This window comes from Sulfitobacter sp. LC.270.F.C4 (genome assembly GCF_032922545.1).
GTDB lineage: Bacteria > Pseudomonadota > Alphaproteobacteria > Rhodobacterales > Rhodobacteraceae > Sulfitobacter > Sulfitobacter profundi.
The window spans coordinates 1,564,552-1,676,689 of sequence record NZ_CP136692.1 but is presented as its reverse complement, the minus strand read 5'-3'; the positions used below and the strand labels follow the sequence as shown (position 1 = coordinate 1,676,689).

The window sequence follows — 112,138 nt, the reverse complement described above, 5'->3', positions numbered from 1 at the left end:
GCCAGAGCCTCACGGATATGGCGCTTGGCACGGTGCCGGTGAATTGCCGCCTCAGCCGCTAGGGTATCACGCAAATTTGCCCTTGGCGCAGCGGGGGTGGGTTGATAGCATCCCTCGATAAATGCTGGAAACCCATGCGACATACACTGCCTTTGACACCGCAATTTTATGTCACAGCGCCGCAGCCCTGCCCCTATCTGGAGGGCCGGATGGAGCGCAAGCTGTTCACCGCCCTTCAGGGCGACAATGCCGCACGCCTGAATGACAGCCTATCAAGCCAAGGGTTCCGCCGCTCTCAGAACGTCCTTTACCGCCCGTCTTGCGCCGATTGCGCCGCCTGCCTGTCGGCGCGGATCGACGTGGCGGCCTTTCACCCCAGCAAAAGCCAGCGCCGCATTCTGAACCGCAACGCGGGGCTTGAGCGGCGCGCCACCTCTCCTTGGGCCACGGAAGAGCAATATGACCTGTTCCGCAGCTACCTCGACAGCCGCCATGCGGATGGCGGCATGGCGGATATGGATGTCTTTGAATTCGCCGCAATGATCGAGGAAACGCCGATCCGCAGTCGGGTCATCGAATATACCGACCCCGAGGCCGATAACGCGCTGGTCGGCGTCTGCCTGACGGATGTCTTGGGCGACGGGGTGAGCATGGTCTATTCCTTCTACACGCCCGACCGGCCCCGCAACGGGTTGGGCAATTACATCATCCTCGACCACATCGAAATCGCCCGCGCGGCGGGTCTGCCCTATGTCTACCTTGGCTACTGGGTGCCGGGCAGTCAAAAGATGGGGTATAAGGCCAAGTTCTCGGGTCTTGAGGTTTATATGGGCGGGCAGTGGCAAAAGATGCGCGACCCTGAGGGTTTCGTACCCGACCAGCATCCGCTCAGCAATGATCCCATTGCCGAGCAGGTGGCCAATATCACCCTGCCGGATGTCAGCCCGCGCTAAGGCGCTGAGCAAGCCTATAGATTTTGCGCGTAACCGGGGCGGGCCGTTGGGCTGCCAGATTGAATCACGTGTATAAACACACCCCGTAATTCAATAAAATTCGCCTGAGGGCAGATTTCTTTTCGAAAAGAACCCAAAATGGCGCATCCGCGAAATAAAACAGCAATTAATCCCCACCCAAGCACAAGATTTTCGCCATTTCGCTGTTGACGCCCCCCTTTCCCCCTCATAATCTCACGCCACGCTAAGAGGACCCCTGAGATGATCGACCTAGTCATTATTGTAGGACACACGCGCATGGGCCGGTAACGGTTAACCATAATCCTTCCCATGCGCCCCCGTCAGACCGGGGGTTTTTTTATGCCAAACGCCAATAACCTGCCTTACGGAGCACCCAAGATGAAACGCCAGATGACCGGAGCGAAAATGATCGTCCAAGCCCTGATTGACCAGGGTGTGGACACCGTCTTTGGATATCCCGGTGGCGCGGTGCTACCGATTTACGACGAGGTCTTTCAGCAGAACTCGATCAAACACGTTCTGGTGCGCCACGAGCAAGGTGCGGTGCATGCCGCCGAAGGCTATGCCCGCTCGACCGGCAAACCCGGCGTTGTGCTGGTGACTTCCGGCCCCGGTGCCACCAACGCGGTCACCGGCCTGACGGATGCGCTGCTGGATTCCATTCCGCTGGTGGTGCTGACCGGTCAGGTGCCGACCTTTATGATCGGCTCTGATGCGTTTCAGGAGGCCGACACCGTGGGCATCACCCGCCCCTGCACCAAGCACAACTGGCTGGTGAAAGAAACCGACACCCTTGGTGCCACGCTGCACGAAGCCTTTCATGTCGCCACCCACGGCCGCCCCGGCCCGGTACTGATCGACATTCCCAAAGACGTGCAATTTGCCACGGGCCATTACGAGTCCCCCAAACCCTCCACCTCGCGCTATCAACCGCAGGTCAAGGGCGATATGGCCGAGATCACCGAACTGGTGGCGGCGATGGAGACGGCCAAGCGCCCGATCTTCTACACCGGCGGCGGCGTCATCAACTCCGGCCCGGCGGCCAGCCAGCTGCTGCGCGAGTTGGTCGATGCCACGGGTTTCCCGATCACATCGACGTTGATGGGTCTCGGCGCATACCCTGCGTCCGGTGACAAATGGCTGGGCATGTTGGGGATGCACGGGCTGTATGAAGCCAATATGGCGATGCATGACTGCGATCTGATGATCAACATCGGCGCGCGGTTCGACGACCGGATCACCGGCGTCATCGACAGTTTCAGCCCCAAATCCACCAAGGCGCATATCGACATCGACCCGTCGTCGATCAACAAGGTGATCCGCATCGACATTCCAATTGTCGGTGACGTGGGCCATGTGCTCGAAGACTTGCTGAAGGTTTGGAAATCCCGCGGCCGCAAGACCAACAGTGAGGGGCTCGCCAAATGGTGGTCCAAGATTGAGGAATGGCGCGCAAAGGATTGTCTGAAGTTCACCCAATCCGGCAAGGTCATCAAACCCCAGCACGCGCTGTCGCGGCTCGAAGCGCTGACCAAGGGTCATGACCGTTATATCACCACCGAAGTGGGCCAGCACCAGATGTGGGCCGCGCAATACCTCGGTTTTGAAGAGCCGAACCGCTGGATGACGAGCGGTGGCCTCGGGACCATGGGCTATGGTTTCCCGGCCTCCATCGGGGTGCAGATGGCGCATCCCGACGCCCTCGTGATCAATGTGGCGGGCGAAGCCTCGTGGTTGATGAACATGCAAGAGATGGGCACAGCGATGCAATTCGGCCTGCCGGTCAAACAGTTCATCCTCAACAACGAACGCCTTGGCATGGTCCGCCAGTGGCAGGAACTGCTGCACGGCGAGCGTTATTCGCAAAGCTGGTCCGAAGCCCTGCCCGATTTCGTCAAACTGGCCGAAGCCTTTGGCGCCAAGGGGATCATCTGCCACGACCCCGACGATCTGGATGACGCGATCATGGAGATGATCAACTACGACGGGCCTGTGATCTTTGACTGTCTGGTTGAGAAGCACGAAAACTGCTTCCCGATGATCCCAAGCGGCAAGGCGCATAACGAAATGCTGCTGCCGGGGGATCATGAGACCCAAGGTGTGATCGACGCAAAAGGCTCAGTGCTGGTGTGACCCGTTTTCTTTCAAAGAAAACGACCGGGAATTTTTAAAAAATTCCCGCGGCTAGATAAAAGGACAAAGACATGGCTGCCCTAAAAATCAAGAAAGGTGCGACCTCGCATTCCGCCTATAACCTACGGCCCAATTTCTCGGATGTGGTCGAAAAACACACGCTTGCAGTGCTGGTCGAGAACGAACCCGGCGCGCTGGCGCGGGTGATTGGCCTGTTCTCGGGGCGTGGCTATAACATCGACAGCCTGACCGTGGCCGAGGTGGACCACACTGGGCATCTGTCGCGCATCACCATCGTCACCAGCGGCACGCCACAGGTGATCGAGCAGATCAAGGCGCAGGTGGGTCGGATCGTGCCGGTGCACGAGGTGCATGACCTCACCGTCGAAGGCCCAAGCGTTGAGCGTGAACTGGCGATCTTCAAGGTTGTCGGCAAGGGCGACCACCGGGTCGAAGCGCTGCGGCTTGCGGATATCTTCCGCGCCAATGTGGTCGACAGCACGCTGGAAAGCTTTGTTTTCGAGATCACCGGCGCGCCGGATAAAATTGACGCTTTCGCCGAATTGATGCGCCCGCTGGGGCTGGCCGATGTTGCCCGCACGGGCGTTGCCGCCCTCGCCCGCGGGGTCTGATCGGGTTGGGAGTCAGGCTTTGAGCTGGGCCGCGCCGCATCGGCGCGGTCCCGGCTTGATCGTAAAGGGTATGATCTGAGCGCCCCCGCGCGGTTTTGCCGCCTGCGGCTCTTGCACCGCGGGCCTATCATGGCGCAGGGCGTCGGGCAGATATGACGCCGCATCCTCCAGAACCACCCTTGGGTTATCCGCGATGCGTAGTTTGCGATGCACTGTGATGCCGAACTGTACCATGTCGCCCGGGTCGAACCCCGAACCGTGCCCCATACAGATCGCAGGCTCTTCGTAATAGGCAAGATCGCCCTGATCTTCGCACCAAAACACTGCTTTGCCAGCGGTATTATCGCTCCACAGAACTACACCAATCATAGTACCCCCCGCTTCTGATAATTGACCTTCATTCTGCGACAATCGAAAAAGGTGTAACATAGGTTAAAATGCAACGCCCGCTTGCATTTTGTGTCGGTTCCAGTAGGGTCAACCACAAATCAGCGTCACCTCTGATGCGCCTTCGCGTCAGCAGGTCAATCCTCTGGCCATAACAGCCCGTATTCTTCGGCTGCGTCGCAAATCAGAACGAGGCCGCATGTCCGCTTCCAACCGCTCCCCTTCTGAACTTCGCAGCATGTTCGGCGCCAATCTGCGCCAGTTGGCGGCGGAATATACGTCGATCTCCGATCTTGCCCGGCAACTTGGGATCAACCGTACGCAGTTCAACCGCTACCTGTCGGGCGAAAGCTTCCCCCGGCCCGACGTGCTGGCCCGGATCTGCCGCTTTTTTGAAATCGATGCGCGGGTGTTGCTGGAGCCAGTCACCGAGATTTCGCTCAACCAAGATCCGATCAACAACAGTTTCCTGCGGGACTTCCTTGGGACCGGGGTTCAGAACGTGCCCGAGGCGGATTTTCCCAGCGGCTTTTACCGCTTCGCACGGCGGTCGTTTCTGGATCACGACAGGTTTGTGACCGGGGTCGTCTACATCAAGCGCGACGGCAGCAGCACCTTCCTGCGGGGTTATGAGAGCGCGCATTCCCTGCGCCAGCAAGGGCTGCCCACCAGCCCCACGGCGCGCGAATATCGCGGCATCGTTTCGCAGCAAGAGAATGGCGTTTCCATCGTCGTATCGCGGCGTCGCACGCTGACCGGGTCGTTCAACTACCTCAACCGTGTCGCTTCTTTCGAGAATAACTTTTGGGTGGGATATGTCACCCGCACCGCGCCCGAGAGTGCTGCGGGCGCGCGGGTGACGCGGCTGACCTACGAATACATTGGCAAAGATCCCAAAACGGTGCTGCCCGCGGCGCGGCAGGCGGGATTTATCGACATCGACGCCCTGATGCCCTATCACCGCCGCCTGCTTCAGCCCGACGCGCCGTTCAATTGAGGCCTGCTACAGCCGGGGTGGCTGCGCCTGCGGATAGCCTGTCGCCCGATGCCAGCCCTGCGCCAGTTGCAACAAGCGCGCGTCGCTGCCGCGTTTGCCGATCAGTTGCAGCCCCAAAGGCAGGCCGCGGCTGTCGAAACCTGCAGGAATATTCACCACCGGCAGACCGATCAGGCTTGCGGGCACCACCACCTGCATCCAGCGGTGATAGCTGTCCATCGGCTGGCCATTGATTTCGGTCGGGTGCACCATCCCAACATCGAACGGCCAGACCTGCGCGGAGGGCAGCACCAGAACGTCGACCTCTTCGAACAGAGCATGTGCGGCGCGGAACCAATCGGAGCGGATGCCGCTGGCGCGCTGGATATCAGAGGCAGAGAACCCCTGCCCGCGCGCGACCTCCCATTGCGCAGCGGGTTTCAACCCGTCCTGCCGCGCCGGATCGTCGTAGATCGCCCCCAATGAGGCCGCCACGGCAAAGGACCGCAACGTGATCCAGCTTTCCCACATCGCATCTGCATCAAAAGGCGCGGCGATGGGTGTGACCTCATGCCCCAGCCCGGCCAAACGGTTCAATGCGGCTTCGCTCAGGTCAATGATCCCCGGCTCGCAGGGGAAGGCACCGCCCCAATCGCCCAGCCACCCCACACGCTGCGCGGGCAGGGCCGCATCGATATCCGGGGCCGTATCCGGGCCGGAGCGGGTCAGGGGTTGGCGCGGGTCGGCGCCGCTCATCACATCAAGAAGGGCGGCGAGGTCACGGGGGCTGCGCGCCATCGGCCCCAAGGTCGAAAGCTGGTGCAGAAACAGATCGCCGCCATCATCCGACGGCACCCTGCCCCATGTCGGCCGCATCCCGTAGACGTTGTTCCAGCCCGCCGGATTGCGCAGGGATCCCATCATGTCGGACCCATCGGCAACGGCAACCATCCGCGCCGCCAGTGCCGCCGCCGCCCCGCCCGAGGAACCGCCAGCCGAGCGGCCTAGGTCATAAGGGTTGCACGTCGCGCCATGAACCGGATTGAACGTATGACTGCCGAGGCCAAACTCCGGCGTGTTGGTTTTGCCGATGACGATCGCCCCTGCCGCGCGAAGCCGCGCAACAGCGGGATGATCCCGCTCGGCCGGCTGGGCACCGAAAAGCGGTGACCCTTGAGACGTTGGCAGCCCCTCTGCGTCAGCCAAATCCTTGATCGCCATGGGGATACCGTGCAGCCAGCCCTTGCGCGGGCTGGCGTCGGACGCCTCTGCCTCGGCCAGCAATGTGTCACGGTCGCGGAGGGAGATGACGGCATTCACCTTGCCGTTCACCGCCTCGATCCGCGCAAGTGTCGCCTGCATCAGTTCAACCGCAGAAATCCTGCGCGCGGCCAGCGCCTCGGACAGGTCCGAAGCGTCCCAATCTAGCAAATCCATCATGTCCCCCTATTGCTACATATTATTCCATGAAGGGGGACGGCACCGGCTTAGTCGCCCTGCGCCTCGGCCCGGCTTTTGCCCGAGACCGCCAGCGCCAGCGTTGCCCCCATCAGCCCATCCAGATCACCGTCGAGAACACCCTTGGTGTCCGATGTCTCGTAATTGGTGCGAAGGTCTTTCACCATTTGATAAGGCTGCAAGACATAGGACCGGATTTGGTTGCCCCAGCCCGCGTCGCCCGCGTTCTCATGCGCCTCGTTCACGAGGGCTGAACGCTTGTCCAACTCCATCTGATAAAGCCGCGATTTCAGCGCTTTCATGGCGATGTCGCGGTTCTGGTGCTGCGACTTTTCCGAAGAGGTCACGACGATCCCGGTGGGATGGTGGGTGATCCGCACCGCCGAGTCGGTGGTGTTGACGTGCTGGCCGCCCGCGCCGGACGACCGGTAGGTGTCGATGCGGATGTCCGAAGGGTTCACTTCGATCTCGATGTTGTCGTCGACCACGGGGTAGACTTTTACGGAGGTGAAAGAGGTGTGCCGCTTGGCCGCAGAGTCGAAGGGCGAGATGCGCACCAAGCGGTGCACGCCGCTTTCGGACTTCAGCCAGCCGTAGGCGTTGTGCCCTTCAATCTTATAGGTCGCGGATTTGATGCCCGCCTCGTCGCCCGCGCTTTCGGCCTGAAGATCGACTTTATAGCCTTTCTTCTCGGCCCAACGAACATACATCCGCGCCAGCATGCTGGCCCAGTCGCAGCTTTCCGTACCGCCCGCGCCTGCGTTGATCTCTAGGAAGGTGTCGTTGCTGTCAGCCTCACCATTCAGCAGCGCTTCGAGTTCCTTTTGGGCGGCCTTTTCCGCCAGCGCCTTCAGCGCGGCCTCGGCGTCGGAGATGACCTCCTCGTCCTCTTCCATCTCGCCCAACTCGATCAGTTCGACGTTGTCGGCCAGTTCCTGTTTGATGCCCTCATAGGTGTCGATAGCATCCACCAGCGACTGGCGCTCACGCATCAGCTTTTGCGCGGCATCAGGGTTGTCCCAAAGGTTCGGATCTTCGACGCGGGCGTTGAATTCTTCCAGCCGGTAGGGCGCGGTCTCCACATCCAGTCGCTGGGCCAGCAATTCCAGCGATTTGCTGATCTGGTCCGCGGTATTCTGTGCCTCTGCGCGCATGTGTGCCTGCCTTTGATAAGTAATGCGGCCCCGAAAACCGGAGCCGCACGAGAGATAGACCAGCCCGCCAGCGGCGGCAAGTGGGGGGAGGCAAAGCGCGCCTTCGCCCCGCCGACCTGATTAGTAGAGACCGCCCGAGCTCAGCGTGCCAAAGCTTGCCTTGGGGCCGACGGTGGCCTTTTTGCCCGTCGATGTGGTGACCTGACGCGAAGACGATGCAGCCGAGCCGCCCAGTTCCTCGACCAATGGCAGGTCCGTCCCCATGGCAAAGCCGCCATCGAAGGAGATGCCAAACAGCGGCTCTTCGCCATCGCGGAAACATTCCGACACCACATTTCCACCCGAGGCGTTATCGCTCAGCCGCGCGCCGCTGAAACGGTCGATCTTGATAAAGCGGCACTGTTCGGGGACCGCAAAGTCACCGCCGCCGTATTTCTTGATCGCCTCAGACATGAAGCGCTGGAAGACCGGCGCGCAAAGCCGCCCGCCGCCCGCGCCCCGACCCATCGGGCGCGGCGTGTCGAAACCGATGTAGCAGCCTGCCACCACGTTGGACGAAAAGCCGACGAACCATGCGTCTTTCTCATCGTTGGTGGTGCCGGTCTTGCCCGCGATCGGCACCGGCAGGTTGACCGCATTGCGGGCCGTGCCGCGTTCGACCACGCCGCGCATCATCGAGGTCAGCTGATAGGCCGTCACCGGGTCCATCACCCGCTCGCGGTTGGAAATGATCCGCGGCGCTGCGCCGGGCGCGAGGTTGATCTGCTCACAGTCGTAGCACTTGCGTTCGTCATGTTTGTAGACGGTGCGGCCATAGCGGTCTTGCACCCGGTCAACCAACGTGGGCTGCACCCGTTCGCCGCCGTTGGCGAACATCGCATAGGCCGATACCATTTGATACAGCGTGGTTTCCTGACTGCCGAGTGCATTCGACAGCAGCGGCGCCAGATCGTCATAAACGCCGAAACGCTCGGCATAGCTGCCGACCACATCCATTCCGACTTCTTGCGCCAGACGGATGGTCATCAGGTTGCGCGACTGTTCGATCCCGGTGCGCAGGGGCGCGGGGCCATAGAATTTATGCGAGGCGTTCTGGGGCCGCCAGACACCCTGCGGTGTGTTGATCTCAATCGGGGCGTCGACCACGATGGTCGCCGGGCTATAGCCACTGTCGAGCGCGGAGGCATAGACGAAGGGCTTAAAGCTCGACCCCGGCTGCCGTTTGGCTTGGGTCGCGCGGTTAAACACGCTCGCCTGATAAGAGAACCCGCCCTGCATCGCAATCACCCGGCCCGTGTGCACGTCCATGGCGACGAAACCGCCCTGCACTTCGGGCACCTGCCGCAGCGTCCAGCGGATGAAGGAACCGTCGCTATCGGAGGTCATGCGGCGCACCAACACCACTTCGCCAACCTCAAGCAGATCACCTGCGACCTGAGCCTTGGAGGCCAGTTTGCCGTCGTCCAAGCGCTTGCGCGCCCATTGCACATCATCGGCAGGAATCCAGTGACCATCTTGATCTTCATCGACCCCTTCGATGCCGATCCGCGCATCGCTATTGCCGACCTCCAGCACCACGGCAGGATACCACTGGTTCTCCAGATCGATGTCGCGCGGCACCCGCAGGTCCGCGAGGGCGGCGCGCCATTTCTCTTCGCTGGTCAACTGATCGGCGGGGATTTCGAACCGTGTGCCGCGCCAGATGCCCTGCCCGCGGTCATATTGCTCCAACTGACGGCGCAGCGCATTGGCGGCAATGGGCTGCATTTCGTTGTCGATGGTCGCGCGCACGGTCAAACCGCCGGTAAAGAACTCACCCTCGCCGAAGTTCTCGCTGAGCTGACGGCGAATTTCATCGGTGAAGTAATCGCGCGGCGGCAGCTCGGCCTTGAAGCTTTCAAAATCACCGTTCTGGACCGAGCGCAGCGGCAGCGCCACTTCCGTCTCATAAGCCGCTTCCGAAATATAGCCGTTCTCCTTCATCTCGCGCAGCACGAAGTTCCGACGGGCCAACAAGCGGTCCTTGCGGCGCACCGGGTGGTAATCCGACGGCGCCTTGGGCAGCGACGCGAGGAAGGCGGCCTCATGCGGGGCCAACTCGCTCAACGTTTTGTTGAAATAGGTCTGGCTGGCCGCGGCCACGCCATAGGAGTTCTGCCCGAGGAAAATCTCATTCAGGTAAAGCTCAAGGATCTTCTCTTTGCTCAGCGTCTCTTCGATGCGGGTGGCGAGGATGATCTCTTTGATCTTGCGCTCGGCCCGGCGGTCACCCGACAGCAGGAAGTTCTTCATCACCTGCTGGGTGATGGTCGAGGCACCGCGCACATCGCGGCCACGGGATTTGACCGCATCCACCGCCGCCGCACCGATGCCGCGCAGGTCATAGCCTTCGTGGGTGTAAAAGTTCTTGTCTTCCGCCGAGATGAACGCCTGTTTCACCAGATCCGGGATGGTGTTGGCGGGCGCAAAAAGACGGCGCTCCTTGGCGAATTCATCGATCAAACGGCCTTGGCCCGAGTAAATCCGGCTGATCGTCGGCGGCGTATATTGCGCCAGCGACTCATGGCTGGGCAAATCCCGGCCATACATCCAGAACACCGCCCCGATGGTCAAAGCCACCATGCCGACGCTCAGGGTCAGGGTGGTAAAAATCCCCCCGAAAAAGGACAGAACAAATCGAAACACGCGCGCGGACCACCATTGGCTAGGGACAGTTCCGAGCCTATACAGGATGCACTGGCTCGGGTCAAAACACATGGCCGCCAGCGAGGGCGAATGTTCGCCCATCGCCAAACCGGCCATATCATTCTAATTTACTTTCTGATCAAGGGCTTGAGCGCCGCATCCTGATCACGCCAGGCAACGATCGCATCCGCCATAGCGCTCACCATCGACGCGCGCCACACCGGATCGCGCAGATTGGTCAGATCCCGTTTCGAACTGAGGAACCCCACTTCGACCAGAACCGATGGAATATCCGCAGATTTCAAGACTGAAAACCCGGCCCGCCGCAGCGGTCGGCTGTTCATCGGCCCGCCCGCCGCACGCATGCCTTCGACCAAAGTCGCGGCCAAAGCATCTGAACGCGGCTCGGTCTCTTGGCGGGCAAGATCAAGCAAGATACCCGCCACCTGATCATCCGAGCCGGTCAAATCTGCACCCGCGATGATGTCGGACCGGTCATGCCGCGCGGCAAGATGTTCGGTCGCCACGTCGCTGGCATCATCCGAAAGGGTATAGACTGTGGCCCCGCTCGCCCCGCCCTGCGACAGGCTGTCGGCGTGAAGGGAGATGAAAAGGTCCGCCTCGGCCTGATGGGCGATGGCCACCCGGTACTCCAGCGCCACAAAGATATCATCGTCACGAGTCAGCAACACATCCACGCCCTTGCGCCGCAGCGCATCGCGCAGATCGCGGGCGAAGTTCAGCATCAGATCTTTTTCGTCCAGCCCCTCGCGCTGCGCGCCGGGGTCGATGCCGCCGTGACCGGGGTCCAACACGATGGTAAAGCTGTCCTTATCCACCGCCGCGGGCTTTGGCGGGGCGGTGAGCGCGGTGGTCCAATCGGGATCCACGGGCACGCCCGCGGCCTTGGCAAAAACCTCCGCCGCGACGGTTTCCAACGTAATTTCAAGCCGCGCCTTACCGCTGCTTGCATCCACTGGCATGCCAATTTCCGCAGGTATCATCGGTTCGGCCAGATCCGCCACCAACCGCGACCACCCCGGCTGAAACGCGCCAAAGCGCAGGGCAGAGATACGGCCCGGTTTCTTCAGCAGGTCGCCGCGCGCCACCTCTGACCAATCGGCCTCACGGAAATCGACGATCAGACGGGCAGGATCATCCAACAGGAAAACCCGGAAAGGCACCCCTTGGCTAAGCGCCACGGTCAGGTCGGCTTTACCAAACCAACCGTCTTTCACCGCGCTCTCCACCGGATCGACCCGCGCCAGCGCGGTCAACTCCTGTGCGGCCCCGGCCACCGGCACAGCACAGACCAGCGCCACTGCCAGTCCCTTAAGAATTGCCCGCATGTTTGACCACCCTGCCCGTTTTCGCCCTTCTACCACCTGCCGCGCGTGCAAACCAGCGCTCAGCGTGCGGCCATGAAGGCTTTGAGCCGGGCAATCCCCTCTTCCATGTCTGCCGTGCTGCGCGCATAGGAAAAGCGCAGCGTCTTATGCCCCCGCGCCGGGTCGAAATCGAGACCGGGGGTCACGGCGACGCCTGCCTTTTCCAGAATCTCAGCAGCAAAGGCGCGGCTGTCCTCGGTAAAGCGAGAGACATCTGCATAGACATAAAACGCCCCATCGGGCGGCGCGATGTCGGTGAACCCAGCCTCTTTCAACCCGGTGATCATCAGGTCGCGGTTGCGGCGATAGACCGCCAGATTGGCCTGCAATTCATCATCGCAGTCCATCGCCGCCAGCGCCGCGATCTGGCTGGCATGGGGGGCGCAGATGAACATGTTTTGCGCGATCCGCTCAACCACGCGCACCTGATCTTCGGGGACCACCATCCAACCCACGCGCCAGCCGGTCATCGAGAAATATTTCGAGAAGGAGTTGATGACATAGCAGTCGTCGGTGACCTCCAGCGCGGTCACGGCCTTCTTGTCGTATTCGATGCCATGGTAAATCTCATCCGAGATGAAGGACATGTCATTGGCCACACAGGCATCCGTCAGCGCCGAAAGCGCAGGCCGGTCCAGCATCGTGCCCGAGGGGTTGGCAGGAGAGGCCACCAACAACCCGCACAGGTCTTCGCCCGCGAAATCAGAGGCCACAGGTTGGTAGCGGTTTTCCGGTGCGGCGGGCAGATCGACCGGCTGCATCCCCAAGGCGCGCAGGATCTGGCGGTAGCTGGGATAGCCCGGCGCGCCGATGCCCACCCTGTCTCCGGAATCAAACAGCGCGGTAAAGGCCAGCAGAAACCCGCCCGAGGATCCGGGCGTGATCACCACCCGCGCCGGGTCCAGATCCACGTTGTACCATTCCCCGTACATCCGCGCGATCCGTGCGCGCAGCGCGGGCAAGCCAAGCGCCACGGTATAGCCAAGCGCGCCTTCTCCCATGGCTTTTGTCAACGTCTCGGCCGCCCCATTGGGCGCGCCTGTGCCGGGCTGGCCGACCTCCATATGAATGATGTGACGGCCCGCCTCTTCGGCGGCGCTGGCGGCCTGCATCACGTCCATCACGATAAAGGGATCAACGGCGGACCTGGTTGAATTGCGCATGGGCTTGCTCCTACTCTCGGCATATGCTTTCACCGCGCCTGATGCCGGGCGTCAACCCTTGGCCCCTATTTCGCAGCTTTACCGAAAGGACCGCCCATGTTCACCCGCCTCATCGCCCCCGCCTTTGCCAGCGCGCTGGCCCTTGCCGCCCCCGCCGGGGCCATGGACTTGACCGAGCTAACCGACGCCGAGCGCGCGCAGTTCCGCGCCGAAGTCCGCGCCTATCTGATGGAAAACCCCGAGGTGATCCTGCAGGCCGTTGAGCAGATGCAAAACCGTCAGGCCGAAGCGCAGATGCAGGCCGATTTTGATCTGGTCACCGCCAACGCAGATGAAATTTTCGACGACGGTTATTCCTGGGTCGGTGGCAACCCGGATGGCGACATCACGCTGGTCGAATTCCTCGACTACCGCTGCGGCTATTGCAAACGCGCCCATGGCGAAGTGGCCAAGCTGCTGGAAACGGACGGTAATATCAAATTGATTGTCAAAGAATTCCCGATCCTTGGCGATCAATCCATGCTGGCGTCGCGCTTTGCCGTGGCGACCAAACAGGTCGCGGGCGGCGATGCCTACAAGCAGTTGAACGATGCCCTGATGGCCTTCAACGGTGAGGTCTCCCTGCCCGCGCTGCGCCGTTTAGGCGAAAGCTTTGATCTGGATGTCCCGGCGATCGAAGCCAAGATGGACAGCAATGAAGTCATACAGGAAATTACCCAGACCCGCGCGCTGGCGCAAAAGCTGCAGATCACCGGCACCCCTACCTTCGTCATGCAGGATGAGATGCTGCGCGGCTACCTGCCCTACGATCAGATGATGGCACTGGTGGACGAAAAACGCGGCTAAAAATGCGCGCCCCGGCAGCCATGGCAGCTCTCGCGCTGGCCCTGCCTGTCGGGGCCGGTGATCTTCGAACGCTTGACCCCACCGCGCGTGCCGCCTTTGACATTGAATTGCGCGCGGCGATTTTGGCGAATGGCGATGTCATCGCCAAAGCCTTGGCAGCGCCACAGCCCGCGCAATCCGAAATGCGGCAATATATCCAAGACGACCTAACCCTGCTCGAACGCCTCACCCCCGAGCTTCTGGCAGGCCACGCCGTGGCGCTCTTCACCGCGCAAGACTGCGATACCTGCAATACCGCCGTCAAAGAACTAACTGAAATTACAAAGCGCTACGGGCTGACATTCATCCAACACGAACTGCCCACGCCCCAAGCCGCCCGCTGGGCCGCCGCCCTAGGGCTCGACGCTGCCCCCTTCTACGTACTGCCTGAGATGGTGCTCAACGGCCACATGCCGCCCGTGGTCCTAGAGAAATACCTCACCCCCAACCACATTAACCTTCACCACCAACCCGCTGATTAAGAACAGCTTCCAAACAGCCAAAAAGCACGCGCCCCTCCCGGTTCACGCGCCCCCCATCATCTTCATCCTTTTAAAAATACCGCAGCGCACCCTGTCCGCCGCCACCCGGCCAGCGGCCCAGCCACTACCCTATTCCGCCGCTTTCACCGCTTCAGCCTCAATCTGCGCCGCGCGTTCTTCGACCTGCTCGACGATATGCTCGATCATGCCCTCATTCCCAAGCTTATGGCTCTGTTTCCCCGCGAGATAGACCATGCCAGACCCGGCCCCACCGCCGGTGAAACCCACATCGGTCATCAGCGCCTCACCGGGGCCGTTCACCACACAGCCAATGATGCTGAGGCTCATGGGCGTCTTGATATGCTCCAGCCGTTTTTCCAAGGCCTCGACAGTCTTGATTACGTCAAATCCTTGCCGCGCGCAGGAGGGGCAAGAGATGATGTTCACACCGCGATGCCGCAGGCCCAGAGATTTGAGGATCTCATAGCCAACTTTCACCTCTTCGACCGGATCGGCCGACAGAGAAACACGGATCGTGTCACCAATCCCGCTCCACAGCAGATTGCCCAAACCGATGGCCGACTTAATCGTGCCCGACATCAGTCCGCCTGCCTCGGTAATACCAAGGTGGATGGGCGCGTCAGTGGCATCGGCAAGCTGTTGGTAGGCGGCGGCGGCCATGAAGACGTCGGACGCTTTGCAGGAAATCTTGAACTCGTGGAAATCGTTATCTTGCAGGATCTTGATGTGATCCAGACCGCTTTCGACCATCGCATCGGGGCAAGGTTCGCCGTATTTCTCCAGCAAATGCCGCTCCAGCGAGCCTGCATTCACGCCGATCCGAATGGAGCAATTATGGTCCCGCGCGGCCTTGATGACTTCGCGCACGCGCTTTTCGTCGCCGATGTTGCCGGGGTTGATGCGCAGGCAGGCGGCACCGGCCTCGGCGGCCTCGATCCCGCGTTTGTAATGGAAATGAATGTCCGCCACGATGGGCACAGACACCTCGCGCACGATCTCACGCAGGGCTTTGGAAGACGCCTCATCCGGGACCGAAACCCGTACGATATCCGCGCCCGCATCGGCGGCGGTCTGCACCTGTTGGATGGTGGCGGCCACATCAGTGGTCAGCGTATTCGTCATGGTCTGCACGGTGATCGGCGCATCACCGCCCACTGGCACATTGCCCACCATGATCTGCCGGGACTTGCGACGCGGAATATCGCGCCAAGGGCGAATGGAATGAAGCGACATGAAGACACCTTTCGCGGGATCAGGGGCTATGGCCCCTACCTATTCAGCCGGGGCATCATGTGCAATGGGAAGCGACGGCCCGCGCGCTTAGCTGCCCTGACAGGGCATCGCCGCCAGCGCGGAAGGGTCAAGCGAGCCTTCCAGATCGGCGAACATCCGGCTCAGCGATTGCTCTGCCTTTGGGTCAACTGGCTGATAAAGTTCGGCCAGCGCCTGCGCGTGGAGCGGCACATTCGAAGTGACAGCACCACGCGGCCCGACAGGGCCGAAACATCCGTCTGCCATCGCGAAATAAAGCGCACCGGATTCGCCCGTCCGCAGGGAGGGCGGCTCTTCGGTGACGGGGACATCCCATGTGTCGCCCTTGTTCATCACGCCTTCGAAAATCACCGTGCCATCGGCGGCGCGCACCCGCACCCATGAGGGATAGGCCGCGACCATGCGCACCTTGTCTCCCAAAGGCTCAACCACCTGCGGTTTGGGCAGATCGGTCTCGGCATTGGCAAGCATCAGGGCTTCGTCGATGGCAGCGTCGATCGTGCCATTCTCGGCCACGGCGGTGCTTGGCTCTGCCGTGGCGGGGCGGTCGGGGGTCGGGAAATTGCTGACGGAGCGCGGATCGATGGAGGCAATGGGCGCATCACGCGCCACCAACACCGGCACATCCAAAGCCTGCGGGCGATAAAGCCGGTCGAGCGCATCAGCGCGCGGGCTTTCCACGCTTTGGGGCGCAGCGGAATCGTCTTCTGCGTCTGGTGCGCGGGCCAGTGCCCCGTCCAGCGGATCAAGGTCGGACAGCACAATCGGGGTCTGATCCACCGGCGCCACCTGCACGCGCTGCACCTCTTTCAGGACGGTCCAGCCGCCAAAGCCGATGGCAGAGATCAGCGCGATCAGCACCAGCGAAGAGCCGACAGCACCGGGCTCAATCCGACTGAGCAGCCCATCGCCCGTGGGCACGAAAGGCGTATTGGGGCGGGCGAAAAGATCGTCTTCTTTCGGGGTCTTACGGCGTTCTTCGAAACTGGGCTTTTTAACCACCGAGGCTTCGGCGGACATGCCATGGGCCACGGCGAAACCGGATTCCTTGCAGAATGCGGCAAAGGCCTGATCGGGGTCCATGTTGAGGTAGCGTGCGTAGGAGCGCACGTAGCCCGCGATGAAACCGGGCGTGTCGAATGCACCCGGATCGCAATTCTCAATCGCCGCGATATAGGAGGCTTTGATGCGCAATTCGCGCTGCACGTCGAGCAGGGATTTACCGAGCGTGGCGCGTTCACCGCGCATGACATCCCCCAACCGCAATTCGAATGCATCGAACCCTTTGGGTTCGACTGTTTCGTCCTCAGCGGTTCTGGAGGCCCATCGCCCGATCATCAATATGCCCTGTCCCTGTTAGCCTGTAGCTTTGATCCAAACACGCCCCAACGATTCGGATGTAGCCTTTTCTTGACAAAAGGCTACCACAAGACAACGCAAAACACGAATAGCGCTGCGTTAGCCCGCAGCTTCGGCACGATTCAGCGCACAATGAGACCAGAGCGTGTCCATCCCGCGAACAAGCGCATCCATTTCCTTGGGCCCATGCACCGGCGACGGCGTGAAGCGCAGCCGCTCTGTACCGCGTGGCACGGTGGGGAAGTTGATGGGCTGGACATAGATGCCGTGATCTTCGAGCAGCATGTCCGACAGCAGCTTGGTATGGACCGGGTTGCCCACCATGACGGGCACGATATGGCTGCCGTGGTCGATGATCGGCAGACCCAACCCCTTGAGCCGCAATTTCAGCGCCTTGGCCTGCTGCTGGTGCTTTTCGCGCAGTTCCGGCGCGCGTTTGAGATAGGCAACCGAAGCCGCCGCCCCCGCCGCCACGGCGGGCGGCAGCGAAGTGGTAAAGATGAAGCCCGGCGCATAGGAGCGGATCGCGTCGCACATCTTGGCCGAGGCCGCGATATAGCCGCCCATGACGCCGTAAGCCTTGGCCAGCGTGCCGTTGATGATGTCGAGCCGGTGCATCAGGCGGTCACGCTCTGCCACCCCTGCCCCGCGCGGGCCGTACATGCCCACGGCGTGCACTTCGTCGATATAGGTCAGCGCGCCGAATTCATCAGCCAGATCACAAATCTCTTCGATGGGGCCGAAATCACCGTCCATGGAATAGATCGATTCAAATGCAATAAGCTTGGGCGCGGCGGGGTCATCAGCCTCCATCAACTCGCGCAGATGGTCCAGATCGTTATGGCGGAAGATGCGCTTGGCCCCGCCATTGCGGCGCACCCCTTCGATCATGGAGGCATGGTTCAGCGCGTCGGAATAGATGATCAGCCCCGGAAACAGCTTGGGCAGCGTGGAAAGCGTGGCATCGTTGGCGATATAGGCCGAGGTGAACAGCAGCGCCGCTTCCTTGCCATGCAGATCGGCCAGTTCAGCCTCAAGCTGTTTGTGGTAAACCGTTGTGCCAGAGATATTGCGCGTGCCGCCAGAGCCTGCCCCGGTCGCGCGCAGGGCCTCTTCCATTGCTTCGATCACAACGGGGTTTTGCCCCATGCCAAGGTAGTCGTTGCCGCACCAAACGGTGATATCTTGCTGCGATCCGTCGGGCTTGGTCCAGACCGCATGGGGGAACTGGCCGTTGCGACGCTCGATGTCGATGAAGGTCCGGTAGCGGCCTTCGTCATGCAGGCGCGCAATCGCCGCGTCGAGCTTCTCGTTATAGTCCATTGCGCGTCTCCATCTTTTGGCGCGAACAGGAAGGGCCCCTTCCATATTCAGCTTTTAGAATGATTACAGATCCAAGGCCGAAGCTTCAATCTCTTATCCAGAACCCGTTGCGGGACGAACTGTCGCAGGTAGGAGCGCGGATTTAGGCACAGTTTCGATTGTCTGCTTGTGTTTTCGGGCGCTTTCCTGTCTTCAACAGGAAACCCAGAAAGGGGCCTTAATTTGCGCGCCGATCCTCACCCCCAGCAGGACCAACGCCTGCGGACACTCTATAATTATGAGATCCTCGACACCCCGCGCGAGGCGGAGTTCGACGAAATCGTCGAGCTGGCAGCCGAGATCTGTGAGGCGCCCATTTCGGTGATCAACCTGATCGACAAGGACCGCCAGTGGTTCAAAGCCGAGGTTGGGCTGAACGCGCGCGAGACGCCGCTTGAAACCTCGCTGTGCTCTCATGCGATTCTGGAAGACCCTTTCGTTGAGATTCCCGACACGCTCAAAGACCCGCGGATGGCGGACAACCCGCTGTGCACCGCGGGTGACGGGCTGCGCTTTTACGCGGGCGCCCTGCTGGTGGCGTCGGACGGGATGCCGCTTGGCACGCTGTGCATCCTTGATAACAAACCGCGACAGCTGACCGCGCTGCAACGCAAGGCCATGTCCGTGCTGTCCCGTCAGGTGATGAAACAGCTAGATCTTCGTATTGCCCTGCGCCAGCAAGAAGTGCTGATGAGCGAGGCTGACCACCGGGTGAAGAACTCGCTCCAAACTCTTTCGGCCATGGTCCGGCTGCACAGCCGCCACTTGGACGACGAGACCACGGTCGATGTGCTTGACGGCATCCAGCGCCGCGTCAACGCCATGGCAACGCTGCACGGTGAACTGCAATCCGTGCGCGGACGCGATGAGGTCGATGCACAGAAATACCTCGACAAGGTGGTTGGGCTTTTGCGCGAAACCGCACCGGGGCATGTGAAGATCAACTACAGATCAGACCCCGTCGTCCTGCGCTCGACTGCGGCGTCTTCCATGGCGCTAATCATAAGCGAGTTCGCGGCCAATTCGATCAAACACGCCTTCCCCGACGTCACGCCCGGCAACATCGAGATTGACCTGAGCCTGCGCGACGGGCGTTTTATTCTGTCTTGCAAAGATGACGGCATCGGCGCGGAAAACGAAGGCAAGCGGCGGGCCGACAGCATCGGGCAAACCTTGATGGCGGCGGCGGCCTCGCAGTTGAATGCGCAGGTGGATCACCGTCTCACGCCCGAGGGCAGCCGCCTCTCGCTCACGTTCTGAACACTGGCCCCGCGGCCACTGGACACGCCCTGCCCGCCTGATACCTTCGCGCCAAACTCACAAGCGCAAGGAATTTAAGCCATGTCCCTCGACGATGTTCTCGCCCGGATCGACGACGATCTGCCCGCCGCCACTGACCGTCTGCTAGAACTGCTGCGCATCCCGTCGATCTCAACCGATCCGGCCTATAAGGCCGATTGCGACCGCGCCGCCGATTGGCTGGTCGCGGACCTTAAATCAATGGGGGTAGAGGCCGAAAAACGCGCCACGCCGGGGCATCCGATGGTTGTGGGGCATGTGGGCGAAGGCAAGCCGCATCTGCTGTTCTACGGCCACTATGATGTGCAGCCGGTCGACCCGCTGAACCTTTGGGACCGCGACCCCTTCGATCCGGCGGTAGAGGACACCGACAAGGGTCGCGTGATCCGGGGCCGTGGGGCCGCTGACGACAAGGGCCAGTTGTTGACCATCATCGAGGCCTTGCGCGCATGGAAAGAAGTGAAAGGCGACTGGCCGTGTCGCATCACCTTCTTCCTCGAAGGCGAAGAGGAATCCGGCTCGCCGTCGCTTGTCCCCTTCATGGAGGAAAACGCCGAGGAGTTGAAAGCCGATGTGGCGATGATCTGCGACACCGGGCTGTTTGAGAGCAAGACCCCCGCCATCGTCACCATGCTGCGTGGGCTTCTGGGCGAAGAGCTGACCGTCACCGCCCCCTCCAAAGACCTGCATTCGGGCATGTACGGCGGCATTTCGATGAACCCGATCCGTGCGCTCAGCAAAGTGATCGCGTCGCTGCATGACGACGAAGGCCGCATCACCATCCCCGGCTTCTATGACGGCGTGCCGGACCTGCCCGAGGATCTGGAAGCGCAGTGGCAGGGGCTGGCCTTTGACCATGCCGCCTTCCTCGGCGACGTGGGTCTCAGCAAACCCGCAGGCGAACAGGACCGCACCCCGCTTGAGATGATCTGGTCGCGCCCGACTTGTGAGGTTAATGGCATCTGGGGCGGCTATACTGGCGATGGATTCAAAACGGTCCTACCGTCCGAGGCGCACGCCAAGATCAGCTTCCGTCTTGTCGGCACGCAAGACCCGCTCGCCATTCGCGAGAACTTCCGCAAGATGGTCACAGAGATGCTGCCCGAGGATTGCACCGTCGACTTCTCAGGCCACGGCGCTAGCCAAGCATCAGGTGTAGAAATTGGCCATCCGATGTTCGAACCCGCCCGCCAAGCGCTCAGCGATGAGTGGCAGGTGCCTGCGGCCTATATCGGCTGTGGCGGCTCGATCCCGATTGCGGGGCATTTTCAGAAGATTCTGGGCACTGAGCCGATGTTGATCGGTTTCGGCAAGGACGATGACCAGATCCACTCCCCGAACGAGAAATACGACATGGAGAGCTTTCACAAAGGCATCCGGTCTTGGGCCCGCATCCTTGATGCGCTGACGTGATCCCACCGGCGATCGGGCCTGCCCGGTCGCCAATTGCACCCCACTTGCGATCGGGCCTGTCCGGTCGCCAATATGCCGCCTTGGGCGATGCAAACCTACGGCGCGCGCCACCAGTGCGACCGCTTTGGTCGCAGTGTATGTCTACTATAACGAAGGGGAGAAAGTGGCGCGGTTGACGGGGCTCGAACCCGCGACCCCCGGCGTGACAGGCCGGTACTCTAACCAACTGAGCTACAACCGCGCGATGTGGGCGGAATAGGCCAAGGGGCGCGGGCCGTCAAGCGCATTCGCCCGAGAAAATGCGCTTTGGGAAAAGAAGTTTCGCGCGGTATTTTATGGAAGCTGGAAACGAAAAAAGGGACCTCGAAGAGGTCCCCTTTTCAGGCAGCGGTGGCGCGGTTGACGGGGCTCGAACCCGCGACCCCCGGCGTGACAGGCCGGTACTCTAACCAACTGAGCTACAACCGCCCGCTGCACTCTCCAGGTCGCCCCGGAGCGTTTGGGTGTTCTATGGTGAGGGCGCTCTGCCGTCAAGCGCGGTTTGTGCGAAAATATGAAATTTTCGCCAGGTTGTTCTTGGGGCGTTTGGGGGCCGGCTTCGCGGCTTCAGAATCCCGCGATGTTCGCCGAGGGTTCGGGGCGCTTTGATCGGATTGGTCGCTGCTGTTCAGAGGGTCGGGCAGCGGAATGGCATAGCTTTCTTAGCCAGCCACATTACACCCACAAGAATGGTGCATGGGGGCTGCACCAAGACGCTGCACAAGCTGCACAGGCAGTTCTTCTTAGTGGCCGATAGGACATCTCTTAACGGGAGGGGAGTGTTGGGCCGTAAAAGCCTCGAACTCCCGACCCAGACTGACCGCGGAGCGGACGGGCGTCGGTCGGGCCTACCACTGCGGCAGTCGATCACAACAAACAAATACGTGGGGGAGGTGGTGGGTCGTGAGAGGCTCGAACTCCCGACATCTTCGGTGTAAACGAAGCGCTCTACCAACTGAGCTAACGACCCGACTTGGACCTCATAGCGCAAGGTGGGGGCGGGCTTCAAGCCTATAATGTCAGCCTTTTTTGCTCACCTTTCTCAAGTCGGAACACCACCCCCTGCCCGCCTTGCATGTCCCGCAGCGCGCTTGGCGCGCGGTCCAGTAAAATAAGGCGTAGCATGCGCGATGTGATGCCATGTGTCACCAGCACATGAGGCCCGGTCAGACTGTCGAGAAAGCTGCGGCAGCGCTCATAAAGCGCCGCGAATCCCTCGCCATCGGGGGCATGTTCGTAAAGATCATAGGAATCACGCGCGTCTGGGGTTTGCCGCAACAATTTATCGCGCGACTTGCCTGCCCATGCGCCGATGCCGATCTCACCCAGTCGCGGGTCCGTCGCGACCTTCATTCCCAGCCCCGCCAGCGCAAGTTCCGCCGTGGCCACCGCCCGCCCCTGCGGACTGCTGAGCGCAGAAAATCCCGCCATATCGCAGCGCTTCAGAATCGCATTCTGTGCGGCGGCCTGCGCACGGCCCGTGTCGGTCAGCGGAGAATCGAAATGCCCTTGCAGTCGGTTGGCGAGGTTCCATTCCGTCTCACCATGACGCAGGATATAGAGCGTCGGGTGGCGGCTCATGCAGGGCATTCCAGAACGCTTTCTGTCCCGTTCTCCAGCAGATAGACGCAGCCCTGCCTGTTGCTCAGCCCCCCCGCTGCGGCCAGATCAAGGCCGCGCACCTCCGCCCGGAGCACCTGCCCCCAGAGCCCATGGGCAACCAGCACGGTGGGCGCGATCAGGCTATCAAGCAGCGCGCGGATCCGCCCGCGAAACGCCGGCAGCCCCTCCCCGCCCGGCGCGGCGGCGTAGATGTCCAGCGGCGCTGGATGGCGCGCGGCGAGATCGGGATTGGCGGCAAGAATCTCATCACGGGTGAGCCCCTGCCACGCGCCTGCATGGATCTCCACCAGACGCGCATCCGTTTGAAAAGACGCCCCATCCAGTGCAATCCGCGCAGTCTGCTGCGCACGGCCAAGCGGAGAGACGAGAATATCGGGCTTTTGCGCAAGGACCGCCGGCATCACCTGCGCCTGCTGCGCGGCCTCGGCGATGCCCTGATCGGTCAGCGGTGAATCGAGATGGCCCTGCAATCGGAACGCGCGGTTCCACTCGGTCTGCCCGTGTCGCAGGAACCAGATTTTGGGATGTGCCGACATGCTCTCTCCGCCGTGTTGTCCGTGGTATGGCCATTGATTGGATAAGGACCACCGCAGGACGGGGAAGGCAAGCCTGCCCGGTGGCTGGGATCATGCGCAGATGAGCCAGAGTGCCGTCACGCGGGACTGCCGATTGAATTTATTCAAAACGTAGGAAAATGGTGGGTGATAAGAGATTTGAACTCCTGACATCTTCGATGTGAACGAAGCGCTCTACCACTGAGCTAATCACCCTTGCGGGGCGAAGTAGCCAATTGCGGCGATGCTTGCAAGAGGGTTTGGCGCAAAAACTGTAGCGGAATGCGGTACGGCCTATGTCCTGCTAAAACGAAAAACGCGCGCCTCAAAAGGCGCGCGTTTGGGGGCGTTTTGATAGGCCAACCGGCTTAATGCGTGGTGGTCGCGTCCACGCCAGCGGCACGGGCTTTGATCGCGGCAGCCTCGGCGGCCTCTTGGGCGGCTTCGTCCCAGTCGATCGCCTTTGGCTTGCTCACCAGCGCATGTTCCAGCACCTCAGAGACGTGGTTTACCGGGATGATGGTCAGCCCTTCTTTGACGTTATCCGGGATGTCCGGCAGGTCTTTCTCATTCTCCTGCGGGATCAGCACCGTGGTGATACCGCCGCGCAGGGCCGCGAGAAGTTTCTCCTTCAAACCACCGATCGGCATGGCGTTACCGCGCAGCGAAACCTCGCCCGTCATGGCGATGTCGCGCCGCACGGGGATCTGCGTCAGCACCGACACGATCGAAGTCACCATCGCCAGACCGGCCGAGGGGCCGTCTTTGGGCGTGGCACCGTCGGGGACGTGCACGTGGATATCCAGCGTGTCGAACTTCGGCGGCTTGATCCCGATCTGCGGAGAGATCGAACGGACGTAAGAGCTTGCCGCGTCGATGCTTTCCTTCATCACATCGCCAAGCTTGCCGGTGGTCTTCATCCGGCCCTTGCCCGGCAAACGCAGAGCTTCGATCTGCAACAACTCACCGCCCACGGAAGTATAGGCCAGCCCGGTGACGACGCCGATCTGGTCTTTCTCTTCGGCCAGACCGAAGCGATGCTTGCGCACGCCAAGGAAGTCTTCGAGGTTGTCGCCGGTCACGGTGACGTTCTCAGCTTCCTTTTTCACGATCTTGGTCAATGACTTACGTGCCACCTTGGCGATCTCGCGCTCAAGGTTCCGCACGCCAGCCTCGCGGGTGTAGTAGCGGATCATGCCGGTCAGAGCGGAATCCTCAATTTCGAACTCCTTCTTCTTCAGACCGTGGTTCTTGACCTGTTTGGCCACCAGATGCTGCTTGGCGATCTCGCGCTTTTCGTCCTCGGTGTAGCCCGAGAGCGGGATGATCTCCATCCGGTCCAGAAGCGGCCCGGGCATGTTGTAGCTGTTCGATGTGGTCAGGAACATCACATTCGACAGATCGTATTCCACCTCCAAGTAGTGGTCTACGAAGGTGCCGTTCTGTTCCGGATCAAGCACTTCGAGCATCGCGGAAGCCGGATCGCCACGGAAGTCCTGCCCCATCTTGTCGATTTCATCGAGCAGGATGAGCGGGTTCGTGGTTTTCGCTTTTTTCAGCGCCTGAATGATCTTGCCGGGCATGGAGCCGATGTAGGTCCGACGGTGGCCGCGGATCTCGAACTCGTCACGCACACCACCCAGCGAGATGCGAATGAATTCGCGCCCCGTGGCCTTGGCGACCGACTTACCCAAAGATGTCTTGCCGACGCCCGGAGGGCCGACGAGGCACATGATCGGGCCTTTCATCTTGGACGAACGCTGCTGCACGGCAAGGTATTCAACGATGCGTTCCTTGACCTTATCCAGGCCATAGTGATCGTCATCCAGCACCTTTTGCGCACGGCTGAGGTCTTTCTTGACGCGCGATTTCACGCCCCATGGGATCGACAGCATCCAATCAAGGTAGTTGCGCACAACGGTGGCTTCGGCAGACATCGGGCTCATGTTCTTGAGCTTTTTGATCTCGGCATCGGCCTTTTCGCGGGCTTCCTTGCTCAGCTTGGTCTCGGCCACGCGGGCTTCGAGTTCGGCCACTTCGTTCTTGCCGTCTTCGCCATCGCCGAGTTCCTGCTGAATGGCCTTCATCTGCTCATTCAGATAGTACTCGCGCTGCGTGCGCTCCATCTGGGATTTGACGCGGGTCTTGATCTTTTTTTCGACCTGCAGCACGGACATTTCGCCCTGCATCAGCCCGTAAACTTTCTCAAGCCGCTCAGAAATGCTCAGCGTTTCCAGCAGGTCCTGCTTTTGCTCGACTTCGATACCGAGGTGACCGGCCACGAGGTCGGCCAGACGTGCAGGTTCGGCGCTTTCACCAACGGCGGCGAGCGCTTCTTCAGGCACGTTTTTCTTGACCTTGGCGTAACGCTCAAACTCATCCGCCACAGTGCGCAGCAGCGCCTGTGTGGTGGCCGCGTCGCCCGGCATCTCTGTGAGATACTCGGCGCGGGCCTCAAAGAAGTTATCGTTTTCAAGGTATTCGGTGATGCGCACCCGCGCCTGACCTTCGACCAGCACTTTGACGGTGCCATCGGGCAGTTTCAGCAATTGCAGCACATTGGCCAACACGCCGGCCTTGTAGATGCCAGCGGTGTCGGGATCATCCTCGGCGGGGTCGATCTGGCTCGACAGCAGGATTTGTTTGTCGTCTGCCATCACCTCTTCAAGGGCGCGGACGGATTTTTCGCGGCCAACGAAAAGCGGCACGATCATGTGGGGAAACACGACGATGTCGCGCAGCGGAAGCACCGGGTAGGATGCGTTCAGTGGCTCTAACATGCTCAATTCCTTATCTTAGCAAGACATCCGGGCCCCTGTCATAGGCGGCCTCTGACATCCCCTTTTCTGGACAGGATATGTGTGCATCCCATCCGCCTGTTTCAATCCCTTGCGGGGTATTAGGCCGCCATCATCGCGCTTCGGCGGGGTGGAGGCAAGCGCGCGTTGGGTTGATTTCGCCCCAATTCCGCGCGCCGTGGCACGGGGCGCCGCATGGGCGCCCCGTAATTGATCCCGTAATTGATCCCGTAATTGATCAGGCGTCGGCCTGTTCCAGTGTCGGATAATCGGTAAAGCCTTCGCGCCCGCCCCCGTAGTAGGTATCGGTATCGCCCTCGTTCAGCGGCCCGTTCATCTGCCAACGACGCGGCAGATCGGGATTGGCGATGAAGGGGCGGCCCACGGCGATCAGATCGGCCTTGTCATTGCCCACGGCCTCAATCGCCATCTCACGGTCATAGCCGTTATTGGCCATATAGGGCCCCTCAAAGAGCGCGCGCAGGGCGGCGATGCTTTCGCCTTCGTCCAGCTCACGCGAGCCGCCCGTCGCACCTTCGACGAGGTGCAGATAAGAGAGGTTGTAGCGGTTCAACCCTTTGACGACATACTCAAACGTCTCCTGCGGGTCGGTGTCTTCGATCCCATTGGCGGGCGAGAAGGGCGAGAGCCGCAGGCCGACACGTTCACCGCCCCAGACCTTTGTCACAGCATCCAGCACTTCAAACAGCAACCGCGCGCGGTTTTCCACACTGCCGCCATAGGCGTCATCGCGTTTGTTGCTGCCGGTTTTCAGGAATTGATCCAGCAGATAGCCATTGGCCCCATGCACTTCGACCCCGTCGAAACCGGCTTTTTTGGCCATTTCGGCGGCATGGGCGTAGTCCGCGACCAGACGCGGCATCTCATCCATATCCAGCGCGCGCGGCTCTGAAGTATCCTCAAACCCGTTGGCGGTAAAGGTTTTTACCCCCGCCGCGATGGCCGAGGGTGCGACAGGCTTGCCGCCCTCGGGCTGCAGGGAGGTATGGCTGATCCGGCCCACGTGCCACAGTTGGATCACGATGCGCCCACCTTCGGAATGCACCGCATCGGTCACTTTGCGCCATGCGGCGACTTGGCCTTCGGTATGGATGCCGGGGGTTTGGAAGTACCCTTTGCCCTCGGGGCTGATCTGGGTGGCTTCGGTGATGATGATGCCCGCTCCCGCGCGCTGGCGGTAATACTCGACATGCATGTCCGAGACTTCGCCAGTCTCGTTATCTGCACGGTTGCGGGTCAGCGGGGCCATCACCAGACGGTTGTCGGCCACAATCTCACCGGCGGTGAAGGGGGTAAATAGCTTCTCGGTCATATTCGGGCCTTTCCTTGCAATAGACTGTGCAAGGGCACCTAAGACCCTGCCGCAATGCAGCAAGGACCGTCAGCACAATTTCGCGTGAGAATACGCCGCCGCCCTGCCCTTAAAGCGGGTCGATATCGCCCTGCTCGCGCCCTGCGTGGAAGTCGGCCTGCCACTGGGTAAAGCGGCCCGCCGCGATGGCCTCGCGCATGCCCGCCATGATGTCTTGGTAGTATTGCAGGTTGTGCCATGTCAGCAGCATCGACGAGATGATCTCTTGGCTGCGGAAAACATGGTGCAGATAGGCGCGTGAGTAGTTTTGGCAGGCCGGACAGCTGCAATTTTCATCGAGAGGGCGCGGATCGTCCATGTGCCGCGCGTTCTTGATGTTGAGCACCCCCATCCGGGTAAAGACCTGCCCCGTCCGGCCAGAGCGTGAGGGCAACACGCAGTCCATCATATCAATGCCCCGCGCCACGGCGCCCACGATATCGTCAGGCTTGCCCACGCCCATCAGGTAACGCGGTTTGTCTTCGGGCAGCATGTCGGTGGCGAAATCAAGAGTAGAGAACATCGCCTGCTGCCCCTCGCCCACGGCCAGACCGCCGACGGCATAGCCGTCAAAACCAATCTCGCGCAGCGCCTCGGCGCTCTCTTGGCGAAAGTCTTGCTCAAGCCCGCCCTGCTGGATGCCGAAAAGCATGTGACCGGGACGATCTCCAAACGCCTCGCGGCTGCGCTTGGCCCAGCGCATCGACAGGCGCATGCTTTCGGCAATGCGGTCGCGGTCGGCGGGCAGCGCGGGGCATTCGTCGAAACACATGACGATGTCGGAGCCAAGCAGTTCCTGAATCTCCATCGAACGTTCCGGCGTGATTTCATGTTTTGAGCCGTCGATATGGCTTTTGAAGGTCACGCCACGCTCGGTCAGCTTGCGCAGCCCGGCAAGGCTCATCACTTGAAAGCCGCCACTGTCCGTCAGGATCGGCCTGTCCCAGTTCATGAATTTATGCAGCCCGCCCAAGGCGGCCACACGTTCCGCCGTGGGGCGCAGCATCAGATGGTAGGTGTTTCCCAGCAGGATATCAGCGCCCGTCGATGCCACGCTTTCGGGCATCATTGCCTTGACCGTCGCCGCCGTGCCCACGGGCATGAAGGCGGGCGTGCGGATGTCGCCGCGCGTGGTTTGGATCACGCCGCTGCGTGCCTTGCCGTCCTGCGCGTGTTTGGTGAATCCGGTGCTGGTCATACTCTGGCCCTCTCTGGCTGCGACTGGCGCGATAAACCAGTGGCGAGAAACATGCAATAAAGGTAAAATAGCGAGGATTGCGTAAAAATGATATCATTCAAAGGATTACGGCCTTGCCCCTCGAAGACATGCTGATCGGCCTTTTGGAGAATAACCTCGCTTGGCTTTTGCTGGCCCTGTTGGTCGTGATCCTGATCCTGAAATCGGTCAAGATCGTCCCGCAATCCGAACAGCATGTGATTGAACGCTTTGGCCGTCTGCGCGCGGTCTTGGGCCCGGGGATCAACATGATCGTGCCGTTTATCGATCATGTGGCGCATAAAATCTCGATCCTAGAGCGGCAGTTGCCTACCGCCAGCCAAGACGCCATCACCCGCGACAACGTGCTGGTGCAGGTCGATACCTCGGTGTTTTACCGCATCACCGAGCCGGAAAAGACCGTTTACCGCATCCGCAACGTGGACAGCGCAATCTCAACCACCGTGGCGGGGATCGTCCGCGCCGAGATCGGCAAGATGGACCTCGACGAGGTGCAAGCCAACCGCAGCCAGTTGATCACCACGATAAAAGCCAGCGTCGAAGATGCCGTGGACAGTTGGGGCATCGAAGTGACCCGAGCCGAAATACTGGACGTGAACCTAGATGCCGCCACCCGCGCCGCCATGATGCAACAGCTCAACGCCGAACGCGCCCGCCGCGCACAAGTGACAGAGGCCGAGGGCAAGAAACGCGCCGTGGAACTGGCCGCCGAGGCCGAGCTTTATGCTTCTGAGCAGACCGCCAAGGCGCGGCGCATTCTGGCCGATGCCGAAGCCTATGCCACCCAAGTCGTCGCCACGGCGATCAACGAAAACGGGCTCGACGCCGCGCACTACCAGATCGCGCTGAAACAAGTCGATGCGCTGAATGCCATGGGCAAGGGCGCGGGCAGTCAGACCATCCTTGTCCCCGCGCAGGCGTTAGAGGCCTTTGGCGATGCTTTCAAACTGCTCAGAGGGAAAGGCTGATGGCGGCTTGGCTGGCACTCTGGTGGGTCTGGGTCTGCGCGGCCTTGGCCCTTGGCGTGATTGAGCTTTTGCTGCCCGGTTCGATCTTCCTTGGCTTCGCGCTCGGCGCGCTTGGCATGGCAGTGGTGGTTGCGTTTTGGGCACCGGCCAATGTGGCCTTGATGCTGGCGATCTTTGCGGTTCTGTCGCTCATCGCTTGGCTGGTTCTGCGGGCGGTTTTCAAACGGCAGTCCAGCGGCGCGCGGATCGTCACCCGTGACATCAACGAAAACTAAACGCCCGCAAATGGCATGAACAAGCGTGGCGCAGCCTTGAATTGCCCGAACCCCCGCTACATTGCGCTATCCATGCAGCGGCTTGCCCTACTCTCACGCGCTTTCGCGTCTGTAATTCCTCGTTTTCTGGGGGCCTTTGTGCTGGCGCTGGCAATGCTCGCTGCCGCCGCCTCCGGACAGGCGCAAGAGGCATGGTTTGAAACGACCGAGCTGAACCCCGGCCTGCCGCCCCCGCCCGAGACACTGGACCGGGGCACGCCGATGGCCGCGCTGGAAAGCTTTATTTACCTAACGGACAATGGCCACTACTCCGACGCGGCGCATATCCTTGACTTGTCGGACCTGCCCCAAGCCGATCAGGCCGTCATCGGGACTGAACGCGCCTTTCAGCTTTCGGTCCTGATGGAGCGCAAGGTCGTCGTGCCATGGCGCAAACTGGCGGACCGGCCCGACGGTTGGCTCTCTGGCTCGGCCGAGGATAACGACACCGGGCGCGTGCGCCGCTCGCTGCTGATCGACCGGCTGGAACTGGGCGGCCATGATGTGCCCCTGCGGCTCAATCGGATCAAACCCGGAGAGGACGCCGAACCCGTCTGGGTCTTCTCGCGCCAGAGCACCGACAACATTCCCCACCTTCACGCGCAATACGGGCCAACGGAGCTTGAGACGATGCTGCCCGATTGGCTGCGGATCCGCGCCTTTTGGGGCATGTACCTTTGGGAGGTGCTGTTTCTGCCGCTGTTGTTGGTGGCGGCCCTGACGGCAGGCTGGTTCGCCTTTGGCTTTATGCGTCGTCTGGGCGAAGTGGCCAAGCGTCGCTGGATGCGCTTTGTACTACGGTCCTTCCGTTGGCCCGCCGCTATCGTGCTTTGCGCCGCGATTATCGGCACGGCCACCAGCCGGGTGTTGGTGGTGTCCGGTTTCATCGATGCAGTACTAAGCCCCATTCTGCTGATCGCCTATGTGACCGCCGCGACCCTCGCCATTGTCTTTACCTTTGACGAGATTTTCGACCGGATCAGCCCCAACAACGCCTATGAGTTGGCCGACCCGATGAACGCGCATATGCGGTCCATTGCCACCACAATCGCCGCTGCCCGCAAAGGGGTGATCGTGATCGCGGTGCTGGTGGCCTCTGGCGTGATCTTGGTCTCAAGCAATGCGGACAACACTCTGGGCCTGTCGCTGCTGGCCTCTGCCGGTGCGGTGACCATCGTACTGGGTTTCGCTGCGCGTGAAGTTCTGGGCAATATCCTTGCCTCCATCCAGATCGCGCTGAACCGTTCCGCCCGGATTGGCGACCAGCTGATCTTTGAGGGGCATTTTTGCACGGTAGAGCGGATCCACTTCACCTACGTGCAACTTTTGAACTGGAACGGTACCCGTCTGATCGTTCCGGTCAGCTATTTCGTCTCTGATGCGTTTGAGAATTGGTCGATCGAGGACCACGCCATGGTACGCCCCATCATCCTGACCCTGTCGCAGAATGCCGATGTGGCGGCGCTGCGCCGGGTGTTCTTTAATCTTTTGGCCCAAGAAGACCCCAATGACGTCAAACCGATGGACAAGGCCAAGGTCCATGTGCTTGAGCAAGACGCATTCGGCATCAAAGTTCGCTTTGAACTGCCCACCGACAATGCGGCGACCTTTTGGGACATCGAATGCCGGGTGCGCGAAGAACTCCTCGCCGCTGCGGCGCGGATGGAGAAAGAAGACGACGTCCGCATGTTGCCCCCCGCCCCCGCGGATATGGGCAAACCGTAACACAGCATCGCTTGAAGCGATCCCTGCCGCAGGTTAGGCAGGCAGACCAATCACCCAAGGAGCAGGCAATGGATAAACTGACATTCGGCTGGGAAGAATGGGTGGCCCTGCCCGATCTTGGCCTTCCCGCGATCAAGGCCAAGGTTGACACCGGCGCGCGCACCTCGGCGCTGCATGCCCACGATATTGAGGTTTTCGGCCCCGCCTCCAAGCCCAAGGTCCGTTTTAACGTGCATCCGATCTCGGGGCGCGATGATATTTCCATCACCTGCTCGGCGCCGCTCATCGACCGGCGCGAGGTCACCTCCTCCAACGGCGAATCCGAGCATCGTTTCGTGATCGCGACCACGATTGAAGTGAACGGCCAAAGCTGGCCCATCGACGTTACCCTGACCAACCGGGCAAGCATGACCAGCCGCATGTTGCTGGGCCGTCAGGCGCTGACCGAGCACATCAACATCTCGGCGACAGAGCGGCGTTTGCAGCCGGACCTGAACTATGACGTTTACCACACAGCCAGCCTGCGCCACACCGCACCACAGCGTGCCCTGCGCATCGCGGTGCTCAGCCGCGAAGACAATTACTCGACCCGCCGTCTGGTCGAGGTCGGAGAGGCCCGCGGCCATGTGGTTGAGGTCATCGACACCACGCGCTGCTATATGGCGATCAACCAGCTGGCCCCCGAGGTGCATTACGACGGCAAGCGCCTGCCCCGCTATGACGCCGTGATCCCGCGCATCGGCGCGTCAATCACCCCCTATGGCACCGCCGTGATCCGTCAGTTTGAGACGATTGGCACCTATTGCGTCAACGGCTCTGCTGGGATCACCGCCAGCCGCGACAAACTGCACGCGCATCAGGTTTTGGCGGCGAAAAAGATCGGCATGCCGACCACCGCTTTTGCTGCATCGCCCAAGGACACTTCAAACCTGATGGCTTTGGTGGGCACCGCACCGCTGATCGTAAAGCTGCTGGAATCGACCCAAGGCAAGGGCGTCGTACTGGCCGAAACCAAAAAGGCTGCCGAGAGTGTGATCGACGCCTTCCGGGGCCTGCGCGCCAACTTTCTCGTGCAGGATTTCGTCAAGGAAGCCGCCGGCGAGGATATCCGCTGCCTCGTGGTGGCGGGCAAGGTTGTCGCCTCCATGAAACGTACCGGGGCGGAGGGCGACTTCCGCTCGAACCTGCACCGGGGCGGTTCGGCCAAGGTGGTACGGATCTCGAAAGAGGAACGCGACACTGCCGTGCGCGCCGCGCGGGCCTTTGGCCTTGGCATCGCCGGGGTCGACCTGCTGCGTTCGGAAAGCGGCCCAAAGGTGCTTGAGGTCAACTCCTCCCCCGGGTTCGAAGGGATCGAAAACGCCACCAAGAAAGACATCGTCGGTAAGGTCTATGATGAGATCGAAGCCCGTGTGAAGCCGCAACCTGCGCGGCGTCGCAAAGGGGGCTGACCGGGGCGGCCCCTCGCCCTCCGGGCGTCGGGCCACTTTACGCCCCGCCCCGCAATCCCTATATAAAACGTCGAGAATGATGCGAGGCAAGAGATGACCGAACAGACCCAACCGCTCGAAGGGACACCGCTGATTGCGCCCTCTTCCACCGACCACCCGCTTTACGAGCAGGTCGTTGAGGCGTGTCGCACGGTCTATGACCCTGAGATCCCTGTGAATATCTATGAACTCGGGCTGATCTACACGATCGACATCAACGCCGAGAACGAAGTCGACATCAAGATGTCGCTGACCGCGCCCGGTTGCCCCGTCGCGGGAGAAATGCCCGGATGGGTCGCCGATGCGGTCGAACCGATTGCGGGGGTCAAGCAGGTCGATGTGGCGCTGGTTTGGGAACCGCCTTGGGGCATGGACATGATGTCTGATGAAGCCCGGCTTGAACTGGGCTTCATGTAAGCCCAGTTTCGCAGAGCGAACAATAAACGCCGTCGATGCAGGTCATCGGCGGCGTTTTTCTTTGGCCGCGTCGTGCCGAATGGGGGCGCGCCGGATTGTTCATTCGACTGACATGATCCGGTCGTGAAACCGTTACACAGCCCCCCCATAGAAGCGCTCAGAACTTCATTCACGAACGGATAACATTATGCGACCCCTTGTTTCTCTCGCCGCTCTGGCCCTCGCGCCCGGCATGGCGCTGGCCGAAGCTCATTCTGCAGCGACACCGGTCGAATACGGCCCCCGCCCCGCCTATCTGGTGGATAAGCTGCCCGAGGGCGACCTGAAGGACAAGCTGGCCTCTTGCATGGGTCAAGACGCCGCCAAGTCCGATTTCTCCATCGGGCACCGGGGCGCGCCGCTGATGTTTCCCGAACACACCGTGCAATCCAATGTCGCCGCCGCGCGGATGGGCGCGGGCATTCTGGAATGCGACGTGACCTTTACCGCCGACCATGAACTGGTCTGCCGCCACGCGCAGAACGATCTGCACACCACGACGAACATCCTCGTCTCTGATCTGGCCGAGAAATGCACCACCGGCTTCACCGCCGCGTCGGGCGACACGCCAGCCAGCGCCGAATGCCGCACCTCTGACATCACGCTGGCAGAGTTCCGCGCCCTGACGCCCAAGATGGACAGTGCCGACAAGACCGCCACCACCGCCGAAGACTATCAGGGCGGCGTCGCGAACTTCCGCACCGAACTTTACAGCGACAAAGCCGATCTGATGACCCATGCGGAATCGATCGACCTGTTCAAATCCTTGGGCGCCAAATTCACGCCCGAGCTGAAATCCCCCTCTGTCGAGATGCCCCATGACGGTTTCTCTCAGGAAGATTATGCGCAGAAACTGGTTGATGAATATGTCGCTGCGGGCATCCCGGCCTCTGACGTTTGGCCGCAGTCCTTCAACCTTGACGATGTGCTCTACTGGGTTGAGAACACGCCCGAATTCGGCAAACAGGCAGTTTATCTGGTACAATGGTCCGACGGTTTCGATGAGCAAAACGCCGAGACATGGGCCGAGGATTTCGCCGATCTGAAAGCCAAGGGCGTCAACTACCTCGCCCCATCGCTCAACATGATGCTGACCAACAAAGAGGGCGAAATTGCTGGCTCAGATTACGCCATGGCCGCGAAAGAAGCAGGCCTGACCCTGATCGCTTGGACGCTGGAGCGTTCCGGCCCGCTGGCCTCCGGTGGCGGTTGGTATTTCCAGTCGGTCAACGATGTTGTGAAAGACGACAGCGACTATCTGGTGGCGCTGGATGTGCTGGCCCAAGACGTGGGCGTGGCCGGTGTCTTCTCCGATTGGCCCGCAACCGTGACCTATTACGCGAACTGCATGGGCCTCTGATCCGCGCCGCGCGTTGGACCATCCTCAGGGCCGCCCCATCTCGGGCGGCCCTTTTCGTTGGCCGGGCTTGCATGGATTTCGCCTTCCTGCGACATTGCGGGAAACAAGGGGCAAGCCATGGAAACTTGGGCGATTTTTACCGGAGATATCGTGAAATCCTCCGCGATGAGCCGGGCGGAGTTGGATACTGTTTTCGCGCGTCTCGAAGACGCCGCCGAGGCCCTGACGACATGGCAAGGCCAGTCCAGCCGCATGACCCGCTTTCGCGGTGACGGCTGGCAAATGGCTGTAGCGCCAAAGTTCACCCTCCGCGCGGCCCTCGTTCTACGCGCCGCCGTGCGCCGCTGCGGCAAGACCGCAGACACCCGTTTTGGCATCGGAATAGGCGAGGCGCATTTCGCAGGCGACGACCTCGCTCGTGCCGATGGGGCGGCGCTGGTTCGTTCCGGTCACGCCCTCGACGCCATGCCCCGCGCGCGGCGCATGCATGCCCCGGATGCCACCCTCGCGTTGCGTGCAGCCCTCCCCCTCGCCGACCGGATCGCAACCGGTTGGACCAAGCGCCAAGCCGATGTCGCCTATTACATGCTGGCCCCTGAGCCGCCCGTGCAAGCGGAGCTCGCGCAGCGGTTTGGCCTGACGCAGCAGAGTGTTCAGGGCCACGTAGACGCGGCGGGGATAGATGAATTGCGAGAGGTTTGCGACGTGCTAGAGGAACAAAAAACAACCCAATAACGCTGTTATCAGGCATTACAGCCAAATATGCCTGTATTTATTCTTGGGAAAGACCCTTGCCACAGCCCGCTGCAGCTTTTCAAATAACAACCACCCCCAACAGCCGGACCCCTTATGACCGAACAGGCCATCGCCACCGCCCTCGCTTGCCTGCTCGCCCATTTGTTGGCGGATTTCGTATTTCAGACCAACGCGATGGTCGCCGCCAAACGCAAACCCCACATACTTCTGCTGCACGGTGTCATCGTCTTTGCCGCGACTGCGCTGGCCCTCGGGGGCAGCCTCCTCCCAGTTGGCCTTCTCGCCCTCGCCCATGTCGGGATTGATGCGATCAAAACCTACGCCGTTCCAGAGCAGCACCGCGAGCGGCTCTGGCCCTACCTCACCGATCAAGCGGCCCATCTTGCGACCATCGCGGTCTTCACCCTTTATACTCCAGAGGCTTTTGCCATTGGTCTCTGGGCTGCTCACAGCACAACGCTCATTCCGCCTGCCTTCTTCCTTGCGGGGCTGATCACCGCCACCCTTGCAGGCGGGCCTGCGGTGGGCGGCTTGATGTTGCCCCACAAAGCGCAGGCTCAGCCCGACGGCTTGGAGAACGCAGGCAGGGTCATTGGTCTGCTGGAACGCGCGCTTATCTTTCTGATGGTCATGATCGGCGAGCCTACGGGCATCGGATTTCTCATCGCGGCAAAGTCGATCCTGCGCTTTGACACGGTGAAAAAGAACCAGAAAATAAGCGAATACGTCATCATCGGGACGCTGGCCTCTTTCGGTTGGGCGCTCATCGTGGCCTTTGCTACGCTGGCGGCAATGAATTCCCTTTGACGGCTTGAGATCACCGCCCCGCATCCCTATCTTGGCCGCATAGGAGAATTTGACATGTTTGGCATTCCCGGCAAGCAAGCCGTCACCATGACCCCCAAAGCCGCTGGCCAGATTGCAAAACTGATGCAATCGGCGGGCCACGCAGGGCTGCGCATTGGCGTCAAGAAAGGCGGCTGTGCGGGCATGGAATACACCATGGATTACGTCGAAGCGACTGACCCCAACGATGAGGTCGTCGAACAGGACGGCGCGCGGGTGATGATCGCCCCGATGGCGCAGATGTTCCTCTTTGGCACCGAAATCGACTATGAGACAACGCTGCTCGAGTCCGGTTTCAAGTTCCGCAATCCCAATGTGACCGAAGCCTGCGGCTGCGGCGAATCCATCAAGTTCGACGAAAGCTTGGGCGCGAAGTAAGCGCGCCCGTCAGGCCCACGGCCTTGACGAAAGGCTGCGGGCCTGCGAACTGATCTAGCAATATCAACAGATCAGGACGGATCCGATGCGCCCCAAAATCGCCGCCGGCAACTGGAAGATGAACGGCACCGCCGCCTCTTTGGCAGAGCTTCACAGCCTTGCCACCGGCCTGCCCGAAAACCCGCCGCAGGTCGTGATCTGCCCACCCAGCACATTGTTGTTCCGCGCCACCGATGCGACCCACGGCAGCCCGATTCAAATCGGCGCGCAGGATTGCCATACCGAAGGTGCAGGTGCCTATACCGGTGACATCTCCGCCACGATGGTCGCCGACAGCGGCGCCACCCATGTGATCCTCGGCCATTCTGAGCGCCGCGACGCCCACCGGGAAACCGACGCCGACGTGCAGGCCAAGACCTGTGCCGCCTGGGCCGCGGGTCTCACCGCCATCGTCTGCATTGGCGAAAGCGAAGCCGAGCGGGACGCTGATCAAACGCTCGACGTCATCGGCGGGCAACTCGACGGCTCCCTCCCCGATGCGGTTGATGCGGAAAATACCGTGATCGCCTATGAGCCCATCTGGGCCATTGGCACCGGTAAAGTGCCCAGCATCGCACAGATCAAAGAAGTACATGACTTCATCCGCACGCGCTTGATCGATCGTTTCGGTGCAGAGATCGGCAATGCGCTTCCCCTGCTCTACGGCGGCTCGGTCAAGGCCGCGAATGCTGTCGAGATTTTCGCGGTGGAAAACGTCGACGGCGCGCTTGTGGGTGGGGCCAGCCTCAAGGCCGAAGACTTCGCGCCCATCGTGGCAGCGCTCGCGCAGTCCTAAAACAACCGGGGCGGGCAGTGGTGCCCCGCCCCGCGTTCTTAAAGCGGTAGCATCGTCGTCGACTTGATCTCTTCCATCGACAAAAGCGCCGTAACGTTGTGCACCTTCACCTCCGAAATCAGCGCCTGATAGAACACGTCATAGGCCCGCGCGTTCTTGACCCGCACCTTCAAAATATAGTCGATATCCCCTGCCAAACGGTGCGCTTCCTGGACCTCGGGCCGGTCTTTCAATGCCTGCAAAAACGCCGCCTGCCACGCCGCCTCATGCTCTGACGTGCGGATCAGAACGAAAAAACACGCCTCGAACCCAAGTGCCTCTGAATCAAGCACAACCGTCTGCTGGCCAATCACCCCGGCCTCGCGCAATTTGCGGATCCGATTCCACACCGGGGTCTTCGAAGAGCCCACTTCGCGGGCGATATCGTCCAGCGATTGGCTCGCATCCCGTTGCAGCTGCGCCAAAATCTTCCGGTCGGTCTCATCAATTCGGACAGTCATTCTCTTCTCTCTCGTCCCGGCAGGACGTTCATACTCAACCTACGGCCATAGCGAACACATGTTCTTATCTGCGCCAGCAACTAGCCAATTATCGGGAATATTTCCTATATAAGAGGTCACGTCAAACAGAATACAGGGCGCATCATGGATCACTTTCCCATCTTCCTCGCCACGAGCGAGCAAAAGATCCTCCTTTCCGGCGGCGGCGAAGCGGCGCTGGCCAAGTTGCGCCTGCTGATGAAGACCAAAGCCGCGCTGCATATCTTTGCGCCCGACCCCGCGCCAGAGCTTGTCGAATGGCAGGCGGCGGGCAAGCTGACCCTGCACCGCCGCGCCCTCACTGCCACCGACCTGCCCGGTGCACTATTGTTCTACGCAGCCGATGAAGATGACGCGCTGGATGCCGAGAATGCAGCCCTTGCCCGCGCGGCGGGCGTATTGATGAACATCGTCGACAACCTGCATGATAGCCAGTTCATCACCCCCGCCATCGTCGACCGTGACCCGGTGACCGTGGCCATCGGCACCGAAGGCGCCGCCCCGGTGCTGGCCCGCGCCATCAAAGCCGACTTGGAAGAGCGTCTGCCCGTCACCCTTGGCCCGCTCGCGCGGATCGGCAAAGGCTTTCGCAAGCTGGCCGACGCCCTGCCCATGGGCCGCGCGCGCCGCGATTTCTGGCGTGAGTATTACTTCGCCACTGGCCCCCGCGCCATGGCCGAAGGCAAGGACACCGTGCGCCCGGCGTTGAAAGACCTGCTGCAGACCCACCTCGCCCGCGAAGCCCGCGACGGCCATGTGGCTTTCGTTGGCGGCGGCCCCGGCGATCCGGAACTGCTGACCCTCAAAGCTCGCCGCGCGCTGGACGAAGCTGATGTGGTGATCTACGACCGTCTGATCAGCCCCGAAATCCTCGAACTCGCCCGCCGCGAAGCGCTGATGATCGACGTGGGCAAAGAGGGTTTTGGCCCCTCCACTGCCCAAGATCACATCAACGCCCTGCTGGTCGAACACGCCCAGAGCGGCGCACAGGTGGTACGGCTGAAATCCGGCGATGCCACCGTCTTTGGCCGCCTTGACGAAGAGATCGACGCGGTCGACGCCCATGACATCGGCTGGCACATCGTACCCGGCATCACCGCCGCCTCCGCCGCTGTGGCGGGCATCGGTCAAAGCCTGACCAAACGGGGCCGCAATGCCTCGGTCCGCTTCCTGACCGGGCACGACATGAAAGGCTTCGCCGATCACGATTGGGCCGCCCTTGCACGCCCGAATGAGGTCGCCGCAATCTACATGGGCAAGAAATCCGCCCGCTTTGTCCAAGGCCGCCTGCTGATGCACGGCGCCGACCGCGCCACGCCCGTGACTGTGATCGAAAACGCCTCGCGCGCCGATCAGCGGGTGCTGTCCACCACGCTCAACGATCTGCCGCGCGATCTGGCCGATGCCGAAATGACCGGCCCCGCGCTCACCTTCTACGGCCTCGCCCCGCGCGCCGCCGTCCAAGCTGCCACCCAAACCCCGCTAGAGGAGCTGGCCTGATATGCCCAAGCCTTTCACCCCCAAGGTCATCACCGCCAATGCGCTGCTCGAAGGCGACGTTGTCTACCAAACCGCCACCGGCTGGACCCGCAGCCTTTCCGAGGCCGAAGTGCTGACCGATGAGGCCGACGCCGATCTGCGCCTGATCGACGCGCTCAGTCAGCAGGATCTGGTCGTCGGCGTCTACCTCGCTGATGTGGCCCCCGAGGCCAGCGGCCCCAAGCCCACACACTTTCGCGAAGAGTTCCGCGCCAAAGGCCCGTCGAACTACGCCCACGGCAAACAGGAGACCCTGTGATGTATAGCTATACCGAATTCGACGACAAATTCCTCGCCGAGCGCAACGCCCAGTTCCGCGCCCAAGTCGAGCGCCGCATCGACGGCTCGCTCACTGAGGATGAGTTCAAACCCCTGCGCCTGATGAACGGGCTCTACCTGCAACTGCACGCCTATATGCTGCGTGTGGCGATCCCCTATGGCACGCTGAGCAGCGCGCAAATGGACAAGCTCGCCTTCATCGCCGAGAAATGGGACAAGGGCTACGGCCACTTCACCACGCGCCAGAACATCCAGTACAACTGGCCCGAGCTGCGCGACGTGCCCGACATGCTCGACGCGCTGGCCGAGGTGAACCTGCACGCCATCCAAACCTCCGGCAATACCATCCGCAACGTGACGGCGGACCATTTCGCCGGTGCCGCCGCCGATGAGGTGGCCGATCCCCGCCCCGTGGCCGAGTTGATCCGCCAATGGTCCACCGACCACCCCGAGTTCCAGTTCCTGCCGCGCAAGTTCAAGGTGGCCGTCACCGGTGCCGCCGCCGACCGTGCGGTGATCAAAGCCCATGACATCGGGCTGCGCATCGTCGAACGCGATGGCGAACAGGGCTTCGAAGTCATCGTCGGTGGCGGCCTTGGCCGCACCCCGATGATCGGCAAGGTGCTCTATGATTTCGTGAAGCATGACGACCTCCTACCCACGCTCGAAGCCATCGTCAGCGTCTACAACGTGCTGGGCCGCCGCGATAACAAATACAAAGCGCGGATCAAGATCACCGTGCACGAAAACGGCATCGAAGACATCCGCGCCCGCGTTGACGCGCAATACGCCCTGATCCGCAGCCAATTCACCGGCGTGGATCAACAAGTGCTGTCGCGCATTGAATCCGATTTCGCAGCACCCCAGTTCAAAACCGCCTCCCTCGCGGCCTACGAGTTTGCTTATACCAACGATCCCGTGTTCCGCGCTTGGGCCGATACCAACCTCGCCGAACACCGCGCGCCGGGCTATGCCATCGTGTCGATCAGCCTCAAGGCCCACGGCGCCACACCGGGCGATGCCACAGCCGACCAGATGCGCGTGATGGCCGATCTCGCGCGCCGCTTTGGCCATGACGAGCTGCGCATTAGCCACGAGCAGAACGTGATCCTGCCCCACGTGCACCGCAGCGACCTGCCCGAACTGCATGCCGCGCTGAAAGAGGCCAAGCTGGCTACTGCCAACATCGGCCTGATCTCGGACATCATCGCTTGCCCCGGCATGGACTATTGCGCGCTGGCCACCGCCCGCTCGATCCCCATCGCCCAAGAAATCGCCACCCGCTTTGACGAGCTGAAGCTGGAGCATGACGTGGGCCCGCTCAAGATCAAGATCTCGGGCTGCATCAACGCCTGCGGCCACCACCATGTGGGCCACATCGGGATCCTCGGCCTCGACCGCGCGGGCGTGGAGAACTACCAGATCACCCTTGGCGGCGATGGCACCGAGGATGCGAGTCTTGGCACCCGCACCGGCCCCGGCTTCTCGGCCGAGGAGATCATTCCGGCCATCGAACGCCTTGTTCTGGGCTACCTCGACCTGCGCAACGATCCTGCAGAGACCTTCTTGCAAGCCTACCGCCGCCTCGGGCTCGCGCCTTTCAAAGCGGTGCTCTACCCCGAGACGGCCAATAAGGACCGGGCCAATGCCGCTTGACACCCCTGAACTTCATCCTTTCTCAAATACCGATGCGCCGCCCCCCGAGGGGCTGCGCGCGGTCGAGGAAAAAGTCGCACGGCTCAACGCGGACCTGCGCCACCACGGGGCGACGGATGTCATCCGCCGCGCCTATGCCGAGATCGAGAACCTCACCCTCGTCTCAAGCTTTGGCGCGGAATTGGTGGCGCTCTTGCACCTTGCCTCAATGGTGTCGCGGGATATCCCGGTGCTCTTTATCGACACCGAGATGCTCTTTGCCGAAACGCTCGTCTACCAGCAGGAGCTGAGCGAGCGGCTGGGCCTGCGCAAGGTCACCACCCTGCGCAGCGCAGAGATCGCAGCACAGGATCCCGATGGCACGCTGCACCAGTATGACACCGACGCCTGCTGCGCATTGCGCAAAACGCGGCCCTTGCAGAACGCGCTGGCGGGCTATGACGGCTGGATCACCGGACGCAAACGCTTTCAATCCGGCAGCCGCGCGGCCTTGGAGTTCTTTGAAGTCGAGATCCCCGACGATGGCGCTGCCCCGCGCATCAAGGTGAACCCGCTGGCCTATTGGGCAACCTCGGATGTGGCCGATTACATCACCGAGAACCGCCTGCCCCGGCATCCGCTGGTGGCCAAGGGCTATCCCTCGATCGGCTGCGCACCCTGCACCTCGCCCGTGGCACCCGGCGAAGACCCGCGTGCCGGGCGCTGGCGCGATCAGAACAAAGAAGAATGCGGCATCCACTTTGAGAACGGCAAAGTGGTCCGAACAGGAGACAAATCATGAGCGTACTCGTAACCGACACAGGTTTCACCGCCGACGACTGGACCCATGGCTATTGCGAGGATGGTGCGGCGAATGATTGCCGCGCCGTCGATCTGGCCTCTGACGCCGATGCCCATGCCCTCTCCCTCGCCCCGGCGCTGGAGATGATCCGCGTCGATTTCCCCTCTTTCGCGGATGGGCGCGGCTTTACCATCGCACGTGTCCTACGCCTGCGGGGCTACACGGGCCGTTTGCGCGCCCGCGGGCACGTGCTGGCCGACCAATACGCCATGGCCCGCCGCGCGGGTTTTGATGAGGTTGAGATCGACGATGATCTCGCCGCGCGTCAACCTGAGGACCAATGGCTGGCCCGCGCCGATTGGCAGGCCCATGACTATCAGTCCCGCCTTCGCGGAGCCTCCCCACAGGCAGCGGCGGCCAAATAGGCCGCTTCATTGCCCTCCCCCCTTCCTTGCCATAAGTAGAGGCCGCAAACCGATTTGCGGAAACCATGATGACCGAGCAGAGCACAGTGAACCAAACCGCCGCCAAGCCCGTCCCGACGTTGCCCGACGCCCAGACCGTGACCTCTGTCACCCACTGGACGGATCAGCTTTTCTCGTTCCGGGTATCGCGGCCCGCGTCCTTGCGCTTCCGCTCGGGCGAGTTTGTCATGATCGGCCTGATGGGCGATCCGCACCCCGAGACGGGCAAACAAAAACCCCTGCTGCGCGCCTATTCCATCGCCTCCCCCGCGTGGGACGATGAGCTGGAGTTCTACTCGATCAAGGTGCAGGATGGCCCGCTGACCTCGAAACTGCAGCACATCCAGCCCGGCGACCAGATCATCCTGCGGCCCAAGCCCGTGGGCACGCTGGTGCATGACGCGCTGCTGCCGGGCGACCGGTTGTGGATGTTCGCCACCGGTACGGGCTTTGCCCCCTTTGCCAGCCTGCTGCGCGAGCCTGAGACCTATGAGAAATTCGATGAGGTCATCGTCACCCACACCTGCCGCGATGTGGCGGAACTGGAATATGGCCGCCAGTTGATCGAAGGGCTGAAGGCCGACGAACTGATGCAAGAGCTGATCGGCCCCGAAAACCTCGCCAAGATCCGCTATTACCCGACCACCACCCGCGAAGAGAGCCCCAAGATGGGCCGGATCACGAACCTTTTGCAGGATGGCACGGTGTTCAAAGATCTCGGCGTGCCCCAGATCAGTGCCGCCCACGACCGCGCCATGGTCTGCGGCAGCTTGGGCTTCAACAAGGATATCATGGAGATACTCGAAGGCTTTGGCCTCACCGAGGGCGCCAATTCCGACCCCCAGCATTTCGTCGTGGAAAAGGCCTTTGTGGGCTAACCCAGGTTAAGCCTTACGAAAGGTCGCAGCGTTACAAGTGAGTCGTCGGCGCTGCTTTGCCGACGCTCTGGCAGAACCCTGCGCATCCCAAAAACGCCCCCTTCCGCTGCACTGCGGCAGGGGTTAGCTGACGCCTTGCGAGCGCGGGGGACTGCCGCGCAAAACGCAACCACAGGCGAAAGGCACATCATGACGAGCACTGGGACCCCGACCCCAAAGAAAGTCTCCGATCTGGCAACTGAAAAGGCCGATCTGTCCAGCACAGCGCTGATTGGTATTTTCGGCAGCGACGCTACGCCCGGCGCGCTGATCCGCGAAGGCGGCGGCAAAATCTCCCGCGTTGAAGTGGGCGACCAAGTCGCTGGCGGCGTTGTTTCGGCCATTGGGCAAGGCACATTGGTGCTTTCCAGCCGCCGCGGCAACAAAGTGCTGCGCCTGCCGCAGGGCTGAGCGGCTCAAGGAGGCGCGACACCGCGCCTCTTGACCTGCCGCCCGGGGCAGTGCACATCGCGGGCATGAGCAAGACAGCATTGATCACCGGCGCGTCGCGCGGCCTTGGGGCCGCTCTGGCAGAGGCTTTGGCCCCCACCCACCACATCATCGCCGTCGGTCGCACGACCGGCGCGTTGGAAGAGCTGGATGACCGTATCCAAGCCGAGGGTGGCAGCGCCACACTGGCCCCGATGGACATCACCAACGCCGATGCGATGGCGGTGCTTTGCCGGGGCATCCACGACCGTTGGGGCGGGCTTGACCTCTGGCTGCACTGCGCCGTGCACGCAGCCCCACTAACGCCCACCGATCACATTGACGCCAAGGATATGGAGAAATCCATCGCGGGCAATGTCACCGCCACGGCGCGGCTGATCACCTTTGTCTCCCCGCTTTTGGGGGCAGAGGGCACGGCGGTCTTCTTTGATGATCCGCGTGCTGGCACGAAATTCTTCGGCAGCTACGGGTCGACCAAGGCCGCGCAGATCGCGCTGGCGACCTCTTGGCAGGTTGAAACCGCGCAGATCGGCCCGCGCGTGCATATCCTCACCCCCGACCCGATGCCCACTGCCACCCGCGCGCGTTTCTTTCCCGGTGAAGACCGCGCAGCGCTCAGTGACACCGCCACGCAGGCCGCTGCGGTATTGGCGCAACTGTCGGAAAACTCCGCCTTGTGAACCGCGCGGCACCGGCGCGCTGCGCTTGCCGCCGGTCCGCCCCTCGCCTATCAAGGCAAAAAGGGGCCTTTCATGCGTATTTTGATTACAAACGATGACGGCATCAACGCGCCCGGTCTGGCCGTGCTGCGCGCCATTGCCGAGGAATTGGCCGGGCCCAAGGGCGAGGTCTGGACCGTCGCACCCGCGTTTGAGCAATCCGGCGTCGGCCACTGCATCAGCTACACCAAACCGATGATGATTTCGCAATTGGACGACCGCGTCTTTGCCACCGAAGGCTCTCCCGCTGACTGCGTCCTTGCCGCGATCCACGACACGATGACCGCCGCGCCCCCCGATCTGGTGCTTTCGGGCGTGAACCGGGGCAACAACGCGGCTGAGAACGCGCTTTACTCCGGCACGCTCGGCGGCGCGATCGAGGCGGCCTTGCAGGGTCTGCCCGCCATCGCCCTGTCGCAATACTACGGCCCCGCCAACCGCGATCTGGCTGATCCGTATGAGGCCGCAGCCCAGCATGGCGTCGAGACCTGTCGCCGCATTCTGGAGCATAGCCCCAGCGAAGAAGCGGCCTATGGCCTTTTCTATAACGTGAACTTCCCCCCCGTCGCGGGCGCCGATGTGCGCGGCATCCGGCTCGCCCCTCAAGGCCGCCGCCCCGCCACCGGGTTCTCCACCGAGGCGCATCTGTCGCCCTCGGGCCGCCGCTTTTTGTGGATCAAAGGCGGCGACCAGCGCGTGCAGACAGCGCCCGGCAGTGACGCCTGTGTGAACCTTGATGGCTATGTCTCAGTCACGCCAATGCGCTGTGACCTGACGGACCACGCAGCGCTTGAAACACTCACAGGCATCAACGGATGAACGAAGAGCCGATCTCTGAAGCCGAACGCAAGATGCAGTTCCTCTATGCGCTGCGCTCCAAGGGCGTGACCGATGCGCGCGTGCTGACAGCGATGGAAGCGATCGACCGCGGCCCCTTTATCCGCGGCCTCTTCGCCAGCCGCGCCTATGAGGATATGCCCCTGCCCATCGCCTGCGGCCAGACCATCAGCCAGCCCTCTGTCGTGGGTTTGATGAGCCAAGCCTTGCAGGTGTCGTCGCGCGATAAGGTGCTCGAAATCGGCACCGGCTCGGGCTATCAGGCCGCGATCCTCAGCAAGCTTGCGCGGCGGGTCTATACGATCGACCGGCACCGGCGCTTGGTGCAAGAGGCGCGCGGCGTGTTCGAGGCGATGGATCTTAACAACATCACGGCGATCACCGCCGATGGCAGCTTTGGCCTAGCCGAACAGGCACCCTTTGACAGGATCATCGTGACCGCCGCCGCCGAAGACCCGCCCGGCCCCCTGCTGGCCCAGCTCAAAGAAGGCGGCATCATGGTGCTGCCCGTCGGCCAATCCGACACCGTCCAACACCTCATCCGCGTGCGAAAGACCGCTGATGGGCTGGAATACGACGAATTGCGCGCCGTGCGCTTTGTCCCCCTGCTGGAAGGCTTGGGCAAGGACGGCTAATAGGTTAGAGAGACACGGACAACGCCCCTTACCGTCTGGGGCGAAGATGAGGACTTGCAGATGCGCCAAACACGCTTGCGCCGCCCCATGCGGCTGACCCTAATGGCCGGGACCAGTGCGATACTGCTGGCAGGTTGCGAAAATCAGCCACTGGATTACGATATGCGCAGCACCTTTGGCGATGGGTTTTCCACCGCCGAAGCGGCACGCGGCCCCTTGGCGGACCGCCCCAAGCCCGACGCCCGGGGCGTGATCGCCTACCCCAATTATCAAGTCGCCGTCGCCCGCCGTGGCGATACGCTGAAAGACGTGGCCGCGCGTGTCGGGGCCGACAGCGGCGAACTCGCACGCTACAACGGCATTGATCCGGGCGTCCCGCTTCGCCAAGGAGAGATCATCGCCCTGCCCCGGCGGGTCGCCGAACCTGCCCCCGGCACCAATGGCGCCGTCGATATCACCACCCTTGCGGGCAGCGCCATCGACCGCGCCCCGGCGACGCCGAGCGTGCAAACGCAAAGCCTGCCCCCTGCAAGCACCGGCACCACCGCGCCGCAGCCCACAGCGCCTCAGCCTACCGCGCCGCAATCGGCGAAAGAGCCGGTGCGCCACCGGGTCGAGCGTGGCGAGACCGCCTATACCGTTGCGCGCCTCTATAACGTGCCGGTCAAAGCGCTGGCGGAGTGGAACGGCCTCGGCCCCGATTTCGCGATCCGCGAGGGGCAATTCCTGCTGATCCCGGTAGAGAAACAAGCGCCCCCGCGTCAGGCGACCAACACCGCATCCAGTGCCGCCGCCTCGCGCCCCGTGCAACCTGTCACCAGCGCACCCGGCGCGGGCAGCCCCACGCCGACGCCTCCTTCGGCGGCCAAACCGCTGCCGCAGGATGAGACGGCGAAACCATTGCCTCCCAAAGTCGAGCCGAAAGAGCCTGTGGCCGATGTCGGCAAACCCACCGCCCCTGCAAAAACGACGAAGATGACACCGCCGGTCCAAGGCTCCATCATCCGCGCCTATTCCAAGGGCAAGAACGAGGGCATCAACATCAAGGGCAACCCCGGCGGGCCGGTGAAGGCCGCCGAAGGGGGCACCGTGGCCGCGATCACCAAAAGCGCCGAGGGCATTCCGATTGTCGTGGTGCGCCACCCGGACAACCTGCTCACGGTCTATGCCAATGTGGACGGCGTGAATGTCGCCAAGGGCGATACCGTCAGCCGGGGCCAGCAGATCGCCAAACTGCGCGGCGGATCGGAATCGCATGTGCATTTTGAGGTCCGCAAGGGCTTTGAGAGCGTCGATCCGACGCCCTACATCCAGTAATCAAACAAAAAAAGGCCCGCAGAACTTGCGGGCCTCTTTGCTGAAGCACCAGACAGGCGCGGTTACCCTCCTGAGACGGGAACGCCCTTTCTGCCAGCCAAATCCACGAAATACTGCCATGCCACCCGGCCCGACCGCGCCCCGCGTGTGGCCTGCCATTCGACAGCCTCTGCGCGCAGGGTGTCGTCGTCGATTTCTACGCCGAAGGCATCGCAATAGCCGCGGATCATCGCCAAATACTGGTCTTGATCGCAGGGATGGAACCCAAGCCAAAGCCCGAAACGATCGGAGAGAGAGACCTTTTCCTCGACCGCCTCCGAAGGGTTGATCGCACTGCCCCGCTCATTTTCGATCATGTCGCGCGGCATCAGATGACGGCGGTTCGAGGTGGCGTAGAGCACCACATTCTCGGGCCGCCCTTCGATGCCGCCATCCAGCACCGCCTTCAGCGACTTGTAATGCGCGTCATCATGGCCAAAGCTAAGGTCATCGCAAAACAGGATAAACCGCTGCGACGCCCCGCGCAGCAGTGTCAGAAGCCGCCCGACCGAGGGCAGGTCTTCGCGCTGCAATTCGACGATGCGCAACGCTTCATGTGATGCCTGAACATCTGCGTGTATCGCTTTGACAAGACTGGATTTTCCCATGCCACGCGCACCCCAGAGCAGCGCGTTGTTCGCAGGCAGACCCGCCGCGAATTGGCGGGTGTTGGCCAGAAGGGTATCCCGCGCCCGGTCGACGCCAATCAACAGCGGCAGGTCGATTCGCGCGACCTGCGGCACCGGTACCAGACGGTCGGGGTCGGTGTGCCAGACGAATGCGGTCGCGGCGTCAAAGTCCGGGGCGGACAGCGGCGCCGGAGACATACGCTCCAGCGCCGCTGCGATACGGTCCATCGGATCGTCGATCACAGCAGGTCTTCCTCGTCTTCCTCGTCTTCGTCGTCAAAGTAGCCCTCTTCGCGCAGCCTCTCGTCGCGCTTTTTCTCGACCCGACGCACGAGGAAGATCGAGATTTCGTAAAGGCCGTAGACAACAACAAACAAGATCACCTGCGTGATCACATCTGGCGGCGTGACAAGGGCAGCCAACACAAGGATCGCCACCACGGCATATTTGCGCACGTTGCCCAGACCTTCGGAACTGACCAGCCCGGCCTTGCCCATCAGGGTCAGCAGCACGGGAAGCTGGAAGCACAGGCCAAAGGCCACGATGAACTTGATCGTAAGCGAGAGGTATTCCTGCGCCGAGCCTTGGAATGCGATGGCCGCGATGCCGTTCTCACCCTCTGGCCCCTCACCGACGAGCGTACCCGCCTGCTGGAACCCAAGGAAGAAATCGAAGGCCAGCGGCGTGACGACGTAAAAGGCAAAGGCCGCACCAAGGAAAAACATCACCGGCGAGGAGATCAAAAAGGGCAGAAAAGCGCCCTTTTCGTTCTTGTAGAGCCCCGGTGCCACGAAGCGCCAAAGCTGGTAGCTGATGAAGGGAAAGCCCAGCACCAAACCACCCAAAAGCGAGATCGAAATCGCAACGAAGAAACCTTCTTGCAGTTTGATCAGGATCAGCCCGCAATCCTCTTGGCCCCGTTCCGCCATGGCCGAACACAGCGGTTCGGTCAGGAAGTTGAAGATCGGGTTCCAGACGGTAAAGCAGATCACCATGCCGATGATAAAGGCGATGACCGAATGGATGAGCCGCGTGCGCAGTTCGGCCAGATGTTCGATCAACGGGGCCGAGCTGTCGTCGATCTCATAGTCGTCGGAGGCGCTCATTTAACTTACTCTTTTTTCGCAGCGGGTTTGGCTGCCGCTGGCTTTTTGGCAGCAGGCTTTTTCGCAGCGGGTTTCTTGGCAGCAGGCTTTTTCGGCGCTGCCTTGGCCGGCGCTGCTTTGGCCGCTGCTTTGACCGGCGCCGCTTTGGTTGAGGCCGCTTTAGCAGGCGCCGCCTTGGCTGGTGCCGCGTCTTTCTCGATCACGGGCCGTGCCGGTGCAGCTTTCGCAGCTTCGTCCCGGGCCGGGGTCGCGTCAGACAACTTTGCCTCTGCCGCCTCGGCCTGAGACATGGCTTCTGCCGCTTCGCGCTGCTTGCGCTCGGCTGCGGCGCGGGCGGTGCTGGCTTGGATCTTCCTCACATCCTCGGCCTTTTGCGCCGCCAATTTGCCGGTCTCGCTCTCGGGGTCGAAGTTGGTCAGCGAGCGGGTCGCGTCCTTCACCTCATCCATGGCGCTGCCCAGCGGGTTGGTCGCGGTTTTCAGCGACTTGTTCAGCGACGACGACATCTCGCGCATGCCGCTTTCGTCGGCGGCGTCGTTCATGGCCTGACTGAATTCACGCGCCATGCCCTTGGCCTTGCCCACGAATTGCCCAACGCGCCGAAACAGCACGGGCAGATCCTTGGGGCCGACCACGATCAGGGCCACCACGCCGATGACTAAAAGTTCTGTCCAACCCAGATCGAACATCGGGTTACACCCGGTCCTTGTCGGCCTTCAGGTCGGTCTTGGGATGCGTGCCCTGATCGGCATGCTCGGGCAGGTCGGCATGGTGCACTTCGTCGACATGTTTGATGTCGTCGCTGCGCTTGGTCTCTTCTTCGCCTTCGCTGATGCCCTTTTTGAAGCTGGTGATGCCTTTGCCGACTTCACCCATAAGCGAGGAAATCTTGCCGCGGCCGAAAAGCACCAGCACGACAACCGCGATCAGCAGCAGGCCCGGCAGTCCGATATTGTTCAACATGTCTGTTCTCCCATCATGTTTGGCGCAAGTCATGCAGCGCCGTCCTGCCTGTGATAGCGGGCGGCGGCAGGACCATGAAGGGGCAAAGCGGCGGTTGGGCGGTGCTGCGGGCGAAGGACTGCCGATTTTCGGGCGTGCAATTCCCTTTGTGACATGTTTTTGTCAGGAGCGTCAGGAGGCGTCATGGTGTCAGTGAAAACCGAAGATCGGCTCGTGCGGTTGATCGACAGGCTGCGGGATGGGCGGCTGCACCGGGCCGAGGATTTGGCCCGGCTGTTTGGCGTCTCCCCCCGCACGATCTACCGCGATATGGGCAAGCTCAGCGCGGCGGGCCTGTCCATCGTCGGGACGCGGGGCGAAGGCTATCGGATCACCCCGGCGATCACCCTGCCCCCGCTGACCCTAACCCCGTCTGAGTTGGAGGCGCTGAACCTCGGCCTTGCCGTCGCGGCAGAGGTTGGAGACCCCGCCTTGCAGGGCGCGGCAGAGACATTGGCCGCCAAGTTCGACGCGGTCTTGCCGACCGAGACCATCGCCGAGGGGGCCGCTTGGTCGCAGGCGCTGACGGCGCAGGGCAAGGCCACACGGGTTTTTGCCCATCTGCCGGTGCTGCGCGCCGCGGTGCTGGCGCGTCAGAAGCTGCGGATCGGGGTCGCGGGGGAAGAGGCCCGCGTGCTACGGCCTCTGAAGGTTGAGAATTGGGGGCGGTTTTGGATGCTGACCGCCTGGTGCGAAGATGAAAAGGAATTTGCTACCTACGCGATCAATCAGATCGAAAGCGCCGAGGCCTTGCCGGAGCTGTTCGTCGACGAGCCGGGCAAAACGCTGGCTGACTACCACCCCTAGCCCTGAATCACGGGCGCAGGTCCGCTTGGCTGGCCCAGACCGCCCGGACGGTCTGCCCCCCGGCTCAGCCCTTCAGTTGCCAACCGGTCTGCAGCGGCAAGAACGCCTCGACACTCGCCTGCGCGATCACGATGGTATCCTGCCCCGTCGGCACATTCAGCCCGCCCTTCACGGCACGTACCTCGGCCCGGCCACGCGGCAGATTGGCCACCAGCGCGTCGACATCTACCTTTTCAGGCTCTTGCACCGCCACGGTGACCTGCACACGCATCTGGTCCGGGGTCACGTCAAGCGCGCCGAAAAGCGGCAGAGAGGAATGGCGCAGGGCATCCTCGATCGCGCGGGCGGCGGCTTTGGTATAGTCCATCCCGTGCAGATCGTTGCCCATGCCCATTTCGATGATGATCCGCTGCTCAGTCATCGGCAGGCTCCATGTCGAAACCGACGGAAAGGGCCACATTCGCCATGACGGTCGGGTTCCCCTCTCCTTCGGGGCGCGGCGCATCCAACCCGCCGTGATGCAGGTTCACCGTCACCTCGCCATAGGGAAAGACCGCGCGCAGCGCTTCGGGGTCGACCAGATCGGGCCGTTGCACGCCCACGTCGAGGGTGATCCGCATGGCGGACCTATCGAAACCAAAAAGCTCTGCCAGATTGATCGAGTTATGCCACAGCGCATCCTGCACCGCGCGTGTCGCGGCCTGCGTATAATCGGCGCGGCGCAGGGACGACCCCATGCCGAATTCTACCATCAGGGGCTTCATGCCGTCACCGGAAAGACAAAGCAGCGGTCGCGGCGCACGGTCAGCCACATGACGGCGCCGGGTTGCGGCAAAAAGACATTCGGCACCGTGGCCTTGAGCCGCGATCCGTCCTCTTCCAACACAAATTCAACAAGGCTTTCGTTCCCCATAAAGCGCGCGCGTTCCACCACGGCGCGGGCCGGGGTGCCATCGGTCGCCGTGGGGCGTGGGCCTTTGCCTGCACGGTCAAAGTCGATGCGCAGGTGTTGCGGGCGAAAGACAATATTTACCGGCGTGCCATCGGGCACCCCCGGGGCAAGGAATTGGCCAAAGACGGTATCGGCCAGCGCCCCGGTCACCGTGGCCTCAAGCACATTGGCATCGCTGAAAAATGCGACAGAGGCGCGATCGACGGGCCGCGTATAGACGTTATAGGGCGCGCCCTGCTGGACGATCTTGCCGTCGCGCATCAGCGCAATCTCATCGGCCATGCGCATCGCCTCATCCGGCTCATGGGTGACGAGCAGAACGGCGGTATCCTCTTCTTTCAGGATGCTCAGGGTCTCATCGCGGATGCCGTCGCGCAGACGGTTGTCGAGGCCGGAAAAGGGCTCGTCCATCAGCATGATGCGCGGCTGCGGCGCCAGCGCACGGGCCAGCGCCACGCGCTGCTGCTCCCCGCCCGAAAGCTGGTGCGGATAGCCGTCGATATAGCGCAGCAGGTCCACCCGTTCGAGCAATTCCTCAATCCGCTTGCGCTTCTCGGCCTTGGTGCCTTTCTTGAGGCCAAAGCCCACGTTATCGGCGACGCTCAGATGCGGGAACAGGGCGAAATCCTGAAACATCAGCCCAATCTCGCGCCGCTCAGGCGGGACGCGGAACATGGTGTCGCAGATCAGCTTGCCATCGACGTGGATCGTGCCGCTGTCTTGCATCTCAACACCCGCGATCATGCGCAGGGTTGTGGATTTGCCGCAGCCCGAAGGGCCAAGCAGGCAGGTCACCTGCCCCGGCATGATTTTCAGCGAAACATCATCGACAACCTGCCGCCCGCCATAGGTGCGGCGCAGGTTGCGGATTTCCAGTCGGGGGGTGGGGTCACTCATGGAACTTGCGGTATCCGATCAAATCGCTCGGGAACCCAGCTATCAGCCTCGCCGCGCCCCCGCAAGCACCGCTGCAAAGCCAGCCAGCAGCACGCAGAGACAAATCACCAGCAATTGCTCGTATTTATGCCCCTCGGGCAGAAGGGCCGCCACCGGCGCCCAGCCCCGCGCGAAATAGGCCGCAGCCCCAAGCATCGCGGCGGCGAAGGCGGCAAGGTAGCTCCAAATCGCAATCCGCCGCCCTGCCACCAGCCCCACCAACAGCACCGGGGTAAGGAACATCGACGCCGTCCCGCTGACCGCCACCGCGTCAAACAGCGTGGCATTTCCCCAAAGCGTCAGCAGCGCGCCCGAGATCATGAACCCCGCCATTACCAGCCGCCCGCCCATCAGGCTGCGCGGTGCGATGCGCCATTCCTCAACCATCAGCCGCGCAGCGGAGGCCAGCGCCGAGTTGAGCGTCGAAAGCGCCGAGACCAGCAAAGACAGCATCAGCGCCACGAAGATCCAGCCCGGAAACATCTGCCCCCATGTGCCGATCAATTCGCCTTCATAGGCCGCACCGGTCAGGCTGGCTTGGATGCCGAAAAAGCCAAAGCCGATGATGCAGAGTGTCGAAATCCAAAAGGCGTGCAGGAAAGAGGCCCGCGTGGTTGCCTCATCCGCCAGAAAGCCGCGGTCCATCATCACCGGGTCATGGGCGGGGTAGGAAAAGACCTGCAACAGGGCGACCGCCAAAAGCACCCAACCGTTGTAGGGCCCCGAGACGCCCGGCGCACTCAGCACCGCGCCAAGCTCGAACCCCGGGCTTAGCAGCAGCGCGCCAAGCGCAAGGCCGAAAACAACAAGAAAGACCAGCATCTGCACCACATCCGTGCGCAGCGCGGCGGAAAGCCCGCCCCATGCCGAATAGCCAAAGCCCAAAGCCGCGACGATCAGCACCGCCAGCGTGCCGGACCCCGGCCAGACAGCCTCGAAAATCAGCGCAACGACCAGCAGATTGGCAAAGACCTCGGACAGCAGCCGCAGCCCGATCACGAGGTTATAGGCCGCCGTGCCCGAACGCCCGAAATGCCCACCCAGCCAGTCCTGCACCGACCGCGCGCCGCCCCGGCGCAACTGCCCCACGATAAAGCCGCCTGTCAGGAACGACCCGTAATAGGCCGCATAGGCCAGCGTGCCCGCGATGCCGTAGAAATAGCCCAAGATCGCGGCGTTCATCAGGCTACGGGCAAAGATCCATGTGGTGACTTGGCTTAGCACCAGCACCCAAAGCCCCGGCGCACGGCCCGCCGCATTGGCGCCGCCAAAGAACCCTTCGACCGTTGCGCGACGCGGGGCCACCAGCAGGCTGGCAAGGATTATGGCCGCGAAAAGAAGGACAAGAACGGTGGTTTGCATGCGGACGGACCTTTTGCGAAAAGCTGACCCTCAAGGGTTAGCCGCCGCCCTCAATCCCCGCCAGCGCTGAAACCGCTGCTGTCAGGAATGTGATCCGATGCGAAGCGCAATGGCCGGGACGCGCGCCCCGGCCAAGCTCTGCTTACATGGTGAGATTGGTGCCGCCGCCATCCAGCAGCAGGTTCTGGCCCACGATGAAGCCCGCGTGCTGCGAACAAAGGAACGCACAGGTCGCGCCGAATTCATCACGGGTGCCGTAGCGGCCTGCGGGAATGCCCGCCTGCCGCTCGGCGCGGGCCTCGTCCAGCGTGATGCCCTTGGCCTTGACCACACCCGCATCAAGCGAATCCGCGCGGTCGGTGGCATGGATGCCCGGCAGCAGGTTGTTGATCGTGACCCCCTTGCCCGCGACCTGACGCGCGGTGCCCGCGACATAGCCCGTAAGCCCGGTCCGTGCCGAGTTACTCAGCCCCAAGACAGCAATCGGCGCGCGCACCGACTGGCTGGTGATGTTCACGACCCGACCCCAGCCGCGCTCCATCATGCCGGGCACCAGCGCTTTGATCAACGCGATGGGGGCCAGCATATTGGCATCGAGCGCCTTGATGAAATCTTCGCGGTCCCAGTCATGCCACATCCCCGGAGGCGGGCCACCCGCGTTGTTGACGAGAATGTCACAGCCCTCGGCGGCCTTGATGACCAGCGCCTGCCCCTCTTCGGTGGCCACATCCGCCGCCACGGTGACGACTTCGACGCCATAGTCCTGACGGATACGTTCTGCCGACGCCTCAAGCGCCTCGGCGCCGCGTGCGTTCATCACAAGGTTGACCCCTGCCGCCGCAAGAGCTTCGGCGCAGCCAAGGCCAAGCCCTTTGGATGAGGCACAGACCAGCGCCTTCTTCCCCTTGATTCCCAAATCCATTATGCGATTCCTCCTGTGCATTTGCATATGCCTACCACGGCCTGCGGCCAATGCCAGCAAATCACCCGAGCCTTGACCCATGGGGGCCACAATTCTACCTTATCCCGCTGGCGAAAGCCCCAAAGCAAAGGCCCGTCATGTCCCGCACCCGCACCGCCCCTGCACAGAACATCGCCGTCTACCGCGCCGGGCAATTTTGCGCGAGCGACGGGGCGAATATGGGCGATACGCTGGGTTTTGCCGCCGAATTGGTGTTGGATGATGTCTATGAGTTGGACCGCGCAGCCGAGCCACAGCGCCTGTCGTTGCTGACCCAGCCGGGCGATCAATTGCGTCTTGCCGAGGATACCGGCGTGGGCAATCCCGGCGCGGACCTGCACCTTGATAGCCTGCTGACGCTGATGTCGCCCGACGGGCAAACCCAAGAGGCGCTGCTGCTGGTCGAGGTTGATGGCAAGGGCCACGCGGCTGAGGTGTACCTTTTGCCGCTAGGCCCGCTGACACCGCAAACGGGCTACCGTATTGTGGGCATCGACACCCAGACCGCACGTCAGAAATTCGGCCAACTCGCCTGCGTGTCCTTCACACGCGGCACCCATATCTCGCTCAGCACCGGAGAGTTGCGCCCCATCGAAGACCTTCGCGTCGGTGACCGTATCCTAACCCGCGACGACGGCGTTCAAACCCTACGCTGGATCGGTCAAAGCACCCTGCGCGCGGTGGGCGAATTCGCCCCGATCCGCATTCAGGCAGGCACGCTGAACAACGAACATGACCTGATCGTCAGCCCCGACCACCGGCTTTTCATCTATCAACGCAGCGATGAGATGGGTGCGGGCCGGTCCGAATTGCTGGTGAAGGCGCGGCATCTGGTGAACGGTGACAGCGTGACGGTGCAGGACGGCGGCTTTGTCGATTACTTCCAACTGCTCTTTGACAGTCATCAGATCATCTACGCCGAAGGGATTGCCGCCGAATCCATGCTGGTCGATAGCCGCACTCGCTCTGTCCTGCCGCCCAAAATGGCGGCGGCCTTGGGCGAGGTGATCCCCGGCCATTCCGACCTGCCCCATGCCGGGCTCGATCTGGCCGAGGCGTTGCTCAAGCGCCCCGATGCGGCGGCGCTGCTGCGCAAAGCCTCGACCCGTTAAGGTGCCTCAACGGCATAGTGAAACTCTTCCCGGACGATTTTGCCGTCTTTCACGTGGTAAACGCCGATCTCTTCCATCTGAAAGCGGTCGCCGCTTTGCTTGTCGGTGGCGTCGACCTTGAAGACCGCGCTGAACTGCTCATCGCCGAAATAAAACGGGCCAGAGATTTCGGTCGCGTGCTCTTCCATCGCGTTTTCCCACCAGTCGTGTTTGCCGTGGATGGCCTTGATCCCATGCGTCTCACGCCCCTGCCCGCCCATATCGGCGGCCTCTACCGAAACGGCATCCTCGGCATATAACTTATCAAGGTTCTCACGCACTTTGGCGGCACCGGCCCGGCAGCCGTTTACCAACTCTTGAGCAATCTCTTTCAGTTCCATCGCAAAACCCTCCATGTACCACTTATGTTCTCATCCTATGCCCAGAGCCGATTCGCAGCAATGGCCAGATTGCGCCCGGTCGCGGCGCAGCCTATATGGGGCGGATGTTGGACACGCCGCAAAACCGCCCCGCCCTGCCCGCCGAGATCGCGCGCCGTCGCACCTTTGCGATCATCAGCCACCCTGACGCGGGCAAGACCACGCTAACTGAAAAGTTCCTCCTGTTCGGCGGGGCCATTCAGATGGCTGGCCAAGTGCGCGCCAAGGGCGAAGCGCGGCGCACGCGGTCGGACTTCATGGCGATGGAAAAGGACCGGGGCATTTCGGTCTCGGCCTCGGCCATGTCGTTCGATTTCCACAGCGGTGACACCAACTACCGCTTCAACCTCGTCGACACGCCGGGCCACTCGGACTTTTCGGAGGATACCTACCGTACGCTGACGGCGGTGGATGCCGCCGTGATGGTGATCGATGGGGCCAAGGGTGTGGAAAGCCAGACGCAGAAGCTGTTCGAAGTCTGCCGGATGCGCGACCTGCCGATCCTGACCTTCTGTAACAAAATGGACCGCGAAAGCCGCGACACCTTTGAGATCATTGACGAAATCCAGGAAAACCTTGCCATCGACGTGACGCCCGCAAGCTGGCCCATCGGTGTGGGCCGCGATTTCGTGGGCTGCTATGACATGCTGCGCGACCGTCTGGAACTGATGGACCGCGCCGACCGGAACCGCGTGGCCGACAGCATCAAGATCGAAGGGTTGGACGACCCCAAGCTGGCCGAACACGTCCCCGCCGCCCTGCTGGAAAAGCTGCGCGAAGACCTTGAGATGGCGCGCGAATTGCTGCCGCCCTTGGACCTCAAAGCGATGCACGAAGGCACGCTGACGCCGATCTGGTTCGGCTCTGCGATCAACTCTTTCGGGGTGCGTGAACTCATGGAAGGCATCGCCAAATACGGGCCAGAGCCGCAAATCCAAGCCGCCACGCCACGTCAGATTTTGCCCGAAGAAACCAAGGTCGCGGGCTTTGTCTTTAAGGTGCAGGCCAACATGGACCCCAAACACCGCGACCGGGTCGCCTTTGTGCGCCTTGCCTCGGGGCATTTCGAGCGGGGCATGAAAATGACCCATGTCCGCACCAAGAAGCCGATGACGATTTCCAACCCGGTAATGTTTTTGGCCTCAGACCGCGAATTGGCCGAAGAGGCTTGGGCCGGTGACATCATCGGCATCCCCAACCACGGGCAGCTGCGCATCGGCGACACGCTGACCCAAGGCGAAGCGCTGCGCGTCAGCGGTATCCCCTCCTTCGCGCCCGAATTGCTGCAATCGGTCCGCGCGGGCGATCCGCTGAAAGCGAAACACCTTGAGAAAGCGCTGATGCAATTTGCCGAAGAAGGTGCCGCGAAAGTGTTCAAACCCTCCATCGGCTCGGGTTTTGTTGTGGGCGTTGTTGGACAATTGCAGTTCGAAGTGCTCGCCAGCCGGATCGAGTTGGAATACGGGCTGCCGGTGCGGTTCGAGCCGTCGCAATTCACCTCGGCTCGCTGGGTGAATGGCACGAAACAGGCCGTTGATAAGTTTACCGAAAGCAACAAACAGCACATCGCTCATGACCACGACGGCGACATCGTATACCTAACCCGCCTGCAATGGGACATCGACCGGGTTGAGCGCGATTACCCGGACGTGAAACTTACCGCGACCAAGGAAATGATGGTCTGAATTAGCCTCTCCGCTATGGGTCGTAAGCCTTGATTTCGCGCGCAATCATGGCATTCTGGACCCAACCGGGGAGACGCGATGACGACGACGACGAAATGGGGGCTGGTTGCCACAATTTTGGCCCCCGCTGACGAGATTAGACGCTTTGCCGCCTACCATCTTGAGGCAGGTGCGCATCGGCTCTATCTATTTCTCGACGCTGAGAACCCAGAGGCTTTCGACAGTTTGAAAGCCCACCCCAAGATCCGCGTCGTCACCTGCGATGATGCCTATTGGCAAAAGCTCTGTGGCAAACGCCCGCAAAAGCATCAGGTCCGCCAAAGCCAGAACGCCACCCGCGCCTATAACCGCGCGGATGATGTGGATTGGCTGATCCATATGGATGTGGACGAATTCCTTGTTGCCGAGCGCCCTGTGGGAGAGGTGCTCGCCGCCCTGCCCGCGGCGCAAAAGATCGCCCGCATCCGCCCGATGGAGGCTTTGGCAGGCGATGCGACAGCCTTCAAATCCTTCATTCCAAACGGCCCGCAGAGGGCGCAGATCGTGTCGGAGCTTTATCCAACCTATGGCGAATACGTCAAAGGGGGATTCTTGAGCCATTTGGCCGGAAAGGTCTTTGTCCGCACCGGGATGGCCGACGTTCGCCTTCAAATACACAACGCTTTTCAGAATGACGCGATGATTGAGGGGCCAGAGCAACAGCCCGGCATTGATCTGGCGCATCTGCACGCGAAAAGCTGGCCCGACTGGCTGGCCGCCTATCGCTACCGGCTGGAAAAAGGCTCTTACCGTTCCGATCTCGCCCCCAACCGGCCCCGTGATCGCGGTGGGCTGTCGATGCATGAGCTTTTTTCCATGATCGAAGCCGAAGGGGGCGAGGCGGGATTGCGCGCCTTTTTCAATGAGGTCTGCGCCGACACCCCCGAGTTGCGCGCGACCCTAAAGGCGAAGGGATTGCTGCGCCTTGCCGATCTCGACCTTGATGCAAAGGTGTCGCGCCAATTCGCAAGTTAAGCGCCTGAGAGGTCAAGTGTTTGACGGCTGGGCCGCAACTTGTTATGCGCTTTCGCAACATGCCGCGGCAAATGCCGCCCCTTGGGCCATTCGGGCCGGCTTGTATTGCTGCCGCGGGCCAAGTCAGTGTCCGCTCAACCCGGACGCACATGACAAAATTTACCGATCTAAACCTGAATGCCAAGGTCCTCAAAGCTGTTGTAGAGGCTGGCTACGAATTGCCCACACCTATTCAGGCGGGCGCCATTCCCCCCGCTCTCGAAGGCCGCGACGTCTTGGGCATCGCCCAGACCGGCACCGGCAAGACCGCCAGCTTCACGCTGCCGATGCTGTCGCTGCTCGCCCGGGGCCGCGCTCGTGCGCGGATGCCGCGCAGCCTCGTGCTTTGCCCCACGCGGGAATTGGCCGCACAGGTGGCCGAGAACTTTGACACCTATTCCAAGCACCTCAAGCTCACCAAAGCGCTGCTGATCGGCGGCGTGAGCTTTAAAGAGCAAGACAAGCTGATCGACAAAGGCGTCGACGTGCTGATCGCCACACCGGGCCGCCTGCTCGATCATTTCGAGCGGGGCAAGCTGATCCTCTCGGACGTGAAAGTCATGGTCGTGGACGAAGCCGACCGGATGCTCGACATGGGGTTCATCCCCGATATCGAACGGATCTTCGGCCTCACGCCCTTCACCCGTCAGACGCTGTTCTTCTCGGCCACCATGGCGCCAGAGATTGAGCGGATCACCAACACTTTCCTCAGCAATCCTGAGCGGATCGAAGTGGCGCGTCAGGCCACCACGAGCGAGACCATCGAACAGGGCGTTGTCATGTTCAAAGCCTCGCGCAAGGACCGTGAAGCCACCGAGAAGCGCAAGCTGCTGCGTCTGCTGATCGACGCCGAAGGCGAGAAATGCACCAATGCGATCATCTTCTGCAACCGCAAGATGGACGTGGATACCGTTGCTAAGTCATTGAAGAAATACGGCTATGACGCCGCCCCGATCCACGGCGATCTTGACCAAAGCCAGCGGACCAAGACGCTCGAAGGTTTCCGCAATGGCGAGCTGCGTTTCCTCGTGGCCTCAGACGTTGCCGCGCGTGGCCTTGATGTGCCGAGCGTGAGCCATGTCTTCAACTTCGATGTGCCCAGCCACGCCGAGGACTACGTTCACCGTATTGGCCGCACCGGCCGTGCGGGCCGCAACGGCAAGGCGATCATGATCTGCCAACCCCGCGACGACAAGAACTTTGAAGACGTCGAGCGTCTGGTGCAAAAGGAAATTCCGCGCATCGAGAACCCGCTTGGCAACGCCAAACCAGCAGAAGAAGCGTCTGACGCCCCGGCCAAGACCGATGACAAGCCCAAGCGCACCCGGTCGCGCAGCCGTAAGTCGGACAAACCACAGGCAGACAAGCCACAGGCTGAGCAACCGCAGGCCGACGAGCGCCAAACGGATAGGCGCCCAACGGATAAGCCCCAGACGGATAAGCCTCAGACGGACAAACCCGTTGAGACCTCCAATGAGGCCAAGCAACCGCAGGCCGAGGCACCGAAAGATGCCAAAGCCGATGTGACCCCAGAGCGCGAAGCCGAAAGCGCGCAGGGCGGGCGCAAATCGCAGCGCGGCGGCAACAATGACAAACCTTCGCGTGGTCGGGGCCGGAATGACAAACGCGGTGGGAACGACAACCGCGTCGTCGGGCTGGGCGATCACACGCCTGACTTTATCGGCCTAAGCTTCCGCGAGCGCATCTAAGACAGCCCCCGCGGGCATGAATTCGCCGCTGATCCCGGCCGGGATTGGCGGCTTTTTCGTCTGTGCTATGTGAGGGGAAACCTCTCAGATAGGACCATCATGCTGCGCCCTGCTCTCTTCGCCCTCACCCTTGCCCTGACCGCCCTTATCTCTGCCCCCGCCAGCGCCGAACGCTGCCGGGCCGAGGTCAACGGCGCCGAAGTTGTCGTAGAGGCCGAGAATTTCGCCAATTTCGCCGAGGAAGTCGGCGCCCGCGAACGGCTGATAAATTGGCCCGCGCGGAAATGGAGCAGCCTTTGGGGCGCCCCACCCGCCTGTGACAGCGGGGTGCTGTTCGACTACCTTGCCACCACTGTGCCGCTCGACCAGATCGACGGCTACTGCCTGACCGCCACGCCCGAGGATGGGCATTTCCTGATCCCCGGCTCGCGGAACTATCGCGGCTATTGCAAAAAGACCTTTTGCGAACGGGTGAACACCACCAAGGAAGAGACCGTCGAGATCAGCAAGAACATCGCACGATCCGCGGTCGACACCATCAGCCAGCCGGACAACCTACGCGCCGTGGCGCATAAATCCGGGGCCTTCATTTTGACGGGAGGGGCATCTGCACTGAGCGCCAATCTGGCGACTACAGGCACGACGCTGGCCACCGCGCTATCGACCCCCGCCGCCCTTGCGGCCACGGGGGTAAGCGTGGTCGCAGTGGGCGGCGCGGTCTATATGTGCAGCGGTGGGGAGGAGGTCAGCTCAGACGGCTGACCACCACGGTGACTTCGGGTTTCTTGCCGATTTCGTCGTAAGACGACTGACGTGCGACCTTTTTCAGACCGTCGTTCAGCTTGTCGTCATCCCGCAGGGTGGCGGCTTTCTGACGGTTCAGCCACTGGCTGAGGTCTTGTTCCAGCACATCCACAAGCGGTGCATTGGACCGCCCCGTTTCAGGCAGACCCATCAGATCAACCCAAGGCTCGCCCAAGGGCTCATCATCCGCATCCAAAATCATGGTCACGGTGGCATGGCCGTTCAGCGCCATGCGGATACGGTCGCGGATCACACCATCCAACGCGCCGACTTGAACCGACCCGTCCAGATACATGCGGCCCGTGTCGACATGTTCAACCACCTTGGGCTTGTTGCCCGACAGGTCGATCATCATACCGTTCACGGCCAACACGCCGGTGATGCCCTTGGCATTGGCAATCTTCACATGCTCGCGCAGGTGACGGTGCTCGCCGTGCATCGGGATCAGAACCTGCGGTTTGACGATCGCATGCAGCGTCTCAAGGTCAGGGCGGTTCGCGTGGCCCGACACGTGGTAGAGGCCCGAGGAATCATCCACCACATCCACACCCTTTTCAGAGAACTGGTTGATGATGCCGATCACGCCGCGCTCATTGCCCGGGATGGTCTTCGACGAAAAGAGGAACAGATCGCCCTCTTTCAACTCGATGCCCTGATACTTCCCCCGTGCCAGTTGCGCAGAGGCCGCGCGGCGTTCACCTTGGCTGCCGGTGACCAGCAGCATCAGGTTCTCGCGCGGAATTGCCCGGGCATTTTCGGGAGAGATGACAGGCGGAAAGTCTGTCATCACACCGGTCTGGATCGAGGCTTCGACCATGCGGTTCATCGCACGCCCCAGCAGAACGATCGACCGCCCTGCCCGTGCGCCCGCCTCTGCCAGCGTTTTGACCCGCGCCACGTTGGAGGCAAAGGTCGTGGCGACGACCATGCCCTCGGCACTGCTCACCAGCTTTTCGATCTCCGGCCCAACGGTCGCTTCCGAGCGGCCGGGATGAGCGGAGAAGACATTGGTGCTGTCGCAGATCAGCGCATTCACGCCGTCCTTGCAGACCTCTGCCCAGAGTGCGTCGTCGAAGGCCTCGCCGACGCCGGGCGTGCGGTCGATCTTGAAGTCGCCGGAGTGGATCGTGCGCCCCTCGGGCGTGTCGATGACCATGGCCGAGGATTTAGGAATCGAATGCGAGATCGGCAGGAAGCCCACTTTGAACGGGCCTGCGGTGATCTGCTCTGGCCATGCGCTTACCGTGGTGACCGCATCTTCGGGGTGGCCGTGTTCAGACATCTTCCGACGGGCGATATTGGCGGTAAAGGCGCGCGCATAGATCGGCGCTTTCAGCACCTCATAGGAATGCGCGATGGCGCCAATGTGGTCTTCGTGGGCGTGGGTGATAAAGATCGCTTCGATCTGATCGCGACGCTTCTTCAGCCAAGAGATGTCGGGCAGGATCAGGTCCACGCCCGGCGTGCTGTCCATGTCCGGAAAGGCCACGCCGATGTCGACGACGATCAGCCGTTCTTTACCGGGCTTGCCGTAACCGTAGACATAGGCGTTCATGCCAATTTCACCCGCCCCACCGAGGGGCAGATAGATAAATCGTTCGCTGCTCATATTATTCAGCTTTGTCCTTATTATAATCGTGGATCACGGTCAGGCCGTGCATCGTGAGTTCATCTTGATAATCATCGAACAGGTCGACTGCCTGCTGAAACAGCGGTGCCAGACCCCCCGTGGCGATAACGCGCATGGGTCTTGCACGTTCCGCCCTTATGCGCTCACATATCTCACGAACCAGTCCGACATAACCCCAAAAGACACCAGACTGCATACAGGCCACGGTATTGGTGCCGATGACATGCGGCGGTTTGGAAATATCGACATGCGGCAAGGCCGCGGCGGCGCTATGCAGCGCCTCTAGGCTGAGGTTCACCCCCGGCGCGATCACGCCGCCGATATAAGCCCCATCATCGGCCACCACGTCAAAGGTCGTGGCAGTGCCGAAGTCCACCACAATCAGGTCACCGCCATAAAGGTCATAGCCTGCCACTGTGTTCACCAAACGGTCTGGCCCGACCTGCGTGCCCGCATCCACGCGCACGTCGATGGGCAACTCGCAGCCCGGTTTGCCCACCACAAGAGGGCGCGTGTGAAAGTAGCGATCCGCCAGAACGCGCAGGTTGAACACCACCCGTGGCACGGTTGAGCTGATGATCATATCGGTGATGTCAGCGTCGATATTTTGCAGCCGCATCAGCGTGTTAAGCCAGACGTAATATTGATCCGCCGTGCGTTTCCATTCGGTCGAGGTGCGCCAAGTGGCGATAAACTCTTCCCCGTCCCAGATAGAGAACACGGTATTGGTATTGCCGCAGTCGATTGCCAGAAGCATGGTGCCTCCCCTCCCCCAGATTTTAGAAAAACACATCCGCTGCGGTGATGGGCACCGCGCCGTCGCGGGTGCGCAGGATCAGATTGCCTGCGCCGTCTACATCTTCGAAAACGCCGGTGATCTCATCGCGCATGGTGCGGGCGGTGATGACCTCTCCGAGCCGCGCGGCATGGGCGAGCCATGCGCTGCGGATTGTGCTGAAACCATAGGTCGTGAACTGCTCTTCGAGACCGGCATATTCCCGCGCAAGCACGTCGAGAAAATCCTCGGCGCTCACATTGCCCCCCGCCTCACGCAGTGTCACCGCCGGCAGGGCGCGGGCTTCCAGCGTGCTCGCCTCGGGCCCATGAGCAAGGTTCACGCCGATGCCGATGGCCAGATGGTCGCCCACACTTTCGAGCAGGATACCCGCAACCTTGCCGCCTCGCAGGAGCACATCGTTCGGCCATTTTAGGGCAAAGGCATCCTCGCGCCCGGTCACCCCGACGAAAGAGCGGTAAAGTGCCAGCGAGGTCACGAAGGACCGCAGCGCGGCGACGCCGGGCGGCTCTTTGCGCGGCATCATCAGTGTGGCCGCGAAATTGCCGCGCGGCGTGGTCCAACTGCGGCCCCGGCGGCCCCGGGCGGCGGTTTGCTCCAGTGCGAGAATCCAAGTCGGCGCGGTCAGCTCTTGCTGTAACCGCGCCGCCTCTGAGAGGGTGGAATTGAGCGAGTCATAGACGCGCCGGCCATAGCCTTCCGGCCAGTGGCTCATGCGCTGGTCCGGCCGATCGTCCGCCGCACCGCTCAGTTCACCAGCGACGCCGCAGCCGAGGCGGCCATGCCCTCGACACCGAACATATTCGCGATGCCGACGATCATGATCACAGCTGAGGCCATCAACACCACGGTCAGCACGCCGCCGTTCTGATGATCCAGCGTGTCAGAGCGCTCTTCGCCGAAGTACATGTAAAAGACGATCCGCAGGTAGTAGTACGCACCGATCACACTAGCGATCACGCCCGCCACGGCGAGCCATGCCATATTGGCCTCATACGCCGCGCGCAGCACATAGAACTTGCCGAAGAAACCCAGCATCGGCGGCACGCCCGCCAGGCTGAACAGCAGCACCAGCATCGCCAGCGCCCGGCCCGGATTGGTCTTAGCATACATATTGAGCAGGGTGATATCGGTCACCGGCGCGCCGTCTTTCTGCATCAGCAGGATGAAGGCAAAGGTGCCGAGGTTCATGGTGACATAGATCGCCATATAGACCAGCATCGCCTGCACGCCAAAGGCGGTGCCCGCAGCCAAGCCCATCAGCGCATAGCCCATGTGGGCAATCGACGAAAAGGCCATCAGACGCTTGATGTTGGTCTGACCAATCGCGGCGACAGAGCCGAAGAACATCGACAGCACCGACAGAAGCGCCACGATCTGGCTCCAATCGCTGACGATCTGGCCAAAGGCGTCATGCATGACCCGTGCGAACAGGCCCATGGCGGCGACTTTTGGCGCTGTGGCAAAGAAAGCCGCGATCGGGGTGGGCGCACCTTCGTATACGTCCGGTGTCCACATGTGGAACGGCACGGCGGAAACTTTGAAGGCAAGGCCCGAAATCAGGAAGACCAGACCAAAGAGCAGCCCGAGCGAGGTGCCGCCGGTTTGCGCCGTGGTGATGATGCCCGCGAAAAGCGTGGTCCCGGCGTAGCCATAAACGAGCGACGCACCATAGAGCAGCAGGCCCGAGCTAAGCGCGCCGAGCACGAAATACTTGAGGCCCGCCTCTGTGGATTTGACCGAGTCGCGGCGCAGCGAGGCCACGACATAGAGCGCTAGCGATTGCAGCTCCAACCCCATGTAGAGCGCCATCAGGTCGCCTGCGCTGACCATCATCATCATGCCGACAACAGCCAAGGCCACCAGCATCGGATATTCAAACCGCAGCAACCCGCGCAGTTTCATATAGCTTTCGGACATGACCAAGACAGCCGCCGCCGAGAGCAGGATCGCCACTTTGGCAAAGCGCGCAAAGCTGTCGTCGATGAACATGCCGTGGAAGGCGATGTTGGTGGTGCCGTCGCCGGACATGGCCACCCAAGCAGCCAGTAGCACCATCACCACCGCGGTCACCCAGACGAGCACCCCGGCGGCCTTGTCTTTCGACGTATAGACCGCGCCAAGAAGGCCAAGCAGGGCAAACCCCGCAAGGACGATCTCGGGCAGAATGATGTTCAGATCAGCGGATATCATGCGCCAAGTCCTTCTTAATGCGAGGCATCGGCGGTCTGCACAGCGGTGTCAGCCGCCTCCAGCGCCATGTCGTAATTGTCAACGAGAGCAGCCACCGACGGCCCGATCATATCCAGCACCAGCGCCGGATAGACGCCCAGGATCAGGGTCATCGCTACCAGCGGCGCAATGATCCATTTCTCACGTGCGGTCATGTCGGTGATCGCCTTGAGGCTTTCTTTGATCAGGTCGCCCATCACCACGCGGCGATAGAGCCACAGCGCGTAGGCCGCCGAAAAGATCACGCCCGTGGTCGCCACTGCCGCCACCCAAGTGTTCACTTGGAAGGTCGCCATCAGCGTCAGGAATTCCCCCACGAAACCGGATGTGCCCGGCAGGCCCACGTTCGCCATGGTGAAGAACATAAAGACCAGTGCATAGGCCGGCATCCGGTTCACCAGACCGCCATAGGCGTCAATGTCACGGGTGTGCATCCGGTCATAGATCACCCCAACGCTGAGGAAGAGCGCGCCAGAGATGAAGCCGTGGCTGATCATCTGGAAAATCGCGCCATCAATCCCCTGCTGGTTCGCCGCAAAGATGCCCATGGTCACGAAACCCATGTGTGCGACCGAGGAATAGGCGATCAGCTTTTTCATGTCCTGCTGCACCAGCGCCACTAGCGAGGTATAGACGATGGCAATGGCCGACATCCACAGGATCAGCGGCGTCATCACCTCGGACCCGACGGGGAACATCGGCAAGCTGAAGCGCAGGAAGCCGTAGCCGCCCATTTTCAGCAGGATCGCCGCCAGCACCACAGAACCCGCCGTCGGGGCCTGAACGTGTGCGTCGGGCAGCCATGTGTGCACTGGCCACATCGGCATCTTGACCGCGAAGCTGGCAAAGAAGGCGAGGAACATCAGTGTCTGCATGCCGCCGACGATCTGAATCCCCAGCAGCTCAAAGCTCTCGGAGCCGAAGTTGTGGGTCAGCAGGCTGATCTCGCAGCCGCCGATGCAGGTCGTGCCCGCCTCAGTGAACATCGCGACCATCGCCACCAGCATCAGCACCGAGCCGAGGAAGGTATAGAGGAAGAACTTGAAGCTCGCGTAGATACGCTCTTTCCCGCCCCAGATGCCGATGATCAGGAACATCGGGATCAGACCCGCCTCAAAGAAGAGGTAAAAGAGCACCAGATCCAGCGCCATGAACACGCCGAGCATCAGCGTTTCCAAGAGCAGGAAGGCGATCATGTATTCCTTGACGCGGTGCTCAACATTCCAGCTTGCCGCGATAACCAGCGGCATCATGAAGGTGGTCAGCATCACGAAGAGGATCGAAATCCCGTCAACGCCAAGGCGATACTTCAGCCCCAGCAGCCAATCGGCCTCATCCACGAATTGGAAGTCGGTGTTGGACGGGTCAAAGTCAAAGAGCACAAAAAGCGAGATCAGGAAGGTGACCGTCGTTGTGATGAAGGCCAGCCATTTCGCGTTGCGCCCGGCAGCGGCATCGTCGCCCCGCAAGAAGACCGCGAGGATCAGTGCAGCGAAGGCCGGAATGAATGTGATGATTGAAAGCAGATGCGTATCCATCAGTTCGCTCCTCCGCTCATCGTCATCCATGTCACCAGAACGGCGATGCCGATCACCATGGCGAAGGCATAGGTGAAGATATAGCCCGTCTGTGCCTTACCCGCGAGGCGGGTGAAGAAGGGGATGATCCCCATGGCGACGCCATTGAGCGTGCCGTCAATCACAGTGCCATCGCCGCGTTTCCACAGGAACCGGCCGATCGTTTTGGCGGGACGCACGAAAATCACGTCGTAAACCTCATCAAAGTACCATTTGTTTTTCAGGAACAGGTAAAGCGGGCGTTGGTTTGCCGCCAAACGTCCCGGGACGGTCGGGCTCCAGATATAGAACCACAGGGCCATGACCAGACCGGCCAGCATCGCGATAAAGGGCGAGACCTTAACCCAAGTCGGGGCGGCGTGCGCGTCATCCAGCACGTGGTTGTCGGGCGCAAAGTAAAGCGCCCCCTCACCCGGTGCACCGCCAAAGGCTTCGTGATGCGCGCCCGCGTCCTGCTGGCCTTCGACCAAAGCGTCGGCTCCATGATCACCGTCGACCGGGCCAGTGGCACCGTGGTCATCCTCGGCCCCCTCGACATGAGCGTCGCCGCCTTCGGCCATTTCAGCCATCGGGATGCCGTAGAATTTGCCAACCTGATCTGCATGGCCAAAGAAGCTGCCGTACCAAACCATCCCAGCAAAGACCGAGCCGAGCGCCAGAACGCCAAGCGGGATCAGCATGACCATCGGGCTCTCGTGGGCGTGCTCATGCGTGTGCTTGTTGCCACGCGGTTTGCCGAAAAACGTGAGGAAAATCAGTCGCCAGCTGTAGAAGCTCGTCATCGCCGCGGCGATCACCAGCATCCAGAAACCATACATCGACCCACCGCCCCAAGCGCTTTCGATGATCGCGTCTTTCGACAGGAAGCCCGCGAAACCGATATGCGTCAGCGGGATGCCAACACCGGTGATCGCCAATGTGCCGATCATCATCGCCCAGAAAGTATAGGGGATTTTCTTACGCAGACCGCCGTAATTGGTCATGTCCTGCTCATGGTGCATCGCGTGGATGACCGAGCCCGCGCCCAAGAACAGCATCGCCTTAAAGAAAGCGTGTGTGAACAAGTGGAACATCGCCGCCGAATACATGCCAACGCCAGCCGCTACGAACATATAGCCAAGCTGCGACATGGTCGAATAGGCAATCACACGTTTGATGTCGGTTTGCACAAGGCCGATGGTCGCCGCGACAAAGGCGGTCGTCGCGCCGATCACCGTGACAAAGGCCATCGCTTCGGGTGCGAATTCCATCACCGGCGACATGCGGCAGACAAGGAAAACACCCGCGGTCACCATGGTCGCCGCGTGGATCAGCGCCGACACCGGGGTCGGGCCTTCCATCGCGTCGGGAAGCCATGTGTGCAGGAACAGTTGCGCCGATTTACCCATCGCCCCGAGGAAGAGCAGGAAGGCGATCAGGTTTGCCGCATTCCAATCGTTCCACAGGAAAGTCACCGTCTGCTCGGCCAGATCGGGTGCCGCGGCAAAGATATCATCAAAGCGGATCGAGTCCGTCAGCATATAGAGGCCGAAGATGCCCAGCAGGAAAGCAAAGTCCCCCACCCGGTTGACGACAAAGGCTTTCATCGCGGCGGCATTGGCCGACGGCTTGCGGAAGTAGAAACCGATCAGCAGGTAGGAGGCGACACCGACGCCCTCCCAACCAAAGAACATCTGCACGAGGTTGTCGGCTGTGACCAGCATCAACATCGCGAAGGTAAAGAACGACAGATAGGCGAAGAACCGGGGGCGATAGCTCTCGTTATCGCGGAAGTTCTCATCGTGGGCCATGTAGCCGAAGGAGTAGAGGTGAACGAGGCTCGATACCGTGGTGATGACGATCAGCATCAGCGCGGTCAAACGGTCCATGCGGATCGCCCAATCGGTGCTCAGCGTGCCGCTCTCGATAAAGCGCAGGATCTGGATTTGCTCGGTCGGACCGTCCAGCGTCAGGAACACCACCCAAGAGAGGAAGGCGGCAAGGAACAGCAGCCCCGTGGCGGTCCACTGGGCGGCCTTCTCACCGATGATCTTCCAGCCGAAACCGCAGAGGATGGCACCCACAAGCGGGGCGAATAGGATCGTGGTTTCCATTGCCTCAGCCCTTCATCACGTTGACATCTTCCACCGCGATCGAGCCACGGTTGCGGAAGAAACAGACCAGAATGGCGAGGCCGATGGCAGCCTCCGCCGCAGCGACGGTGAGCACGAAGAGTGTGAACACCTGCCCCGTCAAATCACCAAGGAAACTGGAGAAGGCAACGAGGTTGATGTTCACCGCGAGCAGCATCAATTCGATACTCATCAGCAAGATGATCACGTTCTTGCGGTTCAGGAATAGCCCGAAGATGCCGATGACAAACAGCGTCGCCGCCACTGTCAGGTAATGCTCAAGTCCGATCATGTCGTCCCTTACGTTCCCGCCCTTTGATGGGCTTTGGTCGCGCCCCATTTGATGGGGCTTTTAGTCTCACTTTGCCCCGGCTGCCACCGGGATTGCCGAGGTTTTAGCCGATAAAGCTGCGGCCACCGAAAAACACGACGATCAACACCACGACCAGTACCACGATTGTTGTTCTCGACATTTCGACGTCCCTTTTCTCTTTGATTCAGTCGTTTTCATTCAAAGAAAACGGCTACGGAATTTTTAAAAAATTCCGGTGTTTACAGGCCCTGCCCAGACTTCACGTCGCGCAGTTCCATCGCCTTGGCCGGGTCGCGCATCATCTGCGCCACCACGTCTTGGCGTTTCACGTCCTTACGGTGACGCAGTGTCAGCACGATCGCCCCGATCATCGCGACCAGCAGGATCAGACCCGCCAGCTGGAAGAGCAGGAAGTAGCGATCGTAAAGCAGCAGACCAAGCGCTTCGGTATTGAAACGCGCCGGATCAATCGCATTGGCGCGCAGGCTCTCTGCCGCAGCGCTCTGCTCCCAAGCGCCAAAGGCCATGACAAACTGCATCAGGATCACCAAGGCAATCAGCAGCGCCAGCGGCATATAGCGCGCCATTTCGGCCTTAAGCTCAGCAAAATCCACGTCGAGCATCATCACGACGAAAAGGAAGAGCACCGCCACCGCGCCCACGTAGACGATGACCAGCAGCATCGCCACGAACTCCGCGCCGAGCAGGACGAAAAGCCCCGCCGCCGAGAGGAAGGACAGGATCAACCAAAGCACCGAATGCACCGGGTTGCGGCTGATCACGGTGAACAGCCCACCGGTGATGACGCTGATCGCGAAGAGGTAAAATGAAAAGACCGTCATGCGCCGTCTTCCTTCTTGGTATCTTTTTCTTCGTCTAAGACCGATTGCGCCAGTTCCAACGCCCGGGTCATCGCCGGCAGCCCGGCAAAGACAGACATCTGGCTGATCGTCTCGACGATATGTTGTTTGGTGGCCCCGGCCTCGCGCGCGTGGCGCACGGTTTGTCGGAGGGCCATATCATTCTGCGCGCCTTGCATGGTCAGCCCCGCAAGCGTCAGAAGCAGCCGCGTCCGCGCGTCCAGCCCGCCCTTATTCACCGTGTCGCCGAACCAGAAATCCATCATTTCCTTCGGCATGGTGCCCATCATCGCCTCGAACCCTTTGGGCGAAAAAGCATCCATCGCTGGAAAGGCTTTCGCCATTTCCTGCGCCTGCTTCATCATCGCATCAAAAGGGTTCTTGGGATCACTCATCGGTATGGTGCGTCCATTTCGAGGTTGCGGGCAATTTCGGCTTCCCAGCGTTCGCCGTTGTCCAGCAGTTTCGCCTTGTCGTAATACAGCTCTTCGCGGGTCTCGGTCGAGAATTCGAAGTTCGGCCCTTCGACAATCGCGTCCACCGGGCAGGCTTCTTGGCAGAAACCGCAGTAGATGCATTTGGTCATGTCGATGTCATAGCGCGTGGTGCGGCGGCTGCCGTCCTCGCGGGCTTCGGCGTCGATGGTGATCGCCTGTGCGGGGCAGATCGCCTCGCAGAGTTTGCACGCGATGCAACGCTCTTCGCCATTGGGATAACGGCGCAGCGCGTGTTCGCCGCGGAAACGGGGCGACAGAGGCCCCTTTTCATGCGGGTAGTTCAGCGTCGTTTTCGGCGCAAAGAAATAGCGCATCCCCAGCATGAACGCCTTGGCGTAGTCTGCCAGCAGGAAATACTTCGCGGCGCGGGTGTAGTCAGTCGTCGCCATATCAGCCCCCTACGGTCCAGCGGGCGTAGATGCCCCAGAACCAATCGAATTTTGCAGCGAATGCCACGAAGACCACCCAGAACAGCGAGAACGGCAGGAAGACTTTCCAACCCAGCCGCATCAGCTGGTCATAGCGGTACCGCGGCGTAATTGCCTTCACCATGGCGAACATGAAGAAGACCATCAGCATCTTGATGAACATCCAGAAGAAGCCATCGGGCAGGAACGGCACCGGAGACAACCAGCCACCGAAGAACATCAGCGATACCAGCGCGCACATCAGCACCACGGCCACCAATTCGCCGATCATAAAGAGCAGGAAGGGCGTGGAGGAATATTCCACCTGATAGCCCGCCACCAGTTCCGATTCCGCTTCCGGCAGATCGAACGGCGGGCGGTTGGTTTCCGCCAGCGCCGAGATGAAGAACAAGATCAACATCGGGAAGTGCGGCAGGAAGTACCAGTTGAACAGACCCCAGTCGCCGTCCTGCGCCGCCACGATGGACGTGAAGTTCATCGAACCGGTCGAGAGGATCACGCCGATGATGATCAGGCCGATCGACACTTCGTAAGAAATCATCTGCGCGGCAGAGCGCAGTGAACCAAGGAAGGGGTATTTCGAGTTCGACGCCCAACCGCCCATGATCACGCCGTAAACCTCAAGCGAGGAGACGGCGAAGACATAGAGGATGGCCACGTTGATGTCCGACAGGATCCAGCCTTCGTTAAAAGGGATCACCGCCCAAGCGATCATCGCCATGACAAAGGAAATCATCGGCGCAAGGAAGAAGACCCCCTTGTCAGCGCCCGCCGGGACCACCACTTCTTTAACGATATATTTAAGAAAGTCGGCAAAACTCTGCAGCAGGCCGAAGACGCCCACGACGTTGGGGCCGCGGCGCATCATCACGGCGGCCCAGATCTTGCGGTCGGCATACATGAGGAAGGCCAGCGCCAGCAAAAGCGGTACAACCAGCAGCAAAACCTGCCCAACCGTCAGCAGGGCAATGCCCAGCCCGGTGTTGTAAAAGAAATCAGCCATAAGTCCTCACACCGTCGGAATGCCGCGTTCCGCGCATTGAAACGCGGTCACTTCGGCATCAATTGTCTTCAAGCCTTTCGGCAGGCTCGGCGAGATTGTGTAAACAGCATCTGCCCGCCATATGCCACCCTCTTCGGTGACATTTGTCCGCACATGACGTGCAAAACCGTAGCCCCGGATCAACGTGTACTGCGCTGCAGCACATTCGGCGTAATCCGACACGTCTTGGTTCGATAACGCCTTGGTCATCGCCACGTTGAACTGCACCAAATCGCCATCCAAAAGCTGGGTCTCCACCCCCTTGTAGTCGGGGATGAAATCCTCGGCCACCGGCACCTGCGGTTCGCAGGCGGCCAGCAGCATCAAGGGGGCCAGCATCATGGCTCTCACTCCGCCGCCATCGGCTCGGCCCGGCGCGCGGCGGCCAGAGCCGAAAGTTCCGCCATCAACTGGCTGGCCCGCGCGATCGGGTTGGAGAGATAGAAGTCGCGCACCGTCGGCGCGAAAGAGGCATCGCCCAGCTTACCGGCAGGCAGCGCGGCCCACTCGTTTTCCGGCACCTCATCGACATTCGCCAGATGCGGTACGGCCTCGGTCAGCTTGCGGCGCAGCTGCGCGATGGAATCATAGCCCAACTGCGCGCCCAACTCAGCCGAGAGCGCCCGGAGAATCGCCCAGTTTTCTTTGGCCTGACCCGGCGCAAACCCGGCACGCTGCGCCAATTGCGGACGGCCTTCGGTGTTGACGAACAGACCCGGCTCTTCGGTATAGGCGGCACCCGGCAGGATGATGTCGGCACGGTGCGCGCCGCGATCGCCATGGCTGCCTTGATAGATCACGAAGGGCCCAGCACCGATTTCGACCTCATCCGCGCCGAGGTTATAGATCACCTCTGCCGCGTTCACGTCGTCCATGCCGTTTTCGGCTGTGGCACCAATATCCATCGCCCCCACACGCGCGGCGGCGGTGTGCAGGATCATCAGCTTGCTCTTGGTCTTTTCGGCCAGTTCCATCGCCTTCGCCAGCACGGCTTCGCCATCGGCTTCGCGCAGCGCGCCTTGGCCGACAACGATCACCGAAGGCTGCTCTAGCACTTCGTCGAAATCACTGCCCATCAGCTTGTCGAGGGTCGCGCGGTCATTGCCCAGATGGTGATGCGGGTAGGTCAGATCAGCAGCTTCTCCGATCAGGCCAACCTCTGCCCCATTGCTCCACGCTTTGCGGATGCGCGCGTTAAGCACCGGCGCTTCAACCGCTGGGTTACAGCCGATCAGTTGGATCATCTTGGCGCTATCAAGGTCTTCGATCCGCGCGTTGCCGACATAGCCGAAACGGTTGTCCGCAGGCAGCTTCGCCCCATCGGTGCGGCATTCGACGACACCGCCCTGCCCTTCGATCAGTTCTTTCAGCGCAAAGGCGGCTTCGACCGATGACAGATCACCGACGAGACCGGCAAGCTTCTTGCCTTTCATCGCAGCGGCTGCGGCATTCAGCGCCTCGGGCCAACTGGCTTTGCGCAGCTTGCCATTCTCGCGGATGTAAGGTGTGTCCAAACGCTGACGGCGCAGGCCGTCCCAAACAAAGCGCGTCTTGTCGGAAATCCACTCTTCGTTCACACCGTCATGGTTGCGCGGCAAAAAGCGCATGACTTCGCGGCCCTTGGTATCCACGCGGATGTTAGAGCCAAGCGCATCCATCACATCGATGCTCTCGGTCTTGCTCAATTCCCACGGGCGGGCAGTAAAGGCGTAGGGCTTGCTGACCAGCGCGCCGACGGGGCACAGGTCAATGATATTGCCCGACAGGTTGCTGTCGATCAACGAGCCGAGATAGGTCGTGATCTCTGCATCCTCGCCCCGGCCCGTCTGGCCCATGACGTGCTGGCCTGCGACTTCGGTGGTGAAGCGCACGCAGCGGGTGCAGGAGATGCAGCGGGTCATATGGGTCTCGACCAGCGGGCCGAGATCGAGGTCTTCGGTCGCCCGCTTCGGCTCGCGGTAGCGCGAGAAATCGACGCCGTAGGCCATCGCCTGATCCTGAAGATCGCATTCGCCGCCCTGATCGCAGATCGGGCAATCCAGCGGGTGGTTGATGAGAAGGAACTCCATCACCCCTTCGCGGGCCTTTTTGACCATGGGCGAGTTGGTTTTCACGACGGGCGGCTGGCCCTCGGGACCGGGGCGCAGGTCGCGCACCTGCATGGCGCAGGAGGCGGCGGGCTTGGGCGGCCCGCCGACGACTTCCACAAGACACATCCGGCAGTTACCGGCGATCGACAGACGCTCGTGGTAACAGAAGCGCGGCACCTCGATGCCAACCTGCTCGCAGGCCTGAATGAGCGTCATCGCCCCTTCGACTTCGACTTCCTTACCGTCAATGATGATCTTGCGGATATCGCTCATAAGCTCACTTTGCCTTCAGTAACGAACCGATCCGGCTCGATTTTTGAATCTCTTCGCGTCCAAGCGCACAATAGCTTTGCGGGTCCGAAGTATCGACCCCCTTGGCCTTGAAAAACGCGGCGCCCCGCGCTCTCATGCGCGCTTTTTCAGCGTCACTATCAATATAGGCGTCGATCTCGGCGTCGGAGTAGCCCAGATCGCCTGCCTTGCCCTTCAAGTCCCATGCCATCTTGACCGCGCGCAGCATCCGCGCGCTGATGTCGGGGCAGTTTTTCCGGATGATGTCGGCCACGCCCATGTCCAAAAGCGCGTCGTCAATCGCGGCCACTTCGCGCAGCGGCGGTTTGGCGGCTGCCGGTGTCACGGTGGCGGCGGTCAGGCTCAGGCCCATCACGGCGATCATCAGGGTGCGCATATCAATTCTCCTTCATGCAGCGGGCCGGAACGGCCCGTCTGACAGATGGAGATTGGGGGCTATGATATTCAATATCACCGCCCCTTTGGGCCGCAGCCCCGCGATATGTCGCCGATGCGATCACTGGGGGCAGCGCCCCTGAAACGTCAGCGCGCCGCCATCAAGCCGCAGCGTGCCCGTCGGCGCATCGGGGCCTATGGTCCAGTCGATGTCTGAACTGCCGTAGTTGCCGACGCAGTATTTCACCGCCTCATAGCGCGCCGCTGCGCGGGCGCCGTCGATGGATTTTCCTGCATCCTTGACCGTCACCTGAAATACGTCGCGCTGGCCATCCACCTTGCGCAGCTTAGTGCTGAAATACTGCCCGTCAAAGGCAACACGCTCGCCATCATTGGCACAGCCTGCCAGCAGGGCGCTGACCGTCAAAACCGTCAAAGCATATTTCATAGACCTACTCCGCTGCGCCATGGGCCCGGCTTTGCCGACCGCCCCCGCGCCTATTGTGGACGGGCGCGCCTGACACGCGCCCGCTATCGCCGCTCCTGCGCCAAGCGTCAAGCCATGGGGCCTGCCGCCGCGCAGGGTTTCACTCTGCCGCGACCGCGCTGACACGGCCCGTGCGCTTGTGTTTGATCCGATCTTCGATCTCATCCCGGAAGTGGCGGATCAGACCTTGGATCGGCCAAGCCGCCGCATCGCCAAGCGCGCAGATCGTGTGGCCTTCGACCTGTTTGGTCACGTCGAGCAGCATGTCGATCTCTTCGGGTTCCGCATCGCCGGAAACCAGACGGTCCATCACGCGCATCATCCAGCCGGTGCCTTCGCGGCAGGGCGTGCACTGGCCGCAGCTTTCGTGTTTGTAGAACTTCGACAAACGCCAGATCGCTTTGATCACGTCGGTCGAGTTGTCCATCACGATCACCGCCGCCGTGCCGAGGCCGGAGCGTTGTTCGCGCAGATAGTCAAAATCCATGATCGCGTCGCGCATGTCTTTGCCGGGGATCAGCGGCACCGAAGAGCCGCCGGGGATAACGGCCTTGAGGTTGTCCCAACCGCCGCGAATGCCACCGCAATGTTTTTCGATCAGCTCTTCAAAACCGATGCTCATCGCCTCTTCAACAACGCAAGGGTTATTGACGTGGCCCGAGATTGCAAAGAGCTTGGTGCCCGCGTTGTTGGCTCGGCCAAAGCCCGCGAACCACTCCGGCCCACGGCGCAGGATGGTCGGCACCACAGCGATGGATTCGACGTTGTTCACGGTGGTCGGGCAGCCGTAAAGCCCCGCGCCCGCCGGGAACGGCGGCTTCATGCGCGGCATGCCCTTCTTGCCTTCGAGGCTTTCCAGAAGAGCTGTTTCTTCGCCGCAGATATAGGCACCCGCACCGTGGTGCAGATAGATATCGAAGTCCCAGCCGGATTTGGAGGCGTTCTTGCCCACCAGACCAGCCTCATAGGCTTCATCAATCGCAGTCTGCAACGCTTCTCGCTCGCGGATATATTCGCCGCGCAGGTAGATATAGCAGGCGTGGGCATTCATCGCGAAAGAGGCGATCAGGCAGCCTTCGATCAGCGTATGCGGGTCGTGCCGCATGATCTCGCGGTCTTTGCAGGTGCCCGGCTCGGATTCGTCGGCATTGACCACCAGATAGGACGGGCGGCCATCGCTTTCCTTGGGCATGAAGGACCATTTCAGCCCCGTTGGGAAGCCCGCCCCGCCCCGGCCCCGCAGGCCAGAGGCTTTCATCTGGTCCACGATCCAATCGCGGCCTTTCTGGATGATTCCGGCAGTGCCATCCCAATGGCCGCGCGACTGCGCGCCTTTTAGGGTGCGGTCATGCATGCCGTAGATATTGGTAAAAATGCGGTCTTTGTCCTGAAGCATGATGCCTACCTTTGGTTCTCACGGCTGGCCCGGCGGGCCTGCCACATTTGATATATCACGACCATCGCCCAGAAAAGCGCGGCCAGTGCAGCAAAATCGAAGAGCAGCGCATAGCGCCCCGGCAGGCCAAGCGCCGGGCCCGCCCATTGTATGGCCAGCCACAAACACATGGTCACGGCAATGACCAGCCCTGCGGTGCGGCCCTTACGGGCAAGCGCTCTGTCTTCGGCTTCGCTCATGTCTCTCTCTTACCCCGTCAACCTTTCGCCTTGCCGTCATTGGCAAAGGCTTTGGCTTGACCGATCCAATCATCGCGTCGGATGCGGCCCTTGAACCGCAGGCGGGAGTCGACCCAGTCGATCTCATCCCCCTGAAGGGCTGCGATCTGATCGAAATGGAAGATGCCCAGTTCATTCAGGGTCTGTTCCAACTTCGGCCCGATGCCGCCAATCCGCTTAAGGTCATCTGCCCCGCCCGCACGCGGCGCGTCGAGCAGCGCGGGTTTGCCATCGGTAGAATGGCTATCGGTCGCGGGCACTGGTGCAGTCTCGGCCTTCGCAGGTTCGGCGGGCGCTTCGACGACCTCTTGCGGGGTCTTCACAACAGCGGGCGCTTCTTCGGCCTCGATGACCTGTTCTGGTGCGGCTTCAACGGCAGCGGTATCGGCCACGGGCGCTGTCGGCTCCTGAAGCGGTGTTTCCTTAGAAGGCGCGGAAGGGGTTTCGACGGCCTCCTTCGGGGGCGTCACTACAGCAACTGCTTCTTCCGCCTTGGCGACCTGTTCCGGTGCCGCCTCAACGGCAGCAGTATCGGCCACGGGCGCTGTCGGCTCCTGTGGCGGTGTTTCTTCAGCGCGTTCAACCGGCGCGCTTGCCTTGCGCGCCGCCCCGATCCCGGCGTCCCCCGCGGGGACTGAACCCACAGCAGAAGAAACGCTTCCCGATGCCTTTGAAGCCCCTGCGACCGATGCAGCCGCCGCGCTGCGCGTGCTGTCTTGGGGGGCAGCGGCGGGCACGTCTTTGCACAGCAGGGTCAGCGCCAGATAGCCCACGATCACCGCCACCAGCACACCGGCCACGATCGACATCAACAGCCCCCAGATGCCAAAGGCCAGCAATAGGAATGCCACCAGCAAACCGGCACCGGCACCCAGCCACCAACAGCGCTTGGTGCAGGCCTCTCGTTCCGAAATATCCGTCATGACTGTCCTTCTCTCCCTTAATGCGGGCGATGCGGCTTATGGCTTTGCGGGGTGGTAATGGTGCCGTCCTTGGCCCGTTGTGAAATCTCCGTCTTTAGTCTTTGGCGAGGCGCGCGGCCTGCTCTGCCCAATTGTCGCGGCTGACGCGACCTTTGAACCCTTCGAGGTTCTGATCAACCCAAGCGACCTCTTCTGGGCCCCACTGGGCGATCTGGTCAAAGTGGTAAAAGCCCATGCCGTTCAGCATCTGCTCCAGCTTCGGGCCGACGCCTTTGATCTTTTTCAGGTCGTCCGCACCGCCCTCACGCGGGGCGTCCAACTGGGCGGGCTTTTGGCCAGGCGTCGCGGGGGCGCTGGTCTCGGCCTTTGCCGCATCGGCACTCTCGCCCTTGGGGTCGCGTTTGGAGCGTGGTTTGCTCTTTGACGTGGCTTCGGCTTCTTGTTCGGTGACGCCGGTTTTGTCGGTGCTCTCGCCCTCGGCGGGACGCGGCTCTTCGGCTTCGACCTCTTCCACCGTTTCAGGCTGCGGCGCCTCGGGCTGGTTTTGCCACGGGGTCAGCAGCGGCACTTCGGTGCCGTCGATGCGTTTGACGGTATCACCGATGTCCACCGCAGCCTGCGCGCTGGCATTGTATTGCGTGCGCCCGCTTTCGTGGTCCGTGAGGCTGGTCAACCCGCCCAAAGGCTCTGACGCATAGCGCCCGTTCTGCGGGCCGGGTACCGGCACGCGCCCATCGCTCAACTCATCAAGGATTTCATTGAGCCGCGCGGTGGTCAGGTCTTCGTAATAGTCTTTGCCAATCTGGGCCATCGGCGCGTTGGAGCACGCGCCAAGGCATTCGACTTCTTCCCACGAAAAACGCCCATCCGCCGACAACTCATGCGGTTTGGCGGCAATGCGTTCTTTGCAGACTGCGACCAAATCCTCGGCCCCGCAGATCATGCAAGATGTGGTGCCGCAAACTTGGATATGTGCCACGGAACCAACAGGTTGCAGCTGAAACATGAAGTAGAATGTCGCCACTTCCAGCCCGCGGATATAGGCCATGCCCAGCATTTCCGAGACATGTTCAATCGCCGCACGGGTCAGCCAACCCTCTTGCTCCTGCGCGCGCCACAGCAGTGGAATGATCGCGCTGGCCTGACGGCCCTCGGGGTATTTGGTGATCTGCGCTTCGGCCCATTCTTGGTTGGCGGGCGTAAAGGCAAAACTGTCGGGCTGGTCAGGGTGTAGACGGCGGAGCATTAGTTCGAACCTATGGTCAGGCGGAGGCCAATCGTGCCCCCGGCGTAAATTTCTTCAAAACGGGGTGACGCAAGCAGCATCACCGGTCGATCTCTCCAAAGACGACGTCCATGGTGCCGATGATCGCGGCCACATCGGCAAGCTGGTGGCCGCTGGCCACATGGTCCATCGCCTGCAAGTGCAAGAAGCCCGGCGCGCGGATCTTAGAGCGGTAGGGTTTGTTGGAGCCATCGGCCACGAGATAGACACCAAACTCGCCTTTCGGCGCTTCGACCGCACAATACACTTCGCCCTCGGGCACGTGGAAACCTTCGGTGTAAAGCTTGAAGTGGTGGATCAGGCTTTCCATGTCGGTCTTCATCGCGGTGCGCGATGGCGGGGTGATCTTGCCACGGGCGAGGATATCGCCCTGCCCTTCGGGGGCGCGCAGTTTTTCGATCGCCTGCTGGATGATGTGGGTCGACTGGCGCATCTCTTCCATGCGGCAGAGATAACGGTCAAAGCAGTCGCCGTTCTTGCCCACGGGGATTTGGAAGTCGAATTCGTCATAGCATTCATAGGGTTGCGAACGCCGCAGATCCCACGCCAGCCCCGAGCCGCGCACCATGACGCCGCTGAAGCCGTAGTCGAGGATTTCTTGCTCGGAGACGATGCCGATGTCGACGTTCCGCTGTTTGAAGATCCGGTTTTCGGTCAGCAACTCGTCGATATCGACCATGAATTTGGTCAGGAATTGCGCGCACCATGTTTCGATATCGTCCAGCAGCGCTGGCGGCAGGTCTTGGTGGACACCACCCGGACGGAAGTAGGCCGCGTGCAAACGCGCGCCACAGGCCCGCTCGTAAAAGATCATCAGGCTTTCGCGCTCTTCAAAACCCCAGAGCGGCGGCGTCAGCGCGCCCACGTCGAGCGCCTGCGTCGTGATGTTCAAAAGGTGGTTCAGGATGCGGCCAATTTCGCAGAACAGCACCCGGATCAGCGAGGCACGGCGCGGCACCACGGTGCCGGTCAGCTTTTCAATCGCCAGACACCAAGCGTGCTCTTGGTTCATCGGTGCCACGTAATCAAGCCGGTCGAAATACGGCAGGTTTTGCAGATAGGTGCGGCTCTCCATCAGCTTTTCGGTGCCACGGTGCAGCAGGCCGATATGCGGATCGCACCGCTCTACCACCTCGCCGTCAAGCTCAAGCACCAGACGCAGAACACCGTGTGCGGCAGGGTGTTGCGGGCCGAAGTTGATGTTGAAGTTGCGGATCTTCTGCTCGCCGGACTCAAAGTCGGTCGACCCGTCGTCAAAGGCTTTTGTGCGAATGTCGCCGTCCATTACCGTTTCTCCAGTTCTTGCAGCTTCATGCCCATCCACCACAGCAAGGCGATCGTGCCCAGCGGGATCAGACAGGCCGCCGCCCAGTATTTATTAATGCCAAAGAACGGCAGCAGCTTGACCATTGGAATGGCCGTCAGCGCCGAGAGGATCAGCCAGCCCAGCCCGCCCATTACTTCGCGTCCTTGCTCACATTGCCATCGGGCGCGGATTTGTCATCGCCGGGCAGAATGTAATCGGCCCCTTCCCAAGGCGACATGAAATCGAACTGGCGGTATTCCTGCACAAGGCTCACCGGTTCATAGACCACGCGCTTGGCGGCTTCGTCATAGCGCACTTCGGTATAGCCCGTCGTCGGGAAATCCTTGCGCAGCGGGTGGCCGCGGAAACCATAGTCGGTCAGGATGCGGCGCAGGTCCGGGTGACCGGAAAACAGGATGCCGAACATGTCGAAGACTTCACGCTCAAACCAATCGGCACTGGGGTGTACGCCTGTGATTGACGGCACCATATCCTTTTCCCGCGCGGTAGCGCGCAGGCGGATGCGGTGGTTTTGGTACATCGACAGGAAGTGGTAGACCACGTCGAACCGTTTTGCACGGCCCGGATAATCCACCGCCGTGATGTCGACCAAGGTCGAGAAACGGCAGGTCGGGTCGCCCTTGAGGAACTCAACAAGGCCCGCGATATTCGCCAGCGCCACGTCCATGTTCAGCTCACCTCGGGTGACATCCCATCCCAGCACACAATCGGGCCGCTTGGCTTCGATATAGGCTCCAAGTTCCTGCAGTTGTTCGCTCATCGCAAATCTTCCTTCCACGCGCCGATCAACGCCATCTCACTGTCCCACGCCTTTGGCGCGTTGTCCTTCTGCCTGCCCCGATCCGGCGCAGGCCCTTGTCTTAGCGCACAATCGTCCCGGTGCGGCGAATTTTACGCTGCAACTGGAGGATACCATAAAGCAGTGCTTCCGCCGTCGGCGGGCAGCCGGGCACATAGACATCAACCGGTACGATCCGGTCACAGCCGCGCACGACCGAGTAGCTGTAGTGGTAGTACCCGCCGCCATTGGCGCAGGACCCCATTGAGATCACATAGCGCGGCTCTGGCATCTGGTCGTAGACCTTGCGCAGCGCCGGGGCCATCTTGTTGGTCAGCGTGCCCGCGACGATCATGAGGTCCGACTGGCGCGGAGAGGCACGCGGCGCGGTGCCGAAACGCTCAAGGTCATAGCGTGGCATTGAGCTGTGCATCATCTCAACCGCGCAGCAGGCCAGGCCAAAGGTCATCCAGTGCAGTGAACCGGTGCGCGCCCAGTTGATGATGTCTTCGGTAGAGGTCAGCAGGAAACCCTTGTCCTGCAACTCGGCATTCAGGCTCTGGGTCGCGAATTCAGGATCAGGCCCCGCACCGTATTGACCGTAGGCTGCTGGCGCAGAAGCACCGGATTTCACCCGCGGGCTTTGGTGGCCATCGCCCATCACCGGGGTGACCAGCGCGTCATCATTTACTGCCATTCCAGCGCTCCCTTCTTCCATTCATAGGCGAAGCCAGCCGTCAGCACGCCCAAGAACACCATCATCGACCAAAAGCCCACCATGCTCACCTCTTTGAAGGCCACGGCCCAAGGGAAGAGGAAGGCGATTTCGAGATCGAAGATGATGAAGAGGATCGACACCAGATAGAAACGCACGTCAAACTTCATCCGCGCGTCATCAAAAGCGTTGAACCCACATTCATAGGCCGAGACCTTTTCCGGGTCAGGATTGCGCACGGCCACGACCACAGCGGCGAGGATCAGCACAAGGCCAAGGCCAATCGCCACGGCCAGAAAAACGAGGATGGGCAGGTATTCCCGCAGCATGTCGTCCAAGGGGATGCTCCTTTCGCGGTGCGCGGCATGAGGCAAAGGCCAAAAGCCCGCGCAGACAAACTTGGAACGGGTTTAACTCTGCCCGTGGGTAGGGTCAACGGGCCAAGCCCGGTTAATGCCGCCCACGGGCCCCCAATAGAGCCATTTCGCCAAAGCCTTGAGCTAGACCACCCAAGGGGCTTTGCGCTTGTCGAAGAAGGCACCAATTCCTTCAGCGGCCTCATCGGTTTCCCAACGTGCCGCGAGCGCGTCGATGGACATTTTCACCGCCTCTGGTGTGGCGATTCCACCCAAGTCCTGCGCCAGCTTCTTTGCCGCCGCAACGGCACCCGGCGCGCAGGAGAGATAGGGCACGACTTCGGCCTCGACCGCCGCGTCGAGTTCGTCCGCCGAAACGGCACGGGCCAGCAGCCCCAGATCGACCGCTTCCGCCGCGCCAAAAAGCCGCGCCGACATGAAGACGCGGCGCGCGCGCCCCTCGCCCATCCGCGCCAGAACGTATGGCCCGATGGTCGCCGGGATGATGCCCAGCCGGGTTTCGGTGAACCCCATCTTGAGCGTATCGACCCCCACGGCCACGTCACAAACCGAAGCCATGCCGACCCCGCCGCCAAAGGCATTGCCCTGCACTTTGCCGATCACCGGCTTCGGCAGCGCATTGAGCGCGCCCAGCATCGTCGCCAACTTGCCCGCCTCGGCCGAGCGTGTCTCGGCATCCATATCCGCCTGATCGCGCATCCAGCCGAGATCGCCGCCCGCGCAAAAGGATTTGCCCGCCCCGGTCAGCACCACCACACGCACCGCATCGTCGGCGGCCAGTTTGCCCGCCGCATCCGTCAGGTCCGCCAGCATCTGCGCAGACATCGCATTGTGCTTTTCAGGACGGTTCAGGGTCAGCGTCGCCACCCCGCGCGCGTCGGTTTCGATCGTCAAAGTCTCGTACATGTCAGCCTCGCATTGCCCGCGCCATTTCGGCGGCTTCCAGCACCACCGCCTGATCGACGCCGGTGTCATAGCCAAGCGCCGTCAGATGTTCGTTCACCGCCTCGGTGGCGACATTGCCCGCTGCGCCGGGCGCATAGGGGCAACCGCCCAAGCCGCCCACCGCCGCGTCAAAGACCCGCAGCCCCATCGACAGCGAGGCGTCGATATTGGCCATCGCCCGCCCGTGCGTGTCATGGTAGTGCCCCGCCAGCCGCCCTGCCGGCACCACGTCCCGCACCGAAAGCAGCATCCGCGCGATGCTGTCGGGCGTGCCCGCGCCGATGGTGTCGCCCAAGGAAATCTCGTAACAGCCCATCGCAAAGAGCCTGTCGGCCACCCGCGCCACCGCGCCGGGGTCGACCTTACCGTCATAGGGGCATTCCACCACGCAGGAGACATAGCCCCGCACCGGCATGTCCACATGCCGCGCCTCTTCAAGGATCGGGGCAAACCGCTCAAACGCCTCTTCGATGCTGGCGTTGATGTTCTTCTGGCTGAAGCCTTCCGAGGCCGAGGCGAAGATGGCGATCTCATCCGCCTTTGCGGCCAGCGCATCCTCATAGCCGCGCATGTTCGGCGTCAGTGCGGCATAGCGCACGCCCTCGGCCCGTGTGATTCCCGCCAGTACCTCGCCCGACCCGGCCATTTGCGGCACCCATTTCGGGCTGACGAAACTGGCGCATTCGATGCGGGCAAAGCCTGCGGCGCTCAGCTTGTCCACCAGCGCGACCTTTTCGGCCACGGGAATCTCGCGTTTTTCGTTCTGCAGACCGTCCCGCGGGCCGACCTCGAAAATCTCACATGGTCCAAGGCTCATTGGCCGCTCTCCTTCCCTGAATGGGCCACGGTCACTCAACCGGCCATGGCGCGTAGAAATCCTCCTCGTAAAGCTTTGCCCCATCGGGCAAGGCCTGTGCGAAGCTGTCACGTTCCGTGATCCGTTCATACCACGCCGCGACCGAGGGGTGGTCATCCAATTTCACGAAATGCCGCGCCATATAGACCGCTTGGCCCACCGAGATATCGGCGGCCGAAAAGCCAGAGGTCAACAAGTAGTCGCGGTTCTCCAGCGGTGTCGAGAGCCGCGCCTCCAGCGCATCATAGCATTTGCCGATCCGCGCGGCTTCGAGCTTCATCACGATGGGGCTGCGCATGGAATCGTCGCGCAGGGCGATGTGCTGCTGGGTCAGCGCCGCGGTGTGCTGGCTGACGGTTTCCGCAAAATGCACCCAGACCAGCCAAGCCATCCGGTCGGGGCTACCCACAGAGCGGCCCATGCGGTCGGGGCTGTAGCGTTCGCAGAGGTACTGCGTGATCGCGCCAGTCTCGAACATGCGCTCGCCGTCGATTTCCAGCGCCGGAACCCGCCCCGCGGGCGAGAGGATTAGATATTCCGGGTCGCGCAAACTGCGGTCGAAGGCATGAACCTTGACCTGAAACTCCACGTCGTCGAGTTCGTGCAGCAGCCAGAGTGTGCGCATCGAGCGGGTCTGGGGGCAGTGGTGCAGCGTAATCATGCGTCTTCCTCGGCTTCCAGCCGCACCAACGCGGCACCGGCTTCGACCTGATCACCGGGCTGTGCCAGCACCTCGGCCACCACGCCGTCGCGTGCGGCGAGCAACGAATGCTCCATCTTCATCGCCTCTAGCACCGCCAGACGGTCGCCTTTGGCAACGCTTTGGCCAACCTCGGCGTCGATGGCACGGACCAGACCGGGCATCGGGGCCTCAACGATGTTGCCATCGCCGTGGGCTGCGGCGGCCCGCGCCAGCGGATCGATCACATCAAAGGCGATACCATAGGCGTCAAAAACCGTGACCACGTCGCCAGCAACCGAGACCGCCGGCGCGACATGGCCGTCGATCTTCCAGCGTCCGCCAATGCGCTCGGCGCGCAGCTCGTGATCGGCCACGGTCCAAAGCTGCATGTCCTCGGACAGCACCCGCACCTTCAGCAAATGCTCTTCGCCATCATGGCCCAGCATCACCTGCCGCCGCAGAGGTCGCCAGAGGTTGAACCCGGCCTCTGCCTGCGGCTGATCCAACCCAAGCGCCGCCATCCCCGCCAGCGCGAAATGCCGCCCCGGCACCTCTGGCTGCGCGGTCAGCGCGTCGATATCCCGCGCAATCAGCCCGGTATCGACATCGCCTTTGGCAAAGCCCTCATGCCCCGCCAGTGCGCCGAGGAAAGCAAGGTTGGTGACCGTGCCGCCCACCTCGCAGCCCTTGAGCGCCGCGCGCAGGCGCGACAGCGCCACGTCGCGTGTAGGCCCATGCACGATGACCTTGGCGATCATCGGATCGTAGAAGGGGCTGATCGTGTCGCCCGCCCGCACGCCGCTGTCCGCGCGGGTCTGGGGCGTGAAGGACAGATGCGTCAGCGTGCCGGTGGCGGGCAGAAACCCCTTCGGCACATCCTCGGCATAGAGCCGCGCCTCGAAGGCATGGCCGTCGATGTTGAGGTCTTCCTGCGCCTTCGGCAGCGCCTCTCCGGCCGCCACCCGCAGCTGCCATTCCACCAGATCGGCGCCGGTCACCAGTTCGGTAACGGGATGTTCCACCTGCAGGCGGGTGTTCATTTCCATAAAGAAGAACCCGTCGGTCGACAGGCCGTCTGACCCGTCGACGATGAATTCCACCGTCCCTGCCCCGGCATAGCCGATCGCTTCGGCTGCGCGCACCGCCGCTTGGCCCATGGCCGCGCGCATATCTTCTGTCATGCCCGGCGCGGGCGCCTCCTCGATCACCTTTTGGTGGCGGCGCTGCAGCGAACAGTCCCGTTCGAACAGATGCACCGCATGGGTGCCGTCGCCAAAGACCTGCACCTCGATATGGCGCGGCTTGGTGACGAACTTCTCGACCAACACATCTGGGTTGCCAAAGGCGGTCTTGGCCTCCGAGCGTGCCGAGTCGAGCGCCGCCTGAAAGCCCTTGGGCTCCTCGACCAGTCGCATGCCTTTGCCACCGCCGCCCGCGACGGCCTTGATCAACACCGGATAGCCGATCTTCTCGGCTTCCTCAGCCAAAAGCGCATCGTCCTGATCCGCCCCGTGGTAGCCCGGCACGACGGGCACGCCCGCCTCGACCATCAGCGCCTTGGCGGCGTCTTTGAGGCCCATGGCCCGGATCGCCTTGGCCGAGGGGCCGATGAAGGTGAGCCCCGCGGCCGCGACCGCCTCCACGAAATCGGGGTTCTCGCTCAGAAACCCGTAGCCCGGATGGATCGCCTGCGCGCCGGTATCCAGCGCGGCTTGGATGATCACATCGCCCTTCAGATAACTCTCAGCCGGGGCCGAGCCGCCGATATGCACGGCGGCATCCGCCATCGCCACGTGTTTCGCGCCCGCATCGGCATCCGAGTATACCGCCACGCAGCGCACCCCCATGGCTTGTGCGGTTTCCATTACCCGGCAAGCAATCTCACCCCGGTTCGCAATCAGGATCGTGTCAAACATGCCCTACCCTTTTCATCTCTTTCTGGCTCCGAATATGTTGTGGGATCGTGGAGGCTGCCCCCCGCTTCGCGCCACAATCACATCCGGAACAAACCAAATTTCGTCGGCTCAATCGGCGCATTTAGGCTGGCCGAAAGGCTTAGATAAAGCACATCGCGGCTCTTGCGCGGATCGATGATCCCGTCGTCCCACAGCCTTGCGGAGGCATAGAGTGGATGGCTCTGCTTCTCGAACATATCAATCGTTGGCTGTTTGAAGGCGGTCTCTTCTTCCTCGGTCCAGGTGTCGCCCGCCCGCTCAATCGCGTCGCGTTTAACGGTGGCCAACACGCCCGCCGCCTGAGCACCCCCCATGACCGAGATCCGGCTGTTGGGCCATGACCACAAGAACCGCGGACGGTACGCCCGGCCCGACATGCCGTAGTTGCCCGCCCCGAAGGAGCCGCCGACCAGCATAGTGATCTTTGGCACATTGGTGGTGGCCACCGCCGTCACCATCTTAGCGCCGTGGCGCGCGATGCCCTCGTTTTCGTATTTGCGGCCGACCATGAAGCCGGTGATGTTCTGTAGGAAGACCAGCGGGATGTTACGCTGGCTGCAAAGCTCCACGAAATGCGCGCCCTTCTGGGCGGCTTCGGAAAACAGCACGCCGTTGTTGGCGATGATGCCGATGGGGCAGCCTTTGACATGGGCAAAGCCGCAGACCAGCGTCTCGCCAAAGCGGGACTTGAACTCGTCAAAGCGGCTGCCGTCGACCAGCCGCATGATCACCTCGCGGATGTCATAGGGCGTGCGCAGGTCGGCTGGCACGACGCCCAGCATCTCGGCGGGGTCGTAGGCAGGCTCTTCGGGGCTGGCCCAGTCGACAGTGGTCGGCTTGGTCTTGTTGAGCTGGCCCACCGCGCGGCGGGCCAGCGCCAAAGCATGCGCGTCGTCTTCGGCCAGATAGTCTGCCACGCCCGACAACCGCGTGTGCACGTCGCCACCACCGAGGTCTTCGGCGCTGACCACCTCGCCCGTCGCCGCCTTCACCAGCGGCGGACCAGCGAGGAAGATCGTGCCCTGTTCCTTGACGATGATGGTCACATCCGACATCGCGGGCACGTAGGCGCCGCCCGCGGTGCAAGATCCCATTACCACGGCGATCTGGGCGATCCCCTTGGCGCTCATCCGCGCCTGATTGTAGAAAATCGCGCCGAAATGGTCGCGGTCGGGAAAGACTTCATCCTGGTTCGGCAGGTTGGCGCCGCCAGAGTCCACCAGATAGATGCAGGGCAGATGGTTCGCCTCGGCAATCTCCTGCGCGCGGAGGTGTTTTTTCACCGTCATTGGGTAATAGGTGCCGCCCTTCACGGTGGCATCGTTGCAGACCACCATGACCTCATGGCCCTGCACCCGACCGATGCCCGCGATCACACCGGCGGCAGGGGCCGCGCCATCGTAAAGCCCATGCGCTGCTGTGGCACCGATTTCCAGAAACGGGCTGCCGGGGTCGAGCAGGTTCGCCACCCGCTCTCTGGGGAGCATCTTGCCCCGGCTCTCGTGCCGTGCACGGGATTTCTCGCCACCGCCGAGGGCTGCAGCCTCCGCCGCGTCGCGCACTTCGCTCAGCGCCTTGAGATGCGCCATCTCATTGGCCTTATAGGCATCCGAGGATGGCAGGGCTTGGGATGTCAGTTTCATGTTACGTCCTCATTCTCTCGCGCCGCCAGACGCTTTAGTTCTTTGCGGATCACCTTGCCGGTGACGGTCATCGGCAGGTCCTCCACGAATGCGATCTCGCGCGGGTAGGAATAGCTTGCGAGCCGGTCCTTGACCCAATCTTGCAACTCTTTCGCGTCCACCTCAGCGCCGGGTTTCAGCACCACATAGGCCTTAACGATCTCGGTCCTGAGCGCATCGGGCTTGCCGACCACGCCGCAGGTCGCGACAGCGCTATGGGTGAGCAAGCAATCCTCAATCTCCGCCGGGCCGATGCGGTAACCGGCGGAGGTGATCACGTCATCCTCGCGGCCCACAAAGCGCAGGTATTCGCCCTCCCAGATGCCCCGGTCGCCGGTCAGCAGCCAATCGCCGTGGAACTTCGCCGCGGTTTCCTCGGGCCGGTTCCAGTAGCGCAGCATCATCGAAGGCGCGCCCTTGCGGACGGCCACGTCGCCCTCGGCATCGGTGGGGTGACCGCCCTCATCCAGCACGGCGATCTCGAACCCCGGCACCGGCTTGCCGATGCAACCGGGCTGCGCCGGGAAGTCACCCCCGCAGCTTGAGGCCACCATGTTGCATTCGGTCTGGCCGTAGAATTCGTTGATGTCCAACCCGAAGGCTTTGCGGCCCCATGCCAGCATCTCGGCGCCCAGAGGCTCGCCGCCACTGGCGACTGAACGCAGGCCGGGCAAGGATACATCCGCGGCTTTCAGCATGCGAAGCGCCGTGGGCGGGAAAAAGACATTCTTCACCTCACCGCGTGAAATCACATCGGCGCAGCCTTCAACGGTGAACTTGGGCATCCGTGCGGCCACCACCGGCACGCCAAGTGCCAGCGCAGGCATCGCTACGTCGAAGAGCCCACCGATCCATGCCCAATCCGCGGGCGTCCAAAGGCAATCGCCGTCTTTCCCCAGATGATCATGACTGACCGAAACGCCCGGCAGATGGCCCGAGAGCACCCGGTGGCCATGCAGCGCGCCTTTCGGCGTGCCGGTGGTACCGGAGGTGTAAATCAGCACGGCGGGGTCTTCGGGGCCGACATCGGCGAAGTCGACCGGGCCGCCTGCCGTGCCCACATCAGCCGCCATCCACGGGGTCGCCAGATCGCCCAGCAGGTCCGCGCCTTCGGCATCTGTTAGCACAATCGCACAGCCCGCATCGCCGATCCGGCTGGCCAGCGCGTCACGTTTAAAAAGCTTGAACAGCGGCACAGAGATCGCGCCGATTTTCCAGATCGCCAGATGCGCCGCCGCGCACCATGGCGATTGACTAAGCAAGACACCCACGCGGTCACCGGGGGCCACTTCGGCCTTCAGCGCGCGGGCCAGCCCATCGACCATCTCATGCAGCGCGCCATAGCTCACGTCGCGGCGGGCCGCGCCGGTCAGATCAATGATCGCCAAGGCGTCATCGGGCTGCGCCAAACATTGCGCCGCCATATTGCCCTGCCAGATCGGCCAATCGTCCTGTGTCATATCAGCTTCGATACTCCGGGTTTTCGAAATCAAACCGCGCGCCCGCGTCCCAAGCGTTGCGGTCATTGCCTTTTTGTGGATAGCCGCCGGCCGCTTTCAGCATGCGCGCCAAATGCATTGTGTTCCAAGTCATGATCGTGGTGTTGCGCTGCGTGAATTCGTTGTCGAACCCTGCGCGCTTGCCATCCACATCATCGCCATAAGACGGCCCCGGCCCCGCTTCGCCAATCCAGCCGCAATCGGCCTGTGGCGGAATGCTATAGCCAAGGTGGTTCATCGCAAATCCGGTGGTCATGGCGACATGTTTGATGCCGTCTTCGTTGCCCGTAACCACCGTGCCGCCGACCTTACCGTAAAAGACCGATTGGCCCTTGTCGTTCAACTTGCCGCTCATGGCGTAGAGCCGTTCAATCAGCACCCGGCAGGTGCTGCTTTCCTCACCCAGCCAAAGCGGCGTGCCGATGATCAGGATGTCGGCGGCCAGCACCTTCTCCCAGAGCGCGGGCCAATCATCCCGGTCCCAGCCGTGCTCGGTCATGTCCGGGTAGACGCCCGGCGGCACTTGGTGGTCGAGCAGATAGAGGTGTTCGACGCTCACCCCCTGCGCCTCCATGATGCCCGCGCTGGCGTTCATCAGAAGTTGGGTATGGCTGTCGCCCGGTGTCTTTTTGAGCGAGCAGTTCACATAGAGCGCTTTGAGGTCGGAAAAGTCAGTCATCGCCAAGTTCCTTTTTCAGTTGCTCCAACTCCCGGTCGAGGAAGAAAGAGGTGATGGAGCGGATGATGACCAGCATCAGCAGGAAGAGCAGGTCCGCAAACCGCAGGCTGATCGCGGTGTGGATCACGTCCGACACGATAAAAAGCTCCAACCCCGCAAGGATGTAGCGCCCCAGTTCGATGCGCTCGCGGTTGGTGCGGCGCACCCGCTCCGCGCCCTTTTTGGCGATCTCGGCAATCGTCACCCCGGTCAGGAAACGCGCCGCGCCGATCAGCAGCAGAATGATGGCCGCGATGTCGATGACCGCCGCGAGGATCTCGAACCCCTCAATCAGCCACGGCAGAAAATGGTGCATCACACCGCCTTCTGTCTCCAGTTTTATCAGGTTCTCCATCCTGATCCCTCCGTCCTGTCAGGCCGACACTTCGTGACGCGGTTAATAGGCCGCCCCCAGACGCAGAGCCTGTTCGGCCGTCATCTGCATCAGGCAGGCCAAGGTTGCAGGCCCGCCGCCCGTGCCACCGCCCCATTGGCTGCGTTCATAATCGCAGGCGGCATCGCGAAAGGTAATCCACGCGCGCTGCATGTCACGCAGGGCCTCGGCCTGAGAGGGCAATTCCGGCTGGTAGAGCGCGGCATCCTCATCGGCAGATTTGGACTGCACCATCCGCGCGCGGTAGTTCTCGTTCAGCAAGCCGTCCCAGAAGGTCAGCTCCGCGTCCAGACAGCCGCCCATGCCATAGGTCGAATAACCGCCCGGCGCTTCCATGCAGAGGTTTGATGACAGCCCGATACAGGCGCGCTGGTCGGTGAACTCTTGCGCCCCGGCCAGACATTCTGCGGTGGCGGCGTCGGAATAGGTGATCTCTTGCGCGGCCACTGGCCCCGCAAGAAGCGCACAGGCCAGCAGCGCGGCGCGCATCACATGGCCCCCATCATCTCACGGCCCACCAACATGCGGCGGATTTCCGAGGTGCCCGCGCCGATCTCCATCAACTTGGCATCGCGGAAGATACGGCCCACGGGGTTGTCGCTGAGATAGCCCGCGCCGCCCATCGCCTGCACCGCCTGATGCGCCTGCACCATGGCCTGCTCCGAGGCATAGAGGCAGCAAGCCGCCGCGTCCTGACGGGTCACGTCGCCCCGGTCACAGGCCTGCGCGACACTATAGACATAGGCACGGGCCGAGTTCATCGCGGTATACATATCCGCCATCTTGCCCTGCATCAGTTGGAAATCCCCGATCCGCTGACCGAATTGCTTGCGCTCGGCCATATAGGGCATGATCTCATCCAGACAGGCGGCCATGATGCCAAGGCCGATGCCGGCCAGCACGACGCGCTCGTAATCAAGGCCCGACATCAAAACGCGCACGCCCTTGCCCTCTTCGCCGAGGATATTTTCAAAGGGCACTTCGCAGTCTTCAAAGATCAACTCGGCGGTGTTCGAGCCGCGCATGCCAAGCTTGTCGAAATGGTTCGAGGTGGTGAAGCCCTTCATCGACTTTTCAATCAGGAAGGCGGTGATGCCCTTCGAGCCCGCCTCGGGGTCAGTCTTGGCATAAACCACCAGCGTCTCGGCGTCGGGGCCATTGGTGATCCAGTATTTGTTGCCATTCAGGCGGAAGTGATCGTTCCGCTTTTCGGCATTCAGCTTCATGCTCACCACGTCACTGCCCGCGCCCACTTCGGACATGGCCAACGCACCGACATGCTCGCCCGAGCAGAGTTTCGGCAAGAATTGCGCCTTTTGCTCTGGCGTGCCGTTCAGCTTGATCTGGTTCACGCAGAGGTTGGAATGCGCCCCGTAGGAAAGCGAGACCGAGGCCGAGGCGCGGGCGATCTCTTCGACCGCGACGGTGTGGGCGACGTAGCCAAGACCAGAGCCGCCGAACTCTTCTTCGACGGTCATGCCCAAGAGGCCCAGTTCGCCCATCTCGGTCCAAAGTTCGGGCGGGAATTCGTTCTTCGTGTCGATCTCGGCCGCCATCGGCTTCACGCGCTCTTGCGCCCAGCGGTGCACCATCTCACGCATGGCCGCGACGTCTTCTCCCAGATCAAACTGCATACTTGCGTTGAACACGGCTTCTCCCCCCGATTTATTGAACGCTTGTTCATTACCTACCGCCCCGCCCGCTTTGCGTCAAGCGGCGCGATGTGGAACCGCGCTGCGCCGCGGCGGGTTGGCCCTGCGACCAAGCGAACACTACAACAAAGCGAGATGCAAATGAGCGATGATCTGAAAAAAGAGTTCTGGGACCGTCTGGACGACACCCGCGCCGGGATGCTGGCAACCAAGACCGCCCGTGCGATCCCGATGACCCACTACATCGACGAAGACGACCGTTCCGCCGTGCTCTGGTTTATCACCGCCAAAGGCACCGATTTGGCAAAATCTGCCGAAGGCCGTGCCGCTGCGGAATATCTGATTGCCAGCAAGGACGAATCCCTTTGGGCACGGATCGACGGCCATGTCTCTGCCGTGACCAACCCGACTGAGTTGGACAAGATCTGGAACGCCATCGCGGGCGCTTGGTTCGAGGACGGCAAGCAAGACCCCGATGTGCAACTGATCCGCTTCGACCTGACCGAGGCCGAGGTCTGGGCCACCGATGGCGGGTTCAAATTTCTCTATGAGATCGGCAAAGCCCAACTGACCGGCGAGAAACCCGATATGGGCAAACACGGCATGATCCGCTTCTAAACCTAGCCGCCCGAGGCCACGGTGAGGCAGGAATTCGCTCCCATTGACGTAGCGAATTCCTTTTCCAGTAAGGGGATCTCGGCGGGGGTCGTCCTGTACCGGTGCAACCGCCCGTGTCGGATCACCGCCGCCTCAATCGCCCCGTCAGGGATCGGCTCCCGCTGCGTGAAGCTGCCGAAACGCTCTGCCGTCAGGCGGCTTTACCGATCAAACGCTCAATGACCTCCGGCAGGTCGGCAAAATCGTCCAACAGGGCTTCGGGCTCCAGCGCTGCCATGTCTTCGCCCGAGGGGCCAAAAGTTACCAGCACACAGGGCACCCCGGCGGCTTTGGCGGTTTTGCGGTCGGTGTCGCTGTCACCGATCAACACGCATTGCGCCGGATCGCCGCCGGCACGCCGCGCGGTTTCGAACAAATGCTCGGGGTCGGGTTTGCGCACGTCCAGACTATCGGCCCCCAGCATCGCGCCGAATGCATCCCGCACGCCAAGACGGGTCAGCAGCAACTCTGCCAAAGCCTCGGGCTTGTTGGTGCAGATCGCCACGCGGTAACCAGCGGCCTTGAGCGCGGCCACCGCCTCCATCGCGCCGGGGTACATGATGGTATGGGTGTCGATGTCGCGGCCATAGGCTTCGAGCAGCATGGGATAGTAGCAGTCGATCATCGCGGCATCATCGGCACGGCCCAGCTTTTGCATTCCCAGCGTCAGCATGGCCCGCCCGCCGCGCAGCGCGGTGCCCGCATCCTCGGCATGAACCAGCACATCGCCCTCGCCCATATCACGGAAACAGGCGTTGGCGGCCGCGATCAAATCGCCCGAAGTATCGGCCAAAGTGCCGTCAAGATCGAAAACCACTGTCTTCACTGGGTACTCCTTGGGCGGAACCCCGCCTTGCAAAATGGCATCGTGTTGCAGACCGCAATCTAGTTTGATGGGCCACAACCTTGCGCCTTTGTGCGAAGCGCGTAAAGAGAATGCAAGCTGAAGGACAAAGAGATTTACATGGAAACTGCACTGATCATCCTTGCCGCGGGCAAGGGGACACGGATGAACTCGGACCTGCCAAAGGTGCTGCACCGGGTCGCCTCTGCCCCGATGCTGGAACACGCCATGGCGGCTGGTGCCATGCTGGCGCCGCGCCATACGGTTGTCGTCGCGGGCCACGGGGCGGATCAAGTGCGTGCTGCGGCCACCCTCTTTGACGAGGACGCGCAGGTGGTCGAACAGACCGAACAGCTTGGCACGGCCCACGCTGTGGCACAGGCCCGCCCGGCGCTGGAAGGTTTTGACGGTATGGCGCTAGTGCTCTACGGCGACACGCCCTTCGTGCAGCCCGAGACACTGGAAAAGATGCAGGAGGCGCTGGCGACACATGATGTGGTGGTGCTGGGGTTCGAAGCCGCCGACCCCGCCCGTTATGGCCGTCTGGTGATGCAGGGCGACACCTTGGAGCGTATCGTTGAGTTCAAGGACGCCTCGCCCGAGGAACGCGCCATTACCCTGTGCAATTCCGGCGTGGTGGCTTGCAAATCTGAGCTCCTGTTCGATCTGATCGACAAAGTGGGCAACGACAACGCCTCGGAAGAATACTACCTTACCGACATCATCGGCCTTGCCCGCACCGACGGGCGCAGCGCCACCGTGGTCACCTGCACCGAGGCCGAGACGATGGGCGTGAACTCCCGCGGCGACCTCGCCCGGGCCGAGGCTGCGTTCCAATCCCGCGCCCGCGCGCTGCTGATGGAAGACGGCGTAACCTTGGTCGCCCCCGAAACGGTCTTTCTATCCCGCGACACCTATATTGGCCGCGACACGGTGGTGGAACCCAACGTCGTCTTCGGCCCGAATGTGACCGTGGAATCCGGCAGCACCATCCGCGCCTTCTCGCATCTTGAAGGGTGCCATGTCTCTCGCGGCGGCGTGGTCGGCCCCTATGCCCGCCTGCGTCCCGGCGCGGAATTGGCCGAAGATGTGCGCATCGGCAATTTTGTTGAGGTGAAGAATGCGCAGATCGCCGAAGGGGCCAAGGTCAACCACCTGAGCTATATCGGCGATGCCACCGTGGGCGCCCGGAGCAACATCGGGGCGGGCACGATCACCTGCAATTATGACGGTGTGATGAAACATCACACCACCATCGGCGCGGGCGCTTTCATCGGGTCGAACACCATGCTGGTGGCCCCGGTGACAATCGGCGAAGGCGCGATGACCGGCTCGGGTTCGGTCATCACTTCAGATGTGGAGCCAGAGGCGCTGGCCCTGTCGCGCGCGCCGCAGATCGAAAAACCGGGCATGGCCCGCAAAATGTTCGAAATTCTAAAGGCCAAGAAGGCGAAAATGCAGAGGGGCAGCTAAACATGTGTGGAATTGTAGGGGTGCTTGGCACCCATGAAGTCGCTCCCATTCTGGTAGAGTCGTTGAAACGGCTGGAATATCGCGGCTATGACAGTGCTGGCATTGCCACGCTGAACAACGGCAAACTCGACCGCCGTCGCGCCTTGGGCAAACTGGTCAACCTCTCCGACGCGCTGGTGCATGAGCCGCTGGCGGGCAAGTCCGGCATCGGCCACACCCGCTGGGCCACCCATGGCGCGCCGAGCGTGACCAACGCCCACCCGCATCAGGCCGGGCCGGTGGCCGTGGTGCACAACGGGATCATCGAAAACTTCCGCGAACTGCGGGCAGAGCTGGCCGAACATGGCGCGCATTTCGTCACCGAGACCGATACCGAAACCGTCGCCCTGCTGACCCAGCATCATATGGCGCAGGGCGCAGGCCCGGTGGAGGCCGCCAAACAGACCCTCGCCCGCCTCGAAGGCGCCTTTGCCCTGGCATTCCTGTTCGACGGGCACGAAGACCTGATGATTGCTGCACGCAAGGGTTCGCCCTTGGCCATCGGCTATGGTGAGGGTGAGATGTATGTGGGCAGCGATGCCATCGCGCTGGCCCCGCTGACCAACCGGATTGCCTATCTCGAAGAGGGGGATTGCGCCGTCCTCACCCGCACGTCGGTAGAGATCACCGACCGCAACGGGGCGCTGGCCAATCGTGCGATCAAATCCGTGCAGATTGACAATACCCGCATCGACAAGGCGGGGCACAAACACTTCATGGCCAAGGAAATCGCCGAGCAACCCGGCGTGATCGGTGCGGCCATCGGCCACTACCTGAACTCCGAAGGTGAGATCAACATCAGCGCGCAGGATATTGATTTCACGCAGTTTGACCGGATCGTCATGGTGGCCTGCGGCACTGCGTCCTATGCCTGTTTCACCGCGAAATACTGGTTTGAACAGATCGCCCGGCTGCCGGTCGAGATCGATGTCGCCTCGGAATTCCGCTACCGTGAGCCGCCGATCCCGCCGCGCACGCTGGCGGTTTTCGTCAGCCAATCAGGGGAAACCGCAGATACGCTGGCCGCCCTGCGCTATTGCGAGGGCAAGGCCGCGCGCATCCTTTCGGTCGTCAACGTGCCCGAAAGCTCCATCGCCCGCGAAAGCGATCTGGCCTTGCCGATCCATGCCGGTGTCGAGGTTGGCGTCGCCTCAACCAAAGCCTTCACCTGCCAATTGGTCGTGCTCTTTGCGCTGGTTCTCAAGGCCGCACGGGACCGCGACGCGATCAGCGCCGAGACATTCGCCGATCACATCTCAAGCCTGCGGGGGCTGCCCGCGATCATCAGCACGGCGCTTGAACAGAACGACACAATGCAAGAGGCCGCGCTGAAGCTCTCACATGCCCGTGACGTGCTGTTCCTTGGCCGAGGTCAGATGTATCCCCTCGCTCTCGAAGGCGCCTTGAAACTCAAGGAAATCAGCTACATACACGCCGAAGCTTATGCATCAGGTGAACTGAAGCACGGCCCCATCGCACTGGTGGATGAGCATGTGCCGGTGGTCGTTATGGCGCCGCGCGACGCGCTGTTCGACAAGACCGTCAGCAACATGCAAGAGGTCATGGCGCGCAAGGGCAAGGTGATCCTGATCTCCGACTCCAAAGGGCAGGCCGAAGCCAATGAAGGCGTCTGGTTCAGCATCGAAATGCCCCCCGTCCCGGATGCACTGGCCCCGATCCTCTATGCGGTTCCGGCGCAGTTGCTGGCCTATCACACCGCCGTGGCGAAAGGCACGGATGTGGACCAGCCGCGCAATCTGGCGAAATCGGTGACGGTGGAATGAATTTGGAAACCGCCCTTGAGGACCTCGAAGCGCAGGCCAACCCGGCCCGCGCCGAAGAGATGCGCGCCTATCACAAAGCCGACCGGCGCTATCTCGGCTTGACCAACCCACAGATTGCGGAGTTTGCCCAGACTTGGCGCGATGCGCTCGATGTCGAGGGCCGTGTCGCCCTTGCCGACGCCCTATGGCAGTCGGATATTTTCGAGGCCCGCGTCGCAGCAGCAAAGCTGCTGACCCAAGCGCGACTGCGCCCCGACGATCAAACCGCATGGGCGTTGATCGCAAGCTGGACCGCGGATTTCGACAGTTGGGCGATTGCCGACCATGCCAGCATGGCCGCGCAGAAACGTCTGGTGGCCGATCCGACACGTCTGGACGAAGTGGAAGGCTGGGTCGCCTCCGATCATCTCTGGACGCGACGGGCGGCTTTGGTCTCGACCCTGCCGTGGACCAAGCAGAACAACCCCAAACCAGAAGAGCTTGCCGCGCGGGACCGCATCCTTGGCTGGGCCGCGACGATGGTGCCGGATCACCGTTGGTTCATCCAAAAGGCGATCGGTTGGTGGTTGCGCGACCTGTCGAAACACGATCCCGAACGCACCCGCGCCTTTGTCGCCACCCATGGGGAGGCGATGAAACCTTTCGCGGTGAAAGAAGCGCTGCGCCTGCTGAAAAAGTCAGACGGCGTAGGCTGACCCCCGCCCTACCCCGCGGTCGAGACTTCGACCGTGGTAAGGTCGGTCAAGGATGCGCCGATCAAACGCAAGGCGGGCAGCGACATGCGGCTGCCTGCTGTTGCGGGACCATCAAGCGGGATCAGGGTCACGGCGGCGGATTTGCCGGTGGCAGGATTGGTAACCCGACCCGGCTGTTCGGCGTCGACCAGAGGTGTTTTCAACCACAGGCCCGGCTCTGTCGCGCTGCCCAGACTGACCACTGTCGTCCCCAAGGCGGCACCGGTGCTGGCGGGCGCGCGGCTGGCTGCTTCGCGCTCTGCGGCGGTGGTTGTATCAAGCGCCTCGGCACTGCTGCCCCCGGTCGCGATCGGAGAGGCGGCAGGCGGCGTCGCAGCGGCCGGCGCGGTCGCGGCCTCTGCCGGGGCTTCGGTCGGGGCAGATGCGGCCGCAGGCTCGGACTGGGAGGCATCCATGCCGAGACGGTCCGACAGGGTGCTGCAGCCTGCCGTGGCGGCGACGATGAAAAGCGGTAAGATAATACGTGTCATCCGCGCAGCCTATCCGCGCCCTGCCCCCTTATCAATCGTCCAAATGCCGCTTGCCCCGCAGTGGGCGGGGCATTACCTATGAGACATGACAGCACCCCTTATCGACCCTTTCATGCGCGCAATCACCTACCTGCGCGTCTCCGTCACTGACCGCTGCGATTTTCGCTGCGTCTATTGCATGTCGGAAAACATGACCTTCCTGCCCAAGAAGGAATTGCTGACGCTGGAGGAGTTGGACCGCCTGTGCAGCAACTTCATCAACCTCGGCGTCGAAAAGCTGCGCATCACCGGTGGCGAGCCGTTGGTCCGGCGCGGCATCATGACATTCTTCGACGGCATGAAGCGCCATCTCGACAGTGGCAAGCTGAAGGAGCTGACGCTGACCACCAATGGCAGCCAGCTTGAACGCTTTGCCGATGATCTCTATGCTGCGGGCGTGCGGCGGGTGAACGTCTCTCTCGACACGCTGGACGAGCAGAAATTCGCGGACATCACCCGCTGGGGCCGCCTGCCGCAGGTGCTACGCGGGATCGACGCGGCGCAGCGCGCGGGCCTGAAGATCAAGATCAACGCCGTGGCGCTCAAAGGTTTTAACGAACCCGAACTGCCGCGCATCACCGAATGGTGCGCCGAGCGTGGGATTGACCTGACATGGATCGAAGTCATGCCGATGGGCGATCTGGGCAACGAAGACCGATTTGGTCAGTTCTGGTCCCTGAAAGACGTGCGCGCGCGCTATGCCGAACATTATACCGTTACCGATCTGGCCGAGCGGACCGGCGGCCCCGCCCGCTATGTGCGGCTCGAAGAGACGGGTCAGAAGATCGGCTTCATCACCCCGCTGAGCCATAATTTCTGCGAAAGCTGCAACCGCGTGCGGGTCACCTGCACCGGTGAGATTTTCATGTGTCTGGGCCAAGAAGACGTGGCCGATCTGCGCGCCCCACTGCGCGATCACCCCGATACGGATGTCCCGCTGCAAGAGGCGATCCGCGCGGCGATCGACCGCAAGCCCAAGGGGCATGATTTCGACTATTCACGCCAGCGTGTCGACGGGCAGATGCCGCGCCACATGAGCCACACGGGCGGCTGAGCCCGATGACCACGCCGTTCCTCTACCGGGCATGGGTCGCGGCAAGCACTGTGATGCTGCCCATCGCAGGACGGCAGTCCATGGCCAAGCTGCGCCGGGCCGAAGTTGAGCCGAAACGCGCGCGCGAAAAGCTTGGCCACGCCAGCCAGCCGCGCCCCGAGGGGCCGCTGATCTGGTTTCACGCCGCCTCTGTCGGGGAAAGCCTGTCGGTTTTGGCGCTGATTGATCGGATGGGCCGCGCGCTGCCGCAGGCGCATTTCCTCATCACCTCCGGCACCGCGACCTCGGCCCGGCTGGTGGACCGACGCCTGCCGCCGCGCAGCCGGCACCAATTCGCCCCGCTCGACGCCCCCGGCCCGCTAAAGCGGTTCCTCAACCATTGGCGGCCCGACGCGGCGCTTTTCGTCGAGAGCGAGCTTTGGCCGCAGATGCTGCGGCGGACCCATGCGCGTGGCACGCCAATGGCGCTGATCAACGCGCGCCTCTCGCAACGCTCTATCGAACGCTGGCAGAAACAGCCCGCGCTGGCGGGGTTTCTCTTTAGTGTGTTTGACCTGATCCTGACGCAGAATGACGCGATGGCGCGGGCCATGACCACCATCAACGCCCCCGCCGATCGGGTCGCTCCGGGGATCAACCTCAAGTCTATGGCAGGCCCTCTGCCGCAGGACGATGACACCATCGCGCAGGCCCGTGCGGCCTTGGGCGACCGCCCCGTCTGGATCGCCTCCTCCACCCATCCGGGCGAGGAGAAAGCGGTATTAGAGGCGCATCGACAACTGCTTGAACAGGTCCCCGACCTATGTCTGATCCTTGTTCCCCGCCACCCGGAACGCGGGGACGAGGTGGCCGGCCTCATCGCCAGCGTCGGACTGACCCATGGCCGCCGGACGCGGGGCGACATGCCGCGCGAGCAGGTCTATCTGGCCGACACATTGGGCGAGCTGGGCACCTGGTACGCGCTGTCCGACATCGTCTTTCTGGGCGGATCGCTACACCCAATCGGGGGGCATAACCCCTATGAGGTTGCGCAGGCCGGGGCGATGGTGCTTTCGGGCACCCATGTCGCCAATTTCGCCGAGACCTTTGCCGAGATGGAGGCCGCAGGTGCCGCGCGTCTGGTGGCGGGCACGCAGGATTTGGCGGACCGTGTGGCGGATCTTTTGCGCAACGATATTGCCCGCGCCAGCGGTGTGGCCGCGTCGAAAACTTATGCCGCGGGGCAAATCGACAAACTCGACAGTATTGCCGTGCGGCTGATCACGGCCCTGCGCCTGCGAGAGGACAGCGCCGATGCCTGAGCTTTTCGTCACCAACTACAACCGCAATTTCACCGGCGTCTCGGCCACGGCGGCCAATGTGGTGCGCCAACAGGTCAATCGGCACGAGTTGGTGTTAGTGGGCCAACCCCTGCCCGGCTGCCCGGTGCCGCTGACCCGTGCCGCCGCGGGGCGGATCACCCGAAAACACCCCCCCCAAGACCGCCCCTTCGCCATCTGGCACGTCCGCCGCAACCCCGAGATGCGCAGCGCGCTTTGGCTGCGCGATGTACGCGGGGCGAATATCCGGATCGTCTTCACCTCTGCCGCGCAGCGCCTGCATTCAGCCTATCCACGCTGGCTGATCCGGCAAATGGACGCGGTCATCGCCACGACCGAACGCGCGGCGGAGTTCGTGCCCCATGTCCGCGCCGTGGTGCCGCATGGGGTGGATACCGATGTCTTCTCTCCCGCCACCAACCGGGGCGCCGCTTGGGAGCAATTGGGCTTTGGTGGCACTCATGGCATCGCCACCGTGGGGCGCATTCGGCCCGAGAAAGGCACCGACCTTTTCGTGGAGGCGATGCTGCGCTTGCTGCCCGAACGCCCCGGCGCGGTGGCGCTGGTGATTGGCCGCGCGGGCGGCAAACATGAGGCGTTTCTGACCAAGCTCAAGGCGCAGGTCGAGGCGGCGGGCCTCGCGGAGCGGCTGCTTTTCGTGGGCGAATACCCGGCCGCCGACCTGCCCAAACTGATGCGCGCGCTGTCGCTGGTGGTGCAGCTGCCGCGCTACGAGGGCTATGGTATGGTCCCGCTCGAAGCGCTGGCCTCGGGCGTGCCCTTCGTGGGCAGCGATGCGGGATATTACGGCGCCTTTTCGAATGGTGGCCGTGTGGGCAAGGTGGTCCCGCTTGGCGCGGCGGAGGCTGCGGCCCAAGCCGCGCTGTCCCTGCTTGAGCGAGAGGACCAAGCCGCTCTGTCAGAAGCTGCGCGCCACTGGGCCGAACACCGCTTTAGCGCGCGGACCGAGGCCGATGGGATCGAAGCCGTCTATAACGCGCTGTGGGAACGCGGCTAGGCCCGCCAAAGAAAAACGCGCCCCCGAAGGAGGCGCGCTTCCAACGTGTCCGATTGCGGGATCAGGCCGCTGGCATCCGCTGCTCGACGATACCCGCCCACCAGCTACAGCCTGCCGGGATCGCCTCATCGTTAAAGTTATACTCCGGATGGTGCACCGCCGCCGTGTCGCCGTTGCCGACGAGGATATAGGCACCGGGGCGTTCTTCGAGCATGAAAGCGAAGTCTTCCCCCCCATGACCAGCGGCGCCTCGACGCAATCGCCCGAGATTGAGCGTGCCACATCGGCGGCAAACTCGGTCTGCTCTTCGTGGTTCACCATGACCGGATAGCCGCGGTGGTAGGTCACATCCGCTGTGCCGCCAAAGGTGCCCGCGATGCCGTTGCAAATCTCGTTGATCCGCTTTTCGGCAAGGCTGCGTATATCCGCCGACATCGTGCGCACGGTGCCTTTCATCTGCACCCGCTGCGGGATCACATTGAAGGCTTTGGAAGATGTCTCAAAGGCGGTGACCGAGACGACGATCTGCTCCACCGGGTCGGCATTGCGCGATGTAATGGTTTGCAGCGCCAGCACGGCCTGCGCGGCCATCACGGTTGTGTCGACGGTCTCATGCGGCTTGGCGGCATGGCCGCCGCGGCCCTCAAAGGTGATGTCGAACTGATCCGTCGCAGCAAAGAAAGACCCCGGGCGGATGCCGAAAGAGCCCGTGGGCATGCCCGGCCAGTTGTGCATCCCATAGACTTCTTGGATGCCAAAACGGTCCATCATACCGTCTTCGCACATCTCACGGCCACCGCCGCCGCCCTCTTCGGCGGGCTGGAAGATCACCACGACGGTACCGTCGAAATTGCGGGTCTCGGCCAGATATTGCGCTGCCCCCAGCAGCATCGCGGTGTGGCCGTCATGACCGCAGGCATGCATCGCGCCGTCGGTCTTAGAGGCATACTCAAGCCCGGTCTGTTCGTGGATCGGCAGCGCGTCCATGTCGGCGCGCAGCCCGATGACCTTGCCCGATCCGGTTTCCTTGCCCTTGATCACGCCGACGACGCCGGTGCGGCCAATGCCCTCGACGACCTCGTCGCAGCCGAAGCTGCGCAGCTTCTCGGCCACGGTGGCCGAGGTGCGGTGCGTCTCAAAGAGGATTTCGGGGTTTTCATGCAGATCGCGGCGCCATGCGGTGATGTCGTCATGCAGCTCGGCAAATCGGTTCTTAACGGCCATTTGGGAAGTATCCTCCGGAGTTGGGTTGGCGCTGATTTTCATGCAGTCGCATTTATCTGCCACATGCTTACGCCCTTGCCAGCCGGTCCTCAACCACCTGCGCGAACCATGAGCAACCCGCCGGGATTGCGGCATCGTCAAAGTCATATGCCGGGTGGTGCACCGTCACCCCGTCGCCGTTGCCGATCATAATATAGGCACCCGGTCGCGCGTTGAGCATATAGGAAAAATCTTCGCCTGCCATGATGGGCGGGGTGTCGCGGTCGGTGCCGGGGGTGATCTTGTCGGCTGCCTCGGCGGCATAGAGGGTGTGGTCGCTGTGGTTGCGCGTGACGGGATAGCCGCGCTGATAGTCGATCTCTGCCTTGCACTGATGCGCTTCGGCAGTCAGGCGGGTGAGGTCGTGCAAGCGCTGCTCGGCCAAATCCTGCACCACGGGGTCCAAAGTGCGCACCGTGCCGCGCAGAAGCACCTGATGCGGCAGGACGTTGTGGCTGTCGGTATCGCTGCGCAGGGTGCAGACCGAGACGACGACCTGTTTCAGCGGATCGGTGTTGCGGCTGGCGATGGATTGCAGCGCGATCAACACATGGGCGGCAGCGAGGTTGGTGTCGATGGCCTCATGCGGGGCCGCGGCATGGCCGCCCTGCCCGGTCAGCGTGATGTTGAACTCATCCGCCGCAGCCAGCAGCGCGCCCTCGCGGATTGCGAAATGCCCGGTGGGGTGGCCGGGCATATTGTGCATGCCGTAAACCTCATCGATATCCCAACGGTCCATCAGCCCCTCTTGCACCATGACATTGCCACCGCCGCCGCCTTCCTCGGCGGGTTGGAAGATCAGCACGACGCGGCCATCGAAATTGCGCGTCTCCGCAAGGTATTGTGCAGCACCCAAGAGCATCGCCGTATGCCCATCATGGCCGCAGGCATGCATTTTGCCGGGGGTCTTGGAGGCATAGGGCAGCCCCGTCGCTTCCATGATCGGCAGCGCATCCATATCGGCGCGCAGCCCGATGGTGCGGTTTGAGCGATTGCTCTGCCCCTCGATCACCGCGACCACGCCGGTCTGCGCGATGCCGGTGGTGATGTCGGTGATGCCAAAGCTGCGCAGCTTGTCTTCGACGAATTTCGAGGTTTCGGGCAGGTCGAACATCAGTTCAGGGTGCTGATGCAGGTGGCGGCGCCATGCGGTGATCTCGGCGTGGGTCTCGGCGAAACGGTTCTTGATCGGCATGGGCTTTGTCCTTTGAAACAATGAGGTTAAAGCGCCGGACCGGGGCGGATGGGCGTGCCATCACTGAACCGGTCGGCGCGAAATCTGCTCAGATCATGCCCCGGCGCATCGCCCATGACCAGAGCGGCCAGCACCCGCCCCATCCCCGGCCCGATGCCAAAGCCGTGGCCCGACATGCCAGTGCCAATGACGAGGCCCGGAATTTGGGCGCAACTGTCCACCACGGGTACGATATCGGGCATTGTGTCGATCATGCCCGCCCATGAATTGCGCGCCGTGATGGGTGGCAGTTCGGGATAAAGCGCTGCGAACTGCTTGACCGTGCGGCGCAACCGGCGGTGATCGGGGGCAGGATCAAGGATGCGCATCGCTTCAAAGGGGCTGACGCTGTCCGCGGCCCATTGGCGCGGGGTGCGCCATGCATCAGGAAAGCCCTTAGGTGCAGACATCCGCAGCCGCTGGCCAAAGGGGGTGGCTCGCAACTGTGGGAGGTAGTGACGCAGGGCGCGGAAGGCATCTGGCCCGACATAGAGGTCGGGCGCCGCCCCCGGAGCCAGCGTATACCCCCCATCGGCGCGGCGGCGAAAGGCCAGCCCGGCTTCGGCCACGGCACCGGCGTGCACCTCGGGCAGCACATTGGTCGCCACCACGCTTTCGCGTACGGATAGCTGCGGCAGGGTGACGCCATGCGCGCGCAGGAAAAGCGCCGACCATGCCCCGCCCGCCAGCACCACCGATGTCGTGCGGATCGCCCCCGCTTCGGTGCTCACCCCCGCCACGCGGCCCGCGGCGAGGTCAAGCTTGCGCACCGCGCAGTTCTCGATGATGCGCACGCCCTCTTTGACGGCCAAGGCGGCCAGCGCTGGCACCGCGACCCAAGGTTCGGCCCGCATGTCGGAGGGGGTGATCAACGCCCCGGAGTAGCCTTTGCTCAGCCCCGGAAAAGCCGCCGCCACCTCGCCTGCGTCCATCAACCGGCTGTCGATCCCATTCGCCTTGGCGTGGGGCAGCCAGTCTGCGTAGCTCTGCATCTTGGCGTCAGAGTTTGCCAGATAGGTCACGCCGGTCTGTTTCAGCCCGATGTCGCGGTCGAGATCTGGGGCCAGTTCGCGCCAAAAACGCGCGGCTTCGACCATGATTGGCAACTCATCCGGGTCGCGCCCTTGTTGGCGGATCCAGCCCCAGTTGCGGCTGGATTGTTCGGCGGCAATGCGGCCCTTTTCCAGCAGCGTCACCTGTTTGCCCGCCCGCGCCAGAAACAGGGCGGTGCAGACACCGATCACGCCACCGCCGATGACCACCACCTCGCTGTCACGCGGCGGGGTGCGGGGGTAGCTGGCAGGGGTGGCAAGGGTGATAGGAAAAACGGACATGCGAACCCCGGAGGCTGGGACCGCGCGGCTGCACCGGGCGGCCGTGGAAAGGACAGGCCCCTGCGGGGGGCCTGCCCTAGGTCTGTCAGGGATGGCTCAGCCCTGCAAGCGGGTCAGCAGCCGGCGCATGAAGTCGTGACCGGCCTCGAATTGCGCCACGTCGATGAATTCATTGGGCTGGTGCGCCTGCGCGATGTCGCCCGGCCCACAGATCACGGCGGAATACCCTGCCTCTTGGAACTGCCCGGCTTCGGTGCCGTAGCTCACCTTGTGGCTGGCGTTGTCGCCGGTGATCTGGCGCACGATCTGCTCGGCCTCGCCGTCTTTCTCGGGCTGCAGTGCGGGCACGTCAAAACGGGTGGAGGTTTCGATGTAGGTCTCTGGCACCACGCCCTGCATCTGCTTTTCGACCTCGCGCACCTTCTTGAGGTAGGCGGTGCCCCATTTGTCTTTGTCTTCGCCCGGCACCACACGGAAATCCATCGCGAACTTGCAGTCTTTCGCGGTGATATTATGCGCGGTGCCGCCTTCAATTACGCCGACATGGGCGGTGGTGAAGGGCGGGTCGAACATCGCAGCCGTATCCGTCGGTTTGGCGGCCATGTTGTCGCTGTTCACGTCATTGGCCCATTCGATGAGCTTCGCGCCCGCCATGATCGCGTTGACCCCGGTGTGCAGCAGCGAGGAATGCACCTCGAAACCCACGAGATGTGTATTGAAGCCAATACCGCCCTTGTGCCCGGTCACCGCCTGCATGGTCGAAGGCTCGCCCACGATCACCGCCGAGCCCTTGGGCACCACGCCCTGCATCGCTTGGATCATCGGCGGGGCACCGGTGCAGCCGATCTCTTCGTCAAAGCTGAGCGCGATCTGTAGGGGGCGTTTGACGTCTGCATAATGCGCCTCGACCAAAGCCCAGAGCGCCAGCGCGTCAAAGCCCTTCATGTCGCAGGTGCCGCGTCCGTAATAGCGGCCGTCTTTCTCGGTCACGGTGAAAGGGTCGGTGTCCCATGCCTGCCCGTCGACCGGCACCACATCGGTATGGCCCGAAAGCACCACGGCCCCCTCCTCCCACGGGCCCGCATGGGCGAAAAGCGCATGTTTGGGCTGATCAGGATCGACGTAGCGGTGGCTCTCGATCCCGTGGGAGGCGAGGTACTCGGCCACCCAGTCGATCAGCGGGATGTTGGTGTCCCGCGACACGGTGGGAAAGCTAATGAGTTTGGTCATCAACTCGAGCGGGGTCAGGCGTTCGTTCATTGGTATTCTTTCAATAGCCACTGTCGGTGGTCAGCACATGGTGCCCCGGCTCCACCTCGCGGTAGACCGAAGGCTCGGCCCGATAGCTGACAGGGTGGATCGGCGAGGGAATTGGTTTGAAGTTCAGGTCTTTCTCGGACTTGCGCCGGCGCGGATCGGCGATTGGCACGGCCTTCATCAGCGCTTGGGTATATGGGTGCTGCGGGTTCTCAAACACCCGCTGGCGCGAGCCCATCTCGACGATGCGCCCCAGATACATGACGCCGACGTAGTGGCTTACCCGCTCCACCACCGCCATGTCGTGGCTGATGAAGAGGAACGACAGCTCCATCTCGGCCTGAAGCTCCATCATCAGGTTGAGCACCTGCGCCTGCACAGACACATCAAGGGCCGAGACCGCTTCATCCGCGATGATCAGCTTGGGGTTCAGCGCAAGCGCGCGGGCGATGGCGACCCGTTGGCGCTGGCCGCCTGACAGCTCATGCGGGAAGCGGCGCATGAAGCTGCGCGGCAGTTCCACCCGGTCGAAGAGCATCTCGATCCGCTTGGTAATTTCGGCCCCCTTGAGGGTCGCAAAATTGTGGATCGGCTCGGCCACCTGATCCGCGAGTTGCATCTGCGGGTTGAGCGAGGCGAAGGGATCCTGAAAGATCATCTGCATGTCGAGCCGCGCGGTGCGCAAAGCTGATTGGTCGAGCGACATGATATCGACACCGTCAAGGTTCACCTCTCCCGACATCGGCTCCACCAGCCGCAGGATCGACCGTCCGGCGGTGGATTTGCCACAGCCCGATTCGCCAACGAGGCTCAGCGTCTGACCTTTGTTGAGCGTAAAGGACAGGTCTTCGACCGCATGCACATTGGCCACAGTGCGGCGCAGGAAACCGCCCTGCACTGGGAAGCGCGTGGTCAGGTTCCTGACCGACAAGAGCACCTCTTCGCGGCCCTTGATCGGAACGATTTCCTTGTCCTCACTGCCCAAAAGCTTCATCGGCTCGGGGTATGGCTTGCCCGTCATCTCGCCCAGTTTCGGCACGGCGGCCAAGAGCGCTTTGGTATAGGGGTGCTGCGGGTTCTCAAAGATTTCCTCGACGGTGCCTTCCTCGACCTTCTTGCCGCGGAACATGACGACGACCCGGTCAGCCATCTGCGCCACCACGGCCATGTCATGGGTGATGAACATCACCGCCGTGCCCGTTTCGCGCTTGAGCCGGTCCATCAGGGCGAGGATTTCGGCCTGAATCGTCACGTCGAGCGCGGTGGTGGGCTCATCCGCGATCAGCAGGCGCGGCTCGCAGGCCAGTGCCATGGCGATCACCACGCGCTGGCGCATACCGCCCGAAAGCTCATGCGGGTACTGCTTCAACCGGCGCTCAGGCTCAGGGATGCGGACCTGCTGCATCAATTCCAACGCACGTTCCTCGGCCTCTTGCCGGGACATGTTCAGATGCAGGCGCAGGCCCTCGGTCATCTGCTTGCCGATGGTAAAAACGGGGTTCAGCGCGGTCATCGGCTCTTGGAAGATCATGCCGATTTCATTGCCGCGAATCTTGCGCATGAGGCTGCCGCTGCTGGCCGCCAGATCGACCTGCCCCTTTTCACCACGCTCAAAAAGAAGGCGCCCGCCTGCAATTTCACCGCCGCCGTATTCGACCAGCCGCATCAGCGACAGCGAAGACACCGATTTGCCCGATCCCGATTCCCCGACAACGCAAACCGTCTCACCGGGGTTGATGTCGAAACTGACATCTTCGACGCCGACAACTGGGCCATCTTTGGTTTGAAATTCGACGCGCAGGCCCTGAATTTGGGCGATTGGCGCCCCGTTTGCGTGATCCAGCATCTGTTTCCCTGTTGTTTTTATTGGCGCAGATTTTGCCCGACGCTACGGCGAATGTCATGAGACTGTCAAACCTGACGCGGGCAGTTCGCGCTTTGTCATATTTGCGCCATGTCCGCCCTTGCAATTTTTGGGAAACCTGTTTCGATATGGCCCATGCGGTTTGGAAAGAACGCTTCGATCACAGGTTGAATATTGCTTTTTTTGTTATGTTTAGCTGGTGAAGCTCATGTTCTTTCTGGGGCGACAACAACAAGGCGGGGGCAATCCCGTCGACAAAAAGCGGCACGCCCACGTGTCCAACATGGAGTAAGATATGAAATTGAAGACCCTATTGATGGGGGCTGTCGCATCGACTGCGTTTGCCCCTATGGCCTTTGCAGAAGCCCATGAGGGCGAGCGTGGCCGCGACGGCGAAGTCAAAATCATTTATTGGCAGGCGCCTTCGATCCTGAACCCCTATCTGTCGAGCGGCACGAAGGACGTCGAAGCGTCCTCGCTGATCCTCGAACCCCTTGGTCGCTATGACGAAACCGGCGCGCTGGTCCCCTATCTGGCGAACGAAATTCCGACGCTTGAAAACGGCGGCGTGAGCGAAGACCTCAAGACCATCACATGGAAGCTGAAAGATGGGCTGATGTGGTCCGACGGCACCCCCGTCACCGCCAATGACGTCAAATTCACCGCCGATTACTGCATGAACCCCGAAGGCGGCTGCGCACAGTTGGCCAAATTCGAAGGTGTCTCTTCGGTCGATGTGGTCGACGACCAGACGGTCAAGGTTACCTTCTCCGAGCCGATGCCGAACCCCTACGGCCCCTTCATGGGCGGCCAGTCCCCGATCATTCAGGCAGCGCAGTTTGCCGATTGTACTGGCGCCAAGGCGCCCGAGTGTACCGAAGCGAACTTTAACCCCATCGGCACCGGCCCCTTCACCGTCACTGAGTTCCGCCCGAACGACGTGATCACCATGGCCGCGAACGAAAACTACCGCGACCCGAGCAAGCCCGCCTTTGCCTCGCTGACCTTCAAAGGTGGCG

General features: G+C 61.9%; 109 protein-coding genes, 4 tRNA genes and 2 pseudogenes (2 of these 115 running past the window's edge). 44 read left to right on the top strand and 71 right to left on the bottom strand.

Annotated elements, in window-relative coordinates; all coding sequences use genetic code 11:
- The 4 genes from R1T45_RS12070 to ilvN all read left to right on the top strand — a co-directional run.
- Nucleotides 1–62: the final stretch of an RDD family protein gene (locus R1T45_RS12070; RefSeq protein WP_317390952.1), read on the top strand. The gene continues 376 nt to the left of window position 1, outside the view; only the last 62 of its 438 coding nucleotides appear in the window; the start codon falls outside the window, past its left edge; it ends in the stop codon at nt 60–62.
- A gap of 72 nt (nt 63–134) precedes the next feature.
- Entirely contained in the window at nt 135–953 is an 819-nt protein-coding gene (locus R1T45_RS12065) for an arginyltransferase (protein ID WP_317390951.1), read from the top strand.
- A gap of 399 nt (nt 954–1,352) precedes the next feature.
- On the top strand, nt 1,353–3,107 hold the full coding sequence (locus R1T45_RS12060; protein WP_120352223.1) for an acetolactate synthase 3 large subunit: 1,755 nt from the start codon (nt 1,353–1,355) through the stop codon (nt 3,105–3,107).
- A 71-nt stretch (nt 3,108–3,178) separates the two neighbouring features.
- The gene (gene ilvN / locus R1T45_RS12055) at nt 3,179–3,739 is read left to right on the top strand and encodes an acetolactate synthase small subunit (protein WP_067626213.1); all 561 of its coding nucleotides are present in this window, start codon (nt 3,179–3,181) and stop codon (nt 3,737–3,739) included.
- 12 nt (nt 3,740–3,751) lie between these two features.
- On the opposite strand, the gene R1T45_RS12050 is transcribed toward ilvN, so the two are convergent.
- Nucleotides 3,752–4,108, bottom strand: a complete 357-nt coding sequence (locus tag R1T45_RS12050; protein WP_120351276.1) for a hypothetical protein — start codon at nt 4,106–4,108, stop codon at nt 3,752–3,754.
- A 217-nt stretch (nt 4,109–4,325) separates the two neighbouring features.
- Here R1T45_RS12050 and R1T45_RS12045 point away from each other — a divergent pair, with 217 nt between their 5' ends.
- Complete coding sequence (locus tag R1T45_RS12045; protein WP_067942423.1) at nt 4,326–5,123, top strand: helix-turn-helix domain-containing protein; 798 nt, start codon at nt 4,326–4,328, stop codon at nt 5,121–5,123.
- Nucleotides 5,124–5,129: 6 nt separating this feature from the next.
- Here the strand turns inward: R1T45_RS12045 and R1T45_RS12040 are convergent, their stop codons facing one another.
- From R1T45_RS12040 to R1T45_RS12020, 5 genes are all read right to left on the bottom strand, one after another.
- Complete coding sequence (locus R1T45_RS12040; protein WP_317391081.1) at nt 5,130–6,539, bottom strand: amidase; 1,410 nt, start codon at nt 6,537–6,539, stop codon at nt 5,130–5,132.
- Nucleotides 6,540–6,589: 50 nt separating this feature from the next.
- Entirely contained in the window at nt 6,590–7,714 is a 1,125-nt protein-coding gene (prfB, locus tag R1T45_RS12035) for a peptide chain release factor 2 (RefSeq protein ID WP_120351278.1), read from the bottom strand.
- A gap of 120 nt (nt 7,715–7,834) precedes the next feature.
- Nucleotides 7,835–10,399: a penicillin-binding protein 1A gene (locus R1T45_RS12030; protein ID WP_317390950.1), complete on the bottom strand. Its 2,565-nt coding sequence runs from the start codon at nt 10,397–10,399 to the stop codon at nt 7,835–7,837.
- Nucleotides 10,400–10,527: 128 nt separating this feature from the next.
- Nucleotides 10,528–11,748, bottom strand: coding sequence for an N-acetylmuramoyl-L-alanine amidase (locus R1T45_RS12025; protein ID WP_317390948.1), 1,221 nt, complete (start codon nt 11,746–11,748; stop codon nt 10,528–10,530).
- A 59-nt stretch (nt 11,749–11,807) separates the two neighbouring features.
- Nucleotides 11,808–12,950: a pyridoxal phosphate-dependent aminotransferase gene (locus R1T45_RS12020; protein WP_317390947.1), complete on the bottom strand. Its 1,143-nt coding sequence runs from the start codon at nt 12,948–12,950 to the stop codon at nt 11,808–11,810.
- A 96-nt stretch (nt 12,951–13,046) separates the two neighbouring features.
- On the opposite strand from R1T45_RS12020, the gene R1T45_RS12015 reads away from it, so the two are divergent.
- Complete coding sequence (locus R1T45_RS12015; RefSeq protein WP_317390946.1) at nt 13,047–13,796, top strand: DsbA family protein; 750 nt, start codon at nt 13,047–13,049, stop codon at nt 13,794–13,796.
- 2 nt (nt 13,797–13,798) lie between these two features.
- The gene (locus tag R1T45_RS12010; protein ID WP_317390944.1) at nt 13,799–14,317 is read left to right on the top strand and encodes a disulfide bond formation protein DsbA; all 519 of its coding nucleotides are present in this window, start codon (nt 13,799–13,801) and stop codon (nt 14,315–14,317) included.
- A 129-nt stretch (nt 14,318–14,446) separates the two neighbouring features.
- On the opposite strand, the gene ispG is transcribed toward R1T45_RS12010, so the two are convergent.
- The 3 genes from ispG to hemA form a co-directional block, all read right to left on the bottom strand.
- Nucleotides 14,447–15,571 carry a flavodoxin-dependent (E)-4-hydroxy-3-methylbut-2-enyl-diphosphate synthase gene (gene ispG, locus R1T45_RS12005; protein ID WP_067626200.1) on the bottom strand — a complete coding sequence of 375 codons (1,125 nt, stop codon included), beginning with the start codon at nt 15,569–15,571 and terminating at the stop codon, nt 14,447–14,449.
- A gap of 87 nt (nt 15,572–15,658) precedes the next feature.
- Complete coding sequence (locus R1T45_RS12000; RefSeq protein ID WP_067626198.1) at nt 15,659–16,948, bottom strand: helix-turn-helix domain-containing protein; 1,290 nt, start codon at nt 16,946–16,948, stop codon at nt 15,659–15,661.
- A gap of 120 nt (nt 16,949–17,068) precedes the next feature.
- On the bottom strand, nt 17,069–18,292 hold the full coding sequence (gene hemA, locus R1T45_RS11995; protein WP_120351283.1) for a 5-aminolevulinate synthase: 1,224 nt from the start codon (nt 18,290–18,292) through the stop codon (nt 17,069–17,071).
- 222 nt (nt 18,293–18,514) lie between these two features.
- Here hemA and R1T45_RS11990 point away from each other — a divergent pair, with 222 nt between their 5' ends.
- Nucleotides 18,515–19,591 carry a sensor histidine kinase gene (locus tag R1T45_RS11990; RefSeq protein ID WP_317390939.1) on the top strand — a complete coding sequence of 359 codons (1,077 nt, stop codon included), beginning with the start codon at nt 18,515–18,517 and terminating at the stop codon, nt 19,589–19,591.
- A gap of 81 nt (nt 19,592–19,672) precedes the next feature.
- Nucleotides 19,673–21,043 carry a M20/M25/M40 family metallo-hydrolase gene (locus R1T45_RS11985; protein WP_317390937.1) on the top strand — a complete coding sequence of 457 codons (1,371 nt, stop codon included), beginning with the start codon at nt 19,673–19,675 and terminating at the stop codon, nt 21,041–21,043.
- A gap of 164 nt (nt 21,044–21,207) precedes the next feature.
- Here R1T45_RS11985 and R1T45_RS11980 read toward each other — a convergent pair.
- The 9 genes from R1T45_RS11980 to tgt all read right to left on the bottom strand — a co-directional run bounded on the left by R1T45_RS11980 (nt 21,208) and on the right by tgt (nt 28,627).
- A tRNA-Asp gene (locus R1T45_RS11980) sits at nt 21,208–21,284 on the bottom strand.
- Between the two features lie 150 nt (nt 21,285–21,434).
- Nucleotides 21,435–21,511 (bottom strand) — tRNA-Asp (locus tag R1T45_RS11975).
- A 465-nt stretch (nt 21,512–21,976) separates the two neighbouring features.
- A tRNA-Val gene (locus R1T45_RS11970) sits at nt 21,977–22,052 on the bottom strand.
- A gap of 41 nt (nt 22,053–22,093) precedes the next feature.
- Complete coding sequence (locus R1T45_RS11965; RefSeq protein WP_317390936.1) at nt 22,094–22,663, bottom strand: histidine phosphatase family protein; 570 nt, start codon at nt 22,661–22,663, stop codon at nt 22,094–22,096.
- Nucleotides 22,660–23,241, bottom strand: coding sequence for a histidine phosphatase family protein (locus R1T45_RS11960; RefSeq protein ID WP_120351286.1), 582 nt, complete (start codon nt 23,239–23,241; stop codon nt 22,660–22,662). The genes R1T45_RS11965 and R1T45_RS11960 overlap by 4 nt, the downstream gene beginning before the upstream one ends.
- A 159-nt stretch (nt 23,242–23,400) precedes the next feature.
- Nucleotides 23,401–23,475 (bottom strand) — tRNA-Val (locus tag R1T45_RS11955).
- A gap of 152 nt (nt 23,476–23,627) precedes the next feature.
- Complete coding sequence (gene lon, locus R1T45_RS11950; RefSeq protein ID WP_317390933.1) at nt 23,628–26,039, bottom strand: endopeptidase La; 2,412 nt, start codon at nt 26,037–26,039, stop codon at nt 23,628–23,630.
- A 256-nt stretch (nt 26,040–26,295) separates the two neighbouring features.
- On the bottom strand, nt 26,296–27,390 hold the full coding sequence (locus R1T45_RS11945) for an alkene reductase (RefSeq protein WP_317390931.1): 1,095 nt from the start codon (nt 27,388–27,390) through the stop codon (nt 26,296–26,298).
- 109 nt (nt 27,391–27,499) lie between these two features.
- Nucleotides 27,500–28,627 carry a tRNA guanosine(34) transglycosylase Tgt gene (gene tgt / locus R1T45_RS11940; protein ID WP_317390929.1) on the bottom strand — a complete coding sequence of 376 codons (1,128 nt, stop codon included), beginning with the start codon at nt 28,625–28,627 and terminating at the stop codon, nt 27,500–27,502.
- A 128-nt stretch (nt 28,628–28,755) separates the two neighbouring features.
- Here tgt and R1T45_RS11935 point away from each other — a divergent pair, with 128 nt between their 5' ends.
- From R1T45_RS11935 to tpiA, 10 genes are all read left to right on the top strand, one after another.
- Complete coding sequence (locus tag R1T45_RS11935; RefSeq protein WP_132444573.1) at nt 28,756–29,634, top strand: SPFH domain-containing protein; 879 nt, start codon at nt 28,756–28,758, stop codon at nt 29,632–29,634.
- Nucleotides 29,634–29,909: an NfeD family protein gene (locus R1T45_RS11930; RefSeq protein WP_300051875.1), complete on the top strand. Its 276-nt coding sequence runs from the start codon at nt 29,634–29,636 to the stop codon at nt 29,907–29,909. Before R1T45_RS11935 ends, R1T45_RS11930 begins: the two co-directional genes overlap by 1 nt.
- A 72-nt stretch (nt 29,910–29,981) precedes the next feature.
- Nucleotides 29,982–31,673: a mechanosensitive ion channel family protein gene (locus R1T45_RS11925; RefSeq protein ID WP_317390927.1), complete on the top strand. Its 1,692-nt coding sequence runs from the start codon at nt 29,982–29,984 to the stop codon at nt 31,671–31,673.
- 68 nt (nt 31,674–31,741) lie between these two features.
- A complete protein-coding gene (rimK, locus tag R1T45_RS11920; protein ID WP_067626183.1) occupies nt 31,742–33,124 on the top strand; it encodes a 30S ribosomal protein S6--L-glutamate ligase in 1,383 nt (460 codons plus the stop codon).
- A gap of 93 nt (nt 33,125–33,217) precedes the next feature.
- The gene (locus tag R1T45_RS11915) at nt 33,218–33,580 is read left to right on the top strand and encodes an SUF system Fe-S cluster assembly protein (protein ID WP_067626181.1); all 363 of its coding nucleotides are present in this window, start codon (nt 33,218–33,220) and stop codon (nt 33,578–33,580) included.
- A gap of 187 nt (nt 33,581–33,767) precedes the next feature.
- A complete protein-coding gene (locus R1T45_RS11910; protein ID WP_317390924.1) occupies nt 33,768–34,979 on the top strand; it encodes a glycerophosphodiester phosphodiesterase family protein in 1,212 nt (403 codons plus the stop codon).
- A gap of 117 nt (nt 34,980–35,096) precedes the next feature.
- Nucleotides 35,097–35,714, top strand: coding sequence for a hypothetical protein (locus R1T45_RS11905; RefSeq protein ID WP_317390922.1), 618 nt, complete (start codon nt 35,097–35,099; stop codon nt 35,712–35,714).
- Between the two features lie 114 nt (nt 35,715–35,828).
- The gene (locus R1T45_RS11900; RefSeq protein WP_317390920.1) at nt 35,829–36,542 is read left to right on the top strand and encodes a DUF3307 domain-containing protein; all 714 of its coding nucleotides are present in this window, start codon (nt 35,829–35,831) and stop codon (nt 36,540–36,542) included.
- 54 nt (nt 36,543–36,596) lie between these two features.
- Nucleotides 36,597–36,959 (top strand): HesB/IscA family protein, encoded by a 363-nt coding sequence (locus R1T45_RS11895; RefSeq protein WP_120351297.1) that lies wholly within the window; start codon nt 36,597–36,599, stop codon nt 36,957–36,959.
- An 85-nt stretch (nt 36,960–37,044) separates the two neighbouring features.
- Nucleotides 37,045–37,794 carry a triose-phosphate isomerase gene (gene tpiA / locus R1T45_RS11890; protein WP_132444533.1) on the top strand — a complete coding sequence of 250 codons (750 nt, stop codon included), beginning with the start codon at nt 37,045–37,047 and terminating at the stop codon, nt 37,792–37,794.
- Between the two features lie 38 nt (nt 37,795–37,832).
- Here the strand turns inward: tpiA and R1T45_RS11885 are convergent, their stop codons facing one another.
- On the bottom strand, nt 37,833–38,294 hold the full coding sequence (locus tag R1T45_RS11885) for an Lrp/AsnC family transcriptional regulator (RefSeq protein WP_067265010.1): 462 nt from the start codon (nt 38,292–38,294) through the stop codon (nt 37,833–37,835).
- 144 nt (nt 38,295–38,438) lie between these two features.
- Here R1T45_RS11885 and cysG point away from each other — a divergent pair, with 144 nt between their 5' ends.
- From cysG to R1T45_RS11830, 11 genes are all read left to right on the top strand, one after another.
- Complete coding sequence (gene cysG, locus R1T45_RS11880; RefSeq protein WP_317390918.1) at nt 38,439–39,833, top strand: siroheme synthase CysG; 1,395 nt, start codon at nt 38,439–38,441, stop codon at nt 39,831–39,833.
- Nucleotide 39,834: 1 nt separating this feature from the next.
- Nucleotides 39,835–40,131 (top strand): DUF2849 domain-containing protein, encoded by a 297-nt coding sequence (locus R1T45_RS11875; RefSeq protein ID WP_120351300.1) that lies wholly within the window; start codon nt 39,835–39,837, stop codon nt 40,129–40,131.
- A complete protein-coding gene (locus tag R1T45_RS11870; protein WP_317390917.1) occupies nt 40,131–41,807 on the top strand; it encodes a nitrite/sulfite reductase in 1,677 nt (558 codons plus the stop codon). Before R1T45_RS11875 ends, R1T45_RS11870 begins: the two co-directional genes overlap by 1 nt.
- Nucleotides 41,797–42,588 (top strand): phosphoadenylyl-sulfate reductase, encoded by a 792-nt coding sequence (locus R1T45_RS11865; protein ID WP_317390916.1) that lies wholly within the window; start codon nt 41,797–41,799, stop codon nt 42,586–42,588. Before R1T45_RS11870 ends, R1T45_RS11865 begins: the two co-directional genes overlap by 11 nt.
- Nucleotides 42,585–43,013: a DUF934 domain-containing protein gene (locus R1T45_RS11860; protein WP_120351302.1), complete on the top strand. Its 429-nt coding sequence runs from the start codon at nt 42,585–42,587 to the stop codon at nt 43,011–43,013. The genes R1T45_RS11865 and R1T45_RS11860 overlap by 4 nt, the downstream gene beginning before the upstream one ends.
- A gap of 68 nt (nt 43,014–43,081) precedes the next feature.
- The gene (locus R1T45_RS11855; RefSeq protein WP_317390915.1) at nt 43,082–43,930 is read left to right on the top strand and encodes a ferredoxin--NADP reductase; all 849 of its coding nucleotides are present in this window, start codon (nt 43,082–43,084) and stop codon (nt 43,928–43,930) included.
- 189 nt (nt 43,931–44,119) lie between these two features.
- Complete coding sequence (locus tag R1T45_RS11850; protein WP_317390914.1) at nt 44,120–44,380, top strand: pilus assembly protein PilZ; 261 nt, start codon at nt 44,120–44,122, stop codon at nt 44,378–44,380.
- Between the two features lie 65 nt (nt 44,381–44,445).
- Complete coding sequence (locus R1T45_RS11845) at nt 44,446–45,099, top strand: SDR family NAD(P)-dependent oxidoreductase (RefSeq protein ID WP_120351303.1); 654 nt, start codon at nt 44,446–44,448, stop codon at nt 45,097–45,099.
- 72 nt (nt 45,100–45,171) lie between these two features.
- The gene (surE, locus tag R1T45_RS11840) at nt 45,172–45,957 is read left to right on the top strand and encodes a 5'/3'-nucleotidase SurE (protein WP_317390912.1); all 786 of its coding nucleotides are present in this window, start codon (nt 45,172–45,174) and stop codon (nt 45,955–45,957) included.
- Entirely contained in the window at nt 45,954–46,610 is a 657-nt protein-coding gene (locus tag R1T45_RS11835) for a protein-L-isoaspartate(D-aspartate) O-methyltransferase (protein ID WP_007120302.1), read from the top strand. Before surE ends, R1T45_RS11835 begins: the two co-directional genes overlap by 4 nt.
- Nucleotides 46,611–46,670: 60 nt before the next feature.
- Nucleotides 46,671–47,927, top strand: coding sequence for a M23 family metallopeptidase (locus tag R1T45_RS11830; RefSeq protein ID WP_162931846.1), 1,257 nt, complete (start codon nt 46,671–46,673; stop codon nt 47,925–47,927).
- A 62-nt stretch (nt 47,928–47,989) separates the two neighbouring features.
- On the opposite strand, the gene R1T45_RS11825 is transcribed toward R1T45_RS11830, so the two are convergent.
- Genes R1T45_RS11825 through R1T45_RS11810 form a run of 4 tightly spaced genes read right to left on the bottom strand, consistent with a single transcriptional unit; the run spans nt 47,990 to nt 50,664 of the window.
- Nucleotides 47,990–48,838 carry an ATP-binding protein gene (locus R1T45_RS11825; RefSeq protein ID WP_120351306.1) on the bottom strand — a complete coding sequence of 283 codons (849 nt, stop codon included), beginning with the start codon at nt 48,836–48,838 and terminating at the stop codon, nt 47,990–47,992.
- Entirely contained in the window at nt 48,835–49,701 is an 867-nt protein-coding gene (tatC, locus tag R1T45_RS11820) for a twin-arginine translocase subunit TatC (RefSeq protein WP_317390911.1), read from the bottom strand. Before tatC ends, R1T45_RS11825 begins: the two co-directional genes overlap by 4 nt.
- Before the next feature lie 5 nt (nt 49,702–49,706).
- A complete protein-coding gene (tatB, locus tag R1T45_RS11815) occupies nt 49,707–50,390 on the bottom strand; it encodes a Sec-independent protein translocase protein TatB (RefSeq protein ID WP_317390910.1) in 684 nt (227 codons plus the stop codon).
- A gap of 4 nt (nt 50,391–50,394) precedes the next feature.
- Nucleotides 50,395–50,664 carry a twin-arginine translocase TatA/TatE family subunit gene (locus tag R1T45_RS11810; protein ID WP_067940504.1) on the bottom strand — a complete coding sequence of 90 codons (270 nt, stop codon included), beginning with the start codon at nt 50,662–50,664 and terminating at the stop codon, nt 50,395–50,397.
- Nucleotides 50,665–50,856: 192 nt separating this feature from the next.
- Between R1T45_RS11810 and R1T45_RS11805 the strand changes: the two genes are divergently transcribed.
- Nucleotides 50,857–51,510, top strand: a complete 654-nt coding sequence (locus R1T45_RS11805) for a helix-turn-helix transcriptional regulator (RefSeq protein ID WP_317391079.1) — start codon at nt 50,857–50,859, stop codon at nt 51,508–51,510.
- 64 nt (nt 51,511–51,574) lie between these two features.
- Here the strand turns inward: R1T45_RS11805 and R1T45_RS11800 are convergent, their stop codons facing one another.
- From R1T45_RS11800 to R1T45_RS11780, 5 genes are all read right to left on the bottom strand, one after another.
- Complete coding sequence (locus R1T45_RS11800) at nt 51,575–51,931, bottom strand: Lin0512 family protein (protein WP_120351309.1); 357 nt, start codon at nt 51,929–51,931, stop codon at nt 51,575–51,577.
- The gene (locus tag R1T45_RS11795) at nt 51,924–52,274 is read right to left on the bottom strand and encodes a Lin0512 family protein (RefSeq protein ID WP_317390909.1); all 351 of its coding nucleotides are present in this window, start codon (nt 52,272–52,274) and stop codon (nt 51,924–51,926) included. Before R1T45_RS11795 ends, R1T45_RS11800 begins: the two co-directional genes overlap by 8 nt.
- Nucleotides 52,271–53,359, bottom strand: coding sequence for an ABC transporter ATP-binding protein (locus tag R1T45_RS11790; RefSeq protein WP_317390908.1), 1,089 nt, complete (start codon nt 53,357–53,359; stop codon nt 52,271–52,273). The genes R1T45_RS11795 and R1T45_RS11790 overlap by 4 nt, the downstream gene beginning before the upstream one ends.
- Nucleotides 53,360–53,401: 42 nt before the next feature.
- Nucleotides 53,402–54,760 (bottom strand): sodium:proline symporter, encoded by a 1,359-nt coding sequence (locus tag R1T45_RS11785; RefSeq protein WP_317390907.1) that lies wholly within the window; start codon nt 54,758–54,760, stop codon nt 53,402–53,404.
- 142 nt (nt 54,761–54,902) lie between these two features.
- Entirely contained in the window at nt 54,903–55,682 is a 780-nt protein-coding gene (locus tag R1T45_RS11780) for an SDR family oxidoreductase (protein WP_067941767.1), read from the bottom strand.
- A gap of 137 nt (nt 55,683–55,819) precedes the next feature.
- Here R1T45_RS11780 and R1T45_RS11775 point away from each other — a divergent pair, with 137 nt between their 5' ends.
- Nucleotides 55,820–56,833, top strand: coding sequence for a Hint domain-containing protein (locus tag R1T45_RS11775; RefSeq protein ID WP_317390906.1), 1,014 nt, complete (start codon nt 55,820–55,822; stop codon nt 56,831–56,833).
- On the opposite strand, the gene R1T45_RS11770 is transcribed toward R1T45_RS11775, so the two are convergent.
- Nucleotides 56,830–57,213 (bottom strand): nuclear transport factor 2 family protein, encoded by a 384-nt coding sequence (locus R1T45_RS11770; RefSeq protein ID WP_259944795.1) that lies wholly within the window; start codon nt 57,211–57,213, stop codon nt 56,830–56,832. The genes R1T45_RS11775 and R1T45_RS11770 overlap by 4 nt on opposite strands.
- A gap of 104 nt (nt 57,214–57,317) precedes the next feature.
- Between R1T45_RS11770 and R1T45_RS11765 the strand changes: the two genes are divergently transcribed.
- The 4 genes from R1T45_RS11765 to R1T45_RS11750 all read left to right on the top strand — a co-directional run bounded on the left by R1T45_RS11765 (nt 57,318) and on the right by R1T45_RS11750 (nt 62,461).
- The gene (locus tag R1T45_RS11765; protein WP_132444569.1) at nt 57,318–58,937 is read left to right on the top strand and encodes a peptide chain release factor 3; all 1,620 of its coding nucleotides are present in this window, start codon (nt 57,318–57,320) and stop codon (nt 58,935–58,937) included.
- Between the two features lie 78 nt (nt 58,938–59,015).
- Nucleotides 59,016–59,951 carry a glycosyltransferase family 2 protein gene (locus tag R1T45_RS11760; protein ID WP_317390905.1) on the top strand — a complete coding sequence of 312 codons (936 nt, stop codon included), beginning with the start codon at nt 59,016–59,018 and terminating at the stop codon, nt 59,949–59,951.
- Nucleotides 59,952–60,100: 149 nt separating this feature from the next.
- On the top strand, nt 60,101–61,699 hold the full coding sequence (locus R1T45_RS11755) for a DEAD/DEAH box helicase (protein WP_317390904.1): 1,599 nt from the start codon (nt 60,101–60,103) through the stop codon (nt 61,697–61,699).
- Nucleotides 61,700–61,798: 99 nt separating this feature from the next.
- On the top strand, nt 61,799–62,461 hold the full coding sequence (locus tag R1T45_RS11750) for a hypothetical protein (protein WP_317390903.1): 663 nt from the start codon (nt 61,799–61,801) through the stop codon (nt 62,459–62,461).
- Here the strand turns inward: R1T45_RS11750 and R1T45_RS11745 are convergent.
- The 34 genes from R1T45_RS11745 to R1T45_RS11580 form a co-directional block, all read right to left on the bottom strand.
- Nucleotides 62,445–64,112 carry a ribonuclease J gene (locus tag R1T45_RS11745; RefSeq protein WP_317390902.1) on the bottom strand — a complete coding sequence of 556 codons (1,668 nt, stop codon included), beginning with the start codon at nt 64,110–64,112 and terminating at the stop codon, nt 62,445–62,447. The genes R1T45_RS11750 and R1T45_RS11745 overlap by 17 nt on opposite strands.
- Before the next feature lies 1 nt (nt 64,113).
- A complete protein-coding gene (locus R1T45_RS11740) occupies nt 64,114–64,890 on the bottom strand; it encodes a type III pantothenate kinase (protein WP_259944806.1) in 777 nt (258 codons plus the stop codon).
- 22 nt (nt 64,891–64,912) lie between these two features.
- The gene (locus R1T45_RS11735) at nt 64,913–65,644 is read right to left on the bottom strand and encodes a biotin--[acetyl-CoA-carboxylase] ligase (protein WP_317390901.1); all 732 of its coding nucleotides are present in this window, start codon (nt 65,642–65,644) and stop codon (nt 64,913–64,915) included.
- A gap of 32 nt (nt 65,645–65,676) precedes the next feature.
- Nucleotides 65,677–67,122 carry an NADH-quinone oxidoreductase subunit NuoN gene (gene nuoN / locus R1T45_RS11730; RefSeq protein ID WP_132444519.1) on the bottom strand — a complete coding sequence of 482 codons (1,446 nt, stop codon included), beginning with the start codon at nt 67,120–67,122 and terminating at the stop codon, nt 65,677–65,679.
- Between the two features lie 14 nt (nt 67,123–67,136).
- Nucleotides 67,137–68,699, bottom strand: a complete 1,563-nt coding sequence (locus R1T45_RS11725; RefSeq protein WP_132444518.1) for an NADH-quinone oxidoreductase subunit M — start codon at nt 68,697–68,699, stop codon at nt 67,137–67,139.
- A complete protein-coding gene (gene nuoL, locus R1T45_RS11720) occupies nt 68,699–70,831 on the bottom strand; it encodes an NADH-quinone oxidoreductase subunit L (RefSeq protein ID WP_132444517.1) in 2,133 nt (710 codons plus the stop codon). The genes R1T45_RS11725 and nuoL overlap by 1 nt, the downstream gene beginning before the upstream one ends.
- Nucleotides 70,832–70,835: 4 nt before the next feature.
- Complete coding sequence (nuoK, locus tag R1T45_RS11715; protein WP_007119508.1) at nt 70,836–71,141, bottom strand: NADH-quinone oxidoreductase subunit NuoK; 306 nt, start codon at nt 71,139–71,141, stop codon at nt 70,836–70,838.
- A gap of 260 nt (nt 71,142–71,401) precedes the next feature.
- Nucleotides 71,402–72,004 carry an NADH-quinone oxidoreductase subunit J gene (locus R1T45_RS11710; protein WP_067630634.1) on the bottom strand — a complete coding sequence of 201 codons (603 nt, stop codon included), beginning with the start codon at nt 72,002–72,004 and terminating at the stop codon, nt 71,402–71,404.
- Complete coding sequence (locus R1T45_RS11705) at nt 72,001–72,417, bottom strand: carboxymuconolactone decarboxylase family protein (RefSeq protein ID WP_093926559.1); 417 nt, start codon at nt 72,415–72,417, stop codon at nt 72,001–72,003. Before R1T45_RS11705 ends, R1T45_RS11710 begins: the two co-directional genes overlap by 4 nt.
- Nucleotides 72,414–72,908, bottom strand: coding sequence for an NADH-quinone oxidoreductase subunit NuoI (gene nuoI, locus R1T45_RS11700; RefSeq protein ID WP_067630640.1), 495 nt, complete (start codon nt 72,906–72,908; stop codon nt 72,414–72,416). Before nuoI ends, R1T45_RS11705 begins: the two co-directional genes overlap by 4 nt.
- 1 nt (nt 72,909) lies before the next feature.
- Nucleotides 72,910–73,950, bottom strand: a complete 1,041-nt coding sequence (gene nuoH, locus R1T45_RS11695) for an NADH-quinone oxidoreductase subunit NuoH (protein ID WP_067630643.1) — start codon at nt 73,948–73,950, stop codon at nt 72,910–72,912.
- Nucleotides 73,951–73,956: 6 nt separating this feature from the next.
- Nucleotides 73,957–74,328 carry a hypothetical protein gene (locus R1T45_RS11690; protein WP_007119502.1) on the bottom strand — a complete coding sequence of 124 codons (372 nt, stop codon included), beginning with the start codon at nt 74,326–74,328 and terminating at the stop codon, nt 73,957–73,959.
- Between the two features lie 8 nt (nt 74,329–74,336).
- The gene (nuoG, locus tag R1T45_RS11685) at nt 74,337–76,352 is read right to left on the bottom strand and encodes an NADH-quinone oxidoreductase subunit NuoG (protein WP_317390900.1); all 2,016 of its coding nucleotides are present in this window, start codon (nt 76,350–76,352) and stop codon (nt 74,337–74,339) included.
- A gap of 4 nt (nt 76,353–76,356) precedes the next feature.
- Nucleotides 76,357–76,767: a DUF5333 domain-containing protein gene (locus R1T45_RS11680; protein WP_067630648.1), complete on the bottom strand. Its 411-nt coding sequence runs from the start codon at nt 76,765–76,767 to the stop codon at nt 76,357–76,359.
- 120 nt (nt 76,768–76,887) lie between these two features.
- On the bottom strand, nt 76,888–77,214 hold the full coding sequence (locus tag R1T45_RS11675; RefSeq protein ID WP_120351323.1) for a hypothetical protein: 327 nt from the start codon (nt 77,212–77,214) through the stop codon (nt 76,888–76,890).
- Nucleotides 77,215–77,353: 139 nt separating this feature from the next.
- Entirely contained in the window at nt 77,354–78,649 is a 1,296-nt protein-coding gene (nuoF, locus tag R1T45_RS11670) for an NADH-quinone oxidoreductase subunit NuoF (protein WP_067630653.1), read from the bottom strand.
- Nucleotides 78,650–78,654: 5 nt separating this feature from the next.
- Complete coding sequence (locus tag R1T45_RS11665) at nt 78,655–78,888, bottom strand: DUF5337 domain-containing protein (RefSeq protein WP_120351324.1); 234 nt, start codon at nt 78,886–78,888, stop codon at nt 78,655–78,657.
- A 17-nt stretch (nt 78,889–78,905) separates the two neighbouring features.
- Nucleotides 78,906–79,850 carry a hypothetical protein gene (locus tag R1T45_RS11660; protein WP_317390899.1) on the bottom strand — a complete coding sequence of 315 codons (945 nt, stop codon included), beginning with the start codon at nt 79,848–79,850 and terminating at the stop codon, nt 78,906–78,908.
- 94 nt (nt 79,851–79,944) lie between these two features.
- Nucleotides 79,945–81,096 (bottom strand): NADH-quinone oxidoreductase subunit E, encoded by a 1,152-nt coding sequence (locus R1T45_RS11655; protein WP_317390898.1) that lies wholly within the window; start codon nt 81,094–81,096, stop codon nt 79,945–79,947.
- A gap of 79 nt (nt 81,097–81,175) precedes the next feature.
- Nucleotides 81,176–82,420 (bottom strand): NADH-quinone oxidoreductase subunit D, encoded by a 1,245-nt coding sequence (locus R1T45_RS11650; RefSeq protein ID WP_067625730.1) that lies wholly within the window; start codon nt 82,418–82,420, stop codon nt 81,176–81,178.
- Nucleotides 82,420–82,593, bottom strand: a complete 174-nt coding sequence (locus R1T45_RS11645; RefSeq protein WP_162931847.1) for a hypothetical protein — start codon at nt 82,591–82,593, stop codon at nt 82,420–82,422. Before R1T45_RS11645 ends, R1T45_RS11650 begins: the two co-directional genes overlap by 1 nt.
- The gene (locus R1T45_RS11640; protein ID WP_317390897.1) at nt 82,593–83,222 is read right to left on the bottom strand and encodes an NADH-quinone oxidoreductase subunit C; all 630 of its coding nucleotides are present in this window, start codon (nt 83,220–83,222) and stop codon (nt 82,593–82,595) included. Before R1T45_RS11640 ends, R1T45_RS11645 begins: the two co-directional genes overlap by 1 nt.
- A gap of 100 nt (nt 83,223–83,322) precedes the next feature.
- On the bottom strand, nt 83,323–83,937 hold the full coding sequence (locus R1T45_RS11635) for a NuoB/complex I 20 kDa subunit family protein (protein ID WP_236627345.1): 615 nt from the start codon (nt 83,935–83,937) through the stop codon (nt 83,323–83,325).
- Nucleotides 83,928–84,293, bottom strand: coding sequence for an NADH-quinone oxidoreductase subunit A (locus R1T45_RS11630; protein WP_067263411.1), 366 nt, complete (start codon nt 84,291–84,293; stop codon nt 83,928–83,930). The genes R1T45_RS11635 and R1T45_RS11630 overlap by 10 nt, the downstream gene beginning before the upstream one ends.
- Before the next feature lie 162 nt (nt 84,294–84,455).
- Nucleotides 84,456–85,238, bottom strand: a complete 783-nt coding sequence (locus tag R1T45_RS11625; protein WP_317390896.1) for a crotonase/enoyl-CoA hydratase family protein — start codon at nt 85,236–85,238, stop codon at nt 84,456–84,458.
- Between the two features lies 1 nt (nt 85,239).
- Entirely contained in the window at nt 85,240–86,094 is an 855-nt protein-coding gene (locus R1T45_RS11620) for a hydroxymethylglutaryl-CoA lyase (RefSeq protein WP_120351329.1), read from the bottom strand.
- Nucleotides 86,095–86,125: 31 nt separating this feature from the next.
- Entirely contained in the window at nt 86,126–86,794 is a 669-nt protein-coding gene (locus R1T45_RS11615; protein ID WP_067625719.1) for a glutathione S-transferase family protein, read from the bottom strand.
- Nucleotides 86,791–88,731 (bottom strand): acetyl/propionyl/methylcrotonyl-CoA carboxylase subunit alpha, encoded by a 1,941-nt coding sequence (locus tag R1T45_RS11610; protein WP_317390895.1) that lies wholly within the window; start codon nt 88,729–88,731, stop codon nt 86,791–86,793. The genes R1T45_RS11615 and R1T45_RS11610 overlap by 4 nt, the downstream gene beginning before the upstream one ends.
- Before the next feature lie 77 nt (nt 88,732–88,808).
- Nucleotides 88,809–90,413 (bottom strand): carboxyl transferase domain-containing protein, encoded by a 1,605-nt coding sequence (locus tag R1T45_RS11605; protein ID WP_067625712.1) that lies wholly within the window; start codon nt 90,411–90,413, stop codon nt 88,809–88,811.
- Nucleotides 90,410–91,912: an AMP-binding protein gene (locus R1T45_RS11600; RefSeq protein WP_317390894.1), complete on the bottom strand. Its 1,503-nt coding sequence runs from the start codon at nt 91,910–91,912 to the stop codon at nt 90,410–90,412. The genes R1T45_RS11605 and R1T45_RS11600 overlap by 4 nt, the downstream gene beginning before the upstream one ends.
- Nucleotide 91,913: 1 nt before the next feature.
- Nucleotides 91,914–92,630, bottom strand: a complete 717-nt coding sequence (locus R1T45_RS11595) for a flavodoxin family protein (RefSeq protein ID WP_132444507.1) — start codon at nt 92,628–92,630, stop codon at nt 91,914–91,916.
- Nucleotides 92,623–93,024, bottom strand: coding sequence for a DUF1622 domain-containing protein (locus R1T45_RS11590; RefSeq protein ID WP_132444506.1), 402 nt, complete (start codon nt 93,022–93,024; stop codon nt 92,623–92,625). Before R1T45_RS11590 ends, R1T45_RS11595 begins: the two co-directional genes overlap by 8 nt.
- Nucleotides 93,025–93,066: 42 nt before the next feature.
- Entirely contained in the window at nt 93,067–93,552 is a 486-nt protein-coding gene (locus R1T45_RS11585) for a lysozyme inhibitor LprI family protein (protein WP_067625694.1), read from the bottom strand.
- Nucleotides 93,552–94,712 carry an isovaleryl-CoA dehydrogenase gene (locus R1T45_RS11580; protein WP_132444505.1) on the bottom strand — a complete coding sequence of 387 codons (1,161 nt, stop codon included), beginning with the start codon at nt 94,710–94,712 and terminating at the stop codon, nt 93,552–93,554. The genes R1T45_RS11585 and R1T45_RS11580 overlap by 1 nt, the downstream gene beginning before the upstream one ends.
- Before the next feature lie 144 nt (nt 94,713–94,856).
- Here R1T45_RS11580 and R1T45_RS11575 point away from each other — a divergent pair, with 144 nt between their 5' ends.
- The gene (locus R1T45_RS11575; protein ID WP_120351335.1) at nt 94,857–95,333 is read left to right on the top strand and encodes a pyridoxamine 5'-phosphate oxidase family protein; all 477 of its coding nucleotides are present in this window, start codon (nt 94,857–94,859) and stop codon (nt 95,331–95,333) included.
- Nucleotides 95,334–95,338: 5 nt separating this feature from the next.
- Here R1T45_RS11575 and R1T45_RS11570 read toward each other — a convergent pair.
- Together R1T45_RS11570 and R1T45_RS11565 are read right to left on the bottom strand one after the other, a co-directional pair.
- Nucleotides 95,339–95,527, bottom strand: a pseudogene (locus tag R1T45_RS11570) (aminotransferase); the annotation flags it as partial.
- Nucleotides 95,524–96,198 carry an HAD-IIIA family hydrolase gene (locus R1T45_RS11565; RefSeq protein WP_317390893.1) on the bottom strand — a complete coding sequence of 225 codons (675 nt, stop codon included), beginning with the start codon at nt 96,196–96,198 and terminating at the stop codon, nt 95,524–95,526. The pseudogene R1T45_RS11570 and the gene R1T45_RS11565, both read right to left, overlap by 4 nt.
- A 138-nt stretch (nt 96,199–96,336) precedes the next feature.
- Here R1T45_RS11565 and glmU point away from each other — a divergent pair, with 138 nt between their 5' ends.
- Genes glmU through R1T45_RS11550 form a run of 3 tightly spaced genes read left to right on the top strand, consistent with a single transcriptional unit; the run spans nt 96,337 to nt 100,207 of the window.
- Nucleotides 96,337–97,689 carry a bifunctional UDP-N-acetylglucosamine diphosphorylase/glucosamine-1-phosphate N-acetyltransferase GlmU gene (gene glmU / locus R1T45_RS11560; RefSeq protein ID WP_317390892.1) on the top strand — a complete coding sequence of 451 codons (1,353 nt, stop codon included), beginning with the start codon at nt 96,337–96,339 and terminating at the stop codon, nt 97,687–97,689.
- Between the two features lie 2 nt (nt 97,690–97,691).
- Nucleotides 97,692–99,512 carry a glutamine--fructose-6-phosphate transaminase (isomerizing) gene (gene glmS, locus R1T45_RS11555; protein ID WP_317390891.1) on the top strand — a complete coding sequence of 607 codons (1,821 nt, stop codon included), beginning with the start codon at nt 97,692–97,694 and terminating at the stop codon, nt 99,510–99,512.
- On the top strand, nt 99,509–100,207 hold the full coding sequence (locus R1T45_RS11550) for a DNA alkylation repair protein (protein ID WP_317390890.1): 699 nt from the start codon (nt 99,509–99,511) through the stop codon (nt 100,205–100,207). Before glmS ends, R1T45_RS11550 begins: the two co-directional genes overlap by 4 nt.
- Nucleotides 100,208–100,215: 8 nt before the next feature.
- Here the strand turns inward: R1T45_RS11550 and R1T45_RS11545 are convergent, their stop codons facing one another.
- The gene (locus tag R1T45_RS11545; RefSeq protein WP_300052037.1) at nt 100,216–100,737 is read right to left on the bottom strand and encodes a hypothetical protein; all 522 of its coding nucleotides are present in this window, start codon (nt 100,735–100,737) and stop codon (nt 100,216–100,218) included.
- Nucleotides 100,738–100,822: 85 nt separating this feature from the next.
- Between R1T45_RS11545 and moaA the strand changes: the two genes are divergently transcribed.
- Genes moaA through R1T45_RS11530 form a run of 3 tightly spaced genes read left to right on the top strand, consistent with a single transcriptional unit; the run spans nt 100,823 to nt 104,167 of the window.
- On the top strand, nt 100,823–101,830 hold the full coding sequence (gene moaA / locus R1T45_RS11540) for a GTP 3',8-cyclase MoaA (RefSeq protein WP_067938517.1): 1,008 nt from the start codon (nt 100,823–100,825) through the stop codon (nt 101,828–101,830).
- Nucleotides 101,831–101,835: 5 nt separating this feature from the next.
- A complete protein-coding gene (locus tag R1T45_RS11535) occupies nt 101,836–103,131 on the top strand; it encodes a 3-deoxy-D-manno-octulosonic acid transferase (RefSeq protein ID WP_317390889.1) in 1,296 nt (431 codons plus the stop codon).
- The gene (locus R1T45_RS11530) at nt 103,124–104,167 is read left to right on the top strand and encodes a glycosyltransferase family 4 protein (RefSeq protein ID WP_317390888.1); all 1,044 of its coding nucleotides are present in this window, start codon (nt 103,124–103,126) and stop codon (nt 104,165–104,167) included. The genes R1T45_RS11535 and R1T45_RS11530 overlap by 8 nt, the downstream gene beginning before the upstream one ends.
- A gap of 61 nt (nt 104,168–104,228) precedes the next feature.
- Here the strand turns inward: R1T45_RS11530 and R1T45_RS11525 are convergent.
- The 5 genes and pseudogenes from R1T45_RS11525 to R1T45_RS11505 all read right to left on the bottom strand — a co-directional run bounded on the left by R1T45_RS11525 (nt 104,229) and on the right by R1T45_RS11505 (nt 111,101).
- A pseudogene (locus R1T45_RS11525) lies at nt 104,229–105,391 on the bottom strand (M20 aminoacylase family protein).
- A gap of 67 nt (nt 105,392–105,458) precedes the next feature.
- Nucleotides 105,459–106,625 (bottom strand): M20 aminoacylase family protein, encoded by a 1,167-nt coding sequence (locus R1T45_RS11520; protein ID WP_317390887.1) that lies wholly within the window; start codon nt 106,623–106,625, stop codon nt 105,459–105,461.
- A gap of 26 nt (nt 106,626–106,651) precedes the next feature.
- The gene (locus tag R1T45_RS11515; RefSeq protein ID WP_317390886.1) at nt 106,652–107,998 is read right to left on the bottom strand and encodes an FAD-binding oxidoreductase; all 1,347 of its coding nucleotides are present in this window, start codon (nt 107,996–107,998) and stop codon (nt 106,652–106,654) included.
- Between the two features lie 96 nt (nt 107,999–108,094).
- Entirely contained in the window at nt 108,095–109,258 is a 1,164-nt protein-coding gene (argE, locus tag R1T45_RS11510) for an acetylornithine deacetylase (RefSeq protein WP_317390885.1), read from the bottom strand.
- A gap of 10 nt (nt 109,259–109,268) precedes the next feature.
- Nucleotides 109,269–111,101, bottom strand: a complete 1,833-nt coding sequence (locus R1T45_RS11505) for an ABC transporter ATP-binding protein (protein ID WP_120351348.1) — start codon at nt 111,099–111,101, stop codon at nt 109,269–109,271.
- Nucleotides 111,102–111,414: 313 nt separating this feature from the next.
- Between R1T45_RS11505 and R1T45_RS11500 the strand changes: the two genes are divergently transcribed.
- Nucleotides 111,415–112,138, top strand: partial view of a peptide ABC transporter substrate-binding protein gene (locus R1T45_RS11500; protein WP_317390884.1) — the start only. It continues 998 nt past the right edge of the window; 724 of the gene's 1,722 nt are visible here — the first part of the coding sequence; its start codon is at nt 111,415–111,417; the stop codon falls past the right edge of the window.

What these genes read in the sequence shown, in the direction of transcription:
- glmU (WP_317390892.1), top strand. Translation starts at nt 96,337, where the DNA reads ATGGAAACTGCACTGATCATCCTTGCCGCGGGCAAGGGGACACGGATG.
- R1T45_RS11885 (WP_067265010.1), bottom strand. Translation starts at nt 38,294, where the DNA reads ATGACTGTCCGAATTGATGAGACCGACCGGAAGATTTTGGCGCAGCTG.
- R1T45_RS11655 (WP_317390898.1), bottom strand. Translation starts at nt 81,096, where the DNA reads ATGCTCCGCCGTCTACACCCTGACCAGCCCGACAGTTTTGCCTTTACG.
- ispG (WP_067626200.1), bottom strand. Translation starts at nt 15,571, where the DNA reads ATGTCGCTTCATTCCATTCGCCCTTGGCGCGATATTCCGCGTCGCAAG.
- R1T45_RS11595 (WP_132444507.1), bottom strand. Translation starts at nt 92,630, where the DNA reads ATGACTGACTTTTCCGACCTCAAAGCGCTCTATGTGAACTGCTCGCTC.
- R1T45_RS11515 (WP_317390886.1), bottom strand. Translation starts at nt 107,998, where the DNA reads ATGTCCGTTTTTCCTATCACCCTTGCCACCCCTGCCAGCTACCCCCGC.
- nuoI (WP_067630640.1), bottom strand. Translation starts at nt 72,908, where the DNA reads ATGGCGACGACTGACTACACCCGCGCCGCGAAGTATTTCCTGCTGGCA.
- ilvN (WP_067626213.1), top strand. Translation starts at nt 3,179, where the DNA reads ATGGCTGCCCTAAAAATCAAGAAAGGTGCGACCTCGCATTCCGCCTAT.
- R1T45_RS11585 (WP_067625694.1), bottom strand. Translation starts at nt 93,552, where the DNA reads ATGCGCGCCGCGCTGCTGGCCTGTGCGCTTCTTGCGGGGCCAGTGGCC.
- R1T45_RS12045 (WP_067942423.1), top strand. Translation starts at nt 4,326, where the DNA reads ATGTCCGCTTCCAACCGCTCCCCTTCTGAACTTCGCAGCATGTTCGGC.
- R1T45_RS12065 (WP_317390951.1), top strand. Translation starts at nt 135, where the DNA reads ATGCGACATACACTGCCTTTGACACCGCAATTTTATGTCACAGCGCCG.
- R1T45_RS11765 (WP_132444569.1), top strand. Translation starts at nt 57,318, where the DNA reads ATGTTGGACACGCCGCAAAACCGCCCCGCCCTGCCCGCCGAGATCGCG.
- R1T45_RS11985 (WP_317390937.1), top strand. Translation starts at nt 19,673, where the DNA reads ATGTCCCTCGACGATGTTCTCGCCCGGATCGACGACGATCTGCCCGCC.
- R1T45_RS11645 (WP_162931847.1), bottom strand. Translation starts at nt 82,593, where the DNA reads ATGGGCGGGCTGGGCTGGCTGATCCTCTCGGCGCTGACGGCCATTCCA.
- R1T45_RS11755 (WP_317390904.1), top strand. Translation starts at nt 60,101, where the DNA reads ATGACAAAATTTACCGATCTAAACCTGAATGCCAAGGTCCTCAAAGCT.
- tatC (WP_317390911.1), bottom strand. Translation starts at nt 49,701, where the DNA reads ATGAGCGCCTCCGACGACTATGAGATCGACGACAGCTCGGCCCCGTTG.
- R1T45_RS11690 (WP_007119502.1), bottom strand. Translation starts at nt 74,328, where the DNA reads ATGCTGGCCCCCTTGATGCTGCTGGCCGCCTGCGAACCGCAGGTGCCG.
- R1T45_RS11935 (WP_132444573.1), top strand. Translation starts at nt 28,756, where the DNA reads ATGCTGATCGGCCTTTTGGAGAATAACCTCGCTTGGCTTTTGCTGGCC.
- R1T45_RS11780 (WP_067941767.1), bottom strand. Translation starts at nt 55,682, where the DNA reads ATGGATTTGGGAATCAAGGGGAAGAAGGCGCTGGTCTGTGCCTCATCC.
- R1T45_RS11905 (WP_317390922.1), top strand. Translation starts at nt 35,097, where the DNA reads ATGGAAACTTGGGCGATTTTTACCGGAGATATCGTGAAATCCTCCGCG.
- nuoH (WP_067630643.1), bottom strand. Translation starts at nt 73,950, where the DNA reads ATGGCTGATTTCTTTTACAACACCGGGCTGGGCATTGCCCTGCTGACG.
- R1T45_RS11615 (WP_067625719.1), bottom strand. Translation starts at nt 86,794, where the DNA reads ATGATTACGCTGCACCACTGCCCCCAGACCCGCTCGATGCGCACACTC.
- nuoL (WP_132444517.1), bottom strand. Translation starts at nt 70,831, where the DNA reads ATGGAAACCACGATCCTATTCGCCCCGCTTGTGGGTGCCATCCTCTGC.
- R1T45_RS11855 (WP_317390915.1), top strand. Translation starts at nt 43,082, where the DNA reads ATGACCGAGCAGAGCACAGTGAACCAAACCGCCGCCAAGCCCGTCCCG.
- R1T45_RS12000 (WP_067626198.1), bottom strand. Translation starts at nt 16,948, where the DNA reads ATGATCGGGCGATGGGCCTCCAGAACCGCTGAGGACGAAACAGTCGAA.
- R1T45_RS11605 (WP_067625712.1), bottom strand. Translation starts at nt 90,413, where the DNA reads ATGAAACTGACATCCCAAGCCCTGCCATCCTCGGATGCCTATAAGGCC.
- R1T45_RS11795 (WP_317390909.1), bottom strand. Translation starts at nt 52,274, where the DNA reads ATGAAGCCCCTGATGGTAGAATTCGGCATGGGGTCGTCCCTGCGCCGC.
- R1T45_RS11965 (WP_317390936.1), bottom strand. Translation starts at nt 22,663, where the DNA reads ATGAGCCGCCACCCGACGCTCTATATCCTGCGTCATGGTGAGACGGAA.
- R1T45_RS11845 (WP_120351303.1), top strand. Translation starts at nt 44,446, where the DNA reads ATGAGCAAGACAGCATTGATCACCGGCGCGTCGCGCGGCCTTGGGGCC.
- R1T45_RS12060 (WP_120352223.1), top strand. Translation starts at nt 1,353, where the DNA reads ATGAAACGCCAGATGACCGGAGCGAAAATGATCGTCCAAGCCCTGATT.
- R1T45_RS11575 (WP_120351335.1), top strand. Translation starts at nt 94,857, where the DNA reads ATGAGCGATGATCTGAAAAAAGAGTTCTGGGACCGTCTGGACGACACC.
- cysG (WP_317390918.1), top strand. Translation starts at nt 38,439, where the DNA reads ATGGATCACTTTCCCATCTTCCTCGCCACGAGCGAGCAAAAGATCCTC.
- nuoN (WP_132444519.1), bottom strand. Translation starts at nt 67,122, where the DNA reads ATGATATCCGCTGATCTGAACATCATTCTGCCCGAGATCGTCCTTGCG.
- rimK (WP_067626183.1), top strand. Translation starts at nt 31,742, where the DNA reads ATGGATAAACTGACATTCGGCTGGGAAGAATGGGTGGCCCTGCCCGAT.
- R1T45_RS11635 (WP_236627345.1), bottom strand. Translation starts at nt 83,937, where the DNA reads ATGGCAGTAAATGATGACGCGCTGGTCACCCCGGTGATGGGCGATGGC.
- R1T45_RS11665 (WP_120351324.1), bottom strand. Translation starts at nt 78,888, where the DNA reads ATGAGCGAAGCCGAAGACAGAGCGCTTGCCCGTAAGGGCCGCACCGCA.
- R1T45_RS11945 (WP_317390931.1), bottom strand. Translation starts at nt 27,390, where the DNA reads ATGACCGAGAAGCTATTTACCCCCTTCACCGCCGGTGAGATTGTGGCC.
- R1T45_RS12025 (WP_317390948.1), bottom strand. Translation starts at nt 11,748, where the DNA reads ATGCGGGCAATTCTTAAGGGACTGGCAGTGGCGCTGGTCTGTGCTGTG.
- R1T45_RS11625 (WP_317390896.1), bottom strand. Translation starts at nt 85,238, where the DNA reads ATGTACGAGACTTTGACGATCGAAACCGACGCGCGCGGGGTGGCGACG.
- R1T45_RS11675 (WP_120351323.1), bottom strand. Translation starts at nt 77,214, where the DNA reads ATGAAATATGCTTTGACGGTTTTGACGGTCAGCGCCCTGCTGGCAGGC.
- R1T45_RS11875 (WP_120351300.1), top strand. Translation starts at nt 39,835, where the DNA reads ATGCCCAAGCCTTTCACCCCCAAGGTCATCACCGCCAATGCGCTGCTC.
- tgt (WP_317390929.1), bottom strand. Translation starts at nt 28,627, where the DNA reads ATGACCAGCACCGGATTCACCAAACACGCGCAGGACGGCAAGGCACGC.
- R1T45_RS11775 (WP_317390906.1), top strand. Translation starts at nt 55,820, where the DNA reads ATGTCCCGCACCCGCACCGCCCCTGCACAGAACATCGCCGTCTACCGC.
- R1T45_RS11740 (WP_259944806.1), bottom strand. Translation starts at nt 64,890, where the DNA reads ATGCTTCTGGCAATCGACTGCGGCAATACCAATACCGTGTTCTCTATC.
- tatB (WP_317390910.1), bottom strand. Translation starts at nt 50,390, where the DNA reads ATGTTCGATCTGGGTTGGACAGAACTTTTAGTCATCGGCGTGGTGGCC.
- R1T45_RS11545 (WP_300052037.1), bottom strand. Translation starts at nt 100,737, where the DNA reads ATGACACGTATTATCTTACCGCTTTTCATCGTCGCCGCCACGGCAGGC.
- R1T45_RS11895 (WP_120351297.1), top strand. Translation starts at nt 36,597, where the DNA reads ATGTTTGGCATTCCCGGCAAGCAAGCCGTCACCATGACCCCCAAAGCC.
- R1T45_RS11835 (WP_007120302.1), top strand. Translation starts at nt 45,954, where the DNA reads ATGAACGAAGAGCCGATCTCTGAAGCCGAACGCAAGATGCAGTTCCTC.
- glmS (WP_317390891.1), top strand. Translation starts at nt 97,692, where the DNA reads ATGTGTGGAATTGTAGGGGTGCTTGGCACCCATGAAGTCGCTCCCATT.
- R1T45_RS11660 (WP_317390899.1), bottom strand. Translation starts at nt 79,850, where the DNA reads ATGACGGATATTTCGGAACGAGAGGCCTGCACCAAGCGCTGTTGGTGG.
- lon (WP_317390933.1), bottom strand. Translation starts at nt 26,039, where the DNA reads ATGTTAGAGCCACTGAACGCATCCTACCCGGTGCTTCCGCTGCGCGAC.
- R1T45_RS11530 (WP_317390888.1), top strand. Translation starts at nt 103,124, where the DNA reads ATGCCTGAGCTTTTCGTCACCAACTACAACCGCAATTTCACCGGCGTC.
- R1T45_RS11680 (WP_067630648.1), bottom strand. Translation starts at nt 76,767, where the DNA reads ATGCGCACCCTGATGATCGCCGTGATGGGCCTGAGCCTGACCGCCGCC.
- R1T45_RS12010 (WP_317390944.1), top strand. Translation starts at nt 13,799, where the DNA reads ATGCGCGCCCCGGCAGCCATGGCAGCTCTCGCGCTGGCCCTGCCTGTC.
- R1T45_RS11760 (WP_317390905.1), top strand. Translation starts at nt 59,016, where the DNA reads ATGACGACGACGACGAAATGGGGGCTGGTTGCCACAATTTTGGCCCCC.
- R1T45_RS12020 (WP_317390947.1), bottom strand. Translation starts at nt 12,950, where the DNA reads ATGCGCAATTCAACCAGGTCCGCCGTTGATCCCTTTATCGTGATGGAC.
- R1T45_RS11505 (WP_120351348.1), bottom strand. Translation starts at nt 111,101, where the DNA reads ATGCTGGATCACGCAAACGGGGCGCCAATCGCCCAAATTCAGGGCCTG.
- hemA (WP_120351283.1), bottom strand. Translation starts at nt 18,292, where the DNA reads ATGGACTATAACGAGAAGCTCGACGCGGCGATTGCGCGCCTGCATGAC.
- R1T45_RS11725 (WP_132444518.1), bottom strand. Translation starts at nt 68,699, where the DNA reads ATGGATACGCATCTGCTTTCAATCATCACATTCATTCCGGCCTTCGCT.
- R1T45_RS11745 (WP_317390902.1), bottom strand. Translation starts at nt 64,112, where the DNA reads ATGAGCAGCGAACGATTTATCTATCTGCCCCTCGGTGGGGCGGGTGAA.
- R1T45_RS11860 (WP_120351302.1), top strand. Translation starts at nt 42,585, where the DNA reads ATGAGCGTACTCGTAACCGACACAGGTTTCACCGCCGACGACTGGACC.
- moaA (WP_067938517.1), top strand. Translation starts at nt 100,823, where the DNA reads ATGACAGCACCCCTTATCGACCCTTTCATGCGCGCAATCACCTACCTG.
- R1T45_RS11770 (WP_259944795.1), bottom strand. Translation starts at nt 57,213, where the DNA reads ATGGAACTGAAAGAGATTGCTCAAGAGTTGGTAAACGGCTGCCGGGCC.
- R1T45_RS12015 (WP_317390946.1), top strand. Translation starts at nt 13,047, where the DNA reads ATGTTCACCCGCCTCATCGCCCCCGCCTTTGCCAGCGCGCTGGCCCTT.
- R1T45_RS11900 (WP_317390920.1), top strand. Translation starts at nt 35,829, where the DNA reads ATGACCGAACAGGCCATCGCCACCGCCCTCGCTTGCCTGCTCGCCCAT.
- R1T45_RS11620 (WP_120351329.1), bottom strand. Translation starts at nt 86,094, where the DNA reads ATGAGCCTTGGACCATGTGAGATTTTCGAGGTCGGCCCGCGGGACGGT.
- tpiA (WP_132444533.1), top strand. Translation starts at nt 37,045, where the DNA reads ATGCGCCCCAAAATCGCCGCCGGCAACTGGAAGATGAACGGCACCGCC.
- R1T45_RS11640 (WP_317390897.1), bottom strand. Translation starts at nt 83,222, where the DNA reads ATGAGCGAACAACTGCAGGAACTTGGAGCCTATATCGAAGCCAAGCGG.
- R1T45_RS12040 (WP_317391081.1), bottom strand. Translation starts at nt 6,539, where the DNA reads ATGGATTTGCTAGATTGGGACGCTTCGGACCTGTCCGAGGCGCTGGCC.
- R1T45_RS11790 (WP_317390908.1), bottom strand. Translation starts at nt 53,359, where the DNA reads ATGAGTGACCCCACCCCCCGACTGGAAATCCGCAACCTGCGCCGCACC.
- R1T45_RS11705 (WP_093926559.1), bottom strand. Translation starts at nt 72,417, where the DNA reads ATGAGTGATCCCAAGAACCCTTTTGATGCGATGATGAAGCAGGCGCAG.
- R1T45_RS11600 (WP_317390894.1), bottom strand. Translation starts at nt 91,912, where the DNA reads ATGACACAGGACGATTGGCCGATCTGGCAGGGCAATATGGCGGCGCAA.
- R1T45_RS11520 (WP_317390887.1), bottom strand. Translation starts at nt 106,625, where the DNA reads ATGCCGATCAAGAACCGTTTCGCCGAGACCCACGCCGAGATCACCGCA.
- R1T45_RS11735 (WP_317390901.1), bottom strand. Translation starts at nt 65,644, where the DNA reads ATGAGCCACTGGCCGGAAGGCTATGGCCGGCGCGTCTATGACTCGCTC.
- R1T45_RS11870 (WP_317390917.1), top strand. Translation starts at nt 40,131, where the DNA reads ATGTATAGCTATACCGAATTCGACGACAAATTCCTCGCCGAGCGCAAC.
- R1T45_RS11865 (WP_317390916.1), top strand. Translation starts at nt 41,797, where the DNA reads ATGCCGCTTGACACCCCTGAACTTCATCCTTTCTCAAATACCGATGCG.
- R1T45_RS11850 (WP_317390914.1), top strand. Translation starts at nt 44,120, where the DNA reads ATGACGAGCACTGGGACCCCGACCCCAAAGAAAGTCTCCGATCTGGCA.
- R1T45_RS11930 (WP_300051875.1), top strand. Translation starts at nt 29,634, where the DNA reads ATGGCGGCTTGGCTGGCACTCTGGTGGGTCTGGGTCTGCGCGGCCTTG.
- nuoK (WP_007119508.1), bottom strand. Translation starts at nt 71,141, where the DNA reads ATGATCGGACTTGAGCATTACCTGACAGTGGCGGCGACGCTGTTTGTC.
- R1T45_RS11590 (WP_132444506.1), bottom strand. Translation starts at nt 93,024, where the DNA reads ATGGAGAACCTGATAAAACTGGAGACAGAAGGCGGTGTGATGCACCAT.
- nuoG (WP_317390900.1), bottom strand. Translation starts at nt 76,352, where the DNA reads ATGAGCGATATCCGCAAGATCATCATTGACGGTAAGGAAGTCGAAGTC.
- R1T45_RS11830 (WP_162931846.1), top strand. Translation starts at nt 46,671, where the DNA reads ATGCGCCAAACACGCTTGCGCCGCCCCATGCGGCTGACCCTAATGGCC.
- R1T45_RS11550 (WP_317390890.1), top strand. Translation starts at nt 99,509, where the DNA reads ATGAATTTGGAAACCGCCCTTGAGGACCTCGAAGCGCAGGCCAACCCG.
- R1T45_RS11650 (WP_067625730.1), bottom strand. Translation starts at nt 82,420, where the DNA reads ATGGACGGCGACATTCGCACAAAAGCCTTTGACGACGGGTCGACCGAC.
- R1T45_RS11960 (WP_120351286.1), bottom strand. Translation starts at nt 23,241, where the DNA reads ATGTCGGCACATCCCAAAATCTGGTTCCTGCGACACGGGCAGACCGAG.
- R1T45_RS11810 (WP_067940504.1), bottom strand. Translation starts at nt 50,664, where the DNA reads ATGTTGAACAATATCGGACTGCCGGGCCTGCTGCTGATCGCGGTTGTC.
- R1T45_RS11710 (WP_067630634.1), bottom strand. Translation starts at nt 72,004, where the DNA reads ATGACGGTCTTTTCATTTTACCTCTTCGCGATCAGCGTCATCACCGGT.
- R1T45_RS12050 (WP_120351276.1), bottom strand. Translation starts at nt 4,108, where the DNA reads ATGATTGGTGTAGTTCTGTGGAGCGATAATACCGCTGGCAAAGCAGTG.
- R1T45_RS11785 (WP_317390907.1), bottom strand. Translation starts at nt 54,760, where the DNA reads ATGCAAACCACCGTTCTTGTCCTTCTTTTCGCGGCCATAATCCTTGCC.
- R1T45_RS11535 (WP_317390889.1), top strand. Translation starts at nt 101,836, where the DNA reads ATGACCACGCCGTTCCTCTACCGGGCATGGGTCGCGGCAAGCACTGTG.
- R1T45_RS11910 (WP_317390924.1), top strand. Translation starts at nt 33,768, where the DNA reads ATGCGACCCCTTGTTTCTCTCGCCGCTCTGGCCCTCGCGCCCGGCATG.
- argE (WP_317390885.1), bottom strand. Translation starts at nt 109,258, where the DNA reads ATGAACGAACGCCTGACCCCGCTCGAGTTGATGACCAAACTCATTAGC.
- prfB (WP_120351278.1), bottom strand. Translation starts at nt 7,714, where the DNA reads ATGCGCGCAGAGGCACAGAATACCGCGGACCAGATCAGCAAATCGCTG.
- nuoF (WP_067630653.1), bottom strand. Translation starts at nt 78,649, where the DNA reads ATGCTTCAGGACAAAGACCGCATTTTTACCAATATCTACGGCATGCAT.
- R1T45_RS11750 (WP_317390903.1), top strand. Translation starts at nt 61,799, where the DNA reads ATGCTGCGCCCTGCTCTCTTCGCCCTCACCCTTGCCCTGACCGCCCTT.
- R1T45_RS11915 (WP_067626181.1), top strand. Translation starts at nt 33,218, where the DNA reads ATGACCGAACAGACCCAACCGCTCGAAGGGACACCGCTGATTGCGCCC.
- R1T45_RS11610 (WP_317390895.1), bottom strand. Translation starts at nt 88,731, where the DNA reads ATGTTTGACACGATCCTGATTGCGAACCGGGGTGAGATTGCTTGCCGG.
- R1T45_RS11925 (WP_317390927.1), top strand. Translation starts at nt 29,982, where the DNA reads ATGCAGCGGCTTGCCCTACTCTCACGCGCTTTCGCGTCTGTAATTCCT.
- surE (WP_317390912.1), top strand. Translation starts at nt 45,172, where the DNA reads ATGCGTATTTTGATTACAAACGATGACGGCATCAACGCGCCCGGTCTG.
- R1T45_RS11800 (WP_120351309.1), bottom strand. Translation starts at nt 51,931, where the DNA reads ATGACTGAGCAGCGGATCATCATCGAAATGGGCATGGGCAACGATCTG.